Annotated in this window: 96 protein-coding genes (2 of these 96 only partly in view); 44 read left to right on the top strand and 52 right to left on the bottom strand. The window is 39.4% G+C overall.

The features are described from left to right. The 3 genes from JG479_RS07100 to JG479_RS07090 form a co-directional block, all read left to right on the top strand. Positions 1-164 carry the 3' end of a M13 family metallopeptidase gene (locus tag JG479_RS07100; protein ID WP_200220217.1) on the top strand. 1,915 nt of this gene lie to the left of the window's left edge, so the window shows 164 of its 2,079 coding nt (coding positions 1,916-2,079); the start codon falls outside the window, past its left edge; its stop codon occupies positions 162-164. Positions 165-422: 258 nt separating this feature from the next. Further along, a complete protein-coding gene (locus JG479_RS07095) occupies positions 423-1,136 on the top strand; it encodes a YebC/PmpR family DNA-binding transcriptional regulator (protein ID WP_002959761.1) in 714 nt (237 codons plus the stop codon). 41 nt (positions 1,137-1,177) lie between these two features. Then, entirely contained in the window at positions 1,178-2,500 is a 1,323-nt protein-coding gene (locus tag JG479_RS07090) for a leucine-rich repeat domain-containing protein (protein ID WP_234047890.1), read from the top strand. A gap of 79 nt (positions 2,501-2,579) precedes the next feature. Here JG479_RS07090 and JG479_RS07085 read toward each other — a convergent pair whose 3' ends face one another. The 6 genes from JG479_RS07085 to glk form a co-directional block, all read right to left on the bottom strand. Beyond that, complete coding sequence (locus JG479_RS07085; protein ID WP_200220215.1) at positions 2,580-3,704, bottom strand: sterol desaturase family protein; 1,125 nt, start codon at positions 3,702-3,704, stop codon at positions 2,580-2,582. 205 nt (positions 3,705-3,909) lie between these two features. After that, entirely contained in the window at positions 3,910-4,914 is a 1,005-nt protein-coding gene (gap, locus tag JG479_RS07080) for a type I glyceraldehyde-3-phosphate dehydrogenase (RefSeq protein ID WP_002959757.1), read from the bottom strand. Positions 4,915-4,923: 9 nt separating this feature from the next. After that, positions 4,924-5,544, bottom strand: a complete 621-nt coding sequence (eda, locus tag JG479_RS07075) for a bifunctional 4-hydroxy-2-oxoglutarate aldolase/2-dehydro-3-deoxy-phosphogluconate aldolase (RefSeq protein ID WP_200220214.1) — start codon at positions 5,542-5,544, stop codon at positions 4,924-4,926. A gap of 33 nt (positions 5,545-5,577) precedes the next feature. Next, on the bottom strand, positions 5,578-7,428 hold the full coding sequence (edd, locus tag JG479_RS07070) for a phosphogluconate dehydratase (protein ID WP_193226334.1): 1,851 nt from the start codon (positions 7,426-7,428) through the stop codon (positions 5,578-5,580). Positions 7,429-7,763: 335 nt separating this feature from the next. Continuing rightward, positions 7,764-8,777 carry a LacI family DNA-binding transcriptional regulator gene (locus JG479_RS07065; protein WP_002959752.1) on the bottom strand — a complete coding sequence of 338 codons (1,014 nt, stop codon included), beginning with the start codon at positions 8,775-8,777 and terminating at the stop codon, positions 7,764-7,766. Between the two features lie 38 nt (positions 8,778-8,815). Next, positions 8,816-9,808: a glucokinase gene (gene glk / locus JG479_RS07060; protein ID WP_002959751.1), complete on the bottom strand. Its 993-nt coding sequence runs from the start codon at positions 9,806-9,808 to the stop codon at positions 8,816-8,818. 290 nt (positions 9,809-10,098) lie between these two features. On the opposite strand from glk, the gene JG479_RS07055 reads away from it, so the two are divergent. Continuing rightward, positions 10,099-11,115 (top strand): LacI family DNA-binding transcriptional regulator, encoded by a 1,017-nt coding sequence (locus JG479_RS07055; protein WP_024596123.1) that lies wholly within the window; start codon positions 10,099-10,101, stop codon positions 11,113-11,115. Between the two features lie 205 nt (positions 11,116-11,320). On the opposite strand, the gene JG479_RS07050 is transcribed toward JG479_RS07055, so the two are convergent. The 7 genes from JG479_RS07050 to JG479_RS07020 form a co-directional block, all read right to left on the bottom strand. Continuing rightward, positions 11,321-14,248, bottom strand: coding sequence for a TonB-dependent receptor (locus JG479_RS07050; protein WP_200220213.1), 2,928 nt, complete (start codon positions 14,246-14,248; stop codon positions 11,321-11,323). Between the two features lie 497 nt (positions 14,249-14,745). Beyond that, positions 14,746-17,157 carry a glycoside hydrolase family 15 protein gene (locus tag JG479_RS07045; protein WP_200220212.1) on the bottom strand — a complete coding sequence of 804 codons (2,412 nt, stop codon included), beginning with the start codon at positions 17,155-17,157 and terminating at the stop codon, positions 14,746-14,748. Positions 17,158-17,166: 9 nt separating this feature from the next. Then, entirely contained in the window at positions 17,167-18,672 is a 1,506-nt protein-coding gene (locus JG479_RS07040; protein WP_200220211.1) for an MFS transporter, read from the bottom strand. Beyond that, complete coding sequence (locus tag JG479_RS07035; RefSeq protein WP_200220210.1) at positions 18,665-20,524, bottom strand: alpha-amylase family protein; 1,860 nt, start codon at positions 20,522-20,524, stop codon at positions 18,665-18,667. Before JG479_RS07035 ends, JG479_RS07040 begins: the two co-directional genes overlap by 8 nt. 89 nt (positions 20,525-20,613) lie before the next feature. Then, positions 20,614-22,470 carry a glycoside hydrolase family 13 protein gene (locus JG479_RS07030; RefSeq protein ID WP_200220209.1) on the bottom strand — a complete coding sequence of 619 codons (1,857 nt, stop codon included), beginning with the start codon at positions 22,468-22,470 and terminating at the stop codon, positions 20,614-20,616. Further along, positions 22,470-23,963 (bottom strand): tryptophan halogenase family protein, encoded by a 1,494-nt coding sequence (locus JG479_RS07025; RefSeq protein WP_200220208.1) that lies wholly within the window; start codon positions 23,961-23,963, stop codon positions 22,470-22,472. The genes JG479_RS07030 and JG479_RS07025 overlap by 1 nt, the downstream gene beginning before the upstream one ends. A 104-nt stretch (positions 23,964-24,067) precedes the next feature. Further along, on the bottom strand, positions 24,068-26,860 hold the full coding sequence (locus tag JG479_RS07020) for a TonB-dependent receptor (RefSeq protein WP_200220207.1): 2,793 nt from the start codon (positions 26,858-26,860) through the stop codon (positions 24,068-24,070). Between the two features lie 662 nt (positions 26,861-27,522). Here JG479_RS07020 and JG479_RS07015 point away from each other — a divergent pair. Together JG479_RS07015 and JG479_RS07010 are read left to right on the top strand one after the other, a co-directional pair. Then, the gene (locus tag JG479_RS07015) at positions 27,523-29,145 is read left to right on the top strand and encodes an alpha-glucosidase family protein (RefSeq protein WP_200220206.1); all 1,623 of its coding nucleotides are present in this window, start codon (positions 27,523-27,525) and stop codon (positions 29,143-29,145) included. 510 nt (positions 29,146-29,655) lie between these two features. Beyond that, entirely contained in the window at positions 29,656-29,898 is a 243-nt protein-coding gene (locus tag JG479_RS07010) for a hypothetical protein (protein ID WP_002959734.1), read from the top strand. 357 nt (positions 29,899-30,255) lie between these two features. Here the strand turns inward: JG479_RS07010 and topA are convergent, their stop codons facing one another. Next, positions 30,256-32,964 carry a type I DNA topoisomerase gene (gene topA, locus JG479_RS07005; protein ID WP_200220205.1) on the bottom strand — a complete coding sequence of 903 codons (2,709 nt, stop codon included), beginning with the start codon at positions 32,962-32,964 and terminating at the stop codon, positions 30,256-30,258. A gap of 253 nt (positions 32,965-33,217) precedes the next feature. After that, positions 33,218-38,188 (bottom strand): beta strand repeat-containing protein, encoded by a 4,971-nt coding sequence (locus tag JG479_RS20105; RefSeq protein WP_234047889.1) that lies wholly within the window; start codon positions 38,186-38,188, stop codon positions 33,218-33,220. Positions 38,189-38,381: 193 nt separating this feature from the next. Here JG479_RS20105 and JG479_RS06995 point away from each other — a divergent pair, with 193 nt between their 5' ends. Further along, complete coding sequence (locus JG479_RS06995; RefSeq protein WP_024606768.1) at positions 38,382-39,716, top strand: dicarboxylate/amino acid:cation symporter; 1,335 nt, start codon at positions 38,382-38,384, stop codon at positions 39,714-39,716. 97 nt (positions 39,717-39,813) lie between these two features. On the opposite strand, the gene sohB is transcribed toward JG479_RS06995, so the two are convergent. Next, positions 39,814-40,830 carry a protease SohB gene (gene sohB / locus JG479_RS06990; RefSeq protein ID WP_197121000.1) on the bottom strand — a complete coding sequence of 339 codons (1,017 nt, stop codon included), beginning with the start codon at positions 40,828-40,830 and terminating at the stop codon, positions 39,814-39,816. Between the two features lie 100 nt (positions 40,831-40,930). Further along, complete coding sequence (locus JG479_RS06985; RefSeq protein ID WP_200220204.1) at positions 40,931-43,360, bottom strand: VolA/Pla-1 family phospholipase; 2,430 nt, start codon at positions 43,358-43,360, stop codon at positions 40,931-40,933. Positions 43,361-43,566: 206 nt separating this feature from the next. On the opposite strand from JG479_RS06985, the gene JG479_RS06980 reads away from it, so the two are divergent. Beyond that, positions 43,567-44,313, top strand: a complete 747-nt coding sequence (locus JG479_RS06980) for a YciK family oxidoreductase (protein WP_002959717.1) — start codon at positions 43,567-43,569, stop codon at positions 44,311-44,313. Positions 44,314-44,394: 81 nt separating this feature from the next. On the opposite strand, the gene rluB is transcribed toward JG479_RS06980, so the two are convergent. The 4 genes from rluB to JG479_RS06960 form a co-directional block, all read right to left on the bottom strand. Beyond that, the gene (gene rluB / locus JG479_RS06975) at positions 44,395-45,264 is read right to left on the bottom strand and encodes a 23S rRNA pseudouridine(2605) synthase RluB (protein WP_138488964.1); all 870 of its coding nucleotides are present in this window, start codon (positions 45,262-45,264) and stop codon (positions 44,395-44,397) included. After that, positions 45,261-45,851 (bottom strand): SMC-Scp complex subunit ScpB, encoded by a 591-nt coding sequence (gene scpB / locus JG479_RS06970; protein WP_002959713.1) that lies wholly within the window; start codon positions 45,849-45,851, stop codon positions 45,261-45,263. Before scpB ends, rluB begins: the two co-directional genes overlap by 4 nt. Positions 45,852-46,002: 151 nt before the next feature. After that, the gene (locus tag JG479_RS06965) at positions 46,003-46,524 is read right to left on the bottom strand and encodes an EF-hand domain-containing protein (RefSeq protein ID WP_002959711.1); all 522 of its coding nucleotides are present in this window, start codon (positions 46,522-46,524) and stop codon (positions 46,003-46,005) included. Positions 46,525-46,751: 227 nt separating this feature from the next. Next, positions 46,752-47,183 carry an exonuclease III gene (locus JG479_RS06960; protein ID WP_138488962.1) on the bottom strand — a complete coding sequence of 144 codons (432 nt, stop codon included), beginning with the start codon at positions 47,181-47,183 and terminating at the stop codon, positions 46,752-46,754. 240 nt (positions 47,184-47,423) lie between these two features. On the opposite strand from JG479_RS06960, the gene xthA reads away from it, so the two are divergent. From xthA to JG479_RS06945, 3 genes are read left to right on the top strand one after another with little or no spacing between them, the layout of a single operon-like run. Further along, positions 47,424-48,230, top strand: coding sequence for an exodeoxyribonuclease III (gene xthA, locus JG479_RS06955; protein ID WP_024596546.1), 807 nt, complete (start codon positions 47,424-47,426; stop codon positions 48,228-48,230). Positions 48,231-48,235: 5 nt separating this feature from the next. After that, positions 48,236-48,883: an energy-coupling factor ABC transporter permease gene (locus JG479_RS06950; protein ID WP_182692884.1), complete on the top strand. Its 648-nt coding sequence runs from the start codon at positions 48,236-48,238 to the stop codon at positions 48,881-48,883. Next, complete coding sequence (locus JG479_RS06945; RefSeq protein ID WP_200220203.1) at positions 48,880-49,695, top strand: putative RNA methyltransferase; 816 nt, start codon at positions 48,880-48,882, stop codon at positions 49,693-49,695. The genes JG479_RS06950 and JG479_RS06945 overlap by 4 nt, the downstream gene beginning before the upstream one ends. Here JG479_RS06945 and yfbV read toward each other — a convergent pair. Next, positions 49,692-50,138, bottom strand: coding sequence for a terminus macrodomain insulation protein YfbV (yfbV, locus tag JG479_RS06940; RefSeq protein WP_024596543.1), 447 nt, complete (start codon positions 50,136-50,138; stop codon positions 49,692-49,694). The two genes, JG479_RS06945 and yfbV, sit on opposite strands and share 4 nt — an antisense overlap. Positions 50,139-50,421: 283 nt before the next feature. Between yfbV and JG479_RS06935 the strand changes: the two genes are divergently transcribed. The 7 genes from JG479_RS06935 (at position 50,422) to JG479_RS06905 (ending at position 57,089) form a co-directional block, all read left to right on the top strand. Continuing rightward, positions 50,422-51,636 (top strand): acetate kinase, encoded by a 1,215-nt coding sequence (locus JG479_RS06935; RefSeq protein ID WP_200220202.1) that lies wholly within the window; start codon positions 50,422-50,424, stop codon positions 51,634-51,636. Between the two features lies 1 nt (position 51,637). Beyond that, positions 51,638-53,797, top strand: a complete 2,160-nt coding sequence (gene pta, locus JG479_RS06930; protein WP_002959697.1) for a phosphate acetyltransferase — start codon at positions 51,638-51,640, stop codon at positions 53,795-53,797. Between the two features lie 227 nt (positions 53,798-54,024). Next, positions 54,025-54,411 carry an ACT domain-containing protein gene (locus JG479_RS06925; protein WP_182748991.1) on the top strand — a complete coding sequence of 129 codons (387 nt, stop codon included), beginning with the start codon at positions 54,025-54,027 and terminating at the stop codon, positions 54,409-54,411. Positions 54,412-54,414: 3 nt separating this feature from the next. Beyond that, a complete protein-coding gene (locus tag JG479_RS06920) occupies positions 54,415-54,912 on the top strand; it encodes a PTS glucose transporter subunit IIA (protein WP_002959694.1) in 498 nt (165 codons plus the stop codon). 4 nt (positions 54,913-54,916) lie between these two features. Further along, positions 54,917-55,264 carry an ArsC family reductase gene (locus tag JG479_RS06915; RefSeq protein ID WP_002959693.1) on the top strand — a complete coding sequence of 116 codons (348 nt, stop codon included), beginning with the start codon at positions 54,917-54,919 and terminating at the stop codon, positions 55,262-55,264. Beyond that, positions 55,261-56,391, top strand: coding sequence for a succinyl-diaminopimelate desuccinylase (gene dapE / locus JG479_RS06910; protein WP_154903259.1), 1,131 nt, complete (start codon positions 55,261-55,263; stop codon positions 56,389-56,391). The genes JG479_RS06915 and dapE overlap by 4 nt, the downstream gene beginning before the upstream one ends. Continuing rightward, positions 56,391-57,089, top strand: coding sequence for a M15 family metallopeptidase (locus tag JG479_RS06905; protein WP_200220201.1), 699 nt, complete (start codon positions 56,391-56,393; stop codon positions 57,087-57,089). Before dapE ends, JG479_RS06905 begins: the two co-directional genes overlap by 1 nt. A gap of 6 nt (positions 57,090-57,095) precedes the next feature. Here the strand turns inward: JG479_RS06905 and JG479_RS06900 are convergent, their stop codons facing one another. The 4 genes from JG479_RS06900 to bufA2 form a co-directional block, all read right to left on the bottom strand. Further along, on the bottom strand, positions 57,096-57,965 hold the full coding sequence (locus JG479_RS06900; RefSeq protein WP_182711338.1) for a DMT family transporter: 870 nt from the start codon (positions 57,963-57,965) through the stop codon (positions 57,096-57,098). A 41-nt stretch (positions 57,966-58,006) separates the two neighbouring features. Beyond that, positions 58,007-58,780 carry an HvfC/BufC family peptide modification chaperone gene (locus JG479_RS06895; RefSeq protein ID WP_002959685.1) on the bottom strand — a complete coding sequence of 258 codons (774 nt, stop codon included), beginning with the start codon at positions 58,778-58,780 and terminating at the stop codon, positions 58,007-58,009. After that, positions 58,777-59,607, bottom strand: a complete 831-nt coding sequence (gene bufB / locus JG479_RS06890; protein ID WP_002959683.1) for an MNIO family bufferin maturase — start codon at positions 59,605-59,607, stop codon at positions 58,777-58,779. Before bufB ends, JG479_RS06895 begins: the two co-directional genes overlap by 4 nt. 71 nt (positions 59,608-59,678) lie before the next feature. Beyond that, positions 59,679-60,137, bottom strand: a complete 459-nt coding sequence (gene bufA2 / locus JG479_RS06885) for a BufA2 family periplasmic bufferin-type metallophore (protein ID WP_200220200.1) — start codon at positions 60,135-60,137, stop codon at positions 59,679-59,681. Positions 60,138-60,362: 225 nt separating this feature from the next. Here bufA2 and JG479_RS06880 point away from each other — a divergent pair, with 225 nt between their 5' ends. Genes JG479_RS06880 through JG479_RS06865 form a run of 4 tightly spaced genes read left to right on the top strand, consistent with a single transcriptional unit; the run spans position 60,363 to position 63,316 of the window. Continuing rightward, complete coding sequence (locus JG479_RS06880) at positions 60,363-61,727, top strand: COG3014 family protein (protein ID WP_200220199.1); 1,365 nt, start codon at positions 60,363-60,365, stop codon at positions 61,725-61,727. An 8-nt stretch (positions 61,728-61,735) separates the two neighbouring features. After that, positions 61,736-62,161 carry a YcfL family protein gene (locus JG479_RS06875; RefSeq protein WP_002959678.1) on the top strand — a complete coding sequence of 142 codons (426 nt, stop codon included), beginning with the start codon at positions 61,736-61,738 and terminating at the stop codon, positions 62,159-62,161. An 11-nt stretch (positions 62,162-62,172) separates the two neighbouring features. Beyond that, complete coding sequence (lpoB, locus tag JG479_RS06870) at positions 62,173-62,793, top strand: penicillin-binding protein activator LpoB (RefSeq protein WP_002959677.1); 621 nt, start codon at positions 62,173-62,175, stop codon at positions 62,791-62,793. 55 nt (positions 62,794-62,848) lie between these two features. Continuing rightward, complete coding sequence (locus tag JG479_RS06865) at positions 62,849-63,316, top strand: glycine zipper 2TM domain-containing protein (RefSeq protein ID WP_002959676.1); 468 nt, start codon at positions 62,849-62,851, stop codon at positions 63,314-63,316. A 66-nt stretch (positions 63,317-63,382) separates the two neighbouring features. On the opposite strand, the gene JG479_RS06860 is transcribed toward JG479_RS06865, so the two are convergent. Further along, positions 63,383-64,600 carry a pyridoxal phosphate-dependent aminotransferase gene (locus JG479_RS06860; RefSeq protein WP_024597609.1) on the bottom strand — a complete coding sequence of 406 codons (1,218 nt, stop codon included), beginning with the start codon at positions 64,598-64,600 and terminating at the stop codon, positions 63,383-63,385. 367 nt (positions 64,601-64,967) lie between these two features. Beyond that, positions 64,968-65,312, bottom strand: coding sequence for an Hpt domain-containing protein (locus JG479_RS06855; protein ID WP_002959674.1), 345 nt, complete (start codon positions 65,310-65,312; stop codon positions 64,968-64,970). Between the two features lie 137 nt (positions 65,313-65,449). On the opposite strand from JG479_RS06855, the gene JG479_RS06850 reads away from it, so the two are divergent. Both JG479_RS06850 and JG479_RS06845 read left to right on the top strand, forming a co-directional pair. Further along, entirely contained in the window at positions 65,450-66,046 is a 597-nt protein-coding gene (locus tag JG479_RS06850; RefSeq protein WP_200220198.1) for a tRNA-uridine aminocarboxypropyltransferase, read from the top strand. Between the two features lie 24 nt (positions 66,047-66,070). Further along, positions 66,071-66,856 (top strand): CLCA_X family protein, encoded by a 786-nt coding sequence (locus JG479_RS06845; protein ID WP_200220322.1) that lies wholly within the window; start codon positions 66,071-66,073, stop codon positions 66,854-66,856. A gap of 16 nt (positions 66,857-66,872) precedes the next feature. Here the strand turns inward: JG479_RS06845 and dcd are convergent, their stop codons facing one another. Further along, positions 66,873-67,457, bottom strand: coding sequence for a dCTP deaminase (gene dcd, locus JG479_RS06840; RefSeq protein ID WP_002959670.1), 585 nt, complete (start codon positions 67,455-67,457; stop codon positions 66,873-66,875). Positions 67,458-67,463: 6 nt separating this feature from the next. Beyond that, on the bottom strand, positions 67,464-68,540 hold the full coding sequence (gene apbC / locus JG479_RS06835; RefSeq protein WP_200220197.1) for an iron-sulfur cluster carrier protein ApbC: 1,077 nt from the start codon (positions 68,538-68,540) through the stop codon (positions 67,464-67,466). Between the two features lie 187 nt (positions 68,541-68,727). Between apbC and metG the strand changes: the two genes are divergently transcribed. The 4 genes from metG (at position 68,728) to JG479_RS06815 (ending at position 74,991) form a co-directional block, all read left to right on the top strand. Continuing rightward, positions 68,728-70,749 carry a methionine--tRNA ligase gene (metG, locus tag JG479_RS06830; RefSeq protein WP_200220196.1) on the top strand — a complete coding sequence of 674 codons (2,022 nt, stop codon included), beginning with the start codon at positions 68,728-68,730 and terminating at the stop codon, positions 70,747-70,749. A gap of 170 nt (positions 70,750-70,919) precedes the next feature. Then, positions 70,920-73,304, top strand: coding sequence for a putative bifunctional diguanylate cyclase/phosphodiesterase (locus JG479_RS06825; protein ID WP_200220195.1), 2,385 nt, complete (start codon positions 70,920-70,922; stop codon positions 73,302-73,304). Next, positions 73,301-74,233 carry an alpha/beta fold hydrolase gene (locus tag JG479_RS06820; protein ID WP_052201229.1) on the top strand — a complete coding sequence of 311 codons (933 nt, stop codon included), beginning with the start codon at positions 73,301-73,303 and terminating at the stop codon, positions 74,231-74,233. The genes JG479_RS06825 and JG479_RS06820 overlap by 4 nt, the downstream gene beginning before the upstream one ends. A 110-nt stretch (positions 74,234-74,343) precedes the next feature. Further along, a complete protein-coding gene (locus JG479_RS06815) occupies positions 74,344-74,991 on the top strand; it encodes a bifunctional 4-hydroxy-2-oxoglutarate aldolase/2-dehydro-3-deoxy-phosphogluconate aldolase (RefSeq protein WP_149614790.1) in 648 nt (215 codons plus the stop codon). A gap of 36 nt (positions 74,992-75,027) precedes the next feature. Here JG479_RS06815 and lepB read toward each other — a convergent pair whose 3' ends face one another. The 4 genes from lepB to aceK form a co-directional block, all read right to left on the bottom strand. Then, a complete protein-coding gene (gene lepB, locus JG479_RS06810) occupies positions 75,028-75,678 on the bottom strand; it encodes a signal peptidase I (protein WP_200220194.1) in 651 nt (216 codons plus the stop codon). Positions 75,679-75,830: 152 nt separating this feature from the next. Further along, the gene (locus JG479_RS06805; protein ID WP_002963210.1) at positions 75,831-76,085 is read right to left on the bottom strand and encodes a DUF2999 family protein; all 255 of its coding nucleotides are present in this window, start codon (positions 76,083-76,085) and stop codon (positions 75,831-75,833) included. 62 nt (positions 76,086-76,147) lie between these two features. After that, positions 76,148-77,110, bottom strand: a complete 963-nt coding sequence (locus JG479_RS06800; protein ID WP_039489951.1) for a zinc-binding dehydrogenase — start codon at positions 77,108-77,110, stop codon at positions 76,148-76,150. 64 nt (positions 77,111-77,174) lie between these two features. Further along, the gene (gene aceK, locus JG479_RS06795) at positions 77,175-78,947 is read right to left on the bottom strand and encodes a bifunctional isocitrate dehydrogenase kinase/phosphatase (protein WP_200220193.1); all 1,773 of its coding nucleotides are present in this window, start codon (positions 78,945-78,947) and stop codon (positions 77,175-77,177) included. A 428-nt stretch (positions 78,948-79,375) separates the two neighbouring features. On the opposite strand from aceK, the gene JG479_RS06790 reads away from it, so the two are divergent. The 4 genes from JG479_RS06790 to JG479_RS06775 all read left to right on the top strand — a co-directional run bounded on the left by JG479_RS06790 (position 79,376) and on the right by JG479_RS06775 (position 81,947). After that, on the top strand, positions 79,376-80,323 hold the full coding sequence (locus JG479_RS06790) for a LysR family transcriptional regulator (RefSeq protein ID WP_024595339.1): 948 nt from the start codon (positions 79,376-79,378) through the stop codon (positions 80,321-80,323). An 81-nt stretch (positions 80,324-80,404) separates the two neighbouring features. After that, positions 80,405-80,854 carry a GNAT family N-acetyltransferase gene (locus JG479_RS06785; RefSeq protein ID WP_200220192.1) on the top strand — a complete coding sequence of 150 codons (450 nt, stop codon included), beginning with the start codon at positions 80,405-80,407 and terminating at the stop codon, positions 80,852-80,854. Positions 80,855-80,883: 29 nt separating this feature from the next. Next, positions 80,884-81,090, top strand: coding sequence for a hypothetical protein (locus JG479_RS06780; RefSeq protein ID WP_007375422.1), 207 nt, complete (start codon positions 80,884-80,886; stop codon positions 81,088-81,090). Between the two features lie 425 nt (positions 81,091-81,515). Beyond that, the gene (locus JG479_RS06775) at positions 81,516-81,947 is read left to right on the top strand and encodes a hypothetical protein (protein ID WP_200220191.1); all 432 of its coding nucleotides are present in this window, start codon (positions 81,516-81,518) and stop codon (positions 81,945-81,947) included. A gap of 12 nt (positions 81,948-81,959) precedes the next feature. On the opposite strand, the gene icd is transcribed toward JG479_RS06775, so the two are convergent. Next, positions 81,960-83,228 carry an NADP-dependent isocitrate dehydrogenase gene (icd, locus tag JG479_RS06770; RefSeq protein WP_138488944.1) on the bottom strand — a complete coding sequence of 423 codons (1,269 nt, stop codon included), beginning with the start codon at positions 83,226-83,228 and terminating at the stop codon, positions 81,960-81,962. Between the two features lie 188 nt (positions 83,229-83,416). Between icd and JG479_RS06765 the strand changes: the two genes are divergently transcribed. Beyond that, the gene (locus JG479_RS06765; protein ID WP_138488943.1) at positions 83,417-84,220 is read left to right on the top strand and encodes a M61 family metallopeptidase; all 804 of its coding nucleotides are present in this window, start codon (positions 83,417-83,419) and stop codon (positions 84,218-84,220) included. Here JG479_RS06765 and JG479_RS06760 read toward each other — a convergent pair. Further along, on the bottom strand, positions 84,217-84,768 hold the full coding sequence (locus tag JG479_RS06760) for a hypothetical protein (RefSeq protein WP_200220190.1): 552 nt from the start codon (positions 84,766-84,768) through the stop codon (positions 84,217-84,219). The genes JG479_RS06765 and JG479_RS06760 overlap by 4 nt on opposite strands. Before the next feature lie 371 nt (positions 84,769-85,139). Here JG479_RS06760 and JG479_RS06755 point away from each other — a divergent pair, with 371 nt between their 5' ends. Further along, entirely contained in the window at positions 85,140-85,307 is a 168-nt protein-coding gene (locus JG479_RS06755) for a hypothetical protein (RefSeq protein WP_002961566.1), read from the top strand. 139 nt (positions 85,308-85,446) lie between these two features. After that, a complete protein-coding gene (locus JG479_RS06750) occupies positions 85,447-86,289 on the top strand; it encodes a transporter substrate-binding domain-containing protein (protein ID WP_154903278.1) in 843 nt (280 codons plus the stop codon). 84 nt (positions 86,290-86,373) lie between these two features. Here JG479_RS06750 and JG479_RS06745 read toward each other — a convergent pair whose 3' ends face one another. The 5 genes from JG479_RS06745 to rnm all read right to left on the bottom strand — a co-directional run bounded on the left by JG479_RS06745 (position 86,374) and on the right by rnm (position 89,968). Beyond that, positions 86,374-86,955, bottom strand: coding sequence for a YceI family protein (locus JG479_RS06745; RefSeq protein ID WP_039489966.1), 582 nt, complete (start codon positions 86,953-86,955; stop codon positions 86,374-86,376). 1 nt (position 86,956) lies between these two features. Then, a complete protein-coding gene (locus tag JG479_RS06740) occupies positions 86,957-87,508 on the bottom strand; it encodes a cytochrome b (RefSeq protein ID WP_200220189.1) in 552 nt (183 codons plus the stop codon). 145 nt (positions 87,509-87,653) lie between these two features. Next, a complete protein-coding gene (locus JG479_RS06735; protein ID WP_200220188.1) occupies positions 87,654-88,490 on the bottom strand; it encodes a segregation and condensation protein A in 837 nt (278 codons plus the stop codon). 6 nt (positions 88,491-88,496) lie between these two features. After that, positions 88,497-89,117, bottom strand: coding sequence for an L-threonylcarbamoyladenylate synthase (locus tag JG479_RS06730; RefSeq protein WP_002961576.1), 621 nt, complete (start codon positions 89,115-89,117; stop codon positions 88,497-88,499). Next, a complete protein-coding gene (gene rnm, locus JG479_RS06725; RefSeq protein WP_002961577.1) occupies positions 89,114-89,968 on the bottom strand; it encodes an RNase RNM in 855 nt (284 codons plus the stop codon). Before rnm ends, JG479_RS06730 begins: the two co-directional genes overlap by 4 nt. A gap of 464 nt (positions 89,969-90,432) precedes the next feature. Between rnm and JG479_RS06720 the strand changes: the two genes are divergently transcribed. From JG479_RS06720 to trpA, 6 genes are read left to right on the top strand one after another with little or no spacing between them, the layout of a single operon-like run. After that, a complete protein-coding gene (locus JG479_RS06720) occupies positions 90,433-92,001 on the top strand; it encodes an anthranilate synthase component 1 (RefSeq protein ID WP_002961578.1) in 1,569 nt (522 codons plus the stop codon). Position 92,002: 1 nt separating this feature from the next. After that, a complete protein-coding gene (locus tag JG479_RS06715) occupies positions 92,003-92,605 on the top strand; it encodes an aminodeoxychorismate/anthranilate synthase component II (protein WP_200220187.1) in 603 nt (200 codons plus the stop codon). 11 nt (positions 92,606-92,616) lie between these two features. After that, positions 92,617-93,654 carry an anthranilate phosphoribosyltransferase gene (gene trpD, locus JG479_RS06710; protein WP_002961580.1) on the top strand — a complete coding sequence of 346 codons (1,038 nt, stop codon included), beginning with the start codon at positions 92,617-92,619 and terminating at the stop codon, positions 93,652-93,654. Beyond that, on the top strand, positions 93,647-95,011 hold the full coding sequence (trpCF, locus tag JG479_RS06705; RefSeq protein ID WP_200220186.1) for a bifunctional indole-3-glycerol-phosphate synthase TrpC/phosphoribosylanthranilate isomerase TrpF: 1,365 nt from the start codon (positions 93,647-93,649) through the stop codon (positions 95,009-95,011). The genes trpD and trpCF overlap by 8 nt, the downstream gene beginning before the upstream one ends. A gap of 7 nt (positions 95,012-95,018) precedes the next feature. After that, positions 95,019-96,203 (top strand): tryptophan synthase subunit beta, encoded by a 1,185-nt coding sequence (gene trpB, locus JG479_RS06700; RefSeq protein WP_002961582.1) that lies wholly within the window; start codon positions 95,019-95,021, stop codon positions 96,201-96,203. Then, positions 96,200-97,021: a tryptophan synthase subunit alpha gene (gene trpA / locus JG479_RS06695; protein ID WP_024595006.1), complete on the top strand. Its 822-nt coding sequence runs from the start codon at positions 96,200-96,202 to the stop codon at positions 97,019-97,021. Before trpB ends, trpA begins: the two co-directional genes overlap by 4 nt. Positions 97,022-97,085: 64 nt before the next feature. On the opposite strand, the gene JG479_RS06690 is transcribed toward trpA, so the two are convergent. After that, the gene (locus tag JG479_RS06690) at positions 97,086-97,664 is read right to left on the bottom strand and encodes a type 1 glutamine amidotransferase domain-containing protein (RefSeq protein WP_007582489.1); all 579 of its coding nucleotides are present in this window, start codon (positions 97,662-97,664) and stop codon (positions 97,086-97,088) included. Between the two features lie 381 nt (positions 97,665-98,045). After that, positions 98,046-98,315 (bottom strand): HU family DNA-binding protein, encoded by a 270-nt coding sequence (locus JG479_RS06685; protein ID WP_007375441.1) that lies wholly within the window; start codon positions 98,313-98,315, stop codon positions 98,046-98,048. 191 nt (positions 98,316-98,506) lie between these two features. Between JG479_RS06685 and JG479_RS06680 the strand changes: the two genes are divergently transcribed. Next, a complete protein-coding gene (locus JG479_RS06680; protein ID WP_033038311.1) occupies positions 98,507-99,082 on the top strand; it encodes an inner membrane-spanning protein YciB in 576 nt (191 codons plus the stop codon). Positions 99,083-99,148: 66 nt separating this feature from the next. Next, positions 99,149-99,790: a CPBP family intramembrane glutamic endopeptidase gene (locus tag JG479_RS06675; RefSeq protein WP_002961594.1), complete on the top strand. Its 642-nt coding sequence runs from the start codon at positions 99,149-99,151 to the stop codon at positions 99,788-99,790. A gap of 134 nt (positions 99,791-99,924) precedes the next feature. On the opposite strand, the gene JG479_RS06670 is transcribed toward JG479_RS06675, so the two are convergent. The 8 genes from JG479_RS06670 to JG479_RS06635 all read right to left on the bottom strand — a co-directional run bounded on the left by JG479_RS06670 (position 99,925) and on the right by JG479_RS06635 (position 113,419). Then, positions 99,925-101,805 carry a hypothetical protein gene (locus tag JG479_RS06670; RefSeq protein WP_200220185.1) on the bottom strand — a complete coding sequence of 627 codons (1,881 nt, stop codon included), beginning with the start codon at positions 101,803-101,805 and terminating at the stop codon, positions 99,925-99,927. Between the two features lie 9 nt (positions 101,806-101,814). Further along, positions 101,815-102,906: a hypothetical protein gene (locus tag JG479_RS06665; RefSeq protein ID WP_039489982.1), complete on the bottom strand. Its 1,092-nt coding sequence runs from the start codon at positions 102,904-102,906 to the stop codon at positions 101,815-101,817. A gap of 62 nt (positions 102,907-102,968) precedes the next feature. Then, the gene (locus JG479_RS06660) at positions 102,969-106,007 is read right to left on the bottom strand and encodes a hypothetical protein (protein WP_039489984.1); all 3,039 of its coding nucleotides are present in this window, start codon (positions 106,005-106,007) and stop codon (positions 102,969-102,971) included. A 503-nt stretch (positions 106,008-106,510) separates the two neighbouring features. After that, on the bottom strand, positions 106,511-107,677 hold the full coding sequence (gene prpF, locus JG479_RS06655; protein WP_039489986.1) for a 2-methylaconitate cis-trans isomerase PrpF: 1,167 nt from the start codon (positions 107,675-107,677) through the stop codon (positions 106,511-106,513). 11 nt (positions 107,678-107,688) lie between these two features. Continuing rightward, on the bottom strand, positions 107,689-110,298 hold the full coding sequence (gene acnD, locus JG479_RS06650) for a Fe/S-dependent 2-methylisocitrate dehydratase AcnD (RefSeq protein WP_200220184.1): 2,610 nt from the start codon (positions 110,296-110,298) through the stop codon (positions 107,689-107,691). 128 nt (positions 110,299-110,426) lie between these two features. Then, positions 110,427-111,551, bottom strand: a complete 1,125-nt coding sequence (gene prpC, locus JG479_RS06645; RefSeq protein WP_039489990.1) for a bifunctional 2-methylcitrate synthase/citrate synthase — start codon at positions 111,549-111,551, stop codon at positions 110,427-110,429. A gap of 35 nt (positions 111,552-111,586) precedes the next feature. Continuing rightward, positions 111,587-112,465 (bottom strand): methylisocitrate lyase, encoded by an 879-nt coding sequence (gene prpB / locus JG479_RS06640; protein WP_039489991.1) that lies wholly within the window; start codon positions 112,463-112,465, stop codon positions 111,587-111,589. A 267-nt stretch (positions 112,466-112,732) separates the two neighbouring features. Further along, positions 112,733-113,419 carry a GntR family transcriptional regulator gene (locus JG479_RS06635; protein WP_200220183.1) on the bottom strand — a complete coding sequence of 229 codons (687 nt, stop codon included), beginning with the start codon at positions 113,417-113,419 and terminating at the stop codon, positions 112,733-112,735. A 265-nt stretch (positions 113,420-113,684) separates the two neighbouring features. Here JG479_RS06635 and rsmF point away from each other — a divergent pair, with 265 nt between their 5' ends. After that, on the top strand, positions 113,685-115,136 hold the full coding sequence (rsmF, locus tag JG479_RS06630) for a 16S rRNA (cytosine(1407)-C(5))-methyltransferase RsmF (protein ID WP_200220182.1): 1,452 nt from the start codon (positions 113,685-113,687) through the stop codon (positions 115,134-115,136). Positions 115,137-115,299: 163 nt separating this feature from the next. Here rsmF and JG479_RS06625 read toward each other — a convergent pair whose 3' ends face one another. Continuing rightward, a protein-coding gene (locus tag JG479_RS06625; protein WP_200220181.1) for an acyltransferase family protein crosses the window boundary here: on the bottom strand, positions 115,300-115,343 show its end. 1,861 nt of this gene lie beyond the right edge of the window; 44 of the gene's 1,905 nt are visible here — the last part of the coding sequence; its start codon lies beyond the right edge, outside the window; it ends in the stop codon at positions 115,300-115,302.

Below are 115,343 nucleotides of genomic sequence, written 5' to 3'. Positions count from 1 at the left end.
GTACTGAGCAAAGCATGCTTAACCAACTTCGTGGTGGCACACATGCCCCAGGTCGCTTTAGAGCACAAGCGCCGCGTAACCACGATGCATGGTACAAAGCGTTTAATGTGAAACCAGGCGATGAGTTATACCTTCCTGAAGATGAGCGTGTACGTATTTGGTAAGTAACACTTACTTTTTATTACTTAGTAAGGCAACCTGTTATACAGGTTGCTTTTTTATTGAATTAAATTTACACATAATAGATATAATTCCAACGTCTAGAACCCTCGATGATCCCATTAATAAAATACAGTTTACATGGCTTTTAAACGTTACCGTTTTAATCTGTTTTAATACTTACTAGCCCTTGAATGCATTTACCTTTAGAATACGCATTATAATTTTATTCTATTATTTACATATATTAAGGCGAAACGCAGATGGGAAGAGCTTACCAAAACAAAAAAGATTCAATGGCTAAGACTGCGGGTGCTAAAACTAAAGTTTATTCTAAGTACGGCAAAGAAATTTATATTTGTGCAAAAAACGGCGGTGTAGATCCAGATGGTAACTTATCATTGCGTCGTTTAATTGAACGCGCTAAAAAAGACCAAGTACCAGCACACGTTATTGACCGCGCAATAGACAAAGCAAAAGGCGGCGGCGGTGAAGACTACGCAGCAACACGTTACGAAGGTTACGGCCCTGGTAACTGTATGATTATTGTTGACTGTTTAACAGACAACAACAAGCGTACCTTTGCTGATGTACGTGTTTGTTTTACCAAAGCAAATGCTAAAATTGGCGCTCAAAACTCTGTTTCACATTTATTTGATCACCTTGCTATTTTTGTATTTGACGGTGATGACGACGAAGCAGTACTTGAAGCTCTTATGATGGCTGATGTTGATGTAACTGACGTAGAAGTAGATGACGGTAAAGTTACTGTTTTTGCTCCTCACACAGAGTACAACAATACACGTACAGCGCTTGAAGAAATGGGCGTGACTGAATTTGACGAAGACCTAATTAGCTTTGTGCCACAAATTGAAACGCCGATTGAAGGCGAAGACGTTGAAGTTATGGAACGCTTTTTAGCAATGTTAGAAGATTGCGACGACGTGCAAAACGTTTACCATAACGCGCAATTCTAAAGAGCGATTTAGTAAGTTAGAACGACTTTAAGCCAACAACTATGTTGGCTTTTTCATTTTTAGAACATGGTATTAATATGAACTCCCTTAAAGAGCTTAAAAGTGGCAAACTTGTTGGTGCTACTCGCCTGCAATTGGTAGAAGAGCTAACGACATTTCCTGAAGAAATTTTTAGTTTAGCTGACACGCTTGAAGTTCTCGATTTATCAAATAATAACTTATCAACACTACCTGATGAATTTGCCTGTTTAACACACCTGAAGCGTGTATTTTTATCGTTTAATCAGTTTAAGCATATTCCTAAAGTGCTCGCTAAATGCCCTGCTTTAATTATGGTCGCGTTTAAAGGTAACCAAATTTCTGAATTTGCTTTAAACAGCCTGCCAAAAAATATTGAGTGGCTGATACTCACCGATAATACGTTAAGCGAATTGCCTGAAGATTTTGGTAATTATACCCAGCTTAAAAAGCTTGCGCTTGCAGGCAATCAACTTAAGCAACTGCCAATTAGCATGGCGCAGTGTAAAAACCTTGAGCTCGTTAGGCTCTCTGCTAATAACTTAACACACGTAGACGACTGGCTGTTTGAATTTCCTAAACTTGCTTGGCTTGCGTTTGCCGGTAACGATTTTAATAAAGCTCAGTGCCTTACAAAAAGCTGCTTAGAAAATAAGCCTCTTAACGATTACACACTTAGTCATGTTATTGGCCAAGGTGCATCGGGCGTTATTCATTTAGCGCAAGCTGTTGATAGAGCTGTAGCGATTAAATTATTTAAAGGCGCAATTACCAGCGACGGCTACCCGCTTGATGAAGTAAATTGCTGCTTACAAGCAGGCGATCACGCTAATTTAATTAAAGTACTTGCCTACATTGAGCAAAGTGATCAGCTAGGTTTAGTAATGGAGCTAATAGATAAAAGCTTTGCTAATTTAGGCCTGCCTCCAAGCCTTGAAACCTGTACGCGTGATACCTTTAATGATGATTGCCATTACTCAACTCACGCTATTTTAAAAATTGCACAGCAAATGGTAAGTACCTTACATCACTTGCATATTTGTAAAGTAAGCCATGGCGACGTGTATGCGCATAACACCATGATAAACAAAGATGCTGATGTATTATTTGGTGATTTTGGTGCAGCCACAAACTTAGCCATGTTAAGTGATTATCAACAAAAGCAAATCGAGTTAATTGAAGTACGTGCATTAGGGTGTTTAATTGAAGACTTATTAGGCACGGTAACTGGCGATGATAGACAAAGTGAGCTCTTTGTTAAAATGTCCGATATGGCAAAATGTGCCATGCAACCTACATTAAATCAAAGACCTACATTTACTGAGTTATTAGCAGAGCTAAAATAAATTTAATATTAATAATATAAGCGAGCAAAATGTAACACCTTGCTCGCTTTTATTTTATGTTTATTCGGATTTTCCGAACTTATTTAGTGCGCTTAAACGGGTAAACCTGTTGTTTAAGCATACCTACGGGCATGTAATCCCCGACTACGCCATACGCTTGTGGCCACTCTTTTTGGCCTTTAACAGCAGTACCAAACACATAATCTAAAAACGAAAAATGTGCAGCGTAATTTCGGTCAATCGCGGCTTTATCTGACGCATGGTGCCAATGGTGAAACTGCGGTGTAACCATAAAGTATTTTAGCCAACCAAATTTCACACGTACATTTGCATGGTTAAACACAGCCTGCAAACCCACAATTATTACGTACAAACTAATTATTTGCTGTGAAAAACCAAGCACAAATATAGGCGTGAGCACTAAGCTGCGCGTTACGAGTATTTCAAGAATATGCTGGCGAGAGCCCGCTAACCAATCCATTTCTTTAGCACTGTGATGTACGCCATGAAAGCGCCATAATAATGGGACTTCGTGATAAGCACGATGCACCCAATACTGCATTAAATCTGCCACAAGTATTATTAAAAACAACTGCACTATAAAGGGTGTTTGCTCTATATAACCTTGTACTGTAGATGATACAGCCCAGCCAAAGCCATAATGCACAAAGTGGTTAGTAACGAGTAATACAAAACCAATAATTAAATGATTTACAAAAAAGTGGTTTAAATCGCCTCGCCATTCGCTACGTAATATTTTTTGCTCTTTTCGATGAGGTAATAACTTTTCAATCACAATAAATATAAGTGTTGAGCCGAGTAAATCTAAAATAAACCAATCAAGCCCTATATAAGGTGTATCAGAAGCAAATTCGTTTACTTCAACGTTTGGTCCGCCAAACATAATTGCCAGAACAATAAAAAACCACGCTGTAGCCCCTAAACGCTTATTGGTATTACGTACAAAGTTAAGTAATCCTAGACTGCCCGAGACCAATAATGATGCAAACATAAGCTGACGTAAAAAGTCGACGCTGTAGCTTTTTCTCAGCTCTGGCGTGGTTAAGTATTCAGGAAAGTGAAACGCTAATACGCCTAAGCAGCTCAGTATTGCTAAAAAGCAGGCTATGTAGCCACTTATGTTGCCCTCACCTATCTGAAGATGATTTGTGCGAAATACTCTTCGCGATAAAGCTCTGATCATTTTTATTATTCCTTGCGTCGTTGAGTTGATTAAATACAACGAAATTCCATTAATTTACACACCCACATATTAACAAAATTTAGGGTATAAAAAATACAAATAGTTCCCTGCTAATTTTGAATTGCAAATATACAGATAAACCAAACGCAAAAAAGCCACGCAATGCGTGGCTTGGTTGGATAAAGCTAAACTTTTACAAGGTCAATTATAAGTACTGACCTAATGCTTTAACTTGGTCTAACATGCGGTTTGAGAAACCCCACTCGTTGTCGTACCAAGCCATTACTTTAACTAGTTTGCCATTGGCTTTAGTTTGCGTTGCATCAAAGATAGACGACGCTGGGTTATGGTTAAAGTCGATAGAAACAAGCGGAAGCTCGTTATATTCTAAAATACTCTTCATTGAACCCGTTGATGCTTCTTTCATGATTGCATTGATTTCTTCTGCAGTCGTATCACGCTTAGTGATAAACGTAAAATCAACTAAAGAAACATTGATTGTAGGTACACGTACCGACATACCATCTAATTTACCAGCAAGTTCTGGTAATACTAAACCAACAGCTGCCGCAGCACCTGTTTTAGTTGGGATCATAGATTGAGTTGCACTACGCGCACGGTATAAATCTGGGTGGTATACGTCAGATAAGTTTTGATCGTTGGTGTAAGCGTGAATAGTCGTCATGCTACCTTGCTCAATACCTACTGTGTCGTTAATTGCTTTTGCAATTGGCGCTAAACAGTTAGTAGTACAAGAAGCGTTAGAAATGATATTGCTATCAGCATTAATTACGTCGCTGTTTACACCATGCACTACTGTTGCATCTAAACCAGTACCTGGAGCAGATACGATTACTTTTTTAGCGCCTGCAGTAATGTGCTTAGCAGCGTCATCACGTTTAGTGAAAAAACCAGTACATTCTAAAACGATATCTACGTTTAGCTCTTTCCACGGTAAGTTTGCAGGGTCACGCTCTTGCGTTAACGTAATTACGTCATCCCCAATTAGCATAGTGTTGTTTTCAAGTGTTACTTTTTTAGAAAATTGACCATGAACTGAGTCATACTGCGTTAAATGTGCATTTACGTTAGCTGGTGCTAAATCGTTAATTGCTACAATTTTAATTTCGCTGTTTTGAGCTGACTCATAAAGTGCACGTAAAACATTTCTACCGATACGGCCGTAACCGTTAATTGCTACATTAATCATTTTAGACTCCTATTTAAGTTCACTTGCTTGGCGAGCAAGCGCTTCAATTGCTTGCCAGTCTTTATTTTCAATTAGTTGTTTATCTAGCATCCACGTACCACCAACACAAATAACGTTGTTAAGCGCTAAATAATTAGGAGCAGTTGCTAGGCTAATGCCGCCAGTTGGGCAAAAAGTAATATGTGGTAATGGGCCACCGATTGATTTAAGCATAGCTGTTCCGCCTGCAGCTTCTGCTGGAAAGAATTTTAAATACTTAAAACCATGCGACGCAAGTTGCATAACTTCACTTGCAGTTGCAGCGCCTGGTAAAAATGGTATATCTGATGTTTTAGCTAAAGCAATAAGCTCATCGCTCACACCTGGACTCACCATAAAATCTGCACCAGCAGCAACCGAAAGATCAAAACTTGCCTTATCTACTACCGTACCAGTACCTACATAGGCTTCAGGTACTTCTGCTTTCATTAGCTTTAAAGCTTCTGCAGCAATGGGTGTACGTAGTGTTATTTCTAAGGCTTTTAAGCCACCGTTGTATAAAGCTCTTGCAAGTGGTGCTGCATCTTCTAATTTTTCGATTACAACCACTGGCACTACGGGTGCCGATGCTAAGATTTTTTCAATACTCATTACTTGTTCCTCATTACCCAGTATGGCTAATATTTATTCAAGTCCAAAAGCACTCGCGCCTAAATCGGCACTGCTTACGATATTTCTAAATCCAGTAAATAATTCACGACCTGTACCAAATGTTGCACTTGGCAGGCTAAGTTCTGCTTCACGCTTAGCAAGTTCTTCGTCGCTAACGTGTACTTTTAATATTCCGTTTGGCGCATCAAGCGTCACTAAATCGCCTTCTCGGATTTTAGCAATAATGCCGCCTTCTACTGCCTCTGGCGCTAAGTGAATAGCAGCAGGTACTTTACCTGATGCACCCGACATACGACCGTCAGTAACAATGGCTACTTTAAAGCCTTCATCTTGAAGCGTTGCCATTACTGGCGTTAACTTGTGTAGCTCTGGCATACCTTTCGCTTTAGGGCCTTGCTCTTTTAGTACGGCAATAAAGTCTTGGTTTAATTCGCCACGAGTGTATGCATCTTGCAGAGCACTTTGTGAGCTAAATACTTTTGCAGGAGCAGTAACGGTTTGATGTTCTTCAGCAACAGCTGACACTTTGATAACTGCTTTACCTAAGTTGCCCGTTAGAAGTTGCAGACCACCTTGCTTACTAAATGGGTTACTCACTGGGCGAAGTACTTCTTCATCGTGCGAGTTTACTGGGCAATCTACCCATTTAACTTTAGTTGGGCCAGTTGAGTCGCTCATGATCAAGCTATCGTCTTTATCCAAACGAGGCTCTGTCATGTATGGTGCTAAACCATCGCCAAGCATTGTTTTCACGTCTGTATGTAAGTAACCAGCGCTTGCTAGTTCTCGCATTAAGAAACCCATACCGCCAGCTGCTTGAAAGTGGTTTACATCAGCTGAGCCGTTAGGGTAAATACGTGTAAGAAGTGGTACAACTTCTGATAAGTCAGACATATCTTTCCACGTAACCTGAATGCCGGCAGCTTTTGCTATCGCAACAATATGGATTGCATGGTTAGTAGAACCACCTGTAGAAAGCAGACCCACTAAACCATTTATAATCGTTTTTTCGCTGATCACATCGGCTAAACACGGGCTTTCTTTATCATCTGTAAGTTGCTTAAGCATTGTTTCTACAGCATTACCTGTAAGACCATCGCGAAGCTCAGTGTAAGGATTAATAAACGAGCTACCTGGAAGGTGTAAGCCCATTATTTCCATTAACATTTGGTTTGAATTGGCAGTACCGTAGAACGTACATGTACCAGCGCTGTGATAAGACGCACTTTCAGCTTCAAGTAAGTCTTCGCGGCTCACTAAACCTTGTGCAAACTTTTGGCGAATACGTGCTTTTTCTTTATTCGGAATACCTGATTGCATTGGACCTGCTGGTAAAAAGAACACAGGTAAATGACCAAACGACAATGCACCAATTAATAAACCCGGGACGATTTTGTCACAAACGCCTAAACAAAAAACGCCATCAAACACATCGTGCGAAAGAGAAATTGCCGTAGACATAGCAATTACATCGCGAGAAAAAAGTGAAAGTTCCATGCCGTCACGCCCTTGCGTAACGCCATCACACATTGCAGGCACGCCACCAGCAACTTGAGCTGTAGCATCGTATTTTGTTGCAATGTCTTTAATTAAATCTGGGTAGTCTTTGTATGGCACATGAGCCGATAACATATCGTTATATGAGTTGATAATAGCAAGATTTGGCTGCTCATCAGCCTTTAAGCGCGCTTTGTCATCACTGCTACATGCAGCCATAACATGGGCTATATTTCCGCAACCTAAACCGGCACGAACTCTTGTTTGTTTTTTTGCGTGCGAAATGCGATCTAAATAATCTTGACGGGTATTTTTACTGCGTTCGATAACGCGCTGGGTAACTTCTTGAATACGAGGATGTAACATAATTTAACTCATCTCTATTAGTTAGAGGATAAAGGCTCAGTAGCAACTACAGACTCCACGTAAATAACTGTACTGAGCATCTTTGATTTACCCGTTCAAAGGTACGCTACCAGGGAGCCTCTCACAACAACCCTGACACCGGTGTCACTGTATTAACGCATAGCAATGACACCGGTGTCAACCCCGAGTAACAAAAATAGTTTAATATTTTAACATGACCAAATAATGACCTAATTGATTTTTAGGCACAAACCATGTTTTAGCAAGTTCAGAGAAAAAAAAGCCCGAATAAGCGTCACTCATATTCGGGCTACTGTGAAAGTGTTTTAAACCCACTATTTTATTGCTGAGGTAGACTCACGTGTAATCAAGCGCGACTCAAGCGTTACCTGATACGGCTGTTCTTGTGGTTGAGCTATGTGTGAAATAAGTTGTGTTACGGCTTGTTTAGTCATTTCTTCAACAGGCTGTGCAATCGTTGTTAACCCAGGCCAAATATGACGTGCAATGGGTGCATTATCAAACCCAGCTATTGAAATGTCATCAGGCACTTTTAATTGGCGCTGAGTTGCTAATTTAAGTACGGCTGCCGCCATGTAATCGTTTGATGCAAATACAGCGGTTGGCCTAGGGGATAAATCTAAAATACTGCGTGCACTATCTACACCTGAGTGATAACTAAAGTTACCCTCCTCTACTAAGCGCTCATCAAATTCTATACCATGGCTTGCAAGTGAACGCCTGTAACCTTTAAAACGTTGTTGCGTGGCACTGTGATCTGGGTGCCCTTTAATAAAGGCTATAGATTTATGACCCAGGTTAATTAAATGCTCAGTAATCTCAAATGCGCCTTGCTCGTCATTACTACGCACTGAAATTGAATCATCTTGTAGTAAAGCTGAAGCAACCCTTGCATAAGGAATTTTTTTAGACTTTAAAAAAGAAGCAAGCTCAGCAAAGTCACCAAAAGGAGGTGTTAGCACAATGCCATCTAATCGAGAAGTTTGTAGTAATTGCTCAATATTATTTATTAGTGCTTCACCACGAAACTCACAAGGGTGTATCAATAAATTATAGTTATTTTCTTTACACGCTTCTAAGGCGCCCGTTTGCACTCGGGTAATATAACTTTTACTTGGGTTATCGTATAAACAGCCAATAATAAAGCTACGATTTTGAGCAAGACCTCGTGCAATTGGATTTGGGGTGTAATCAAGCTCTTTAAATACCGCAAGCACCTTTTCTCGGGTGGCGGCACTTACATTAGGCTCATTGTTTAACACGCGTGAGACGGTTTTTTTAGAAACCCCTGCATGGCTTGCTACACTATTTATGGTTACTTTTTTCATCTATCCATTATCCAAATACAACCTGTAAGACCAAAGCCCTATTTGCTATTGTGTAAACACGCAGCAGCGCCAATTAGCGGTATGTTGTCTTGTGTTACGAGTGTTACAGGGATTTGTCCTGCGTACTGCGACATAATACCCTTTTGCGAAAATCGTTCAACAAAACGACTCTCAAGAAGTCTCGCTTGCATACGAGGTAATATTCCACCGCCGATAAATAGTCCACCTAAGGCGCCATAAACAACCGCTAAATCACCGGCAACACTGCCAATCCAATCACAAAACTGGTTTAAGGTTGCATCACACACATCACATTCACCACTATTTGCAAGGCTGCTAATTTGTGCGGCATCTAAATTTTTAGCTGTTACCCCCTTAACCGCAGACATTGCTTTGTATAAATGCGTTATGCCAGGACCTGAGAAAACTGTTTCGATAGAAACATGGGGATGATCTTTTCTTAATTCATTCAATAATAAAGTATCGAGTTCATTAACAGGTGCAAGTGATATATGCCCCCCTTCTGAACTCAACACTGCGGTAGATTGGGACGTTCTAACTAAGCACGCAGCACCAAAACCAGTACCTGGACCTATAACACCAATGTTTGCGTTATCATCAGCTTGGCCTGATTTAACAATGACATTTTGTTTAGGATCTAAGTAAGGGGCAGCGTAAGCAAAGGCAGCAAAATCATTAATGACTTCAAGTTGTTGTAAATCAAAATGAGTTTTAAATTCACTGACGCTAAAATGCCAACCTAAATTGGTTAAATGCACTTGCCCGGCTTTTATTGGCCCTGCAACGGCTAAACATGCGCGTTTGGGTGCAATATGTGGGACTGTTTGTAAATATTGCTCGAGCGCACTTTCAAGAGAACCAAAATTGGCACTAGGAAAAATATTAATGTGCTCTATTATAAATTGGTTAGTCTGTTCATTAAAAGCAGTTATTAAAGCAAAGCGGGCATTAGTGCCGCCGACATCAGCAACTAAGATGGGATCAAATTGGGCAGAAGCGTTTGGGCTCATAGTATTATCTCTTTTGTTAAGCGACTCATGCTTATTATTTTACAATGGTGTACCATTGTTATTTATACTTTGAGCTATCACCTCAAAGTAGCTATCACAGTAAAAAATGCTGCCTATAAAGATATAGACAGCGAATACGTTTTGACAACAAAATGATAAAACACTGACATTATGACACCGGTGTCAGGAATTTATCAATAAAAATATACGTTAATTCACAAAAAGCTTGAAATTATTCATCAATAAACGAAAATGACACAATTATTTATCAATTTAATTAAGTTGTAACAATGAAAGGTAAAGCTACCTCATTTGATATTGCCCACTATGCAGGGGTATCTCAATCGACTGTATCTCGCGCTTTACGTAACAGCCACCTTGTTAATGAAGAAACACGCAAGCGTGTTTTCGATATAGCTAAAAAGCTTAATTATAAAGTTGATAAAAATGCGAGTAACCTTCGCACTCAACAAAGTAGTACGCTTGCATTATTGTTGTTTGAAGATCCCACTTCTGACGAGTCCCAAATAAATCCTTTCTTTTTAGCCATGCTTGGCAGTATTACCCGTGCTTGCGCTAAAGAAGGTTACGATTTATTAGTTTCATTTCAATCGGCCAGTGCTGATTGGCAAGCAGACTACGAAGACAGCCACAGAGCTGATGGCATTATTTTACTCGGGTATGGCGATTACATTGATTACCAACCAAAATTTAACACCTTACTTGAACAAAATACTAAGTTTGTTTGCTGGGGTGCAACTGTAGATAACCGTCCCGATTTAACTGTTTGTTGTGATAACTACGGTGGCGGTAAGCTCGCCGCTGAGCACTTTATTGCGCATAGCAGAACTGATTGCGCTTTTATTGGTGACGCCTCTGATCACAGCCCCGAATTTTTTAGTCGCTTTCAGGGTTTTAAAGATGAGCTATTGGCCAACAACGTTAAAATAAATGAGCGTAAAATGGCTAATGCTATATCTACTGAAGAATCTGGCTATCACGCCACACGCTCACTAATTGCTAATAATATTAAATTTAACGCCTTATTTGCTGCAAGTGACTTAATTGCTATTGGGGCTATACGCGCACTTAAAGAAGCAAATATTAACGTGCCGAAAGATGTTGCGGTAGTCGGCTTTGATAACATAGCCATTGCAAGTTATGTAAACCCCCCCCTAACTACAATAGAGCAAAACACCACTATTGCTGGGCAAATGTTAGTAGAGAACCTATTAAAACTGATACGTGGTGAAGAAGTTCAAAGCACCCTATTGCCTCCTATTCTTATTCCTAGAAAGTCAAGCTGAGCCTGCCTGATAAAATAAAGTAGAATTTATAAACGGTTTTAATTGGAAATTACAACGACACTAATTTATTCAGTATATTTTTATCTATTCATTTCACTTTTCTTTCTGAACTATTCATATCTCATAAAAATTCAAAATTTAGATATAAAAAAAGCCTCTAACGAGGCTTTTTATTAAACAACTTTTAACTCATACTAACAAGTTATTAGAAATCGTAAGACGCTGATAATTGAATTCTACGAGGAGACTGGTAAGACTGAGCTAAACCAAATGTAGCATTTCCATCGCCAGCAGCTATTTCTGCAGCTTCGTCGTAACGAGTTTCAGTAGAAGCATCAAATACGTTAAATACATCCATAGCTAAACGAACTTTCTGATCGTTAAAGCGAAGGTTATAAGTAAAGTTAAGATCTAAACGTGCTGTCCATGGTGTAGTACCCATGCTGCCACGAGGGAAACGTTTGTCACCTACATAGTAAGTATCACCGTATACGTATTGATCAGGATCTGGAGTATAACCTTGACCTAAAGCAGTCCAAGGACGTCCAGATGCGATATTAACATTAGCACCAATTAAGAAGTCTTCTGTAACAGCAAAAGCACCATAAATTTTAATGTTATGACGACGATCTGCAGGTAGATTACCATTAGCACCATCCATTAAATAAGGGTAATCCCAATCTTGCGTAAGACCTGCATCATCCTGACCATTATCAGATTTAACAAAACCTTCTGTATTACCATAGTTGTGAGACCATGTGTATAGCGCTTTTAAAGACCAAACCTGATCCCATGTTTTCTCTAATGTTAAATCAACTGATGCATATTTACGCTTAGCATCCGGGTAACCTAACTCTTCTGCACTAAAGCTATATTCTTCAGTGGTGCCGTCACCATCAAGATCGAAATTGAAAGTAGCGCCATTGCCAGGGTTAAACAAGAACCAGTTTTCACCTAAATATTCACCATTTTCATCATTAAAGATATAAGAACCATCATCAATTTGATTACCTAAAACACGGTAAGTTGCCTTGATACCCCATGACCAATCATCATTAATTGCTGCTTGATAACCAATCATATACTCATCGTTATACATTGGTTCAAGATCTTTATCAGATAAGGTATTTGATGGTTTTGCAGTACCGTCACCACCATTAGAAATAGCAGGATCACCTAGCTGAGTACTTAAACCAACAGGAGTACCGTCTGCGTTTAAGCCTTCATATGCATACCATGTTTGAATATAAGTCTCTGCACCAGCTAAACGGATATTAGTATTAGCTGCTACTGGTAGGTAATAACGACCAGCAGTGAAGAACAACTTACTATCGCCATCTCCGTTAATATCCCAAGAGCCACCTATACGAGGGGCAATTTGGTTATCAATAGAAACAAACTCTTCGCCATCTGCATTGTAGTTAGTAAAACTATCATTACGAAGGCCTAATGTTAATGTTAAATCTTCAGTAACTGACCATTGATCTTCAATATAAATAGCCCAGTTTTCTACTTCAAACGAACCGCCATTTTTATAATCGCGTACACGTGTTGTCTTCATTTCTTCAGGTAAGACATACCCATTAGCCAGTCTAGCACCTTCTTCATATGTACGATAATAGTAGTAAACGCCACCAGAGTTTTGTGTTGTTGAATCAGCTGTATTAGTTTCAGAATCATAGCCAAATCTTAACGTATGCTCATCGTTTAGGTAGTAATCAAAGTCAACTCGCAATTGCTCACGTTTATCTTCATTTTCACCAACGGTAAAGTTTACATAACATGTAGTATCCTCACCTAAATCGGCATCATAACCTGTAGGACAATCATCAAAGTCTGAGTAATCAGTTTCCGAAAACTTAACCTGACCAAACATTGCTGACATACTTAGATCATCTGTAAGGTTACCAGTATAGCGAACTGCAAAACTTTCTCCGCCTCGCTTATGATAAGCTGTACCACCATCTACAGTATAATTACCATTTCCTTCCGGATCTGAAATTGTTTTTTCTGAATAAGTGCGTTTGTCACTAAAGCCCCAAAGCATTAGCTGATGATCTTCGTTAATATTCCAATCAAAACGAGCTAGGTAATATGGGTCATCATCTTTTTCAACTGTTAAATCTGTTTGTGATGCATTACCGTATTCATAGTCATTATCTCTTGCAGTGTAAATACCATAGAAAAATAATGTATCTTCAACTATTGCACCTGAAGCATAAATACTTGTTTCAAATGAATTGTCATAGTCGTCTTGGTTATTAACATATAAATCACCAATACAATGCCCGTCTGCGTCTTCACAGCGATCATTTTGTTTATAAAGTGAATTAGGAGCTTGCTCACTTAATGAGTCAGACGAATAAATCGTTTCAACACCAAAGTGAAAATCATTAGAACCAGATTTAGTAACTGATGAGATTAATCCACCGGTAGTACGCCCAAACTCTGCAGAATAACCACCCGTCTTAACTTGGAAGCTATCGTACGCGGTGAAAGGGATTGTTGCGCCACCAAGACCATTTCGGAAATTAGTCATATTTAGACCATTCACGTAATAAGCATTTTCAGCTACAGAAGCACCACCAAATGAAGCTTGGTCGCCAAAACGACTATCCCCTTCAGTTGCGCCAGGCGCAAGCAATGCGACTGAAGTTACAGAGCGAGATATAGGTAAAAGTTCTAATTCTTCAGAGCTAATATTGAGTGATGATTCTGATGCAGAAACATCTATCGCACGAATAGAACCACCGACAACCGCAATTCTTTCGATATTACCTGTAGTTAGTGGAATTTCAATAAGAGCTGTTTTACCAACTCCTATTACTACATCTTTAACTTGAGCTTGGTCAAAACCAGCTTGTGAAACTACTATATTATACTTGCCTACCGGTACCTGTTTTAGATCGAACTCGCCGTTAGAATCTGCAATAAGCGTTTTTGAATAACCTTTAGTGTCATCTGTTATTGTTATTGTTGCACCCGCTAGCGAAACACCTGACTGAGCCGTTAAGCTACCTTTTATAGCGCCGTTAACGTTATCTGCCATTGCAGGCATTGCCGCACTCAACGTCATTGCAACTGCTGCAGCAGTAAATGAGCGTTTAAATGTCTTAGAAAAATTATGGTTCATCTTGATTTATCCCTAGATAATTAAATTATTATTTTTTATGTTTTACATTATTTAAATTCACATAAAAATTACTTATATAAATTAAATAACACCTCTTAACCCACAAGAGAAACAAATTAATAACACAATAAAAATAAACTTGCCAACAAAATGCGATAGCGGTTAACCATGGATTTATCAATAGAAACAATGAATTAACAAAAACAAATAGTGCAAACAGAAAATCGGGACAATAAACACAAAATTAACATCAATAACTATTCACGGAGACAATGAGCCAAACACAACAACAACCCTGTAATTTGTAAGTTTAGGGGGCTGAAACAGTAAAAAAAAGATAAAGCCTATACGTGATTCATAACTAATTATTATATAGGCTAAGCTGCATAAATATTCACACAGCACTTTTTTAATTAGGAACCATTGCATAAAACAAAACTAAATTAAGAGAAAAAAAGTTCCTAATTAGGAACTTTTTTTGTGTAATTTTAAGACAACTAATTAAATGACTCGCCAACCACTGGATAATAATCCCATACTTGTTTATCACTGAGTGAGCGTACAAGCTTAATGTATTCTGCATGAGTCCATGCCAGTGGTGTTGCTGAGTTTGTGCCCTCGCCTAGCTCATAACCAACTTTATTTACACCCACACCATCCCATACTTGCTCTGGTAGCATTAGCCCTTTATTGGCAAATTGCTCCAAACCTTTAACATAACTATTTTTAATTTGCGCTTGTTTAGCATCATCAAAGGTGTTGTTTGCGTTAGCTGCAGCTATTTCATAGTGACCACGTTCACCTGTAAAAAACGGCCATACACGACCACGTTGGCCTGGTGTATTACTGCCACCCTCTGCGTAATTAGTGCCTGTTACTTCATCTTCGCCGTAGCCATCATTACCATAGCGGCGGTAGCCTGCAAATGTGCCGCTGCCGTCGTCAAAGCTAAAGCTGTATTTAACCTGTAGGTTATCTTCAAGCGTTTCGTCATCGTACTCAGGCAGTGTTTTAACAATGCTTTCGTCATTTGCACCGCGTACGCCATAGCGTACTAGTTCTAAAAACCCGCCATCTAAAATTTGCTTTTTATTAAACCCTTCGCGGCCATTATTAGCGTTAATTTTAGTGTCTGAGTTTGCATCGGTATCTTGGCCTATACGGATAAAGTATTCACCATCACTATTTTCGCCTTTTAAGTTACCTTTAGTGGTAAACATTTGCGATTCAATATCGTTGTTATACTTTTTAGCCGTAGCTAGGTAGCGCTTTGCGTTTGTATCATCACCACTTAGTGTTGCAATATCACTGGCTGTAATAAGGCCAGCGACTATTGCCGCAGTAGTCGAAGGCGAATAACCGCTTTGCTCTTCCCAACGTTCTTGTTGGGTTGCCGGTGGTGTAATTTGCGTGTCGTTCCACAAAATCTTAGCAAGGCCGCCATCAACTAAAAAATCAGCAGCTGGTTTTAACATTTTGCCGTACCAGCTTTTTAGCTCTTTATCGCTAAGTACATTGGCTTTATGTAACTTCCAGGCAAGCATAATAGGCATAGCTGTTTGGTCAAGCTGTACGCCGACCCATTCAAGCTCACCATCTACGTGCGTTTTTTGCAAAAACCAGCCTGTATCGCCGTTATTTCCCGGTGTTTTGCTGTTTACTTGCACTTTTTCAAGGTATTCGAAAGCAGTTTTTGCTGTGGCAGTATCACCCAGTGCCATAAAGGCCATGGCTACTTGATAAAAGTCGCGCACCCATACTGCTTTATAACCCGTAGAGCCTTCTTTGGCTGAAACAGTTTCGCCCCATGGATTAGATAGAGAAGCAATTAATGCCCCTGCGTGTGTTTTATCTTCTTGTGCTTTTAATACCATGGCACTGGTGTATAAAAGCTTACCGTTATCGGCTGTTTGTTCAACCATGGTATTAAGCGGTTTTAGACTTTGTAAGTAATCTTCCCAGCCTAGCGCTTCACCTTTACCGTTATAGTGTTCAAGCACCGCTTGGTACCCTTTTGCTAAGCTTTTTTCGCCTTGCTTTATACTTTGCTGCTGCGTTTTGCCAAAGCTAAGGGCTAAATCAAAGGTAGTATTTGCACTTATCTCGCCAAGCTCTGCAAGCATGCTTACATTACCTGCTGTATCGCCGGTATTTGTGTATTGTGTATTTATAGATTGCGTAGTTTTAAGTGTGTTAATACCATCGCTTTCACCTGTAAACCCTACCGTTTTTGCTTTAAATGGTGATGAGGATTGAAGTGATAAATAGTTATCGTCTTCCCATGCGACAAGCCCTTGCTCTGTTGTTTTAGCAAAGTCACCTAGCCCGTTATTATTAATATACGGATTAACAGACACATATGCTTTTAGCCCTTCAAGCTCAGTGTTAAATACACTGCGTACAAATAATGTTTGCCCATCTGGGTCAGTAAAAATGTGTTTTTCTAGGCTAAAGCGCCCTTGTTTATCAGTGCTAATTACTTTATAAGCCAGAGAAAGTGGGCGACCTTGTGCATCTTTATGTAAGTAATCAATGGTGACATCTAAATCATCAGCTTCACTAACGGTAAAGTCTTTACCTGTTACTATAAATTGCATGTCTTTTATTTGAGCTTGGTGAATAAGCCCAAACATGGTTTCGGTGATCATACCTTTAGCAATTGAAAACCACACCTTAGATACATCGCCCGTTGCAGCTGAATCACTGTATTGGCCGTTTTGGTATTGCTCGTACGATGTACCAATACCGGTTTTACCCGCATAAGCCCAAAAAGGCTCTGCGCCTGGGGCGCCTGGTGCTGATGTAACCTGTGCTGTGGTACTTTCGTTAGTTGTGCTTGTGTTTTGAGCGCCGCAAGCCGTTAAACCTAACGTTAAAAGTGAGGCGGTTATAAGGTTATATTTTTTCATTGTGTGTCCTTAATGTGAATTTTTAACGCGCATTACCGCAACGGCAGCGACAACGAACGAGGCTGCACCAATTAACAATGCGTAAATAGGCTGATTAGAAAATACGTGGCGTAAAATGAGCCCTAAAATGCTGGCGGCAAGTAACTGAGGTATAACTATAAAAAAATTAAAAATACCCATGTAAACGCCCATTTTATTACTTGGCAGTGCGTTACTTAGCATGGCGTAAGGCAGCGATAAAATAGACGCCCACGCAAACCCCACCCCAATCATAGGTATAAGTAACATCTTAGGGTCTTGAATAAACATAAAGCTGCCAAGGCCTAATGCGCCCAGCAATAAATTAAAACAATGCGCGCCTTTTAAGCCCATTTTTTTAACTAAAAACGGAATACACATAGCGGCAATAGCTGCAAAGCCATTGTAGGCGGCAAATAAAATACCCACCCAGTCTGCACCATCGTTAAATGCTTTAGAGGTTGCATCGCTACTACCATAATGAAAGCTTGTTACTGCTGCGGTGGTATAAATCCACATGGCAAATAAAGTAAACCAGCTAAAAAACTGCACCCATGCAAGCTGCTTCATGGCTTCTGGCATTGTAAATACATCTTGTACTACTTGGTAAAAACCACCTTGAGTTTTGTTAGCACTTTTAAGCGCTGCTGCAATCCACTGCACAATACCAAACGCTAATAAACCACCAGCAAGTAGGTATAATTCTTTTTCAAGCGATAAGCCCATTACTAATGTAAGGGTTGCTAAACCCAGCACTACAAAAATAATGGCGCCTTTATTAAAGTTAATATCAACCAGTTTGCTTGTTGTAGGTTGAGCGCTTTGCTTTTCAAACTCAGCTAATTGCTCTGGGCTGTACTCTTTTGTACGTGCAACGGTCCAAAGCACTGCAACAAGTAGCACCACCCCACCCCAATAAAATGAGTATTTAACAGACTCTGGAATTTGCCCAGGCGCTGCAGTATTACTTACATCAAACCAGTTGGTCATCATCCATGGTAATGCTGAGGCTAGTACCGCACCAATACCAATAAAAAAGCTTTGTAACCCGTAACCTGTAGCGCGTTGTTTTTCTGGTAAATTATCACCTACAAGTGCTCTAAACGGCTCCATGGTTACGTTGATTGACGCATCCATAATCCATAACATACCGGCAGCAATCCAAAGCGTTGGCGAATGCGGCATAATAAATAGTGAAAGCGTTGTTAACACTGCGCCTATAAAAAAGAACGGACGGCGACGACCAAAGCGCCCCCACGTTTTATCGCTCCAGTAACCAATAATAGGCTGTACGATTAAGCCAGTAAGCGGTGCTGCAACCCATAGAATGGGAATATCATCAACTTGTGCGCCTAATGTTTGAAATATTCGGCTCACATTGCCGTTTTGTAGTGCAAAGCCAAATTGAATACCTAAAAAACCAAAGCACATATTCCATATTTGCCAAAAACTCAGGTTTGGTTTGTTGCTGTCATAATTATTATTTTGATTATTCATGATTAGCCTTATTAGTTAAAACTGCGCTGCTAAATGCATCAAGTGTGAGTGTGAAGCTTGCGCCTTGAGACCCTGATGTGATCTCGGTGCTGTGCTGCTCAAGTAAGTCATGCAATTGAGTGTGTTCGCTAAGTACCGCTAATTGCACTTTTGATAAATTAACCGTAACTGTTTGTGGCTGCTCGCTAAAGTTACTTAACACATACACACTTTGCTGGCCTAAAGAGCGGGTAAAACCAACAACACGTTCACTTCCTACAAGGTTAAGTGCCGACATTTCTCCGCCTACCACAGCAGGTAAACTATTTAGTGACATAATCGCTTTGTAGTAGTCACGAAGTGCTACTTGCTCTTGTGTTAAATTAGCACCGTCAAACTTGCCGTTATTCATCCACGCTTGATGCGCCGGTACACCAATGTAATCAAAAATACTGGTGCGTGTAGCTGTGCCAAATCCTGCGTTTTCTGAGCCATCTTCTCCCACATCTTGACCAAAATATAATAACGTGGGTGCGCGGCTCATTAAGTTAGAAACCACCATAGCCGGTTTACCCCACGCAGCGTTACCTGCAAAGTCGGGGCTTGCGATGCGTTGTTCGTCGTGGTTTTCTAAAAAGTGCAGCATGTGCGCTTCAATATCAGTAACTTGGCTTTGGGCAGCAAAAATAGCATTAGCAGCTTGCTTACCCTGCATAATGGCTTTTAGTGTGTCATAAAAGCCTACTTTGTCGTAAAGGTAGTCCATTTTACCTTGGTGGATATACGCACGGTACATTAGCGGGTTATACACTTCGGCTAACAAAAAGGCGTCGCTTTTTTGCATTTTTATCGACGAATTTAAAAAACTCCAAAACTCTACTGGCACCATTTCGGCCATGTCGTATCTAAAGCCATCAACGCCTTCATCGAGCCAAAAAAGTGCTATGTCTCTAAATTTGTACCAGCTGTTAGGGAGCTCTTTACCTTGCCAAAACTCGTAGTGAGCACGGTAATCCTTGTCTTTATAGTCGTTTGGCAGCTGAGCAAAATCGTAGCTACCATCTGGCTTTACGCCATAATTTACTTTTACTGTTTCGTACCAATCGTTTATGTCGGGTTTTGCTGCACGGGCACCATTACCTGTCCATTTAGCGGGTGTTTCATCAAAAAAGCCATCAGCTAGTGGGCTTTCATTACCCCCTAATGCTTTATACTCTGGCGATGTTGGCACCTGAAAAGACTGCCCTGGTACGTAGTAAAAGTTATTGTTTTTATCGTACGTTTTACTGGTGTCGTCTTGCGCGCCAAAATCTTCAACCCCTTTAGGCTTTCCTAATGATTGATAATTTCGCGCAACATGGTTAGGCACTATATCAATAATGACTTTCATGCCGTGGTTATGTGTACGTTCAATAAGCTGGCTAAACTCTCCCATGCGGTTCGTCACATTAACGGCTAAGTCGGGGTTAACATCGTAGTAATCCTTAATTGCGTACGGTGAACCTGCACGGCCCTTTACTACATCGGGGTCATCTTGCGAAATGCCGTAGTCGGTATAATCGCCTACTAACGCATGGTGTAACACACCGGTATACCAAACGTGCGTGATACCTAGCTCTTTAATGCCTTTTAGGGCTGCATCGTTAAAGTCGGCAAATTTACCTACACCATTTTGATCTTTAGTGCCCCATGGCACATTGGCAGTTTCGGTATTACCAAACAAACGGGTAAATACTTGATATACAACAGGCTTGGTAAGCTCATTTTGTGTGTGTGCGGGTGTTTGCTGTTGTTCAGGTTTGTTATTTTCTGAACCCCCTGTAGCAATAAGTGCACTACACAGTACTGCGGGTACATAAACTGATTTTTTCATTGTGTGTCTTTTTTGTCAGTATTGTTATTAACTTTATACTAAAGATTACTGCAGCAACCATACAGTTGCTGCATACGTATTCAGATAAACTATTGAGAGGTATTTATAATTAATACCGTTGCACTCATTGCCGGTAAAGCAACTGTATTACCCAACACCCGTGTTTTGTGGGTGAATAAGTTAAGTGCTTTGGTATTTTTTGGTATTACTTCCTGCATAAACTCAATATTCTTAGTTAGCTCTTTTGTGTTTTTATTCATAAATACCAACACCGTTTGCTCGTCGCTAATACGCGCGTAACTATACACGCCTTGTTGAGGCGTAAAATGTACAAGCTTTCCTTTATCAAGTGCTGGGCTGTTTTTTCTAAAATTAAGCAGCCTACTGATGGTGTTATGCATGTCTTTTTGCTGTTTTGTTAGCCCCTCGCCCGTAAAGGCGTTCCGAGTTTGGCCTTTAAATCCCCCCGGGAAGTCGATTCTAATATCGCCATGATCTTTACTTGGGGTGTTATCTAATAGTACTTCGGTGCCGTAATACATTTGCGCTATACCACGTGTGGTTAAAAGTAACGTCATCGCCATTTTTGTTTTAGCAACGTCTTGGCCAAGCTCGGTGTATACACGGCTCATATCGTGGTTATCAGCAAATACCATAATGTTATTGGTATCAGGGTATAAAAAGTCATTAGCTAACGATTCATATACTTTAACCCAGCCCGTGTTCCAGCTTTCTTCTTCATTTAGCGCTTGGATTACCGACTCTTGCAACGAAAAGTCCATCACGCTTGGTAAGCTTGATGTATAACCATCTTGGTTATGCTTGCCACGTTGCCAATAAGAGGCAATAGCAGGGTTTGACGTCCACTCTTCTCCAACAATATTAAAGTTTGGGTACTCCTGCATTATGGCTTTTGTCCAATCACTCAAAAATGCTTTATCTGAATATGAGTAGGTATCAACACGAATACCACTTAAATCGGCGTATTCTATCCACCAAATAGCATTTTGAATTAAGTATTCACTTAACAGTGGCTGGCGCTGATTTAAATCGGGCATGGTTTCTACAAACCAACCATCGTTAAACTGGCGCTTGTCGTATTCACTCGCGTGTGGGTCTTGTATAGTTTGGCGCGCATGGCTTGTGGCGTTTTTACCTTTTTTAAACTCGCCATTAAAGTTAATCCAATCTTTAGTTGGCTTATCGTTAACCCAAGTATGCTCAGAGCCAAAATGGTTAAGAACCATATCCATTACCAGCCCTATGCCCTGCTCTTTTGCTTTTACCGAGAGCGTTTTATATAACTGGTTTGAGCCCATACGTGGGTCAACTTTATAAAAGTCTGTAATTGCATAGCCATGGTAAGAATAATTAGGCATATTGTTTTCAAGCACTGGGGTAAGCCAAAGCTGTGTTACGCCTAAATTGTTTAAATATGGAAGTGCGTTTATAACACCTTGTATATCACCACCGTGGCGCCCACCCTTAGTACTAGGATCAGCGGCTTCTAACATGCTAGGAACGCTATCGTTTTGTTTATCACCATTAGCAAAGCGATCGGGGTTAATTAAATAAAGAGTATCGGATGATGTAAACCCTTGGCGCTTTGCGCTGTTTTTATCCCGTTCAAGTAATGAAAACTCAAAATTTTGACTCGCTTCGCTGCTGTTAAATTCAAGCGTTCCTGCTTTAGCGGCGTCGGTAATGGTAATATTTAAAAATACATAATTTGGGTTATCTGTACGGGTTACTTTATTTAACTTAACACCATTGTATTTAGCTAATTTAATTTGCTCGTTTGCAATATTTTGCTCATGCACCATGATGGTTATGGTGTTTTTGTTCATGCCAACCCACCAATTAGCAGGCTCAACGTTAAGTGCGTAGCTAATGGTTGGTAAAGTACAGGCACTTACAAGTAAAAGTGTGTTTAAAAATCGCATCATCAGGCCTTTTTAATTTTTGCTAAAAAATCTTTATGAGTGGGTAATTGATCTACTGTTGAGGTAATAAGCGTTTTTAATGTAGAAAATAAGTCGTTTAGTTGTTCACTGCTTAATGAGTCAACAATACTGTTGTAATCATCGGGGATGAGACCTTGGCCAATAAATACCTGTTGCCAAGCAACTTCGGCAAATAGTTCATCGTTTTCGCGCACTACTTTGCCAGTTTCCTTAAATAATTTGAGCTTGTGGGCCAATGAGTGAGGAATGTCCATTTGCTTGCATTGTCGCCAAAAAGCAGAATCTTCTCGCTCCGTCAGTTTGTAATGCAAAATAATAAAATCGCGTATGTGCTCTATTTCTATCACGCTTTGCTTATTAAATTCAGTAACTAAAGTTTCGCTTATGCCATGATGTGGAAACAGCTTTATTAAACGGGTTACTGCACTTTGTATTAAATGAATACTGGTTGACTCTAACGGCTCTAAAAAGCCACTAGCAAGACCAACCGACACCACATTTTTATGCCACTGCTTTAAGCGCCGTCCTGTTTTAAATTTTATAACACGTGGCGCCGTAATGGGCTCAGCGGGTAAATTTTTTAATAATAACTGCGTTGCTGCATCGTCAGATAAGTAACGGCTACAGTACACCAAGCCATTACCTATTCGGCTTTGCAGCGGTATTTGCCACTGCCAGCCTGCGCTGTGTGCAATTGAACGCGTATAAGGTTTTAGCTCGCTAGTACCTTGAGACTGCACCGCTACGGCGCTATCACATGGTAAGTAATGAGACCAATCTACAAAACCTGTGTTAAGGGTTTGCTCTATGAGTAAGGCGCGCTGGCCTGTAGCGTCAATAAAAAGGTCTGCATTTATCTGCTGTGTGTTATCAAGGGTTAATGATTTTATATTGCCTGATAGAGGGCATTGTTCAGCCTGCTCTATTTTGGCATCAATATGATCAACACCGCGTGACATTGCGAGCTTTTTTAAAAACTCGGCATATAAAGTTGCATCAAAATGGTACGCATAGCTTAAGCCAGGTAATTGCGTGTTAGGTATGGTATTTAATGGTGCAAACTTATGCTGTTTAGCTGCTTGGTAATTTAACGAAAAATCCCATAAGCGGTCTTCACAACCTGTAATTTTTCCTTTTACCCAAAAATTGTAAAAATCGCAAAAAGGGAAGTCTTTTCCAAATGAGCCAAAAGCATGCATGTAGCTATGAGAGGTGGTTTTCCAATTTTCGAACTCAATTCCTAGTTTTATAGATGCATTAGTTGCGTTTATAAACTCTTGCTCGTTTATACCCAGCGCGTTGTTAAGTTGAATAATAGGCGGAATTGTTGCTTCACCCACGCCTATAGTGCCAATAGTACTTGACTCAATAAGGGTTATTTTAATTACCTTACCTAACACTTTATTAAGCAAGGCGGCTGTTATCCACCCTGCCGTGCCCCCGCCTGCGATTACGACGTGTTTTATTGGTTTCATATTATTGTCCACGTTTACAGTTTAAAGCTTTGTTAAGTTTGATAAAGTAGCTATAAAAAAGCCCTTGTAAAACAAATTACAAGGGCTCCTACACACAACCTTTATTATAGCTGGTAGCTAAAGCCTAACAAGTAAGTGCGACCGTAATCTTGGTAGTCGCGAACTTGTAGCGCGTTATCGCCAGAAAGCGATGTGAACGGCTCTTCTGTTAAGTTTTGAACTTGGAACTGAATTGATAAACCTTCAAGGCTCTCAACCCCTGCTTCAGAGAAGTCATAACCTGCCTGAATATCCCAAATTGTTTCGCCGATAATATTCACTTGCTCTGTATTAAAGCCTAATCCGTAAACATCACCTTTGAAGTCACTACGCTTACGCATGCTGGTTCGTAATTGCATGCCATTCATCTCGTAGTAAACCGTTAAGCTTTGAATTTTATCTGATAGACCCGGTAGTTCGTACTCATTGCCATTTCCATCTTCAATATCAGATTCAATACCTGTATGACTAGCAATTAAGCCAAAGCCTTCAAGAGACGGGTGGAAAATTTTAAATGGTAACGCTAGAGATAGCTCGTAACCGTATAGGTCACCGCCGCCGCCATTTACTTTACCACTGCCAGTACCTTCTGACGTAGCTGGGACTTCACCTGTTGATGGGTCCGCAACGCCCGACATATCAATTTCGTATTTACCATCAAAAATCCACTGGGTTAAGTCTTTATAGAAAAATGCAGCAGAGAAGTAACCTTCATCACTAAAGTAGTTTTCATAAGATAAATCGTAGCCTGTTGCTTCTTTAGGTTCTAGGTTAGGGTTACCACCCGATACAGACCAAAAGTTACCGTTTTCATCCGGTGTATCATTATATGATGCATTAACAGAGGCGTTCATTTCATCTATACGCGCACGTGAGATTGTTTTAGCTGCGCCAAAACGTATTGTTTGCTGCTCATCAATCGCAAGTGATAAATTTAAGCTTGGTAAAACGTGAGAATAATCGTGACCAATATCTGTAGGTGAAGTTATGACTAGACCAGTATTCCCATCTACACCAAAAGCATTACCTTGAGAGGATTGATCTGTATGAACATAGCGCACCCCAACATTACCAGTTAATGGAAGACCACTTACTTCTGCATTAATATTAGCTTGTGCAAATGCTGAGGTGATTTCTTCTTTTACTGTCCACGACTTAGTTGCATGAGTTGAGCTAGTTAAACTTTCGTCAAGGGTTTCATAGTAACCATCATTAACTAAACCATTTACATCGTAGGCTATCATGTCGCCTAGCCCAATAAAGTCAAGGCCAACACTGCCTAAACGGTATTGCTCAGGTACACTAAGCATTCCTGGGTTTTCAAGAGAAAAATCAGTTAAAGTCAAGAAGTAACCTTGCGAAGATTTAGACTTCTCACGCTCTTTATAACTTAAGCCAAATTCAATTGAGCTAATGTATTCGTTTTCTAGTACTTTAGACGCTGCAAGTTTTAATGTAACTAATTCATCTTCAATAGTTGGAGCATTAATAAAACCGTCTTGAGCTTGGTTTTCATACTCTGTGCCCGTTAATCCATATGCATCATTTAGTGCAGAGCTTGCACCCCACGAAAGCGGCCCACCTAATTGAATTAGATCATAATCGCTGTAATCTAAGTCATGTGAAAAAGTAGCGCCAGTATTGCCACCATTAAAAGCATAACCTAAGTTATCTGCAACACCGCGAGAATCACCACGCCCTGTACCTGAGTAGCTTTCTATACTCCAAATTTTACGGTCAACTTGCGAGTAGCTTGCGTCAAATTCTACTGACCATGAATCATCAATATCGTATTTAGTGTTAAATCCAAATGCAGTTAGTTCAGCATCACGCTCTTGGTAATCGTTACGCACAACAACACGTTGGCCTTGTGTTACAGCACTTGTTATAAATCCACTTTCTGCATCTACTATAGCACTGCTTGCATCAATACTACCTTGACCCCAAGCAAAAGGAACTTCAATGCCGCGTAAAATTTGCTCATCTGTAAAGTCTACATACAACGCATCAAACGTCATATTTAGTTTATCTGTAGGCGCTGCCTCTAGAACAAGCATTGCTGAATCACGTTCAAGCGTTGATGAACGAACATATGGTTTAGCACCGCCTAAAATTGAATACGAGTTACCATCTTCAGCAGTGAATTCAGGGTAGCCCCATGAATTCCAACGTTTTTCTTGGTTTGGCGAGCTCATGGTGTTTAGTGCAAATGCAATACCAATGGTGTCATCAGCAAACTGGTCGATGTATGAGAAAGTGCCACGGTAACCGTCGTCGTTGCCGTCAGGGTTTAATTTATCAAAGCTGGTTTGCTCATACTGTCCATTAACTTGAACAACACGTTCACCTTTACTTAGTGGGCGAACTGTTTGCATGTTAATTATGCCCGCAATACCCTCTGCATCTAAATTTGCACTAGGTGTTTTATAAACAGTTACACCGCTCATAATTTCTGATGGGTAAAGGTCAAATTCTACGCCGCGGTTATCACTAATAGATACTTGCTCGCGGCCATTAAATGTAGTACCGCTTTCGTTTTCGCCAAAGCCACGAATAGATACTCTACTTGCACGACCATCTAGGCGTTGCGCCGTTAAACCTGGTAAGCGTGCAATAGACTCAGCAATAGATGAATCAGGTAGCTTACCTATATCTTCTGCTGAAATTGACTCAACGACTTGAGTAGAAAAACGCTTTGTGTTGATTGATTCTACAACACTGCCACGAAAGCCTTTTACTTCGATAACCTCAACGTCATCATTTTTGACTGTATCTTCTTGTGCTGCTACAGAGGCAAAGCTTGCTAATCCTGCAGTAGCCATTGCCAACGTTAATATACTTGGTTTGAACATAGACATGATGTTTTTCCCGTTACCCATATTGTGATACTCGCTTCTTTATTTGAGTGATAGTCAAACAGGCGAGCTAATTTTGTTGTCAGGATGGATATTAACGCCAGCTTTATTTTATTAACAACTTTATGCATACGTATTCAACAGTTATAGCACGACTTCACATTATTACAAACCTTGCCAAATAAACATTAAATAATTGATTTTATTGAAAATAAAACCATTGAAAATGACGCGGCTAACTTTACATGTAAAATCTACTGTATCAAAAACTAAAAGTTAACAGCACGCAATGTAAACAAAGTGAAACTAATTAGTATCGCTATTTAAAATAAGAAATATTAGACACAATTCAAATGTTTAATTGGTCAGACCATTAAATTCAAAACATAAAATATATTTTCTCTTGTATGACAAACCGTTATGTTTAATAAAAGTCAGAAAGTAAGTCAGTACCATAATTGGTAAACACCCAACACATAAATAAAACACCTTTAAGCTAGCTATAAGTACTTATTTTTAATAATTTAATTGCGTTAATTTTAGTGCATACGTATGCAGACTTTTTACAGTGTACAAGGCTTCACGTATGCTTTTGCAAATAACGTGATTAATCGTAATCACAAATAAAAATAGTCTAAATACTGTGTGGAATGACGGAGAAAAGCATGACCCAAAAGCAGTGGTATAAAGGTGCGGTTATTTATCAAGTTTATCCGCGTAGCTTTCAAGATAGCAACAACGATGGCATTGGTGATTTAAGAGGGATTATTAATCGTATTGATTACATTAAAAGCTTAGGCGTTGATGCTATTTGGATTTCACCTTTTTTCAAATCGCCAATGAAAGACTTTGGCTATGATATTAGCGACTATCGTGACATTGACCCGCTTTTTGGTGACCTAAATGATTTTGATGAGCTAATAAGCGAAGCCCACACTCGTAATATTAAAATAATTATTGATCAGGTGTTAAGCCATACATCAGATCAACACCAATGGTTTACTGATAGCCGTGAAAATCAAAATAACAGTAAAGCCGACTGGTATGTTTGGGCTGACGCAAAAGATGATGGGACAGCCCCAAACAACTGGCTATCTATTTTTGGTGGTGGTGCTTGGCAGTGGGAGCCTCGTCGCGGGCAATACTACCTACATAATTTTTTAACCGAACAACCAGATCTTAACTTTCATAACCCAGATGTTCGAAAAGCTGTGCTTGATAATGTTGAGTTTTGGCTCAAAAAAGGCGTTGATGGTTTTAGGCTTGATGCAATTAATTTTTGCTATCACGACGCGCAATTACGTGATAACCCGGCTAAACCAAAAGATAAGCGCCAGGGTCGTGGTTTTAGTGAAGATAATCCGTATGCATTTCAGTACCATTACTACAATAATACTCAGCCTGAAAATATTGAGTTTATGCAAGATATTCGCACATTACTTAATAAATACCCAGGTACTGTATCGCTTGGCGAAATCTCATCAGAAGATTCATTAGCTACAATGGCGCAGTACACCCAAGGTGGCGACAAACTGCACATGGGTTATAGCTTTGAGCTATTAACAAATGATTACTCAAGTGAATATATTAGAACTACGGTTCAAACTCTAGAACAACGTATGACTGAAGGCTGGCCATGCTGGGCATTTAGTAATCATGATGTAGAGCGCGTAGCGAGCCGCTGGAGCGAAAATGGCGAAGTAAACCCTCAACAATGTAAAATGCTAACCGCCCTATTAGCTTCTCTTCGTGGCAGCGTGTGTATGTACCAAGGTGAAGAGCTAGGTCTAGGTGAAGCAAGTGTGGCCTTTGAAGATTTACAAGACCCATACGGCATTACATTTTGGCCTAATTTTAAAGGGCGTGATGGCTGTAGAACACCAATGCCTTGGGATCTGGCTGATTCATCTCATGCAGGTTTTAGTGAAGTAAAACCTTGGCTACCCGTTGATAATGCACATAAGCAGCAATCAGTAGCTATACAAACAGATGATAACAACTCAATTTTAAATGCCTACCGTGAGTTTATGGCATGGCGAAAAGGCCAAACAGTTTTACTTGAAGGTGATATTGAATTTATAGAAACGCCAGAGCCTGTGCTTGCTTTTTATAGAACGCTTGCAAAGCAAAGGATGCTTTGTATGTTCAATCTCAGCGCTAAGCAAACAAGTATTGATATGCCAACATCAATCGTTAAAGAATACACCGAGCTTAGCCACCACAGCGCAAAGTTAGACCAAGGCACCACAACGCTTGAGCCTTACGCATGTTTTTACGCTCAGTGTTAATGACTTAAAAGTTGCGCTTAATGTTTACCTAAGTGCGTTAAATCCGAAAAAGCCCAAGCTATTCACTTGGGCTTTTTCGGATTTAACGCATTCTAGTGACTTTTAGTTTCACCATTTAGACATTCAGTTAAAGCAAATAATACGGCTGATATTACAAACTTAAAATATCCTCATAGCAGAAATATACAATGGCGCTTATCCATTTCATTTTTGAACCTAAAAAATCAATTTTCCTAAAACAATCTAAAGGTTATTAATATAAAGCGCAGAATCAAGTTTTCTTAGCTACTAAATATATTACTCCAGCTGATAATACTGTACTTACTAAAGTTAAAAAACTGACAAGTAAATTACTCATCCTCACGATAAAAAAATTTCGTTATCTTTTATTTCAATTTCGATTAAAAATCAGTATACCAACAGAGTTGTTCTGAATTGGGCACTACTGATTTATACCTAACTTTAAACTGGATAAATCAGTCATCACACCATTTTTTTAGGAATAAACGAATGAAAAAAGCATTGCTAGCATTAATCGTAGCACCACTATTTGCAGTATCTGCGACTTACGCGGTTGCAGACGATGCGCCAACAGCTTCAGCCGAAATGATAAAAGAATACACAGAAATGTGTGTTAACTGGGCTAAAGATGATGACGTAAGCAATGAAGAGCTAAATGCCTACGTATTAAAATGCGTAAATGATGAGCTTGAATCTGAAGGCTATAAAAAAGTATCTTCTGTTAAGATTTAATTATACCAATTACATTTAATTAGTGATCAATTATAGCGCTAAGAATATAGCTCAATAGCTAAGCGAAAAAGCATGACATATATTTGTTCTCGGCAGCTGCTCCCTGCAATGCCTACTATCTGCATCTACGCAGTCATATATGAATAGTGTTTAACGCAGTAACTGAGTTATTTAATACGCTAAAATGACCATGTTTTTAATCAAATTGGTAACACGCTTAGGTGAATGTACTGCTAATAAAGCCGTTGCGAAAGCATTCAACTAGGCACAAAAAAACCGGAATAGACACAAGCTGTGCATTCCGGTTTTTTTATGATTTTTTAAATCCACAAAAGCTATGAATAAGCAATAACGTGCTTATTCATCTTCTTTTTTAGCTTTCGCTTTAGGTTTAGCTTTAGCTGGTGCCTTTTTTGCAGCTGCTTTCTTTTTAGGCGCTGCTTTTTTCTTCGCTTCTTCTGTCCATTTACCTGCTTCATAATGAGCAGTCCAGCCGGTAGCTTTACCGTCAACTTCAGTCATAACATACTGAGATTTATTTTTACGGCTATAGCGTACAACAGCAAGATTACCATCAGGATCTTTAGCAGGTGCATCTGCTAAGTAATAAAACTTAGGCGAGATACGGTCTCTAAAGCGTTTTAACTCTTCTACCTTAGGTGCACGTGTCTCACGTGACTTAGGAAAAGTATTTGCGGCTAAAAATATACCCGCAGCGCCATCACGTAAAACAAAATACGCATCTGACTTCTCACACTCTAATTCAGTAATGTGAACAGGATCTTCTTTTGGTGGAGCAGCCTCGCCATTTTTAAGTAACTTACGTGTGTTCTTACACTCGTCGTTGTTACAGCCAAAGTACTTACCAAAGCGACCCGATTTAAGTTCCATGTCAGAGCCACATTTATCACATTCGATAATTGGTCCGTCGTAGCCTTTAATTTTAAAGGTACCTTCTTCAACTATATGCCCTTTACATGCTGGGTTATTACCACACACATGTAGTTTACGGGTTTCGTCAATTAGGTATGAGTCCATTGCAGTTTCACAAATAGGACAACGCTTCATCTGCATTAATTTTTCGGTTTCTACATCTTCGACATCAGCAGCAACCGCTTCATCGCCCGACACTAAGTTCATTGTAGTAGTACAACGCTCTTTTGGCGGAAGGCTGTAACCAGTACAGCCTAAGAAAACACCGGTTGAAGCCGTACGTATACCCATTTTGCGGCTACATGTAGGACATTCTATATCGGTTTCAACCATCTCATTAAGACGCATGCCGCCATTCTCTGGCTCGTCTTTAGCGACAGTTAGTTGCGTTGAAAAATCAGCATAAAACTTATCTAAAACTTGAGTCCATACACGCTCGCCTTCAGCAATGTCATCTAAACGACCTTCCATTTTAGCTGTAAAATCAAAGTTCATTAAATCAGTGAAGTTTTCAACTAAGCGGTCAGTAACAATTTCACCCATTTTTTCAGCAAAGAAACGGCGGTTTTCTACACGTACATAACCACGATCTTGAATTGTTGATATAATCGACGCATAAGTAGATGGACGACCAATACCACGCTTTTCAAGCTCTTTTACTAAACTAGCTTCACTAAAGCGAGCTGGCGGCTTAGTAAAATGCTGCTTAGGATCAAGTTCTACTAAAGTAAGTATTTCACCTTCTTTAACAGCTGGCAGTGATTGATCTTCTTCGTTCTTTTTACGCACCGCAGGTTGTACTTTTGTCCAACCATCAAAGCGAAGCACGCGGCCTTTTGCTTTGAGCTGGAAATCGTTAGCTGCAACAGTCAGTGTTGTAAGGTCGTATTCAGCAGGTACCATTTGACACGCTACAAACTGACGCCAAATTAACTCATACAGCTTTTTAGCATCGGCATCTACGCCTTCGATATGACCAGACAACACAGTAACGCTTGAAGGACGAATTGCCTCATGCGCTTCTTGTGCATTACCTTTAGAGCTATAGTTAATTGGATCTTTTGGTAAATATTTAGCACCAAACTCGTTCGTTACATACTCACGACACATTTCAACCGCATCTTTTGAAAGATTGGTTGAATCGGTACGCATATAAGTAATATAACCGCCTTCATACAAACGCTGAGCGAGCATCATAGTCTTCTTAACGCCATAACCTAGGCGTGTACTTGCCGCTTGTTGCATGGTTGAAGTAATTAATGGCGCACTTGGGCGACTTTTACTTGGTTTTTCTTCAACGCTAATTACTTTGTATTCTGCATTCTCAAGGCTTTTAACAGCTGCGCTAGCCTGAGCCTCATTTACAGGCTTAAATGCCTTTCCTGCTTGTTTGGTTACTTCTAAGCGTAACTCAGACTCAGTATTCTTAACATCAGCGTGAATATCCCAAAACTCTTCAGGGATAAATGCCTTAATTTCACGTTCACGCTCAACTAATAAGCGTACCGCAACAGACTGAACTCGTCCTGCAGATAGACCACGTGCAACTTTTGCCCACAACAAAGGAGAAACCATAAAGCCTACAACACGGTCTAAAAAGCGTCGTGTTTGCTGAGCGTAAACCATGTCTGTATTAAGCTCACCTGGCGTTTCGAAGGCTTGTTGTATTGCGTTTTTGGTAATCTCGTTAAAAACTACGCGCTTATACTTTTCAGGTTCACCGCCAATGATTTCTTGAAGGTGCCAAGCAATTGCTTCCCCTTCTCTATCCAAATCCGTTGCGAGGTATATTTGATCTGCATTTTCAGCCAGCTTTTGTAATTCTTGAACAACTTTCTCTTTACCTGGCAGGATTTCATAATGCGGCTCCCAACCTTGCTCAGGATCAATACCCATACGGGCGACCAGGTTAGTATAATCTCGTTGCTTTTTATACGCTGCTTTCTCTTCAGGTTCCATTTTGCGAACTTCTGCTGGCGTTTTAGTTGCCGGCACTTTAGCTTTGCTCGAACCTGAAGTAGGTAAATCACGTACATGCCCAATACTGGACTTTACGATGAAGTCATTACCTAAATATTTATTAATTGTTTTAGCCTTAGCAGGTGACTCTACAATTACTAGCGATTTGCCCATAGTTGCCTATTTCTAACCAAATATTAAAAATGTGTTTTGCCGACATAAGCGGCGCGAATATTTATAGGTATATCTACAAACACTAGTTGTTACAAGCTTTTAATACAAACTTTTCAGTATTTACTGAATAAACGAACAATTTTTGTCGTTAAATTAAACAAACAGGTGTTTTTAGATTAATTGATGTGGAATATATAGAACAGAAACAAAAATGCCAACCTAAAGGTTGGCATTTTTTTAAAACATCATAAAATTATAGCTTAGCGTCATCAGTAACTACAATTGAAGTTGACGTAATAAGACCCGATGTAGCTTCAACACTAATTGTTAAAAAACCATCAGTTATATCATTTCTTCCATCGGCTGGCTCTCTTGTTATACCAAACGAAATGCCTACAGGCACAAAACTTGTGGTATTAGGAAAGATATAACTGTTAGTGCCCGTTAGAATACCATTTTCAGAGGCAATAGTTACCTCACTCCCAACGGGTAAAGGGTTATTATAGACATCAGCTATGAATACTGTTAACCCCACACTATTAGTTCCTGTTGCTTCTGTTAAGTCTATTGAATTAACTCCACACATCCGTTGGCCTGTTGAACTAAGCACTAAAGGGCTTGTGGGGTCACTATTTACACGTACCTCAGTCGCTGTTACGCCTGTAATAGCAGAGCAATCATCAGCATAGGTTACTAACCTAAAGAAAGCCTCATCGCCAGACATTACAATCTCTTGGTTTTGAAATACATTAACCAATTGACGGCTACATAGTCCTGCGGTTTCGTCTTCTTCACGACATAGTAAGCCATTGTATAAACCGTTTTGGGTAGTCCAAGTGCCATTACCATCAAAATCTACGAACTCTTCAAACTCATCACCAGTTGAATTGTCACGAGAACATGGGTCTGTTCCATCACTGCAATCTTTACCGCCAAAAGTGCCATCTTCATTGTTATCAATAAAAGCTTCTGGGATATCAAATAAATCATCAAAGAAGTCTGTACTATCAAAGTAACCGTTCCCGTTAAGATCTGAGAATGTTTCTTCACCAATCGCGTAAGCTAGAACTGTTGCTCGACCACCTAATGGACGGTCAACAACTAAATTGTCCAGAGTATCCCCTTCAACAATACCTAATGGACAAGGTAATCCACCATCACATTTTTGAGCAATTGTATTTTCGTACATTGAATCAGTAAAAGGACGCGGGTTGCTACTTGTCCAAGTAACGCTACATGCTCCATTTGTTGTAGTACAACTTGGCTCAATAACTCCACCTTCTGTAATAAAAGTAACGGCCGTACCATCTGGAACAGGATTATTAAAGTGATCGGCTAAACGTGCGTTTACTGACACCTCGGTACCATCAAGATTCAAACCATGTGGGTTAAATTCAGAGCGCGATAAAGAGAAACTATTTTGATCAGCAATACCTGTACTAATAACCAAAATATCAGATGGTGCTGTTACAATAACAACTTCGCCATTTATCTCTTCTTGGCTTGATGCAATAACACGAACTGGCGTAGCAACAGCTCCCGACTGAACTGTTGTTTGTATTTCACCAGCACTATTAGTGATAGCTGAAGTTGGAGTAATAGTGATCCCACCAACTGAAGTTGATAACCCAAAGTTAACAGTTTTAGAGGCTAATGCATTTCCATTAGAATCAATAAGCTTAAACTTAACATTTGAAATTTCACTTCTATTTGCACCACCAGTACCTTTCAACGAAATCACTGGTTCTGTAACTTCAATAAATTGTATGAAGCCAATATCTGCTTCAGACACATTTATTGTTGTAGTACCTGATACAGTTTCACCTCCGGTAATAACCGTGGCAGTAATTATATCACCACCTTCACATGTTAAAGGGCGGTATGTTGAGCGCGCAAAACCGCCAATACTGGTGACTGACTCATCCATTACAGCTAAATCACTCGCTACACAACCTGAGGTAAATTCAACATTTAATGGGGTTGTATATAGTTGACCGTCTTTAGTAATTTCGATAGAGATTAATGCAGTAGCTCCAGCCGATAATAACTCATTCGCTGCTAATGAACTTGTAAGGGTAATATCAATGTCTACAGCCGCAATTTGGAATGCTTTTGTTAAATTACTGTCTAGCACTGATACTGTAACTTCACCTGCTCCTACATCACGTCCAGGTACTATATCTAATATCGCAATACCATTAGAATCTGTAATTGCAGTACCTGTAGTAGGTGAAATTGCACCAATAGTGGTAGTAGCGGTTACTAAAGTTTGAGTTAATGGTGTTGTTGAATTTTCATTAGTTACTTCAATAAATAAAATAGCTGAAGAATCACCTGAGATACTTGTTATCTCTTCACATAAACTTGCATCTCTAGTTGTTTTAAAATCAACCGGACAGTTTTGCAAAATTTTAAAATTGATATCCGCAGTGCTTTGATTAGGGTCGATAGCATCACCACGAGTATAAAACCCTACCGTTTCTGTAATAGCTTCGTACTGTGCTGTAACATTACCGGCTCCTTCAATTGTACCTGGTGCTAAATTTAGAGTAGCAATACCGTTAGTATTTGTTAGCGCAGTACCTGAGCTTGGTAAAAGGCTACCTAAAGTAGAGCTAAAAGAAACCACTTCTCCCACTACTGGGTCACCATTTGAATCTAGGACTAGAGCTTGCACTAGGCCATTATCGTTAGCACTAATTTCACTCGTTTGTATTAGTGTTGTTGACGATATTAGGCTCAAGTCAATTGTGAAATTATCTGCATCACCTTGAGCAGGAGAATCCCCGGCAGTTGTATATGTGAAAGCTTCAGCTGTGTAACTCGTGTTATCGCTATCAATATATTCGGCCGTTATTGAGCCTGCCCCTGCTTCTGTCCCTGCTAATAAATCAACCTTCGCAATCCCCTCCTCATTCGTCAGTGCAGTACCATTAGAAGGATTAATAGTCCCTAAGCCTGATAAATTAAATGCAACTAACTTAAAGGCACCTGGCTCACCGTTTAATAAGAGTTGCGCCTGGGCAACAGCAGGGTTTAAAAAATCTACATTACGAGTGGTCGAACCATTATTTGCTATTAAGCTAACCGTAATTTCAGCCTTTTCAACAATGATAGATTCAAAGTCAAAGGCTTCCGATGAGTACGTAACTCCATTATTTACGTAAGTTACAGATAATTCTGAAGCACCTTCAATATTTCCAGCTAAAAGCTCAATAGCAGCTATACCATTGCTATTGGTTAAAACACTTCCAGAACTAGGGTTTAGAACACCTATATTACTAGCTAACGAAAAGTTAACGCTTTGTGAGCTAACTGGAGTACCTTCATTAAGTAACGTTGCTCTTAATTCAAGTGGTGCTAATGAAGTAACTCTATTAGATTGAAGATCAGTTTCACTATCATAACCTTGTATAGTTAATGTATATTCTGGCTCGCTTCCTTCTTTACCGTCAGATTGGAATGTAAAGGTCTTTCTGTATGTAACGTCATCGAGTGTATAGCTAGCTGTAACTGCTCCAGCACCTTCAACTGTTCCAGATGTCAGTTGAACTTTAGCATTACCATTACCCTGCGTTAGCGCTGATGTAGACGTCAAAGAACCAACATTCCCAGAAAGTGAAAATGTTATAACTTCCCCACTAACTACAACACCTTCATGGGTTAAAGTTGCAATTATATCTAAAGGAATATCTCCTTCGACAGTCGATGAAACTATACCGTTATTGTAACCTTGAATCGCTATAGAATAAGCTGGTTGACTCCCTTCTTTGCCATCTGATTGAAACGACAATGTAGCACTATAAGTAATACTATTTTGAGTAAAACTTGCTGTAACTTGTCCAGCTCCTTCAATTGTTCCTGATGTTAATTCTACTTTCGCTTGTCCATTAGTTTGTGTAAGTGCCGAACTTGCATTTAAAGAACCTACATTACCCGATAGAGAAAATGTTATTACCTCACCAGATACTTGACTACCGTTATTAGTAAGAGTGGCGATTAAATCGATTGGAGTATCCCCTGAAACTGAATTGGTTTCAGATCCATCCTCTTGAGAAAAGCCTTGCAATTGGATCACGTATTCATTATTTGGATTTATACCTGCATCACCAGCTGAACTAAAGGAAAAACTTTCTGCATAAGTCTCACCACTGACAGTATAAGTGGCTGTAATTATACCAGCACCTTCTATAGTGCCAGCTGTTAATATGACTGATGCTTGACCCATTTCGTTTGTTAAATCTGATGTTTTATCTAAGACGCCAATATTATCTGAAAGTGCAAACGTGATACGCTCTGCTACAACAACTGAGCCTTCATCATCAAACAGTGTTGCTTGAATATTTAGAGGGTTAGCGGCCGTTACCGCTGTTGCTTCTGTACCATCAGATTGAGATAAACCTTTTAGCTCTATAGTGAAGTCGCTTTCAATATTTTGTTCTGAATCACCAGCAGAACTGAACGAAAAAGTACTCGAATAGGATTCTCCGTTTATAGAATAAGTAGCTATTACTTCACCTGCTCCTTCTGTAGTGCCTGCGGTTAACTCAATTGTAGCTAGACCATCAGCTTGAGTTAATGCCGAAGATTGAGCAAGAGAGCCAATATTGTCTGCTAGAGCGAATGTTATACGCCCTCCTGAAATAACATTTTCATCTGCATCAGAAAGCCTCGCTCGTATATTTAATGGGAAATCGGCTGAAACAGCATTTGACTCACTCCCATCGACTTGAGAATAGCCTTGCACACTAATTGTGTATGCGTTTTCAACATCACTTGCTGCATCACCAGACGAGCTAAACGAAAAACTATCTGTATAGGTCGTGCCATCAACTGTATATGTGGCAGTTACTTCTCCAGCACCTTCGACAGTACCAGCCATTAGTTCAACTTCGGCTTCCCCATCTGTATTTGTTAGTGCAGATGTCTGGCTTAAAGCCCCTACGGTATCGGTTAAAGTAAACGTAATTCGCTGACTATCAACAACATCGCCGTCGTTATCAGTGAGTATTGCTCTTAAGTTTAAGGGGGAATCTGCCGTAACAGCATTTGACTCTGTTTCGTCTGTTTGAGAGTATCCCTTTAATGAAACCGAATATGTAGCAGCCTCTGTAGTGGAATCACCATCACTAATAGAGCCGTCTTTTTCAAGTGACCCACCGCCACCACAGGCTGTGAGTAAAAAACTTAGCAATGAAATGCCGAGCAGTCGCATTAAAGGCATGAACCTCTCCCTAGCGTTGTTATTATAATCAAAATTAATTTTCACTTAATATTAACCTATAACTTAGTCTAAAATCTCAGTTTTTTATTACTTTTTTGCGCAAAATAATTTTAAATAAATACCAATTTTTTCTGTAGTAAATATTTCCTTGCTGGTAGTCTATGGCAAATTTATAAAATGTAGATCAGGGAATATGTCAAAAATCCGTTCAATGAGTTTAACCACTCGCATCATGATTGGTATGGCGCTTGGGGTTGCAGTAGGTTTTATATTTCAGGCTATATTAGCTGGTGAAGACGATTATCTAATACCACTTGGGTTATTCTCTTTGCCAATTAAAGCCTTTTTTGTTGATGGTATTTTCCATGTTGGTGGCCAAATATTTATTGCCAGCTTAAAAATGTTAGTTGTGCCTCTTGTTTTTGTATCGCTTGTTTGTGGTACCTGTAGCTTAAGTGACCCTAAAAAACTAGGCCGCCTAGGTGGTAAATCTATTGGTTTATATTTATTAACTACGGCTATTGCTATAACGGTAGCTATTACACTTGCCTTATTATTTAGCCCTGGTGAAGGTATAAGCTTGCCATCTAATGCAACTTATGATGCTAAAGAAGCGCCTACCCTTGCACGTGTAATTATAGATATGTTTCCTACTAACCCATTTGAAGCAATGGCCAAAGGTAATATGCTTCAAGTTATTGTGTTTGCACTATTATTTGGTGTAGCAATGGCATTAAGTGGTAAAACAGGCAAACGCGTAGCAAGTGTTTTTGAAGATTTAAACACAGTAATCTTAAAACTAGTTACGCTGTTAATGAACATTGCACCTTATGGCGTGTTCTTTTTAATGGCAAAACTATTTACAACAATTGAGCTTAACTTAATTGTTAGCCTAGCCAAATACTTTGGCGTTGTAGTGCTTGCACTGTTATTACATGCTTTCGTAAACTACACATTGCTTTTAAAAATATTAACGGGCTTAAACCCGCTTATTTTCTTAGCAAAAATGAAGCACACATGCTTATTTGCATTTAGTACCTCGAGCTCAAGCGCAACTATGCCTATTACACTTGAAACTGCTACTAAAAAACTAGGTGCTAATAACTCGGTTGCCTCATTTACTATCCCACTGGGTGCTACCATTAACATGGATGGCACTGCTATTATGCAAGGCGTGGCTACCGTATTCATTGCACAAGTGTTTAGTGTCGATTTAACAATTTCTGATTATCTAATGGTTATATTAACAGCAACACTTGCCTCTGTAGGTACAGCAGGCGTACCTGGTGTTGGTTTAATTATGCTGGCCATGGTACTTAACCAAGTTGGCTTACCTGTAGAAGGGATTGCAATTATTATCGGTGTAGACCGCTTGCTAGATATGACACGTACAGCAGTTAATGTAACCGGTGATTGTATGGTTACCTGTGTTGTGGCTAAATCTGAAGGGGAACTTGATGAGAGCATCTTTAACGACCCTAATGCAGCTAAAGACTTAGAAGATTATCATAAATCTATTGACTCTTAAGCTACATTTATACAGCTATAAAAAAACCTTGATGCAATACATCAAGGTTTTTTTTCGAGTAAAAATAATTAAACTGAATCGTAAGAAAGATTCTAATCTAAGGATTTAGGGATTTAAATTTAGAGAGTAAGTTTATTCCCACTTTATTTACACCACTACTCAGGCCAAGAGCTAGCTTATCGCTTAATCCCTTTTTAATTTTGTATTTAATCTTATAAATTTGGCGCTCATGTTGCTGCTCCAGCAATGCATCATCACTTGTCTTTATAACATCTACCAAACCTTTATCAATCGCTTGCGTTGCAAACCAATGCTCGCCTGTCGCAACTAAGTTTATATCTAAGCTTGGGCGCTGAGTGCTTACAAACGTTTTAAATAAATCATGTGTTTGTTCAATTTCTTCACGAAACTTTTCACGGGCCTTATCTGTGTTTTCACCAAATAAAGTAAGCGTACGCTTAAACTCACCTGCAGTTATTTGCTCAAATTCAACATCATTTTTCTTTAATATTTTATTAAAGTTTGGTATTTGAGCTATCACACCAATAGATCCAACTATGGCAAAAGGGGCTGCCAGTATCTCATCGGCTACACACGCCATCATGTAACCACCGCTCGCTGCTACTTTATCAATTGCAACACTCAAAGGAATACCGGCATTTTTAATACGCTGTAGCTGAGATGCAGCAAGTCCGTAGCCATGCACTACTCCGCCGCCACTTTCTAAACGAATAAGTACTTTGTCTTTACTTGGGTTAGCAATAGAGATAATGGCTGTTATTTCTTCTCGTAAGCTTTCTACTTCGTGAGCGTCCATACTACCTACAAAGTCAATTACATATAAACGAGGTTTAGGCTCATCTTTATCTGCTTTTTTACTTTGCGATTTAAGCTGTTTTTGGTGCGTTTTAAACTCTTTTTTACCCAGCGTATTTTGTAGAAAACTTTCTTTAAGATCGACTAATTGCTCTGATATGTCGTCAATTTGTATTTCACCTTTTTTGGCTTTAGGCTTAACTGCAGCGCCAACTATTAGCATTAGAATAACTGCTATAGCGATAACAAAAGTAATTGTTTTAGCAAAAAACAAACCGTATTCGTATAAAAATTCCAACTGGTTTCTCCATTTATAAATTTCAGCTAATTTAGCATGCTTTAAAGCAAAAAAAAGCCACTTTTCAGTGGCTTTCAAAGGTTAATTATTTTACTGGTTATTAATCAGTCACAACCTCAGGGTTGGAAACTAATAACATTCGACCGCGAGCAGCTAAGTAAGTAGCTACTTGCAACTGCATTTCTGTATTAGCGGCAGCACTGCCTTCAACAGTTGCAGCTTGTGCATCATCTTGAGCTGGCGTTAATATAGAACCATGATGCCCTTTAGTAAATTTAACTAAGTAGCTTGTTGGTGTTTCACTCAATGCTTGCGAAGTACTTACTGTTTCAAGACCCATCAAGTTAGCTAATGGAATTGTGCCTGAAATAGGATTATTTGCTGCCATTGGTGGTATCACTTGGTCAGGCTTATTATCAACACCATCGCCCACAACAACATTAGTATAAACAGGAGTGCCTAATGCTTTCACAGTGGCTGCGTAATTAGTTGGATCGCCACTATCAAGTGCTGTTTGCGCCGCAAATGCAAATTGAGTAAACACTCCTTGAATATTAGTAAGCTTACTTGTTTCACCAGCTGTAGTTAACGAAGCTACATACTCGTTATAACCACAGGTTAAATATGCTTCCATATCTGGCAATACTGCACCACAGTTAGACACTGCATCAACTTGTAAATACGCGTTAAACTCATCAGCTTCTGTTGTACCTGCTTGTGAAAGTACTGAACCTTGAATAAATGGACCAAATGCAGCTGATTCTAGTAAGAAGCTAGCTATACCGCCGCCGCCGCTTGCAAGTGCTACTGTGTTTACATTAAATAATGGGTCAACGGTTGGCGCTAATGGGTTATTAGCTTGTGCAATAAATGCAGGGGCTACAATAGAGCCTAATGAATGACCAATGTAAGTTACATCTTGCGCATTAATCGTTGCATCATTAATAAAGTTTAGACCTAAACGTAAACCTAATAAATCAGCCGCTGATTGACGTAAGCTATCACGCGCAACAAGTAATGAACTTAAATTCATGTAACTAAGCACAGAACCCGTTGTTGCATTAAAGTCGTCTGTTCCATCACCATCAACATCTATTCCACGCTCACCATGTCTTGGATGGTCAATAGCAACTGTTGCAAAGCCTTGAATAGAAAGCTGCGCCGTTAAAGCAAGCATACTTTCTTTTTGTGTTGTAATACCGTGTTGCATAATAACAACTGGCCATCCGCTATCAGGCATTGCGATAGGATCTAATTGTAACTGTGCACGTACACCATTAATTATTGGTAAAATAGGCTTAGTAACTTGCACTGATACATTTGCCATGCTTTGTACTTTTGGAATGGAGTTATATTTTGTTAAATGACGTGTGCTATCTAATCCTAAGTCACGTAATTGCCCGTCACTTAATGCAGAACATAAACCATCATTTTCACTAATAGGATCTGTCGGAAATGCATCACCAGCAACGGCCTTGTAACCGATTATTGCCACCGCGTTATCACACATACCTTGCCAATATGTATCACTTAAATCACTAATATCAGTACCCGTTGGTGTACCTAAATACATCGGTAGCATAATGCTACCTTTTTGATATTGCACACCAGAGAAAGCAGCAGACACTTCTACACCCTGAGAAGCAAATACCTGTTGTACATTTACCATCGGTTGTTCAGGAACTTGAAGCGCAGGCGTTGGCATCGCAGGCTGTTGCAAACTTGCAGCTAGCAATTTTTTAATTGTCCCAAGTACTGGCCCCGCAGACTGAATAGTCATTGCGCTAGAAAAAATAATATCTTCTTTTGTTATATTTCCTGAACTTACAACTACATTTTCGTAACTGTTAACAGCGCCCTGCAAACCAAGTTGGGCATCTGTAATTAATGGCGCTTCTTGCTTAACAAGACCATAAGTAGAAGAAGGCTCGATAGAACGCCCTAATGAATCTTTAAGACCAGTAGTTAGTACATTGATGTATGAGCTACCTGCCGTAAATGGTTTTAAAGGAATAATTGCAACGGCATCACCAGAAGCTTGAGTAACAAAATCAACACCAAAAGTAAGCTCACCGACCAATTTACAAGCTGTACCGGCAGCAACAACTGAACATTCTGCGTCAGTTAAACTTGCACCCATTACTACTTCAAAAATGCGAACTGTACCTGGTGTCCCAGCAGACGTTTCATCTAAGCTAACATTTGGCGGAAATGTTAAATCGATTTTATAAGGAACCTGCGAAGACCAACCATCAAGTGCACCTAATGCAAGCTGAGGGTCAGCATAAGCTGCTCGAGAAATAGACACATTGTCGTCATCTAATTCTCCAGGAATATTAAGTGTACCGTCTTGGGTTCCACTCATTAATAAATCATTAGGTACCGATAAGATACCTGCAGCAGGGTCAAATGTAACCGTTGCTGTTGGAATAACGGTTGCTGTGTCGTTCTTAACATCTTCTAACGTTTCTCCGCCGCCACAACCTGCCAAGGCAGCTGTAACAGAGAGTGAAAGTAGCATTTTTTTCATATTGTTGGCTCCGCACATATTTTATTTTTATAGTGTGTTTAATCAGTGTATTAAGTTAAAACAATGTAATCAGGTTATTAATGAGACATTAGACCAGTTAAACTTAACGTAAAGTTTCTATTTTCGCCACCTAATTTTACAATAAATTCGATTACTTCACGTTTCGCTATGTTAAAATCAAAAAAAATAGATGAATGGGTACTTTTATGCACACATATCAAGCGGCTGAAAACGCACTTAAAGATAAAATTATTTTAATAACAGGCGCCGGTGATGGTATTGGCCGAGTAGCAGCAATTACGTATGCAAAATACGGCGCTACAGTTATCTTATTAGGAAAAACAACTAATAAACTTGAATGTGTTTACGATGAAATTGTTAATGCAGGTTACCCTAAACCTGCAATTGTGCCCATGGACTTAAAAGGTGCAACTAAACAAAACTATCGTGACCTTGCTGCAACAATAGAATATCAATTTGGCCGCCTTGATGGCTTGCTCAATAATGCAGGTATTTTAGGGTCACTTGGTCCACTTGAACATTTTTGCTCATCTACGTTCGAAAACATAATGAAAGTAAACGTGACCGCGCAAGCGATGATCACTAAAGCGCTTTTTCCTGTTCTTCGTAAGTCTGATAATGCATCGATAGTATTTACGTCATCAGGTGTAGGCCGCAAAGGCCGTGAGTTTTGGGGGCCATACGCCATCTCAAAATTTGCAGTAGAAGGCATGATGCAAACATGGGCATGTGAAGTAGGCAAAACGAATATTCGTATAAACTGTATTAATCCAGGCGCTACTCGCACTTCTATGCGCGCTGCTGCATACCCAGGAGAAGATAGAGACGCGCTTGCTACACCAGAAGATTTAATGCCAACCTACTTATACTTGATGAGCGATGATTCTAGTAAAGTGAATGGCGAATCGTTAGATGCTCAAGTAAAAAAGTAATTTAGAGTTTAAAAAATTTAAACAACACATTAAAAAAGCCGCAATTAGCGGCTTTTTTGTGTTCAATAAATAACTAATTTATTATTTACGTTTAGTAGGCTTAACACGTTGATTGTGTTTTTTAACTGCTTTGCGGATCTGGTTGATTTTAGCGCGTTTATCTTTGCGTTTTTCAGGCATAACAGAAAGCTTAGTTTGTGTCTCGCGCCCTAATTTAACGGTTTTGCGTAAGTAGTTTACTGTTTCTAAATCATACTCCATCCAACCACCTTGTGGCACGCGCTTATCAAGCTCTAGTTTACCGTAACGAATACGAATAAGACGAGATACTTCCGCATCTTGAGACTGCCATAAACGACGTACTTCACGGTTACGTCCTTCATTTAACGTCACGTTAAACCAGCGGTTAACGCCTTCGCCACCCATAGGGGTTACAGTCGTGAATTTGGCTGGACCATCTTCAAGCTCAACACCACGTAGTAAGTTTTTAACCGTCTCGTTGGTTACTTCACCAAATACACGTGCAGAGTATTCACGCTCTACTTCATAGCTTGGGTGCATCAAGCGGTTAGCTAATTCACCATCATTAGTAAAAAGCATCAAACCCGAAGTATTAACGTCTAGTCGGCCAACCGCAATCCAACGCTCACCATCAATACGAGGAAGTCGGTCAAATACGGTACGACGCCCTTCAGGATCTTTACGTGTGCTTAACTCACCTTCTGGTTTGTTATACATAATTACACGACAGATTCTATCTGCTTTTTCTTCAATCTTTACAGTGTGTCCGTCTACACGAATTAAATCAGTTTCTTCAACACGGTCACCTAACTTTGCCACTTTACCGTTTACACTAACGCGGTTTGCATCAATGTATTTTTCCATTTCACGGCGTGAGCCTACGCCTGCACGGGCTAAGACTTTTTGTAACTTTTCACCTTGTATACTCATTCGGATGGTTCTCTCACAGAAGGATCGCTCAATAACTGGTTAATTTTACTTTGCTGCTCTGTTGGCAGCGCAGGTAAGTTTTCAAGTCCAGTTAACGAAAAATAATCTAAAAATTGTTTAGTAGTTGCATATAAAGCCGGCTTACCCGGAACCTCTTTATGCCCTACCACTTTAACCCACTCTCTTTCGAGTAGGGTTTTAATAATATTCGAACCCGTAGTAACACCCCTTACTTGCTCAATTTCACCGCGCGTAATGGGCTGCCTATATGCAATAAGTGATAATGTTTCCAGTAAAGCACGCGAGTATTTTGGTGCGCGTTCTTGCCATAAATTATTTAACCAAGGGCTTAAACTGCTACATGCCTGAAAACGATAACCGCTACCAACTTCGACTAAGCGAATACCACGAGTTTGAAAATGTTCTTGTATTGTATCTATTGCGTCGTTTATTCGCGCCATAGAAATAGCTAAATCTATTAATACAGTATCTTTAAGGTGGCGTTTACTCACTGGCTTATCTGCAACAAAAATAGCTGCTTCAATGATCTCAACTAGTTGTTCATCACTAATTCGCCGACCCGCCATACACACTCTTAACAAATAAAAATACACAGCCATCTATTATGACAGAACAACGCCAAACTAGGAAAATATATCTACTAAATAACTAGATTTTAAACACAAAAAAGCCAGTGATTATCACTGGCTTCTAATTTACTCTTTAAAACAACAAATATTAGCTGTGTTTAATGGCTTCTAATGCATCATCTTCAGCTACTGCGTTACCGTATTTTTTAATGTAACCCATAAACTCGCTTTTACTGATGCGCTTATCTTGGTTTTTATCCATGTAACCAAAGTGATTTGAAATATCATCATCGTTACCTTCAACTACCGAGATATAGCCATTACTGTCGTTATCTAAGCTCGAAAAGCTGCTTTCAATTTTATCGAATTTAGCGATTTCAGCTTTAAATGCCGACTCACTTACTTCAGAATCAGTGGCTACTTTACCATTGTTTAACTTCATGTAAGTGTTGAATTCTTTGCGGCTAATTTCGTTATCCATATTGGTATCAATATTTGAAAAATGGCCCCAAATGCTATCGTCATCAGCTTCAACTTTTGAGATGTAGCCATCGCTGTCATTATCTAAACTTGCAAAGTCACTGTCTATTCTTTCAAGACCTTGATTAGATGAACAAGCCGCTAGGCTTAATGATGCTAAAATAGTGGCTGCTAATGTTAACTTTTTCATAAGACGTATCCTTCGTAATTAATTAAATGTCACTTTAACTAATACAAATCCAATGCCAATAATAGTTAACTTATAAGAATCAACAACTTAATCTTAATTGGTGCATTTATTGAACAGTTTCAATAAGTTAAGCTTGCAAGCTTTGCAAACAACCTTGTAATTTTTGCAAAAAAATACCCGGTAAAAAACCAGGTATCTCAATTTTAGTTATATAGTTCAGCTAATAATTAGATTGCCGCGTTTTGGTAGCGTTTAACAAACTCAGTAACGTTTTGACCATTACATTTTAATGAGTTTAAGTTACCAATTTTTTGACGAACAGGTGCTAAACCTTGTTTTAAAGCCGTCATACATAATTGAGTTTCTTGTTGAGCGTCTTTTGCAAATACTTCTACTTTCTCAACTGATGCGTTGCTTAATGTCGTTTTTTTAGCAATATCGCGAATATCTTCACCATTACATAAAATGCTTTTAGAAAAACGAGATAAGTAAACACCGTGCTGAGCAGCTTCTTTACGAGCAACACTAAAGCCTTCGTTTGCGCTTAGTACACATAACTTAGACTCAATTTTATTATCTTGACTGAAGTAAGTATTGCTTTGTGCTGAAGCAGTTGCAGATGCGAATAAAGCAGTAGCTAAAAGTAGTTGTGTTTTCATGAGAGATCCTATTTGAACGAGCTAAACAAGTGAATTTCGCGCATTATATATTCAATAAAGTTAAGTTCAATTGAATTTTTTATTTATTTAAAAAATTAATACTGCATTTACAATGTTTAAACTTTACTCACCAATTGATCAACATTTGCGCAGCTATTTTCTCATTTCAGTCATGTTATGTACGCGTATTTACTGATACAATTTAATTCATTAAATAGATCCAATTTTAAGGTAAATTTTATGAAAGTGATTTCTTTCAATATCAATGGTCTGCGTGCTCGTCTTCACCAATTACAAGCAATTATCGACAAACATCAACCAGACGTTATTGGCTTGCAAGAGATTAAAGTTCATGACGAAGCATTCCCACTAGAAGATGTACAAAAAATGGGATATCACGTCTACTTTCATGGCCAAAAAGCCCATTATGGCGTAGCTATGTTATGCAAAAAAGAGCCTAAATCGGTCTTAAAAGGCTTTGCTACCGATACAGAGGAATCGCAAAAACGCATGATAAGCGTCACTGTTGAACAAGATAACGGTCGCGACCTTACAGTCATGAATGGCTACTTCCCACAAGGTGATAATATTAATCACGAAACTAAATTTCCTTATAAACGCCAATTTTATAAAGATTTAATGACACACCTTGAAACCAACCACACCCCCGATCAAGACGTCATTGTTATGGGCGATATCAACATATCACCCACCGATTTAGATATTGGTATTGGCGAAGTTAATGCAAAGCGTTGGTTAAAAACGGGTAAATGTTCTTTTCAACCGGTAGAGCGTGAATGGCTTGCAACATTACTTAATTGGGGCTTTAAAGACACCTTTAGAGAGCAAAACCCAGAAACAGACGATCAATATTCGTGGTTTGACTATCGCTCTAAAGGGTTTGTAGATAACCGAGGGCTTCGAATAGATGTAGTACTTGCAACTAATGAGCTTGCAGCACGCTGTATAGATACTGGCATTGATTACGAACTGCGCGGTATTGAAAAACCCTCAGATCATGCCCCTATATGGTCAACATTTAAGTAATTACTATGCTAAGCATAACAATACAAGGGCTACTTTGGGCCCTTGTAATTATTATTGCCCTACTAAGCTTTGATAAAAAAACATATAAAACATTGCTTAATACGCCAGCCCGTCAAACTGGAGTTCTTGCATGTGCGTTAGTGTTTGCAGTGCTTTGGCGAATAAAAGCAGGAATTTTAACTGGCCTTGATTTACACATATTAGGCGTTACGGCCGCGACATTAATTTTAGGCTGGCGATTGACTATTTTAAGTAGCCTACTTGCCACAGCGCTACTAACTGCATTTGGTCAAATTGAACTTGAACTGTTACCAGTACAACTGCTTATTGGTGCGTTTATTCCTATTTTACTAAGCTACCTTGGCTTTATAATTAGTTACCAGTATTTACCTCGTCATTTTTTTGTTTATATATTTGTTTGTGCGTTTATAACTGCAGGGTTTATAGCCTGTATAAAAATAAGCCTAGGTGCTTTATTTTACTTAGCTATAGGGCAATACAATTGGCAAGAACTTGCAGATAACTACGTTTATTTAAGTGCCATAATTTGGTTTCCTGAAGCAATGCTCAACGGCATGGCTATAACAATTATGATCACCTATCGCCCGCATTGGGTAAAAACTTTTTACGATAAGGACTACCTAGACTCATGAGTCTACAATATCAATGCCCGCTATGTAATCTCGCACTTTTGAAAGCTGATTCAACAATTCGTTGTGCTAATAACCACAGCTTTGATTTTGCCAAAGAAGGGTATGTTAATTTACTGCCTGTGCAACAAAAAAATTCAAAACAACCGGGCGACTCCCTTGAAATGGTACAAGCTAGACGCGCATTTTTAGAGCGTGGATACTACCGCTTTTTACAACAAAATCTTAGCGATTTAGTCGGTCGAATAAGTGCAAATACAGTTATTGATTTAGGATGCGGCGAAGGGTTTTATACCCAAGCAATAGCAAGTAAAACAGAAGCAGTTGTGTACGGCGTCGATATTTCAAAATCTGCCGTGAAATATGCAGCAAAGCGCTACCCTAATTGCCATTTTAGTGTTGCATCAATTAGCCAAGCGCCTTTTAAAAGTCAATTTGCTGATGTACTTATTAGCGTATTTGCACCTTTGTTTGAGGAAGAGATTGAACGTCTTGCTAATAAAAACGCAACATTAGTGGTAGCAAGCCCAGGCCCTTATCATTTAAAAGAGCTAAAATCGTATATATATTCAGAAGTAAACGAACATACTGAAATAGCCACGCCAAAAGGGTTTCAAAAAGCAGAACAGGCTCTTTTAACAGAGCATGTAGCGCTTAGCTTTACTGATATTAAAAACTTAATAATGATGACGCCATTTGCATGGAAATTTAGACCCGAGCACTGGACAGCACTCGAAGAAAAAGGTGAACACAATGTCACCTTATCATTTTATATTACTCAGTTTACCAAAATAGATAATGGTATAACCCGCTAAAACTGCTCTTTAGTAAATGCTCTATCCATTTTTTCAAACATATCTTTAAGTAAGTTAGCAAGCTCCATATAACGGGGCTTGTTTTCACTTAACTGCGTTTGATATCCATTAGCCGCCATTTTAGTGTACAGCTCGTTGTACCATTTTTGCATCGCAGGATCTAAAGGCGTTTGCGCTCGTTTGCCTAACCAAAATAAACCTTGTAAAGGTAACGATATAAAAAATAATGCACTCGCAATGGCTTGCGGTAAAAAATCAGATCCTAAGTAATTAAGCTGAAAAAACAACGTTAGCATAGCCAAGATTGGCATTACTGTAATGGCAAGCTCAGTCGCTCTAATCACTCTAAACTCTAAAAACAAAGGCGCAAGCTCTTTACGCATTGGCCATTTTTTACCATACAAACGGCCTGTTTGTAGTTGTGACATCACACTTTTTTGCATCATGACTCCTCACAGATACTGCTTTTAAATACAATAGAAAACGAGCTATACCCAAAGTGTAACACAAAATGAGGGAGTTACACTTTCTCAGTAAAAGAGCTTAAATTTACCCTTTAATGGCGAACAATCCTAACTTAAACATCATAAATAAGGTAAAATATTTAACATTGCGTTAACCACTTTGCAGTTGAACATTCAATTGTTTTAGCTTTATTTAATACAGTAAGTGTAACTATCACGTATTAACGTTCACTTACTAAATTTGTTTATGGAAATTGAATCTATGCCAACAACCTCCCCTGAATCCCAACATGTTTTAGTTTTAAACTGTGGTAGCTCTAGTTTAAAGTTTGCCATTATTGATGCAAACGACGGTCACGAAATTATATCAGGCCTTGCTGAACGCTTGGGCGCCAAAGCCCCCTCCATTAAATACAAATTTAATGGGTCTAAGACGGTTATCGACTTAGCGGCTAATCAAGCACATGCTGAGGCTATAAATACGCTTGTAAACTTAATAAAGGATCATAACCTTGATGAGCACCTTATTGCTGTTGGGCACCGTGTTGTTCATGGCGGAGAGCATTTCACAAAGTCAGTCTTAATTGATGAAGATGTAATTAACGGTATTACCAAAGCGTCTTCTTTAGCGCCGCTACATGGTCATGCGAACTTGTTAGGTATTTCATCTGCACAAGCTTCATTTATAGGTTTACCGCAAGTAGCAGTATTTGACACAGCATTTCATCAAACTATGGATGAAGTTGCCTACCTTTACGCCCTACCCTATAAGCTTTATACAGACTACGGTGTAAGACGCTATGGTATGCATGGCACAAGTCATTACTATGTAGCAGGACAAACTGCTAAATTATTAAATCAGCCTGTAGAAAAGAGTAATTTCATTAGTGCTCATTTAGGTAATGGCTGCTCTGTTACTGCAATAAAAAATGGTAAAAGTGTTGATACCAGTATGGGTTTAACGCCATTGGCAGGTATTGTTATGGGTACTCGCAGTGGAGATATTGACCCCGGTTTATTTAATTTTTTAACCACACAGCTTAGTTACAACGCTCAGCAAATAGATAATTTATTAAACCAAGAAAGCGGCCTACTAGGTATTAGCGAACTCTCTAACGATTGCCGAACGATTGAAGAAGCCGCTGTTGCCGGACATAAACAAGCACGTTTAGCACTGGATATTTTTTGCTACCGACTAGCCAAACAAATTGCAGCTTACATGGTACCATTACAACGTTTAGATGCACTTATATTCACTGGCGGCATTGGCGAAAACTCCGATATCATACGTGAAAATGTCATTAATCAATTAGCTTTTTTAGGGTTCAGTTGTGACCAGAAGAGCAATCTTGATGCACGTTTTGGTAATCAAGGTATTATTAGTTCAGCCAATACTTCACCCAAAGTGGTAGTAATGCCGACCAACGAAGAGTGGGTTATTGCACTTGATGCCGCTAACATCGTAAAGGAGCTTTAATATGGCACGTCGTATTATGTTAATTCCTGTATCTACCGGTGTGGGTTTAACGTCGGTATCAGTTGGTTTAGTCCGCGCTCTTGAGCAAAAAACAGTTAAAGTTAACTTTTTTAAACCCATCGCTCAGCCTCGTTCAGGCGAAACTGGTCCTGAAAAATCAACACAAATAGTCACTCAAGGCTCACCTATTAACCCACCCACCCCTTTTGCACTTGATTATGCTGAGCAAATGATTGGCGACGGTAAAGGTGATGATCTACTAGAGGAAATTGTTGAACGCTTTGAAAGTAAAATAAACGACGATGAAGTCGCTATTATTGAAGGTATGGTGCCTACTCGTCGCCAACCTTATGCTGGGCGTGTAAACCGCGAAATTGCGCAAACACTCGGCGCTGAAATTGTATTTGTACTTACCCCTGGTAATTACACCATTACTCAAATAGAAGACCGCCTAGAAATTGCAGCAGGTAATTACGGTGGAATCGATCATCCTCGTGTACTGGGCTGTATTTTTAATAAAGTAAATGCGCCACTTGATGAAGAGGGCCGTGCACGCGCCGATTTAGTCGACGCTTACAAACCCGAAGAGCTTGAAAACGAGTTAAATCGTTTAGCGTCTTTACCTATTTTTAAAAAGAATCCGTTTATGTTGCTTGGGGCAATCCCGTGGGATTTTGACTTAGTAGCGCCACGCGTAAAAGACTTAAGCGCGTATTTGAAAGCAACAATAATTAACGAAGGCGATATGCTTCATCGTCGCCTGCGTCGTATTACTTTTTGTGCTCGTACGGTTTCTAATATTTTAAATTATTTTACGCCAGGTGCTTTATTAGTAACACCAGGCGATCGCTCAGACATACTTGTTGCTGCGTGTTTATCTGCTATGAACGGCACTAAACTTGGCGCTATATTACTCACCGGTGGCTTTGAGCCAGAGCCACGCATTATGGCTTTGTGTGAACAAGCCATGCAAACCGGTTTACCAATACTCGCAACCGATGCCGACACATGGCGTACATCACTATTACTGCATAACTTTAATATGGAAGTACCAAATGATGATGACCAACGCATTGAAAAAGTAAAAGATCACAATGCAGAGCATATCAATTCAAGCTGGCTCGATACTCTAGCTCAAAGTGTAGGCAAAACGCGTAAGTTATCACCACCTGCATTTCGTTATTTATTAACCGATAAAGCACGTAAAGCAGATAAAACCGTAGTATTACCAGAAGGGAATGAACCTCGTACAATTAAAGCGGCTGCTATTTGTGGTCAACGTGGCATTGCTAAAACTATATTGCTTGGCGATCGCGAAGAAATAATGCGTATTGCACAGCAGCAAGGTATTGAGCTAAACGAACATGTAAGTATCATCGAGCCAAAAAGTATTATAAATGATTATATTGCGCCTATGGTCGAAATTCGTAAAAGCAAAGGCCTAACTGCGGTTGTAGCACAAGAGCAGCTACAAGATAACGTCGTACTTGGCACAATGATGCTTGAGCAAGGTAAAGTAGATGGTTTAGTATCGGGCGCGGTAAATACCACTGCCAATACAATTCGCCCGCCCCTGCAGTTAATTAAAACAGCGCCAGGATCATCACTAGTATCATCCGTATTTTTTATGCTGCTACCTGACCAAGTGTTAGTTTACGGTGACTGTGCGATTAACCCCGACCCTAATGCTGAACAACTTGCTGATATAGCGATTCAATCTGCCGACTCTGCAGCTGCATTTGGCATAGAGCCACGTGTAGCCATGATAAGCTATAGCACTGGCACTTCAGGTACGGGTGCCGATGTTGAAAAGGTACGTGAAGCCACAAAAATAGCAAAACAAAAACGTCCTGATTTAATTATCGACGGCCCACTACAATACGATGCCGCTATAATGGAAAATGTAGCACTTAAAAAAGCGCCTAACAGCCCTGTAGCCGGTAAAGCGACTGTATTTATATTCCCAGATTTAAATACGGGTAATACAACATATAAAGCAGTACAACGCAGTGCCGACTTAATAAGTATCGGCCCTATGCTTCAAGGTATGCGCAAACCCGTAAACGACTTGAGCCGTGGTGCATTGGTCGATGATATTGTGTATACAATCGCCTTAACTGCAATTCAGGCAGCCCAAGCAGAAGCGCTAATAGCACATTAAACACAACGTGTGCTTTTTATAGCCTAGCTATTATTTATTTAATAATTAAGTAGTTAGGCTATTTATACCCTGCAACCCCCATACTTATCCACAGAAATTGTGGGTAAGTTTTTAATCTCTATTAAAACCCACTTCCAAATGCTCATTTTAGTCACGCTTACACCTTTAACTTGAAGGCAATAATCTATACTATAAAGCTATCAATAATGCTGTATCGCAGGCGTTTAATGTCAAAACAAACATTACAATTACACAGCACGGTTTTATCTATTCACAGTTTAGATGTTGACGCCGATATACCTGCGGCGCTACTAAAGCTTCCTTTATTTTTTATATCTAAAACCCAGGATGAACTATCTATTGTTTGCCCTAGTAGCTTTGAAATAGAGAGTTTAGATACCGAATCTGATTGGCAAGCACTTGAGGTGGTTGGCCCACTTGGTTTTTCGCTGACCGGAATAATGGCTAATATATCGGGTGTATTAGCACACGCTAAAATTTCTATTTTTTCAATCTCAACCTACGATACCGATTATATTTTAGTAAAAAAGCAAACGGCCTCACTAGCACTTAACGCCTTAAAAAAAGATGGTTACAACGTGGTGGCCCAATAACATATGAAAGCACAAACAATTGAATATCTAGCACTCAATAAAACGCCCCGCAGTGCCATCCTTATTACAAGCCCATTTACAGGTAAAGTAATACCGCTTCAAGAACACCCCGAACCTATTTTTAGGTTTGGTATTCTCGGTCCTGGTATTACTGTAAAGCTCAGTAGCCACAAAATTTTAGCGCCGTTTGATGGCACGTTATTACAAGTAAAAAACGCAGGTACTGAGTTTATTTTACAGGCTAAAAATGGTTTAAAAGTTTTAATCAACTTAACTATTACCGGTTCGCAATCAATTACACATACCCATATTGCACAATTAAATGGTAGTGAAATAAGTAAAGGCCAGCGCCTCGCTTATTTTGATTTACGTGAACTAGAAACGCCTATGCTGGCCAGTTTAATCTTACTTAACGGCCATAATCTCGGCACATTTCATTACTCACATTCGCATGTAAATGCGGATGTAGATACCTTATTAACTATTATTAAGAAGAACTAAATTTATGATCACTCTATACGGTATTAGCAATTGCGACACGATAAAAAAAGCAAAAAAATACTTAGCCGACAACAACATCGAATTTACGTTTCATGATTACCGCAAAGATGGCGTAAATGAGCAAATGGTAAGTGATTTTGCAGATAAACTCGATTGGGAACAGCTTGTTAATAAACGTGGCACAACTTATCGCGCACTAACTGATGAGCAAAAACAGAGTTTGACTAAAGAAAGTGCTATCCCATTGTTAGTTGAACAACCTGCCATGATCAAACGTCCAGTACTTATTAACAATGGCAGTTACCACTTAGGTTTTAAAGCAGCCCAATACGATGAGATATTTAAATCATGAAAGATGATGTAATTGCACTCGCCCAAGCACTAATACAACGTGAGTCAGTAACGCCCGAAGATGCTGGCTGCCAACAGATGATGAACGACCGCCTTGCTGCGGTTGGTTTTAATATTGAGTCATTATTTTTTACCGACACATTAAATACATGGGCTCGAAAAGGCACACAATCACCGCACTTTTGTTTTGCAGGCCACACTGATGTTGTGCCAACAGGCCCTGAAAAAAATTGGCAACACCCGCCGTTTTCAGGATTAATAAAAGACGGTTTATTACATGGGCGCGGCGCTGCCGATATGAAAGGCTCGTTAGCTGCAATGCTTGTTGCAACCGAGCGGTTTGTTACTAAACATCCAGATCATAAAGGCTCAATTTCTTTTTTAATAACCTCTGACGAAGAAGGCCCGTTTATAAACGGGACTACCCGTGTAATTGATACGCTAGAGGCGCGCGGTGAAAAAATTGATATGTGCCTAGTAGGCGAGCCTTCATCACGAGATGTATTAGGTGATGTTGTTAAAAATGGCCGCAGAGGTTCACTTACCGCTTTTTTAACCGTTAAGGGTGTACAAGGGCATGTCGCCTATCCACATTTAGCACAAAACCCAATTCACCTAGCAACCCCTGCCCTTACTGAGCTTAGCCAAACGGTGTGGGATAACGGAAATGAATACTTCCCTGCTACCAGCTTTCAAATTTCAAATATTAATGGCGGCACAGGTGCAGGTAATGTGATCCCAGGTGAGCTAGAAGTACAGTTTAACTTTAGATTTAGCACGCAAGTAACACATGAGCAATTACAACAACGTGTAAATGACATACTGCAAAAGCATAACTTAAATTATGAATTAAGCTGGATAGTAAATGGCTTGCCTTTTATTACCGAGCACGGCCCACTTGTTGATGCCACAGTAAAAGCTATTAAATCGGTAACCGGTTTAACCACAAACCTAGAAACCACAGGTGGCACATCTGACGGGCGTTTTATTGCACAAACAGGTGCTAAAGTAATTGAACTTGGCCCACGTAACGAAACTATTCATAAAGTAGATGAATGCGTAAGTACCGATGATTTAATAGCCCTTACCGACATTTACGAGCAAATACTAGAGCAACTTTTAGCATAATGGATGTAACTAAACCAACATCGATAATGTGTATCACAGGGCAAAGTGATACACATTTAACTGACATACAAAATCATCGCTTGCACAGCGCTATTATTAGCGACTTTTTAGCGCTGCAAAGTGCAGCTCAAAAAGCAGGATTTGATCTTACTATTGCCTCAAGTTTTCGCGACTTTGAACGCCAGTCAATTATTTGGAATAATAAGTTTTTAGGTATTCGACCTGTTTATAATAAACAGCAAAAGGTTGTAGATTTAACTAAATTAAATGATGTAGATAAATGCATAGCAATAATGCTCTACTCTGCACTACCTGGCGCAAGCAGGCACCATTTAGGGACTGACTTAGATGTGTTTGATAAAGCTGCGGTGAGTGATGATTATAAGCTACAGCTAACACCTGATGAATACTTGCAAGGTGGGCCGTTTGCACCTTTAAGTAATTGGCTTGATACTAACTTAGTTAAATTTGGTTTTTATCGTCCTTACCAGCATGATTTAGGTGGCGTAGCACCTGAGCTTTGGCATATAAGCCATATTAAGCAATCACAATTATTAGTTAATAAACTTAGCGAGCAAGTACTTTTTGAATGCATAAAAAACAGTGAAATACAGGGTAAGCAGGCAATACTTGATAAGTTACCTGCTATTTATAAACGCTTTGTAACAAACGTGAGCCCACACCTAAAAGAAGGTTAGGTTATATTAAGCCTTCTTTTTATTTAAAATAAACACCAGCACAGCGCCTAATATTAACGAGCTTGCTACTATAAACTCCATTGTTACCTGCTCTGATAAAAACAAAACACCAGCAATGGCAGCAAGTACCGGCACACAAAGTTGCACAACCGCAGCTTGGGTACTTTTAAGTAGTGGCATTGCTACATACCAAACACTATAACCAACTCCAGACGCTATTGCCCCCGAGGCACACGCAAGTAACACCCCTTCAATACTCATATTTTTTAAATAACTCATACCTACAAGTAATAAAACCGGGATAGCAACTAAGCTTCTTATAAAGTTAAACCCAGTAGTACGCAGTGGCGATACGCACACTTTACCGCGAATACTGTAAATACCCCATGCCACACCACTGAGCGCCATAAGTGATGCACCTAATAATGAAGGCACCGCTGCAGATGGCAGCATTAAATATACAAAACCAGATAACGCCACTATAAATGCACACCACTGAAGTACGCTTAATTGCTCTTTTTGATAAATACCCCAGCCAATCATAGTAAGCTGCACAGCAGAAAATAAAATTAGTGCACCGGTACCGGTATCTAGCTCTACGTAGGCAATCGAAAAACAAAGCGCGTAAACAAGCAGGCTAATACTGCTTCGCCAGCTTCCTCTGTCACTTAAAATAGCGGGATTGAATGTGCCTTTACGTTTTAAATTATGGGTATAAATAGCCATTATAATGCCCAAACATGCAGCTCCGCTGAGTAAGCGAATAACAGTAAAGTTCCAAGCATCTATATAACCTTCTGCTAAGGCCATTCTGCAAAAAAGAGAATTTGCGGCAAACGCAATTAAAGCAATTAATGTGTATATGGTGGCTTTCAAAAAAATTCCTTCGCAACGAAAAATAACTATATTGTTTTAACTCACTCGCTAATTAACCAACCACGTTCAAGCCATTGATTAATTTTAGTAATTAAAAACCCAGCGATTTGCTCACCAGGGAGTTCATTTAAACAGGATTGACATAACTGTGCAAAGGGTGTGTTTTGTTTTAATAAACTCAGTAAGCGATATTCTTGTGCATTAACGCTTAAATACTGTGTACGTCTTTCAGTATCACGTGCTACAACCCAAAAGCGAGGTTCTGAGACTCTTGGCTCTGGCGGTGTTTGCTTTTGTTTTATTGCCTGCCAACTTTCAACCGCCAACGTATTAAACGCAACTAACTGTACACTTGGATGTAATTTTAATAGTAAATTTGGCCATTGTTGAGGTTCAATACTTTCAAGCTCTGATACATTAAGTAATGTTTTATCGCTTGCATCAAAAGTACTTAGTAATAGTCGTTCAAATTTGGCTATATCTGCAAGTATGGGGTAATCACTAAAAGGAGTATTAGCGGCTAAATAATCTGGTAGTTGCTCTGCAAAAATTCGTAGTGACGTATGAGTTGAAGGATATAAAGCTAAATAACCATCAACCATCATCTCAAATAAATCATCACCTAAGTAAATACCCAACTGTTCGTGATCTTGCTCAATCACGGCTCTTAAGCGAATTTTATAAGCGCTTTGATAAATAGAGAGTCGCTGTTGTGTATTTAACTGCCCTTGCTGCGCAATTTGCTCGCTAATATCCGAGCTTTCACCTTGCAGTAAATTCATAAACTGTTTTTGCAGCTTTGCTAAATCACTCATGATCTTATATCCCAAAACGGTTTCACTAGCGCTTTAGCATGCTCAAGCTCAGTAATTAAATCATCAAGGGAGCCAATATTATCATCGCGTTCAATCATGGTACTTACCGGATTTAATGTTTTTGCATACTGAGCATATAAGTCCCATACCGCATCGGGAACATCTTCATCGTGAGTATCTATAATATGCGTACCAAAGTCTTGATGTCCTGCTAAGTGAATTTGTGCAATAGCTGTACTCGGAATAGCTGATAAATAATCCATAGCATTAAAGTCGTGATTTCGTGCACTTACATAAACATTATTTACATCCATTAAAAACTTACAGCCTGTTTGCTTATGTAATTGCGCTAAGAATTCCCATTCACTCATTTGTGAATCGTTATAGGTTAAATAGCTCGATACATTTTCAAAAATCATTTCGCGCCCTAGGTAGTCCTGAACTTGCGAAATTTTATTTGCTAAATGATCAAGTGCCTCTGAGGTGTAAGGCATTGGTAGTAAATCGTGGCTATTAATACCGCCCACTTGGGTAAAACATAAATGATCAGACACCCACTGCGGCTCAACCCTCGCAATTGTGTTTTTTAACTGATTTAAGTAGTCCTTATTAATAGGGTCAATACTACCAATCGACATTGATACCCCATGCATAACAATCGGATAATCTGCTCTTATTTTATTTAAATAATGCCAAGGTTTTCCACCGGCTACAAAATAGTTTTCTGAGATAATTTCAAACCAATCTACAGCTGGTTTCTCTGAAATAATTTGCTCAAAATGCGGGGCTCTCAGTCCTAAACCAAAACCTAAAAAACGATTTTTCATAAACTTCCTTAATAAGCCTGAATAAAAAAACACATCGTTCAGGCTTATTTTATGCGTTCGATAAATTGGTATTAGCTACCTACAGAACCACCAATATCACCACATGCTTTTGCAGGCATTGATACAAAACCGGTGCCTTTACATGATGCATGTCCAGCACAAGCATTATTAGCAGTCTTACAATCGTTATGACCGCCACACACATTTACATCGTTACAATGTACTAAATCTGCTTTAGCTACACTGCCAACCCATTTATCTTTTACTGTACCGCCAACGTCAGCACATGCTTTTGCAGGCATTGCTACAAAACCAGTCCCTTTACATGACGCTTGACCTGCACATGCATTCTCAACTGTTTTACAATCGTTATGGCCACCACATACATTCGCATCATAACAATGAACTAAATCAGTTGTTGCGCCATTATTAGTAACTGCACTTGATGTTGCCGTTTCTGCCTCTGTTGCATTACAACCAACTAAACCTGCTACCATTACAGCCATTGCTGCACCTGTAAACTTTTTCATTTTTTAATTCCTCTGAGTGATATAACTCTTAGCAAGACCGCTAAAGCGAAAATACTATTTCAGTGTAGTTGATAATAAACCAAAAAAATTCACACTTTGTTCACCAATGTCATTTTATATTTCTTTATTAGCAGGCAGTTTTACTCTACGATTTTTTACAATATTTCACACATTTAGCTAAAAATAGTATGTTAATGTATACAGGTAAATTAAGAGGAGTGCTCAGTGCGCCGCAGTATAATTTTAAGCTTTTGTTTTATTTTAAGTGGGTGTAGCACAATGGGTTTTAATGACCTGTTTAATGACTATGCCACGCAAATGACACCAATAAGAAATGCGATCGAGAAAAATAACATCGAAGAAGCGCAATCCCTTATTGCTAATAATAGCACCTTGCACAGCAGCTACTTACTCAACCAACTTGAGCAAGCTCGTTTAAACGACTTAGCTAATACACCAGATGATGCACAAAGTAAATTTGAGAACGTGTATACGCAAATGCAAAAAAAACGTGAAGCCGCCAAAATACAAGTTAGTGCGGGCCTTGAACAAAGTAACGCTTTATTTACCAACGACTCAGCAATAACTTATGTGCCACCCGCTTACGAAATGAGCATGCTTCATAGTTATAAAGCACTTAACTACGTGTATAAAAATGATGTTGAAGGCGCATTGGTCGAAATTCGCCGAGCTAATAAAGTACAACTTGATGCGCTTAGCGAAAATGAAGCAGAAGTAGACTCAACCGTTAAAGAAGCTCAGCAACACTACCCAAGCATGAGCAATGTAACCAGAAACATAAAAAATGGCTTTCAAAATGCCTACACATTTTACTTATCTGCTTTGCTTTACCAAAGTGCTAAACAATACGACGACGCCTATATCGATTATAAAAAAGCATTGGCTATACAACCTAACAATATTTATTTACAGCAAGATGTAATGCGCCTTGCTAAAAAACAAGGGTTTGACCAAGATCTAAATGAATTTAAAAAACGCTTTGGCGATACGCCCACTATTTCTTCATCACAAGGCGAAGTAATTGTTTTATTTGAACAAGGATTAGTACCAAAACAAGATGAATTTAAACTGCGCTTGCCAATTTATTCATCACGTGGCGATGCACGCTTTTACAGCTTGGCGATGCCGGTATATAAAGATAATGCCTATGTGCGCCGCCTTAACAATATAAATATAGATGCACAAAGCTTAGAGCTGAGCCCATTAGTACACATTGAAGCACTTGCAGCAAAAACATTAGAAGATCAAATACCTGCAAAAGTCGCTCGCCAAGTACTCAGATTAGTAGCCAAAGAGAAAGTACGGGCAGAACTTGCTCGCAGTGCCGGTGATGTAGGTAACATACTTGCTAATATTTATAATTTGGCGTCTGAGCAAGCTGATACACGCAGCTGGCTTACACTTCCAAATCAAATAAGTGTCGCAAGGCAAAGCCTAAATACAGGTGAGCATTCTCTGCATATAGGCACACAAGCACCCATAAATTTTACCATTAGTAAGCAAGGGTTAACGTTAATTTACTTAACCTCTATTAATAACTACTTTAATTACCACGTAGTTCAACTTTAGGAGCCATCATGAAATACATAGCGCCATTATTAGCAGCCTTAATGCTCAGTGCATGTTCCAGCCAACCGGTTACATCGGGTATTTCTGTTGAACAAAATAAAAACCAGTTTAATGAGCAATTACGTGTAGATAACCCAGAGCTTGGTAAAAAGCTGGCCATTACTGATGTGAAAACACGTCAAACCAACCAGTTAACCGATGTAGTAGTGACACTTTCGAGCCAGTATAAAAAATCACAATATTTGCAGTATCAGTTTAATTGGTTTGATAAAGACGGCTTTGTAATTAAAGGCAACCATTCACCTTGGCAAGCACTCACCTTATTTGGTTTTGCAAAAACACAATTACCGGGCTTAGCACCGAGCTCTGATGCGGTTACCTTTTCTTTAGCAGTAAGAGAAGTGTCTACCGAATCACAAGAATTTAAAGATTAAAGGAAACAACCATGATCATCAGTAACAAATTTAAAACAGTATCAACTTACGCTTTAGTTGGCTTGAGCGCTTTAGTATTAAGTGGCTGTGCTAATAAAGCCGTAGTAAGTTATGGCGATGCACAAGCAGTAGAAACAACCGATATTAATTTTGGCTCTACCGACTTACAAAAAGTAGCGAGCCAAATGACCGATTCATTACTCAGCTCACCCGTTGTTGGCACAATGACCGCTAATAAACGCCCTGTAGTATTTGTTGAGCGTATTAAAAACAAAACTAGTGAGCACATTGATACTGAATCAATCACCGATTCAATCTCAACGCAAATGCTACGCAGTGGTAAGTTCCGTTTTGTAGATATGACGCGTGTTGAATCAGTACGTGAGCAATTAACGTTTCAAAACGAAGATGCCCTTGTTAACCCTGCAACAGCCGTTGCATTTGGTAAACAAATTGGCGCGCAATATATGTTATACGGAAATTTATCGAGCATAGTTAAATCAAATGCCGATAAATCAGACGTATACTATAAATTTACGATGCGTTTAATGGATATGGAAAGCGGCCTAGTTGAATGGGCAGACGAAACTGAAATTCGTAAAACTAAAGAAAAATCGACATTTGGTTGGTAGTTACTAAGCCTTTACGGGCTAATAAGCCCATAAAGGCTACCAATAGGAGATTATTATGAAAGCTATAATATTAATAATGTGTGCCCTACTTAGTGTGAGCGCGCCAACTTTTGCTCAATACGAGCGCAATAAAGCAGTCCCTGTGCAGCAAGTTTTATTTGGTGACGTAAAATCGGTACGCAATATTACCGAACAAGAAATCATTCAAGACAAAAACAACGGCTGGAAAACCTTCGGCGGTGCATTACTCGGTGGTGTTGTAGGCAACCAGTTTGGTGGCGGTAGCGGCCGCACAGTAGCAACAATATTAGGCTCGGTAATTGGCGGCAGTGTTGCACATAATAGGCAGCAGCAAAGTCATTATCAGCAAAATCATTTTGTAGAGTTATTAATACAAGTTGAAAACGGCGACCAGTTTATGGTTGTCCAAGATCAAGACCAATCAATGCGCTTTAGCAAAGGCGATAATGTAAGATTAGTGTACTTGAACGACAACACGGTGCGTGTAGATAAAGCGTATTAGCCAATATATTCATGACTAAAGTAAAAAACGAGCCAAATTTGGCTCGTTTTTTTATTTCTTAAATAACTATACTTGGCGATAGTCTTTAAAAAAACGCTTCATTTTTAACATCGCATCCGATAAATCATCTTTGCTTGGCAAAAATACCAATCTAAAATGATCCGGCTCGGGCCAATTAAACGCCCTGCCATGTACAAGTAATATTTTTTCGGCTTTTAGCAAATCGTACATCATCTTTTCATCATCTTTAACGTTAAAAAGTGCTGTATCTACTTTAGCAAACGCATAAAGCGCGCCTTTAGGTTTTTTACAACTAATGCCTTCAATAGCGTTTAACCCGCGCCATGCTATATCGCGCTGCTCGTATAAGCGCCCGCCTGGGTTAATTAAATTATCAATTGATTGCACGCCGCCCAACGCTTGTTGAATTGCATATTGCGCAGGTACATTGGCACACAAACGCATAGATGAAAGTATTTCAAGACCTTTGCGTAAATCATCCATTACCGAGGTACGACCGCTTAGAACCATCCACCCCATTCTTAGCCCCGCTGCACGGTAGGTTTTTGCTAAACCATTAAAAGTAATGATTGGTACATCATCACACAGTGAGCCGATTGAAGTATGCGTTATACCATCGTATAAAATCTTTTCGTAAATTTCATCGCTCAATAACAGTAGTTTATGTTCACGCGCTATATCAATTAATTGCATTAGCAAATCATCACTGTAAACCGCACCTGTCGGATTATTAGGATTGATTAATACCAGCGCTTTAGTTTTAGACGTTATTTTGCTTTTTATATCTGCAATATCCGGAAACCAATCTTGCTCTTCATCACATAAATAATGCACCGGATTACCACCCGATAATGTGACAGAAGCAGTCCAAAGTGGATAATCTGGAGCTGGAATAAGCACTTCATCGCCATTATTTAATAGCGCTTGGGTGATCATCTGAATAAGTTCGCTTACGCCATTACCAATATAGATACTATCTACATCTAAATTATGTAATCCACGTTGTTGGTAGTGCTGATAAATAGCCACGCGGGCTGAATAGAGGCCTTTAGAGTCACAGTAACCTTGGGCTGAATATAAGTTGCGGATAATATCGCGGTGCATATCTTCTGGCATATCAAAACCAAAAGCAGCCGGATTACCTATATTCAATTTTAATACTTTTTGACCTTCGTCTTCCATTTTTTTAGCTTGTGCTAAAACCGGCCCACGAATGTCATAACATACACCTTCTAATTTGTGACTCTTTTTAATATCAGACATTTTTACCTCTTTAGGGCGTATTGACTTTATGGATTAAATTTGTTCAACCTAGGGGCGATTTAATCGCGGCGCGAGATTTGTAACCTAGTGGGCTAAGTAAAAATTGAGTAACAAAGAGAAAATAGCCCCTAGGAAGAACCCTCTGGGCAATGCGTGTTTGGATTTTATGTGTTGTTATCGCCTATTTATGTGGAAAAACCACACTGCATAGGCTCTGCCTAACCTAAAAACCAGACACTCGTTGCAAATTCAATCTCGAAAGATCAACACGCCCTAGTGAGTCTTTAGACTAACCTAGTAAAGGCGTAAAATGCCAGTCAATTTAGGTGCTTAATACTGAAATAAATTCACGTTTCAGCTTCAATAATTAACGAGATGCTAACCATTCATTTAGCTTAGCTTGAGAGCCTGTTACTTGAGCCATCAAGCTATTAGATGCGTCGATAGCTTCAGCTAGGTTATCTAGGTTTAAATTTTGTTCAATAACACGCGATACTTCAGCAAGGCTTGAAGCACCAAACTGCGCCGCATTCGATTTTAAGCTATGGGAGTGGCGAATAGCTGCTTCTTTATCTTTACCAATGGTTGCTAACACTTCTGAGCCTAAACGTTCAAACTCTGAGCAGCAAAAATCAAGTGTATCAGCAAACTGCTCACCCAATAACGATTCCATACTCTCTAATGCTGATGTATCAATATTTATTTCTGTCATATTTTAAGCCCTTAAAACAATCCATGTAAGTTACAGTTTAATAGTACTACTTTATATTGATGCGTAAAAAAAACCAACTTAATTACCTTATAAATGTATAATTGCGAGGATCATACTGGCAACAAAAAGTTTATTAAATGGCACGCACACTTTGTAATCATTGTAACTTTTCACTAAACACCTGTATTTGCAACGCAATTACAAAAACAAGCAACAAAGTTACGGTTATTATTCTACAGCACCCGAGTGAAGAAAAAATAGCAAAAAATACCGCTAAACTACTCAATTTATGCCTAACTGATTGCCAAATAATCAAAGGCGAAAATAATGATGACTTTTCCATACTAAAAACACTGCCAGTAAGCTCAACTGTTTTACTCTACCCTAACAAACACGCTGTAAATTTAGACGATAACACTGAGCAGCCAAATGTAAAAAACATCACCCATTTAATCGTGGTTGATGGTACATGGAAAAAAGCCTACAAAATTTTGCAGCTCACCACATTACTAAATCAATTTAAAACGGTCAGTTTTAAACAGCTACCTAAAAATCGTTATGCTATTCGTAAAGCCCCTCGGGCCGACAGCCTATCCACACTTGAAGCTGTAGCGCATAGTTTGTTTTTAATAGAGCAGCTAAATCCCGCACCACTTTATAATACGCTTAATGAATTAATACAAAAACAAACCCAACACATGCCTGAGCACGTAAAAGCACGTTACTTAGATTAAATCCGTTACTATATGAAACTTGCAATGCGTAACTACCCTAACAGACTAAAACGTGGCTTTACTCGCCAAGGACCCGACTATCGCTTTGACGACCAAGTCGACTTTAGCGATATAAGAAATACCTTCGGCTTTAGGTCAATGGTCGTTGGTAAATGGGTAACTAAAGAAGAGCGCTACATTAGCGCCAATTTAATTTACGATGCACTGGCCGACCTTGCACAAATACTGCATTTACCACCTAGAGCAATTGGCCTGCGCGGGAAGCTTAACTTTGCATTTGGCCATGGTGGTCAAAAAGGCGTGCAAGCGCATTATAATGCAGCCTCTCAAACACTTGCTCTTGCAAAAAATGCAGGCGGTGGTGCACTTGCTCACGAATGGTTCCATGCGTTTGACCATCATATAAGCGAGCACTTATTTGCAGCAAAACCCCGCTTTGGTTTTGCCTCAAAATTGTGGCTTTCAAACACGCCTAATTTATCGCATCCACTTAATAATGCTTTGAACAGTTTTTATAAACATATATTTTTAGATGAAGATGGTATTGATGCAAATAACTTTGTACAAACATGCATAGAACACGATAAAGCACAAAACATGAATTACATGAGCATGCCAGAGGAACTTGCAGCACGTTGTTTTGAAGCATGTATTGAGCAGCATTCAAATATAAAAAATAGCTTTTTGGTGGGAGGCTTACAAAATAGTAATTTAATATACCCAAACGCTGAGCATATTAATAAAGCAAATGAAGCACTTAACCAGTATTTTGAACTACTGGGTTACGCGCTTCATAAAATGGACGGGTAATGCCTATATTTGGTGATTATTTATCGTCACTAATACGACTTGCTACTGCGCTGCTTTGATCTTTATATTTTGCATCTTTACGAATATTGTATGGGTTTTCACACGGGCCCGATAACATTTCAAAGCTCATAGCACCAATTTTCATCAGCGGGCGTAGTGCCAGTGGTAATTTACCTGAGTTGTAAAACTCTAAAACAATATTACCGCTCCAGCCTGGGTCTATTCGGTGCGCGGTTACATGCACCATTAACCCCAAACGCGCAAGCGATGAGCGTCCATCTAACCAACCTACTATATCTGCTGGCAAAGTGACTTTTTCATGGGTAATAGCTAGTGCAAGTTCACCTGGGTGTAAAAAGAATGCTTCACCTTCATCAAGCACTATTTCTTCACTCATGATTGATTCCATGGCCTTATTTAACTGATCTTTTGGACCACTTAAATCGACGTATGCGGCGTTATGCGCATTAAACGTTCTAAATTTATTTCCCAAGCGTAAATCGGCAGTCACGCCTGAAATCATCTCGCTCGTTGGTGCAGGCTCAATAACAATGCGGCCATCGCTTAAGTATTCTTTAATATGTGTGTCTGAAAGTCTCATTATTTATTAATCTTCCGTAATCACAATTTCAATTGCATTGTGATGCTGTTGATAATAAAGCGTGCTAGCTATTAGCCTTGCTGCTGCGCTGTATGTTTTGCTTATTGCTGCATCGTTATCGCTTGCAATAAGCTTACCTTGCTCAGAATACTCGCGTATATCTATTGCAAGTGGAATATGGCTAAGTACAGGCACGCCGTGCTTATACGCCAGTTTTTGTGCACCGTCTTTACCAAATACGTGGTTAGCTTCACCACAGTGAGTGCAAATGTAGTGGCTCATATTTTCTATTAAGCCAAGCACCGGTACGTTTACTTTATTAAACATAGCAATGCCTTTTTGCGCATCGGCTAGCGCTAAATCTTGCGGTGTAGTGACAATAACAGTGCCGTTAGCGGGTACTTTTTGGCTCATTGTAAGCTGAATATCACCGGTGCCCGGTGGCATATCAACAATTAAGTAGTCAAGCTCGCCCCAATCGGTTTCGTTAAGTAACTGGCTCAGCGCACCTGACGCCATTGGTCCACGCCATACCGTGGCATCATCGCTTGGAACTAAAAAGCCAATTGACTGCGCTTTAATGCCATTTGCATCAAAAGGCTGTAGCTGTTTGTTATCTTTAGTGACGGGCTCTGCGCCCACTAATCCTAAAAGCATTGGGATAGATGGGCCATAAATGTCAGCATCTAAAATACCCACCTTTGCGCCTTCATTTTTAAGCGCGCCTGCCAAGTTAACAGCAGTAGTCGACTTACCTACCCCACCTTTGCCTGAGGCAATAAGTACAATATGTTTAATCGCTTTAAACTTAGCCGCCTCTTTAATGATAACCTTGGCGCTAATTGTTACAGGCACATTTAAGCTTTCACTTACGTGTTGCTCAACTAAAGGCATTTCTGATTGCCCAGCAAATGGTAGGGTTAATTTAATGTGTAGTGATTTATCGTCATTTTGAGTAATAGTATTAATGAAGCTTTCGTCAATACCGACGGCAAAAGCCGCACTACGATATGCCGCTAAGGCAGTAATAATCGGTTGTTTTTGCACCGATTTAGAAGAGAATAGTTTCGACAGTCCAAACATAGCAATTAAATAGCGTTTCTTTGATGAAAAGTGCCACGGAATTATGTAACATTCAGGGCATTAACACCAGTCAATTAATAAAAATCCATAAGCTGTGCGCACTCTAAGCAGATAGCTTGTAGATAAATTAATGATAATTGCCGTTTGTATAATAAAAACGGCGTTTTATCCTCAATTCGGAATGATTATGACGCAGCGAAAGATCCTGATTACCAGCGCATTACCTTATGCAAATGGCCCTACTCACCTAGGTCATTTATTGGAATATATTCAAACTGATATTTGGTCACGTTTTCAAAAACTACAAGGCCACGAAGCTTATTATGTTTGCGCAGACGATGCCCACGGCACGCCAATTATGCTTAATGCGCAAAAGCAAGGGATCACGCCTGAAGAAATGGTAAAACAAGTGAGCATAGAGCGCCAACGCGACTTTGCTGACTTTAATATCAAATTTGATAACTACCACAGCACCCACAGCCAAGAAAACAAAGAATTAAGCGAACTTATTTATAACCGCCTAAACGATGCCGGTCATATTAAAAAGCACACTATTTCGCAATTATTTGATCCAGAAAAAGGTATTTTCTTACCAGACCGCTTTGTAACAGGTACTTGCCCGACGTGTAAGTCTGAAAACCAAAACGGCGATAGCTGTGATTCGTGTGGTGCTACATACAGCCCTACCGAACTTATTAACCCGCGTTCTGTAATGTCAGGTGCTGAGCCTGTACTTAAAGATTCTGAGCATTACTTTTTTGACCTGCCAGCATTTGAAGGCATGCTAAAAGAGTGGTTACACTCGGGAACTATTCAACAAGAAATGGCTAACAAGCTAGACGAATGGTTTACCGATGGCTTGCAACAGTGGGATATTAGCCGTGACGCACCTTATTTTGGTTTTGAAATCCCAAATGCACCAGGCAAATATTTTTACGTTTGGTTAGATGCACCTATTGGTTACATGGCGAGTTTTAAAAACCTATGTGACGAAAAAGGCCTCGACTTTGATGCGTTTTGGGCTGAAGGTTCAGACGCAGAGCTTTATCACTTTATTGGTAAAGACATTATCTACTTCCACAGCTTATTTTGGCCAGCAATGCTAGAAGGCGCTAATTTTAGAAAGCCAACTAACGTATTCGCTCATGGTTTTGTAACTGTGAATGGCGAAAAAATGTCTAAATCAAAGGGTACGTTTATTAAAGCGCGTACTTATTTAGATAACTTAAACCCAGAGTACTTACGTTACTACTACGCAGCAAAATTAAGTAGCGGTATTGTTGATTTGGATTTAAACCTAGAAGACTTTGCACAGCGCGTAAATTCAGACCTAGTAGGTAAAGTAGTCAACATAGCGAGCCGTTGTGCTGGCTTTATTACTAAAAAGTTTGATGGCAAGCTAAGCAACACTATTATGCAACCAGAGCTGTTAGCAGAGTTTCAAGCGGCTGCACCTAGCATTACAACACACTACGAGAACCGCGATTACAGCCGCGCAATTCGCGAAATAATGGCGCTTGCCGACAAAGCAAACCAATTTATTGATGGCGCAGCACCTTGGGTATTAATTAAAGACGAAACTAAGCAACAAGAAGCACACGAAGTGTGTTCTCTTGGTCTTAACTTGTTCCGCGTTTTAATTACTTACTTAAAACCCGTGCTACCAGGAATGGCAGGCAACGTACAAGCGTTTTTAAATGACGACCTTGCATGGGACGGCGTTCAAAATGCACTCGTAAGCCACCCTATCAATAAATTTAAACCGTTAATGCAACGTGTTGAAATGGATAAAGTAAACAAAATGGTTGAAGAATCTAAAGAAAGCTTAGCATCAAAAGTAACAATTGACCCTAACAGCCCACTTGCAAAAGAGCCAATTAGCGACGAGATTGAGTTCGATGATTTTGCAAAAGTAGACTTACGCGTAGCTAAGATTGCTAAAGCAGAGCACGTAGAAGGCGCAGATAAACTACTTAAGCTAACACTTGATTTAGGCGGCGAAACTCGCCAAGTGTTTGCGGGTATTAAATCAGCTTACGCACCTGAGGATATCGAAGGCAAGCTAACCGTTATGGTTGCTAACCTTAAGCCTCGTAAAATGCGCTTTGGTATGTCTGAAGGCATGGTATTAGCAGCAGGTCCTGGCGGAAAAGAAATTTATATTCTTAACCCAGATGACGGCTCAGAGCCTGGTATGCGCGTAATGTAATATTACTCATACTATAAAAACCGCTGATACATCAGCGGTTTTTATTACAATATGATTATCATAAAATGCATAAATAGTATTAAAAAAGGACTGTGCTAATATATAAGCCAATAATTTAGACCTTTTAAATTGTCAATTAATGCTATTTGGGAAAGGACCCCCTAAGATTCATGAATCGAGAACCGACCTCATCAAACCCTAGCTTTTTTAATTTGTTATATTCTGTTTATTTTTGGTTTATCAAAAATATCAAGTCTAGTATAAATACAAACTCCTCTAATAGAGACACGTACAAAGCGTTTAAATCACGCCAATACTACGCAATCTTACAGCAAATGCCCTTTAGTAGTACTGGCAACATGCTAACTTCTTTACTTCTTACATTATTTTTCTGGAACGATGTTAATCATTATGTATTAATATCATGGATAAGCGCTCTTTGGTGCATAGCTATTATTAACATTATTTTGTGGTATAAAAGTAAATCGATTGAAAAAAACACATTAATTAAGAAGCACGCAGCAGAATGGTTAACTGTAATTCTATCTTTAGCGGCTATTTTACATATCACGATGGCCAATTATTTATTTGGTTTATCTGATGAACAAGGCCGGCTATTAATTATTTGTATTATAATTTCGTTTGCCTCTGTTGGTGCTTGGATGTTTTCATTTCTTCCTATAGCGGGCTTAGCATGGGTTGGTATTTTTACTCTTGGATTACTTATTGGTATTCCATACCATTTTTGGGGGCATTATTGGTACTTTGCGTTAATAGTCACTTTTTTTGGCTTGATACTCGCCTCAACGGTAATTGTATTTTCTCGAATGTTTTTATCAAACTTAGAGGCAGAAACAAAAATAGAACATCAACGTCAAGTCGTTGGTATGTTACTCAATGACTTCGAAAAGAATGCAAGCGACTGGCTATGGGAAACTGATGAAAAAGGTAATTTGCAGCATACCTCCCTTCACCTTGCTAAAGCACTTAATGTAACCATACAGGAATTAGAAGGTAAAAACTTCTCATCAATTATATTTTCCTTGTGTAAAAGCGCCACAAGCAAAGAGCTGTTTCAAGACCTCAATACTAAATTATGTACCCCACTCCCATTTAAAAATATGCAAATACCTGTTGAAGTAGCAAAGTGCCACAAATGGTGGGCTATCACAGCAAAGCCATTAGTAAATTTTAACGGACTATTTTTAGGTTGGCGTGGTGTTATTTCTGACATAACAGAAATAAAATTAAGAGAACAAGAAATGGAGTTCTTAGCTAATGCAGATCCTTTAACTGGTTTAGCAAACAGGCATAAGTTCAATCAATTCATTAAACAAGTATTTGAAAAGAAAGCATCAGCAAACTGTACTCTTTTCTTGATGGATTTAGATAACTTTAAAATAATAAACGACTCACTAGGACATATAGTGGGCGATCAATTATTACAAGAAATGGCTAAACGACTTTCTGCTGCAATAAAGCCAAATGGGTTAGTTGCTCGTCTTGGCGGAGATGAATTTGCAATTGTTTATCAATATACATTAGATAAAACTTCAGCCCAAGAACATGCCGAGCAAATTTTAGATACTTTAAAAAAACCATGGTATGTTCACGAATATAAGATTGAAATGTATGCGAGCATAGGAATTGCTTCTACACCAAAAGATACTATGACTGCTCATGATTTATTTAAATTTGCTGATATGGCTCTATATTCAGCAAAAGAGACAGGAAAATCTAAATGCAGTTTCTTTGAACAATATATGGAAGAAAATGGAAAATCGAAGCTTGCCCTACTCTCTGATATAAAAAAAGGACTTAAAAATAACGAATTTACTATTTATTACCAACCACAAGTAAATCTTAAGTCGGGTAGCCTCAATGGTTTTGAAGCGTTAGTTCGCTGGAATCACCCTATAAAAGGAACTATTGCACCGGATACATTTATACCACTAGCTGAAGAAAGTGGCCTAATAAATAAACTTGGCCAATTTATTTTAAATCAAGCCTGCAAAGATGCTTCTTCATGGCCTAAACATCTTAAGGTTTCTGTTAATGTTTCGGCATTACAGTTTACTAAAAACACATTAGTTGAAGATATTTTTAATGCCCTAAAAAGCAGTAATTTGGCGTCCGAACAGTTAGAAATAGAACTTACAGAGTCTGTAATGATTAACAATTACGAATACGTTGTTAAGGTATTGAACAATTTAAGAGAGCGAGGTGTAAAGGTTGCTCTCGATGACTTTGGAACAGGCTACTCTTCACTTTCCTATCTCCAAGAAATTCCGTTGGATAAATTAAAGATTGACCGATCTTTCGTTGAGAAATTGAATGTAGTAGATAACACCCAAGCTACTGCCATCGTTAAATCTATTATATCTTTGGCACAAGCGCTTAACTTTGAAACAACAATCGAGGGTATCGAGTCAGCTAATCAAATAGCAATTTTTAAAGGCATGGGCAGTACTTATGGCCAAGGTTATTACTACAGTAAACCTATTGATTCAGCTTCTACAATATCGCTAATCAATAATTGGAATAATAAGCTTTGACATACCTTATAATTTTTCTCCTCCTGGGCTTTACAGTATTATTTTATTTAACGTACTCGCCAGATATTTCGGCTATCGTAATAAAAAAACGCTGGTCATACGATAACTCAAAGTTTGTAAATATCGACAAAATAAGCGTTCATTATATAGATGAAGGAAAAAAAGATGCGCCAGTACTCATTATGCTGCATGGACTATCAGCAAGTTTACATACGTGGCATGATGTTACTAAAACACTTACAAAAGATTTCAGGGTGATAAGTTTGGACTTACCCGGCTTTGGCATAACTGGGCCATGGGAAGAGAGCAAAAAATACGATAGTAAAAACTATTCAAAATTTGTTGAGAAATTTATTAATAAACTCGAAATATTCTCATATACGTTAGTTGGCAATTCTTTTGGTGGTGAAATTTCATGGCAACTAGCTAAAAATCATCGAAATAAAATAAATGCCCTTATTCTTATAAACGCAACTCCTCGTCTAGCCCCATTTAAGAATTGGCTAATAGGCTGGAAACTTGCTTATTTACCAATAACAAAGCAATTAAGCCTGTATTTTTTACCTTACTTTGTGACTAAAAACAGTCTCAGAAGAGTGTTTAAAAATAAAGATATACCGTTTAGTAAGTTTCAGCAGTACAGTGAACTAACTCTTAGAGTTGGTAACAGAGCAGCATTAATCTCCCTTTTAAAATCGTACTCGTTCGACCCTTTGTTATTTGCTGGCGATAAACTAAATATACCTACTTTAGTTGTTTGGGGAGAGGAGGACGAGGTAGTTCCATTTGACTACACAAAAGAATTTATACTCAACAGCACAAATACTCAGTTAGAAATAGTGAGTAATGCCGGTCACCTACCTCATGAAGAATTGCCGATTGAAACAAGTAAGTTAATCAAGATTTTTCTGAAGCCTTTAATTGATTAAGCCTGTGACCTTTATCAATTAATTTTTCAATTTAGAAAGGTACATACTCCCTGACTATACTATTTCCTATTAAATCGTCTACCCCGTTTGATATAAAGTGAATTGTAATTATGACCCAAATTTTAGATACCAACAGAACAAAAGTAAGTAGCCAAATAAAGCAACACAAATTAGTCGCCATACTGCGCTTAAAACAACAAACCGATGTAGCTCCATTAATTGATTGTTTAATAAATGCGGGCATACACTCATTAGAGATCACTTCAAACACACCTGGCTTTGAGCAAGAAATAGCAAGAGCTCGCGCAGCGCATAAAAACGCACTTATTGGTGCAGGCACAATAATTAACACCACCCTTGCCCAGCAAGCTATTGATGCAGGCGCGCAGTTTATCGTAACGCCAAATACCAACAAATCGGTTGTCGAACTTGCCCACCAGCACGGGTTACCCGTATTAATGGGCGCACTAACACCTACCGATGTAGCAAATGCAATTGAATATAACGCTGATATTATTAAGGTATTTCCTGCAGGCAGTATGGGCGTTGGTTACTTTAAAGCATTAACGGGTCCATTTTCAGAAGCACAATTAATGCCTGTTGGTGGTGTGAATTTAGATAATATATCTCAGTGGTTTGAAGCAGGTGCTTGTGGCGCTGCAGTTAGTGGCGATTTTTGTAAGGTATTAAATACCGAACAAGAGCGTAGTGTTCTTACCAAGCTTGTAAAAAAATATATAAGTAAACTGCCTAAATAGGCAGTTATATTTTAACTCTAAAATTAATTATCTTATTTAATTGAGCTTTTTCAATACGCGGTCTTTTCTTGGTAGGTAATAGTTATCGTAATCAAGAGACACTATAACGCGCTCTGCTTTTCCTAATAACTCATTACGCGGAATTAAACCTATTACACGCGAGTCAGCGCTATTGTCGCGGTTATCGCCCATTGCTAAATAATAATCATCAGGAATTGTAATTGCATCAAAGCCCGATAAACGTGAAGGAATATTTGCCACTCTTATCGAATGCGCTAATCCGTTTAAATCTTCGATTTTATCAAGCGAGTCTATGTTGCTTTTCTGATCTGCATAATTAAGTTTTTTACCATTAATAATAAGCTCATTATTTTCAAGCGCAACCGTATCCCCTGGCACACCAATTACACGTTTAATTAAACGGTTATCGGCAGCTTGTGAGTCAAAAACAATGATATCACCGGTTTGTGGGTCCGCTAGTTTAAGTAGTTTTATATGCGTAAATGGGACACGAATATCGTAGGCCATTTTATCGGTAAGTATTCTGTCACCTTCTTGAATTGTTGGTTTCATTGAGCCTGTTGGCACTTCGTACCAATCGGCTACAGCGCTTCTAAATACGCTCATTAGTGCAATAAATACGATAAGAGAGCGGTTATTTTTCCAAAACCTATAAAGCGGTTTCATATTATTTCCCTGCGTTAATTAAGTATTATTATGACTAATTAAATACTGAGCAGTTCAATGTAGAGTGTAACAAAAAGTGTGTGCTTTACGACGGGTATAGCAAGGTAGTTGCTTACCTTGCTATATGATCAATCTGAAAATTAGATTATCAATTACTGTTGATTTAGTTTTTCTTTCGCTTCTTTTACTTTTTCAAAATCTAAACCAAGTTCGTCAGTCGCTTCTTTAATAAGATGCGGTTGAGTCATCACAACTGCCATTAATTGTTGTAGCTTTTCTGGCGGAATACCAAGCTCTTGAACAAGCGCCATTGCCATCATTGGGTTTTGAGTAAACGCTTCAAACAATGCTTTTACTTTTTCGTCGCTTACATTGTGCTCTTTAAGTATTGCTAGTATTGGATTCATTATTAAACCTTAAGTATTTTTTATAGGGCTTAGTATATGGGCTAAACCCTAAAATTAAAGAGTTACTCTACAAGTAAAACCACTTTCCCTGCGTTTTCATTACGCTCTAAAATAGCATGGGCTTCGTTTGCGTCGCTCCAAGGCAATGTTTTATACAGGTTAAAGTCGTACTTTTTAGTGGCAATATCATTGTAAAAACGCGCTACAAAGTCGTCGCGCACCTGGCGTTTAAACTCAATACTACGATTTCTAAGCGTTGAGGCATGAAACGAAATACGCTTTTGTAAAAGCGCCGCAAAATCAACCTCTGCAAAACGTCCATCTAAAAATGCAAGCATTACAATTTGGCAATCCATGGCTGCAATAGCGGCATTTTTATTTAAGTAACTACCCGAAACAGGATCTACAATTGCATTTGCTGTTAACTCATTTGCTTTCATATATTCTACAAAGTCGGTGGTTTTGTAGTTAATTGTATGATCGGCACCGAGTTCTTTTGCGTGTTGGCATTTATCATCCGTACCAGCGGTAATAACCACGGTAGCCCCTGCGCTTTTAGCCATTTGAATTGCTGCACCGCCCACACCACTAGCACCTGCATGAATAAGCGCTGTTTGCCCTTTTTGTAATTTACCAAGCTCAAATAATGCGCCAAATGCCGTTAAATACACTTCGCTTATTGCAGCGCCCTCAGCCATTGTTACATCATCGGGTAATTCCATAAGCTGTTTTGCATCAACTGCTACATATTCGCTATAAGCACCACCAGAGCACAATGTAAAAATACGCTTGTTTAGCCAGCTTTTATCTACATCTTTTCCAAGCTCAGTAACTGTACCTGCACACTCTAAACCTAAAATAGGACTATCTCCCGCAGGAGCCGGGTATTTACCTTGGCGCTGCATACTGTCTGCACGGTTCACACCTATTGCTGCAACTTTAACAAGTACTTCATGGCTCTTTAAAACCGGTTTTTCGGTTTCACTAAATGCAAGATTGCCATCTTCATGAGAAATATATTTCATTGTTGCTCCAAGTTTAAAAACTGTAATAACATATAGATGGGGATGAACACAGATTCAAACAACCTCAAAAGCGCCAACTTTGTTTATAAGGATAAACATCGGGTAGATAACCATTATGTATTTGTTGCTGACAACTCTGCCAAAACGTCGCTAAAAACAAGTTACTGTGCTCATTATTAAAATAGTTAAACGCAATCTCGTTGGCACTAAAAAACACCTTAAATTGGCTCGGGAATATATCGTTTTCAGCTATATCAAAATACGAGTTACTACTTAGCTCTTCGAGTGCATTTTGGGTGTGTGGCACGTCTCTAAAGTTACAATCGGTAAGCGGGCAAATTTCGTCAAAGTCGTAAAATACCACTCGCCCCCATCGCGTTACGCCAAAGTTTTTCATTAGCATGTCGCCCGGAAATATATTAGCACCGGCTAATTCTTTAATTGCTTTACCGTAGTCATGCATAACTCTCTCTAAGGTTTTGTTATCGCATTGGGTAATATATAAATTAAGCGGGGTCATTTTACGCTCAACATAAACATGCTTTAAAATGAGTGCCTTGCCAGATATAACTATGCTGCTGCCAATTTGGCTTTTCATCTGCTCAAGAAGCTCATCACTAAAACGGCTTAAATCAAACGCTAAATATCTAAATTCGTGTGTGTCTACCAAACGACCAACCCTATCGGCTTGTTTTACAAAGTTATACTTTTCTTTGACTTGTGCTTTGGTGGCTGTTTTTGGCGCACTAAATTTGTCTTTAATTACTTTATAAACGTAATCTAGCCCTTCAATAGTAAATACCAGCATTACCATGCCCGGCGTCCCTGGCGCTTTAACATACTTGAAGTTGGCTGGGCTATTTTTAGTCGTATCAACCTTGTGCCGATAAAACTCAGTTTTGGCGTGCTTTATAAAGCCAATGGCGTTAAATAACTCAAAGCGTTGTTTGTGTGGCATTAACACACTTAAGTAATCTACATAGCGAGCGGGTTTATCGGTATCAACCATAAAATAGGTGCGTGCAAAACCAAATAATAAACTTAATTGATCGGCGCCCATCATTACAGCATCAAGCTTTAGTCCCTCATCGGTATTTAAAATAGCGATAGCAAAAGGCATATTGTCGCCATTTTTAGCAATGCAGCGCCCAATTAAATAACAGGCTTTGTTTCTAAAAAATAATGAGTTGGCGTATTCAATATAACCGTCGTTTAAATTTATAAGTTCGTACACCTGTTTGCATTGCTGCTTAGCGCCTTGCATTAACGTACTTTGTAATGTGGCTACATCGCGTTCTAAATGACTAAACGACACTCTAAATACTTGATTAGTGATAAGCGTTTTAACGGCGTTATTAAACCCATTATGTAGCGATACCCTGCTCACTAAGCTTTCATAAGAGCGTGGCTCACTACGATACTTTGCTTTTAATACAAACAAATGCACAGTACGAATTTTTTTATCGTCCCAAATTGCGCCAAACGTTGAGTTAAAAAAGGTATGCGCAATAGGTTTGTTTTCGTGATTTTCTACCATATCGCCGTAAATATTTTTAGCTAACTGCCACGTTTTCGGGCAAGTAAGTTCAGCATAAGCAATAATTCTCACGGCTTCACTCACGTTTTTAACTTCGCGCTCATACACCTGTAAACGTTCACGCATAGCACTTTGTACACTGTGATACTGTCGTTGTTCAAAACGGCTTTGTGCACCCAGTGTAATATTTAAAAATTGCGAAAACATCGCCTCAAATCCAGCAAAAACAGATCGTGCAAGCTTACTGGCTACAACGTGTTGTAGCGTATTATTAGATTGATTTGTTAGCTTATTTTGCATAAATACAGCACTTGTATTGATGCCAGTTATGGCGGTTATTTTTTATTAATGGTTTACACCTTAGCAAGCAGGCTTTAATTTAGATAATTAATAAAGCATATAAATAGAATTTATTGGGCGTATTGACCTTTCGAGGTTAATTTTGCAGCCGTGTATTTGGTTTTTAAGCAAGGCAAAGTACATGTAGTGTGGTGACTCCCCATAAATGTACTTTAACGCTGCATAAAGGCCAAATACACACTGCCCATAGGGTTCTTTCTAGGGACGATTAACTCTTTGTTGCCTACATGGATGTAGGTAAGGGGCGTGAGCAGGACGCGGAAGCTTTGCTCGATTTTTACTTAGCCCACTAGGTGGCAAACCTCGCGCCGCGATTAAATTGCCCCTAGATTGAACAAATTTCAACCCTGAAAGGCCAACACGCCCATATGAATATAAGAAATGTCGATCTTAACCTTCTCGTTTATTTAAATGTGTTAATAGATGAAAAAAGTGTGTCAAAAGCTGCAAATAAACTTGCTCTTACGCAACCTGCTATGAGTAACGCATTAAAACGTTTGCGCGATTTATTTGATGACCCGCTACTTGTTCGTGCTGCAGGCTCTATGACGCCAACGGCAAAGGCACTTGCGTTAAAGCCTGAAGTTGAGGCGCTCTTAAAAATGGCCGAAGCTATTACGCAGCCTAGTGAGCAATTTAACCCTACAACGGCTGAAGTTACGTTTAGAATAATGGCAAACGACTACATAGAGTCGACCTTAATAGCCCCTTTTATAACTGCGCAGCTTAGTAAAAATCCCGGTATTAATTTTGATGTATTAAGTCCAAGCGACGTAAACCTGCAAGACATGGAAAAAGGCACTATAGATTTAGCAATAAATCGCTTTAATGGTTTGCCACGCTCGTTTCATCAAGCCAGTGTATGGCGAGATAACTACTGTTGTTTAACGCATCCTAAAAATACATTTTTACAACAATCAGGGTTAGACGACTACTTAAAAAAAGAGCATATTTGGGTCAATCGTGCCGGCTGGGGGCCTGAAGCCGCTGTTACTAATAAATCAGGAAAGCAAAAATTAGGCTGGGTAGATGAAGCGCTTTGGCAACTAGAACAAACCCGTAAAATACGTGTTTTTACTCGCCACTATATGGTTGCAAGCCTGCTTTGCCAATCAGAGCAACTTATTGCCACCCTACCGCGCAGGCAAGCTAAGTTATTAACCTCTCATACTGATTTAGTAATCAGCCCTGTGCCATTCCAAATAGTGCCTATTGAGGTAAAAATGATATGGAGCCCACTGCTGCACCATGCACCGGCGCACCAATGGTTAAGGCGTGAGTTATTAGCGTTTGCTAAAACGATTGCAGATAGATAAATTATTATTTTCATCACATCAAACACTAGGTATTTTACTATCGCGCATACTTCCAAGCTTTACTTTCATTAGAAGAATATAATGATAAACAAACTTAATAATAAGAATAACGATACTGCAAATATAATTTTTGCTGTCTTTCAAAATTCCTATGCTATAGAGGCTAAACTGATCGGCGCGCATAACTTTCCTCCTTTAGCGCGTAATATTAAAGGTATAAAAAAATCAGAAACAACCTTTTATGGCTACAGCGAAAATGAATGCTTAGCAGCCGTTATAGAAGTAGATACAAACAACGAGTATTTAGATATTTGTAGTTTAACCGTTGATCCTAGTCATTTTAAAAAAGGTATCGCAAGTAAGCTAATAAGTTATGTTTTAGCGATGGATGATTTTTCTCATGCAATAGTGGAGACTGCGGTTGCTAATACTCCTGCAATAAATTTATATAAAAAGCATGGCTTCGTGGAATTTAAAAGATGGACTCCTTCACATGGTATTGAAAAGCTGGCTATGTCGGTCGTAATTTAAATCAGTATTTCAAAATAGGTAATTTACAAATGGATAGTGCATCAATAATTGCGTGGAGTGTTTTGTTTGGCGGCATTGGTATTGGCTACCTTACTTACGGGCGAAGAAAAAAAGCCGTAGTGCCACTTTGCATTGGTTTATCGCTATTGGTATTTCCGTATTTTATGAGCAGTGTGAGCATGCTGTTGATTGTAGGCGCTATTTTAGTGGCTATTCCCTACTTTATTAAAATTTAACATTACTATTGTTATTGCTACTGTAACGACTAAATAAAATAAATGCTCAAAATAAAAAAGCGCCGTGGTATTCAACTTTGGGAAAATACCATGGCGCTTTTGGAAATCGTCGATATAGGAGTCTACCTACAGTGTATGATTAGCAAGCTTAGTACCAACTTCATAAAACAATTAAAATTCAATAAAAACAATTAACTAAGCATCCACCTTAACTCATCAACTAATCTCCTTGTTCCAGTTTTGTGCACGTTTTTACCGCTCTGCACCAAATTAATTAGTATAATTTAGGTATGTTTTCTATTTTTTTATTTAGTTTTAAAACTTACTATTGATGAAATCAATGTCAGTTATTGAAAACAACAATTTTATTAATAATACACTTAGCGCTAGAGTGAAGTTAAGCCAACAAATTAAGAGTAATAATTATGACAACATCAAGCTTCACACAACAAGACGGGTTATTTATTGATGCTAATTTACATCAGTTTATTGAAGAGCAGTTATGCACAAAAGCTAACACCACTGAAACTTACCAAGCATTAGCTACTTTAGTTGATGAGTTTGGTTGTAAATGCCGTAAGACAAAGCACCAACCAAATGATGTATTAGAAGTGGATACATTGCTAAACGCATACCAACTTAAAAACCACCCACTTTGCCATGTTGATGCACAAACGACAGAAGCCGTTTTAGACGAATATTGCTGCCAAGTTCCTGCAATTATTGTTGTTGCGTTAATGGATACGCTTAGTGGTACGCAGTGCGATGAACCTCAAGCACATGAGATTTACCATCGTGCAGCGCAGTTAACCAACCGCCCTTGCATGCACAGAGTAAAAACTGCCTCAGCAGCTTAATAATGAATGTGTTTAAAAGTGCTCGATAACCTTCTTTGCAAAGCCAGTACAAGTTAAGGTTGTCGAGTTATGAATACTTGAGTTATCGCTCTGCTCTTGCGCTAAATCAAAGGTTACTTCACCGCTTTTAAATGTTTGCTCTAACGCATTTTCTATCAGTAATGCGGCCTCGTCCCATCCCATAAATTTAAGCATTAATACCGCACTTAAAATACTACTGCTGGGGTTTGCTTTATTTTGCCCTGCTATACGTTCAAACGTGCCGTGTGTAGGCTCAAAAAATGCGACATCGTTATTTAAATTTGCAGCAGGCATTATGCCAACACCGCCAACTTGTGCGCTCAACATATCCGCTAAAAAGTCACCATTTTGATTAGTCGTCACCACTACATCAAATTGCTCTGGGTGCATTAAACATTGCTGCAGCATGTTGTCTGCTATAACTTCTTTAATAATTAGAGGTGCTTGATTTACTCGCTCTATTTGTAGCCAACGCCCATTTTCATGTGCAGTGGCATTAAATTCGCTTTGTGCAAGTGCATACCCCCAACGCTTAAATGCCCCATCGGTAAATTTAAGTACATTGCCTTTATGCACTAGCGTTAATGATTCACTATCGTTTTTAAGTGCATAGTTAATGGCAAAGCGCATTAGTCGCTCAGAGCCTTCTTTAGATATATTTTTAATACCAATACCGCATTCTTGTGAAAACCTTAAGCGGGTTACGCCCATTTCTTCGCATAAAAAGTCGAGCATTTTTTCGCTTTCTACACTGCCTGCTTGCCACTCAATACCTGAGTACACGTCTTCGCTGCTATCACGAAGCACTGTTATGTTTGTTAAAAAAGGATTTTTTAAAGGAGAAGGAAGTGCGCTAAAGCCTTTTATAGTGCGCATATTTACAAACAAATCCATTTCTTGCCTGAGTGCAACATTAAGCGATCGAAAGCCACCACCCAGTGGTGTGGTTAACGGCCCTTTTATGGCAATTTTGCAGGCACGTACCGCGTTAATTGTTTCTTGCGGAAACCAATCACCGTCATACAGCTTTGCGGCCTGCTCGCCATTATAAACTTGCATCCAATGAATTTTCCGTGCACTTTTATAACAATGCTCAATTGCACTATCAACAACGTGGCGCATCACCGGCATAACATCCAGCCCCACGCCATCGCCATCAATAAAAGCAATAATAGGTTCTAACGGTATTTGCCAGTGTCCTTGTGCATCAATAGTGATATTTTGGCCGTGCTCAGGAACTTGAATATGCTGATACGTCATGGCTAAAACCTAACTTAAAATAACGATTAATTGATTAAACCATGCTTAGCTAGAAGTGTCTGTATTTGTACTTTTATAGTTACTATCATTTTAAAAAATAAAGAATTAGGCGTGATTATTTATCCATTTAGTTGGTCTTGTATGTTAACCCTAGCGTACCAGTTATTAAATTACAGTGGAGCATTTTAATGAAATACTTTTTTGTACTGCTACTATCAATCAGCTCTTTTAACGTATTAGCCGTTGAAGTAGTCATACATAACCTTAGCTCGCTCTCAAGTAATGCTCAAAACACAGTATCTACATGGGTTAACCAAAGTGTTGAAAAAACACAAAATACACTGGGGCCTTTAAAACAAACCACTTTGCCTATTTATTTAAAACCGCAATACTTTGCTTTTGAGCCTGTACCTTGGGCTACAGTTAAACGCAATAACCCCGATGGGCTTGAACTACATGTAGATCGCTACGCCAGTTTAAATGCATTCACTAAAGATTGGACGCTATACCATGAACTTTCGCATTTATATTTGCCGCTACTTCCCTACTCCGGTTTTTGGCTAAGCGAAGGTTTTGCCAGTTATATGCAAAACGTAATAATGCGTGACAGCGGTATAATCACCCAGCCGCAGTTTGTACAACGTTTAAATGCAGGATTTGATCGTGCCCGCCAGCAAACCAAAACTAAAACACAGCCACTCAATAAGCTCTCTGCCGATATGTGGAAACAACGCGCCCAGCAACGTGTTTATTGGACGGGTGCGGCTTTTTTTGCACAGGCCGACCTTAAGCTACAAAAACAAGGTTTATCTGTCGCGGGTATAATAAAACAGTATCAAACATGCTGTAGACCCGCTCGCTCTAGTGCTAAAACCTTTATAAAAGAGTTAGATAAACTATCCGGCAGCAGCATTTTTACAACGCTGTATGCAAAATATAATACCCGTACTGATTTTCCTGATATTAATAAAAAGCAGCTAAACACGCTTTAATAGCTGCTCTGTTTTATATAGTTACTATATTCAACCAGCCCTTGCGCATCAAAATTGGTTGAGTACTCGTTCATAAAACCATGCAAAAAATTGGTTTTATAGCACTTAACACCCGCTTTGGTGCTTAAAGCTTTAATAACTTCATCAACATTAAAGTGACTCTCACTTGCTGGGAATATGAATTCACAGGGTACATTTGCATCTAACGCTAAATAATTACGAATTTGCGACGGATAAAAGCCAATTAACTTTTTAAGGTGTGTATTGCCTGTTAATAACTGTGCCCGCCATGCTGCGCTTGCCCCTGCACTAAAAGCAATACACGTGGTAGGTACTTTTAAACTCTCAAAGCATTTTTTAAGTTTGTCGGTGTATTTATCATGGCCACACTGCTGTATAAAATTATTATAACTATCTTGTTCACTTTCAATAGCTTGAATCTTGTTATTGTAAGGGTCAACAATCACTAAATGTGAACTAATTGCCTGTGATAACTTACTTAAAGCAGGGGTTAAACCATAAATATCACTCACTATCAGGTAATTCATACTTATCCTTTGGTAACTAAAAATGGGCTTTGTAAGCAGTTGATAAGATTTATTATAAATATTTTTATAATAAATAGCTTGCACACAATTTATATATAAGTTACCTTCCTTCTCTGGTTTAAAGAAACCGCCGCGGTTAACCATTTACCCTGATCCAGTAAGCCCCGCAAAACGTATATTTGAAAGCTAAGTTATTGTACGGCGAGAACCCCTTGAATAATACCGAGATGATTTTTTACTATCATCGCAAAAGTGTCATAAAGATCGTCAACACTGTAATGAAGCTAAACACAACATCGTTAATTTATTGACTGCAATTTGCTATAAAAATATAGCGCAGAATAAATAACAAGAATAAAGTGAGTTTTATTATGTCTTATAAATATAATGGGTCTATGATCCAAATAGCACATCCAGTGCAATCAATTTCAGTAAACAAACATCGTGTAATCTTCAGTGATACACAAGGTTTAAAAAATGCATTATTTCAAAAAGCGAGTGATGCACGCCAGTTTGTTAAGTGGCTAAAAGCTAACTAAGCAACACATAACTTTAATTGCCATTCTATTATTGCAATTATTGATAAGATATTATGCCAGCCTTGTTGCTGGCATTTTACTTTTTAGCCCTTTATTGGTTACAATAGTTTTACAATAATAATTACTGGTAGCTGTTGTAATGCTCCGTATATTTTTAACTTTCTTACTTTTTTTCTGTCTGAGCTCAATAAGCAATGCTAGAACCATAAACTGGCTAGCGCACGATTTTGCACCCTATTATATTTTAAATGGTCAATATCAACACCAAGGCCGTGACGAAAGCATAATTTCTTTACTTGAAAAACAACTTCCTAATATTACCTTTAACCGCATGCTTATCCCCTCAGGTAAAGTAATTCAAGAGCTGTCTAATACTTCAAATAATGTTTGTGCGTTATCGCTTTATAAAAATGATTACAGAAAAGAGCATATTTATTTCACAGACGAAAGCTCAACAACGGGCCTCTCGCCTTCAATAGCAATGCACAAAAAGCTCGCCAAAGCGCTAAATATAGCGGAATCAAAAGAAGTATCACTACTCAATTTAATACAAGATAAAAAACTAACTCTTGGAGTTTCTATGAGCCGCTCTTACGGCCAAGAGATAGATACTTTAATAAACAGTACACCCAACATTGATTTAGTAATTAGACCCACACGCGATAGCCTAGCGAGCCTCACATATATGCTTAACCTAAAACGAATTGATATTTTGCTGGGTTACCCAAGCGAGCATTACTATTTAGCTAAATCAATGCACTTTGAAGAAAACTTAACGCAGCGTCCATTAACCGAATCTCCAGCGCTCAGTTATGGCTTTATTGGTTGTACTAAAAACGAGCAAGGCGCAAAAGACATCGCTATTCTTAATGAGCAGCTTAAAGTTATTAAAAAAACACAGGCTTATAACGATTTACTTATGCGCTGGTTGCCTGAGGATTTAAGGCCGCTATTAAAGTCACGTATTAATAGCACAAAATAAACAAATTCAAAGTCGCTTAATTTGAGTTTCTGTTAAGCAAAAAAAACGCCACAGTAAGTGGCGTTTTTATATTCAATATCTGTATTACTTACGAACGCCTTCTATTGATAAAATAATATCAACATGAGTAGATGCAGGCCCTAAGTTGTAATCAATACCGTAGTCGGTAAGTTTAAGGCTAGTTTCGCCCTCAAAACCTACGCGGTATCCACCCCACGGATCTTTACCTTCGCCCACTTTATCTATTTCAAAGGTAATAGTTTTAGTTACGCCATGCAGCGTAAATTCGCCGGTTACATCAGCCTCTTCACCATCTTCATCAAATTTAATGCTGGTGCTTTTAAATGTCGCTTTTGGGTATTTATCCACATTTAAAAAATCTTTACCGTGTAAGTGCTTATCGCGCTCTGCATGGTTAGAATCAAGGCTTGTGGTGTCAATATTTACCATAATTTTTGATGCATCAGGGTTTTTAGCATCATAACTAAATGTGCCGTCAAAAGTATTAAAACGACCATATAACCAGCTGTAACCTAAGTGTTTAATTTTAAAGTTAACAGATGCGTGCCCGCCTTTTGTATCAATTACATAATCAGCTGCATTAGCGGCTGTTGCCGATAACATCATTGCAGCCGAAACGGCTGTGCTTACTAATAATTTTTTCATTTTAATCATCCTTTAATGGTTTGATCATTCTGATTAAGGTTTTATCTTTATCGATAAAGTGATGTTTTAACGCCCCTAGTGCATGCAATACTGCAAACCCTATTAATGTGCACGCGCCGTAATAATGTACTTTTCCTGCAATATCGACTTGGTCATCAAAAGCAAAATCAAGCGCTGATACGTTAAATAAGGTAAACACTTCTATTGGACGTCCGTCTGCGGTTGATATTAAATACCCAGCAACAACAATAACGGCCAAAATAATATACATAACAATATGCGCGGTGTGTGCTAATTGGTTCATACCTTTACTTTCACCTAATGGTTTAGGTTGTGTAGATAAAGCACGCCATAAAATTCTAAATAAAAATACGGCCACAAGCGTAATACCAATGCTTTTATGTAAATCGAGCGAGCCTTTATACCAGCTATCGTAATAAGTAAGCTCAACCATATATAAACCTAAACCAAACAGGCCAAAAATAGTCAACGCCATGAGCCAATGTAAAATAATGGCGACAAGTCCGTAAGATGAAGGTGTATTTTTAAACATGTGTAACGTCCTATAATGCTATGACGTTACAATATAGTGCATAGCCGTAAATGAAAATAACATTTACAAACACTTTACGTGCGTATACGCACAGAACTTTGATAATTAAAGTCAGTTTTAGAAGTTGAGGATTAAACAGATAAGTTTATAGGGTGGATTGCTCGCTCAAGCTGACATAAATTAAGCTCTCTGGGCTTACTTGCAAACAAGTAACAAGTCCTTCTTTAATGAGCTCAAGCATGGCTATAAAACTAACCACCACACCACTACGCCCTTCATCAGGCGTAAAAAGCGCATTAAAAACCACTGCTGAATTTGCTTTCGATAGCTGTTGTAATATTTGGCTCATTCTCTCTCGGGTTGAGAGTACTTCGGCAGTAATTTGATGATGTTCAAACGTTTTTGCTCGCGCCATAACATCACTCAACGCCAGCATTAAGTCTTTAAGTTCAATATCAGGGAGGTTTTGACTTGTGTCTTCATTTATTGGCATAGCGGCATGCGCTATAAAAATATCACGCCCAACGCGGGGGATATCATCGAGGTTTTCGGCGGCTTTTTTAAATAACTCATATTCTTGCAGGCGTTTAATAAGCTCAGCGCGAGGGTCTTCTTCCTCTTCAAGCTCTTCGTGAACAGGGAGTAATAAGCGCGACTTAATTTGTGCAAGTAACGCAGCCATTACTAAATATTCGCCGGCAAGTTCGAGTTGAAACTCGGTCATCATTTCAACGTAACTTACATACTGCTCTGTAATACTAAAAATAGAAAGATCGAGCACATCAAGCTTATGCTTTTTAATTAAATAAAGCAGTAAATCGAGCGGGCCTTCAAAGGTTTCTAATATTATTTCGAGCGCATCGGGCGGAATATATAAGTCTTCTGGTTTATCTACAACCGCTTTACCATGCAAAAAAGCCAGTGGCAGCTTTTGCTGCACTGGCTTTTCACTACTTTTTGTATCAGCAGTACTTTCGCTCACTTGTTATTACTCAAACGGGCTTGTATCACCACAGCCAACACGCAATATTTTAACTTCATCTTCTGACAAGTCGATTACTGTGGTTGCTTGCTCGGCTAAATGGCCACCGTGAATAATTAAATCAACGTGTTTATCTAATCGCTCTAATATTTCATCCGGATCTGATTCAGTAAACTGCTGCCCGGGTAAAATTAAAGAACACGACATTAATGGCTCGCCAAGTTCCGCAAGTAACGCACAAGCAATTGGGTGTTCAATTACACGCATGCCAATGGTTTTTTTCTTGTCGTTTAATAGACGCTTAGGGACTTCTTTTGTGCCTTTAAAAATAAAGGTATAAGGCCCTGGCGTATTATTTTTAATTAATCTAAATAGCTGGTTATCTACACGTGCATAAGTAGATAGCTCCGATAAATCACGGCAAACTAGCGTAAAATTATCGTTTTTTTCAATACCACGAATACGCTCTATGCGCTCTTTGGCTTGCTTATTACCAATATTACAGCCAATGGCATAGCCCGAATCTGTTGGGTAAACAACAACACCACCTTGTTTAATAATATCAACGGCTTGACTAATCAATCTTGGTTGCGGGTTATCAGGATGAATATGGAATAATTGACTCATGTTAATGCCCCTTCTTGTCCTTCCCAAACTTGCCAAACACCTTGGCAGTCTTTCGGTAAGTATAAATTTTTGCCAAGCTCTAAATAGCTTGTCGGAAAATGAAAATCAGACCCTTGCGAGCAAAGTAGTTCGTACTCACGGCTGAGTTCACCTAAAAATTGACGTTCGCTTGGCGCCTGTTGAGGTTGTGCAACTTCCATTGCGTCTCCTCCTACACTTTTAAATTCTACTAATAATTTGCGTAGCCACTTGTTTGACATTTGATAGCTACTTGGGTGAGCAAGTACAGCAACACCACCAGCGGCATGTATTGCCTCCACAGCGGTTTGCATGGTGCACCAGCAACTAGGTACATAGCCTGTTTTGCCGCGCCCTAAGTACTTTTTAAAAACACCCGGGAAATTTTTAGCTACACCGCGCTCAATAAGGGCGCGTGCAAAATGTGCGCGCGTAATTTGCGCGTCTTTTGCCAGCTCTTTAGCTTGCTCGTAAATGCCATCAAAGCCATTTTTTGCAAGGCGTGCGCCAATTTCTAGTGCACGCTCTTCTCGCTTTTGCTGCTGAGCCGATAATAAAGAGGTAAGGTCAATATTATTAATATCAATATTTAAACCTACAATATGAATTTCGAAGCTTTCCCATTTAGTAGATACTTCGGTACCCGTTATTAATGAAAGCGGTAAGTTTTCTGCTTCAATAAATTGCTGAGCAGGCTTAATAGCCGCCACAGTGTCATGATCGGTAATAGCAAACACATCAATATTTTTATCAACAGCGCGATGCAATAATTCTTCAACCGTCAAACGCCCGTCTGAATGTGTAGTATGGCTATGTAAATCGTATTTTATCAAAAGAAAACTGCTTAAAATTAAGGGTTACTGGTGTTTATGTAAGTATAACAACTTTTTTGACTAAATTGTTTTAAATAAACACTTGACACAAAAGCATAAGATACGTTTTACTGTAGCCACTTTCAGACACATTAAGAATTAACAATAATGATCAATTCAAACTTAAACACTATTTGGTGGTGGCACTCGTAATTTTCGGGTGATGAATTGTCGTGTCTAGCAAAAATTCAAAACCCGCAACTATGCGGGTTTTTTTATAACTAAATTTTACGAAACATATACGTTAAAAATATTTAATAAATTTTGAGGCAGAAAAACATGAATAACGGTCTTACTCTTACACATCGTTGGTGGTGGCGCCTGATATAGCGGGACGGTAATGATCTGTTTGTAATTTAGATATCGTTATTCAAACCCCGCATTGCAAAAGCACTGCGGGGTTTAATTTTTTGAGGGAATGAGGTTTGATTTTTAGTCATATAACTACCACACCAGGCGAAGTAACAAGCATTACGCAAGTACGCGACTATATTAGTAGCCCTCTTGCATTATACGCGGCACTTGATAAGCCTAACTCACTACTGCTTGAATCGGCTGAGATTGATTCTAAAGACAGTGTAAAAAGTTTAATTTTAGTTGATAGCGCCCTGCGCATTGTATGTAAGGGTAAAACGGTAACTGTTAGCGCACAATCTAATAACGGCAAGCAATTATTAAGCTACTTACAAGCAAATGTTAAGAGCTGTGATTCACAATTAAACGACACAACGCTTACACTTAACTACCAAGACACCAGCAGCGATATAGACGAAGCAAGTAAGCTTGTTGCCGATAACGCCTTCAGCGCTCTTCGTACCTGTATTAACAGTATTCAAAGCACTACCGAAAATCCGTTTTCGGTATTTTTAGGCGGTGTGTTTGCCTACGACATGGTGGCAAACTTTGAGCAATTAAGTGATGTACCTGATGGCGAAAACACCTGCCCAGATTACGTATTTTATTTAGCCGAAACCTTAGTTGTTATTGATCATCAAAAGCAAACAACCGAACTCATTGGCAATGTATTTAATGGCCCAGACGTACACGCTAACTGCTTTGAAGTAGGTAAAGAGTTAGAACGATTAAATACACTTTGCGATAACGCAGCAGAATTTAGTGCGGATATGCAAAGTGGCGAATGTGAGGTAAGCGTTGATATAGACGATGACACTTACTGCGAGCAAGTTGTTAAGCTTAAAAAGAACATTGTAGATGGCGATATTTTTCAGGTAGTGCCGTCGCGTACATTTTCACTACCTTGCCCTGATTCTTTGCATGCGTATAGTCAGCTTAAAAAGCAAAACCCAAGCCCTTACATGTTTTATATGCGCGATGAAGACTTTGCATTATTTGGCGCGTCTCCTGAGTCGGCCCTTAAGTACGACGTAAGTAATCAGCAAGTAGAAGTTTACCCAATTGCTGGTACTCGAGCGCGCGGCAAATTTGCTAACGGGCAAATAAATCCAGACTTAGACAGCCGCATTGAGCTGGAACTAAGAAACGATCAAAAAGAGCGCGCCGAGCATTTAATGCTTGTTGATTTAGCGCGTAACGACGTAGCCCGCATTAGTGTTGCAGGTACTCGTTTTGCCAAAGAGTTATTAAAAGTAGACCGCTATTCACAGGTAATGCATTTAGTTTCACGCGTTGTTGGCACATTAAAACCAGAACTTGATGCACTGCACGCTTACCAAGCGTGTATGAATATGGGCACCCTTGTTGGTGCACCAAAAGTACGTGCTGCTGAGCTTGTTCGTCAAACTGAAGGGAAACGCCGTGGCAGTTATGGCGGCGCTGTAGGTTACTTAACCGGTGATGGCGCAATGGATAGCTGTATTGTTATTCGCTCTGCTTTTGTTAAAAATAACATAGCCTACGTGCAAGCAGGTGCAGGTGTGGTGTTTGACTCAGATCCTATTTCAGAAGCAAACGAAACTCGCGCTAAAGCACAAGCGGTTATCACCGCCATAAAATCTACGTATAAGGCGGTATAAAATGAGTAAAACGAATCCTATTAAAATCTATTTTTTAGATAACTTTGACTCATTTACATACAACCTTGTTGATGAGCTTACAATGCTTGGCTGCGAACTGGTTGTTTACAGAAACAACATTAGCGCTGAGGTTATTTTTAATAAAATGCGCCAAGAGCAAGAACAAGTACTCTTAGTACTTTCGCCAGGTCCTGGCACACCAAGCGATGCAGGCTGTTTAATGGAGCTTATTGAGCTCTCTAAAGGCCACTTCCCAATGTTAGGCATTTGTTTAGGCCAACAAGCGTTAACACAAAGCTATGGCGGAGTAATCGGTCACGCGGGTGAAACCGTACATGGTAAGTCTTCAATTATTAATTTAGGCGAACATCCTGTATTTGATGGTATGGGCAATACAATGCCTGTAGCACGTTACCATTCATTAATGGCAACAAAAGTGCCTGATAATATAAAGGTTATTGCCCAGTATGAAGATATCCCTATGGCTATTTATCATCATGATGACAATGCATTGGGTTATCAGTTTCATCCAGAATCAATACTGACGCCAAACGGCGCAATGCTACTTCAGCAAAGTGTCGCTTACTTAACACGCGCCAAATAAAAGAGGACATTATGAGTACACAACCAGAACAACCCATAAATGTTCAACACGCGATTGAACAACTAATTACAGGGCAATCATTAAGCTACGCAGACGCCAAAGCACTGTTTGATGAAATAATGCAAGGTAACATGAGCGAGATTGAGCTAACCGCCCTACTAATAAGCCTTAAAATTAAAGGCGAAGTAAGCGATGAAATAGCAGGTGCTGCAGCCTCAATGCGCGAAAACGCTGTTGCTTTTACTACCAGCAGTACACAACTTGCTGATAGCTGTGGCACTGGCGGCGATGGCTCAAACACAATTAATATAAGCACAACAGCAGCCATAGTTGCTGCTGCTGCTGGCATTAACATGGTAAAACATGGTAATCGCAGTGTATCGAGTAATTCAGGATCTGCCGACTTACTAAAAGCGCTGGGCATTAATATAGATATGAGCCCAGAGCAGGCAGCAAAATGCCTTGAGCAAACCAATTTTACCTTTTTGTTTGCACCGCACTATCACAGTGGCGTACGCCATGCGATGGGCGTGCGTACAGCGCTTAAAACACGCACTATTTTTAATATTTTAGGCCCGCTTGCTAACCCAGCAGCACCTGATGTGCAATTGTTAGGTGTGTACAACGAAGCGTTATGTATGCCAATGGCACAAACACTTAAAACCCTTGGCACAAAGCGCGCTATGATTGTTCACGGCTCGGGCACTGACGAAATAGCTCTACACGGTCCAACAACGGTAGTTGAGCTAAATAATGGCGAGCTTACACAGTACACGCTAAACCCAAGCGACTTTGACCTTGCAAACTATTCACTTGAACAACTCGCTGGTGAAGGCCCACAATACAACGCAAATGCTAGCCTTGCCATCTTACAAGGCAAAGGCACTGATGCACATAATGCTGCCATTGTGGTTAACGTAGCTGCCCTTTTATACCTAACAGGTAAAGCAGAAACGTTAAAAGAAGGGGCAAAGCAAGTACAAACATTATTAAGTTCAGGGCAAGCCATGAACACACTAAATGCAATTATTGAGGTAAGTAATGGCTAATGTATTAGACAAAATTGTTGCTGATAAAAAATTAGAACTAATTGAGCGTAAAGCCGCACGCCCGCTTGAAAGCTTTAAACACCTTGCTGTGCCTACAAGCCGTAGTTTTTACAAAGCATTAGCCGCCCCAGGTACACAGTTTATTTTAGAGTGTAAAAAAGCATCGCCTTCAAAAGGGTTAATTAGAGAGCCATTTGATTTAACCGAAATTACCTCAGTTTATAAAAAATACGCCACCTGCATGAGCGTGTTAACTGATGCTAAATATTTTCAAGGCAGTTTTGATTACCTCGAATTTGTGCGCAGCCAAGTAGAACAACCGCTTATCTGTAAAGACTTTTTTATAGATGAATACCAAGTGTATATGGCGCGTATTTATGGCGGTGACGCTATATTACTGATGCTTTCAGTACTCGATGACGAGAGCTATAAGGCACTGCATGCTGTTGCCAATTCACTTAATATGTCGGTATTAACCGAAGTAAGTAATGAAGAAGAAGTACACCGCGCACTTGCGCTTAATGCACAAATTATTGGTATTAATAACCGCGATTTACGCGATTTAAGCACCGATTTAGCCACTACTGAAAAACTACGAAAGCTTATTCCGGCAGATAAAGTGGTTATTTCGGAATCGGGTATTTACACCCATCAAGACGTAAAACGTTTAGCCCCATTATGCGATGGTTTTTTAATTGGCAGCTCACTTATGGGCGAGCGTGATTTAGAGCAAGCATGTCGCCGTGTTATTTTAGGTGACAATAAAGTATGTGGTTTAACACGTACCAAAGATGCACAAGCGGCATATCAAAACGGTGCTATTTACGGTGGTTTAATTTTTCATCCTAAATCGCCACGCTATGTTGATTTAGATTGCGCAAAAGAGCTTAGCCAAAGTGCCCCGCTTAATTTTGTGGGTGTGTTTGTAGATGCCCCAATTGATCAAGTTGCTCAATACGCAAGTGTGCTAAAATTGGCGGCAGTTCAATTACATGGTCAAGAAAGTGACGATTACATCGCTCAGTTGCGTACACAGTTACCTACCGGCTGCGAGATTTGGAAAGCCCAAGCAATAAAAGATGCATTGCCAACGCCTGTAAATGGCGTTGACCGACACCTTTACGATACACACAGCGATACACAAGCTGGCGGTACAGGTAAAGCATTTGATTGGTCGGTGCTTCATGATGCAACTACACCCTTTATGCTCGCTGGAGGCTTAAATCCAGAAAATATTAAAGATGCGCTTTTTAAAGGTGCCTTAGGCCTTGATTTAAACTCAGGCGTTGAAGAATCTGCGGGTAAAAAGTGCCCTAACAAATTACATAATGCTTTTACAAGCATCAGAAATTATTGAGGTTAAAATGCAAAATCCAGCTTATTTTGGCGAGTTTGGCGGTATGTTTGTACCGGAGTTACTTGTCCCTGCGCTTAAGCAGTTAGAAAACGAATTTAACAAAGCACAAAAAGATCCTGAGTTTCAGGCTGAGCTAAGTAAATTATTAAACGAGTATGCGGGTCGTCCTACCCCACTTACTTTAACGCGCAATTTAGTTAAAAACCCAAAAGTAAAACTGTATCTAAAGCGTGAAGACTTATTACACGGCGGCGCACATAAAACCAACCAAGTACTTGGCCAAGCGTTACTTACTAAGCGCATGGGTAAAAAACAAGTAATTGCTGAAACAGGCGCGGGCCAACACGGCGTTGCAACCGCGCTTGCATGTGCATTACTGGGTTTAAAATGTCGAATTTATATGGGCGCAAAAGACGTTGAACGTCAGCAACCAAACGTATTTAGAATGAAGTTAATGGGCGCAGAGGTTATTCCGGTAACAGCGGGTTCTGGCACATTAAAAGATGCAGTAAATGAAGCCCTGCGTGACTGGTCAGCTAATTATCAAGACGCGCATTACCTACTAGGAACAGCCGCTGGTCCTCACCCATTCCCAACAATTGTACGTGAGTATCAAAAAGTTATTGGTGAAGAAGCTAAACAACAAGTACTTAAAGCCGAAGGTCGTTTACCTGACGCTGTTATTGCCTGTGTTGGTGGTGGTTCAAACGCAATTGGTATGTTCACTGACTTTATTGACGAGCCAGGCGTTAAATTAATTGGTGTTGAGCCTGCTGGGAAAGGGCTTGATACAAATGAGCACGGTGCAACAATTTGTAAAGGCACTAAAGGTATATTACACGGTACTTACACGTACATTATGCAAAATGACGATGGCCAAATTGAAGAGTCTTACTCTGTATCAGCGGGTCTTGATTACCCTGCGGTTGGTCCTCAGCACGCATTTTTACACGAAACCGGTCGAGCGCAATACGTGGGTATCACCGATACAGAAGCGCTTGATGCGTTTCAATCACTTGCTAAAAACGAAGGGATCATTCCGGCGCTTGAATCAAGCCATGCGCTTGCTTATGCACTTAAGTATGCAGAAGAGCAAACCGAGGAAAGCGTTTTAGTTATTAATTTAAGTGGTCGTGGCGATAAAGATTTAGCACACGTTCACAATGTACTATCTGAAAGAGGTCAGCTATGAGCCAAGTAAAAACGGATCGTTACGGTAAAATGTTTGCAGCGCTTAACGAGAAAAAACAAGGTGCGTTTGTACCATTTGTAACAATTGGCGACCCAGGTAAAGAGCAAAGTGTTGCGATTATTAAAAGCTTAATTGACGGCGGCGCAGATGCACTTGAGCTTGGTATTCCGTTTTCTGACCCAATTGCGGATGGTCCTGTAATTCAAAAAGCTAATATTCGCGCACTTGATGTGCACATTAACACGCAAGATTGCTTTGATGTTATTAAAGAGATACGCGAGTATAACGCCGATATTCCAATTGGATTATTGCTTTACTCAAACCTTGTTTTTAAGCGCGGCATAGAAGCATTTTACAAAGATGCAAAAGCGGTAGGTGTAGACTCTATTTTAGTGGCTGACGTGCCTCTGCATGAATCTAAAATATTTAGAAAATCGGCGATGGATAACGGTGTAGACCCAATTTTTATAGCAACACCTAATGCAGATGATGACACACTTCGCCAATGCGCCTCTTACGGTCGTGGTTATACGTATTTACTATCGCGCGCAGGTGTTACCGGTACCGATACTAAAGCACAAATGCCAGCGGGTAATATTGTCACTAAATTAAAAGAATACCATGCAGCTCCTGCTCTTTTAGGGTTTGGTATTTCAACACCAGATGATGTAAAAGCGGCACTTAATGCAGGCGCAGCAGGTGCTATTTCAGGCTCTGCTGTAGTTAAAATTATTGAAGCTAACCTTAACGATTTAGACGCAATGACAACGCAGTTAAAAGCATTTGTTAGTGAAATGAAAGCGGCAACCGCATTATAAAAAGTGTAAATTTACACATTAAAAAAGGGCATTTAAATGCCCTTTTTTGTTTTTGAAAAGCCAATTAGTGAGCTTGGTGTTTACCCTCTAAAATCTCTTCAATAAATTTAGCATTAAATGCTTCTAAATCAGCTGGGCTTCGGCTTGTTACTAAACCTTTATCTACACATACTTCTTGGTCAACCCAATTAGCACCTGCATTAATTAAATCGCTTTTAATACTAGGAAAAGAAGTAATGGTACGGTCGCGCAATTTATTAATTTCAGCTAACAACCACGGCGCATGGCAAATAGCAGCAACGGGTTTGTTTTTTTCTGCGCCAAAAAAGCCATCAATAAATGCTTTAGCATCTTTATCTTGGCGTAAACTATCTGGATTAAATAAACCACCAGGAAGCATAAGCGCGTCGTAATCAGCAGGATCCGCGTTTGTAACTAGTTTATCTACTGTTACTTTATCGCCCCACTTGTCTTCATCCCAGCCAGTAATTTGACCTTCTTTAATTGATACTATTTCGATGTTCGCACCAGCATCAAGTAATGCGCTGCGTGGAGATAAAAGCTCACTTTGCTCAAATCCATCAGTGGCTAAAATTGCGATTTTTTTGCCTTGTAAACGTGTGCTTGTTTGTAATGTACTCATTGAGATCTCCTTATTTTCTTAAAAGGTATATTTAAAATACACAATCAAAAAAGCACGATGCGTGCCGATAACAAGCAATTGAAAATAAAGGATTTAATTTAAGTAGGATTTATAATCCATGTAAATTATTTAGAGATTATGAATAATGTACATAAGTGCGACTTTATTTTCAGCCCATGTAATTTAACACCACCAAAAGCGAGGTATAAAACCTCACCTACAGCATATTTCCCCATTGGTGCGTTTACTTCGCGCTCATGTAATTTAAAGCCATTAAACGCGACGTGTAATCCTGACCTACAGTATATACCCGTAGGTGCGAATTTACTTCGCGCTCATGTAGCTTATCTATCAATACGAGGTTTAAAACCTTAAATAAATTTAAAGCAGATCTTTTAACGCCTTAGCTGGTTTAAAAACCGCTTTATTTGCGCCTTCTATTTCAATTGCAGCCCCTGTTTGTGGGTTACGCCCAGTACGCGCTGGGTAATAACTTAGCGCAAAGGTACCAAAGCCATTAATTTGAACTTGATCGCCCTCAGAAAGCGATTTAGTAATGACTTTTTGCAAGCTTGAAAGTGCCGCTTGAGAATCTTTTTTTGTTAATTCACTTTTGTGTGCAATGGCAGCAACGAGTTCTGCTTTATTCATTTTAGGCTCCTAAATACACGCCAAATCAGTGTTGGTTAAGCGTGGGAATATGATGATATGAAAAATACCAAACCAAATTGGTAATAAAGCCACGCAGGCTAAGGGTTACAGGGCAACAAGTCAACCTTGTAGTTGCTAAGCTTTATGTGGTAAAAAGCCTTTGACTCTTTTTTGTATAATTTAGGTAGTATATGCACGCATTAATTGAATACATTCCACTCATACTGTTTTTTGCAGTGTTTAAACTCGTCGATATTTATTGGGCTACTGGTTTATTAATGGCCACTACGCTTATTCAAGTTGCTTATAGCTACTTTAAACATGGCAATGTGCCTACTCGTCATTGGATATTTTTTGGCATTGCTGCCGTGTTTGGTACGCTAACGCTGGTACTTCATGATGAGCAATACATAAAATGGAAAGCAACACTCATATATGCAGGTTTAAGTTTAACGTTACTTGTTAGCCGTTATGTACTTAATAAAAATCTCGTTAAAAAAGCGCTTAGCTCAATCCTCGAAAACGCTAATGATACAAAACAAGCCATCGTTGTCCCAGAACCATTATGGGATAAGCTTAACCTAATGTGGGTTGTTATAACTGCTGGTATAGCGGCACTAAACATTTATATTGCATACAATTTTTCGCTCGACTTTTGGGTTAACTTTAAAGTGTTTGGTTTAATGGGTATTACTTTTGTAAGCATTTTTGCCACCATTATTGCCTTGTACAAATACCTCCCTGATGAAGAAGAACCTGCAAAGTAAGCCCCCTCGTCATAAAAGTGTCGTCTTAGCTTGTTAGCTTATTAAAAAAAGCAAGTTGAGACGACCTTGAACGCTAATCAATACCGCTGGTTTGAATTTACCCTCATTTTTATATTGCTGCCCTTGTTGGGTTTTGGATTACGCGAGCATTTAGCTAATTGGCTTATCCCTGCGCTTATTATACTTATGAGTGTGTGTTGTATGTTGCTACTAGGCGATCCCCATTTTAAACGGTTTAGACTCACAAGCCTTGGGCAATTTTCTGCTGTTAAAAGGCGTGTGTTTAGCTTCTTTTTTTTAGGTGCGCTGTTCTCAGGCATGTTTTACGGGATTATTCATCAAGGCAACTGGTTTACCCTTCCCCGTAACTCATTTAATGATTGGCTTTTACTATTGGTGCTGTATCCAATACTGTCGGTTATTCCTCAAGAATTAATATTCAGAACGTATTTTTTTCATCGTTATAAACGCATCATGCCAAAAAAAGCAGTGCGAATTGTAGTCAGTGCGAGTGTATTTGCGCTGGCGCATATTGTGTATGCAAATTGGATTGCAGTAGCCTTAGCCTTTTTGGGCGGTTTACTGTTTGCGTATACCTACGCACAAAGCCGCTCAACGGTCGTGTGTGTTATTGAACACAGCTTATGGGGGCTATGGATGTTTACACTCGGGATTGGCAGCTACCTCGACTCAGGCGCATTTAACTAATATAACAAACATTAAAAAATCCGATACTAGAAAACTAATACCGGATTTCGAATAGTTATAAAAACACTTCACTCATCGCAAAAAGCGCTGAGCTGTAAGGCATATGCTGAGTTTTTAATTATTTAATCTAATGGTTAAAATAACGACTCAAACTCACCATTTGGAAATAAAACACCAGGAATACCACGTACCGCAGTAACATCAGCTAGTTTAGTATCACCAAAATATAAACCGCCACTGTAATTACGGCCCTTTTGCTTTACATCTAACCAACGTCCATTTTCGCCTTTCGCTATTAGATTAATGTTGCCACTAACATCACGAATACGTAAATCTAACGCGCGATTTTGTATGCTAACAAATATATCTGTAGAAGTAAGTTCTGATAAGTTTTCCACATCACCTACGTACGCAAATTTAAAATCGCTTGCACCACTCAATGGAAAATCTAATTCAAAAGTAAATGCTAAATCGTCATTATCTTCACCAACAAAAGGCGAAGCCTCTACTGCTGTGATATGAAATGCAGTGTTTTGAATGTCGCTTACGTAATCACCATTAAAATCAAAAGTAGATAACGTGGTTGACTCCTCACCTAGTGAATTAACAAAACGATTTAAGTTTACTGATAAATCACCTTCGAGTTTACCCGCTGCTTTATTGATAATTACGTTGGTCGTTACCTGTGTAATACCCGTATCGGCTTCTGGGTTTAATTCACTTTGAGCATCTATGCCATCAAACTCAATCAGCAACTCACTTACATCCACACTTAATACCGTAGCACCATTTGTGACCGTTGCGCTCATTACACCTTCGATTTTATTACCTAATACACCACTTACTCTGAAAGTTGGAATTGATAAATCAATAGTTATAGGTAACTCATCATATGTGCCAGTAATAGCCCAAGTATAAGGTGATTGGTTGTAATCAATATCTAAATCACGAAGCTTATATTGCCCTGATGGTGTAGAGCCATCAGCTAGTGGTGAATAATTTGTGATAACTTCGTTTAAAGCATTACTAAGTGCATCAAGGGTTCTTTGTGTATCTTCATCAAACGCACCTTCAAGCTCAGTAAATTTTGCGTCTAATTCATCTGAATAGCTTTTTTCTTGAAGTCTTGCAACACCAATTATATTTCGCGTATCAACAAGTAACTCTCTTGAATCTAAGCTTTGCACTTCTGCTGAGCGAGCCTGCCAATTTGTAAATGTAGTTACACTTGCAATCGTTTGCTTAACTTGACCAGCTACATTTTTCAGCAAAGCATTACCTTGGTCGCTAAATAAGTTATCTGTTACATACTGCGCTGCTAAATCGCTGTAATCTTGCCATGCTTGCTGGTCAGTCTCCAAGTTAGTAAATGCATTAAAAGCACTTTTAACACTAAACGAACTATCAGCAACACCAGCTAAAATTGCCGCGTAGGTGAAGGCATTTGTCACCATTTCTGCTTCAACACTTGCATTTAAATTACTGTGCGTTAAATGATAAAAAGGCGTGGCTGATAAACTCGCCTGTGTAGCACTAAAGCCTTCTTCTGTAATTGCTTTGCTCAATGGTGATAAATAAACCTTATTTACACCCGGTGCACTAAATGCATCCGCTTTGTAATTAAGGGTAACGGTTGTCAATTCTTGGTAATCGATTAACCGGTTTGCGTTTAAATCATTTACATCACCACGCACAGTTCTGCCACACCCTGTAAATCGCGGACAAGGTAGAGCTGTATCGCTAGGTATAAACTCAAAACTATTAAAAGTAAGTGGAGTTACACTTACACTCGCAGTATTGATGTTTTCGACTTCAATTGATTCTTGCACCACCCCATCGCTATCTAAAACATTAAGCGTGCCCTGTGGTGATTGCCAATTAGATATATAAAAACTGACAGAAGAAGATGTAGCAATTTCACTCACTGCAACAGATTCTGAACTGTCACTGTCTGATGAAGAACCACAACCTGCCAATGCAATAGCGACCCCTAAAGGTATAATTTGTTTTAACATCTTCATTCCTTAAAACTTAATGTTCACGTACCAATTCACATTCGCATAATAGGCTTTATCTAAATCTAGGCTATCAGTTTGTAAATTAAGACCAAAATATTCGTTTTCTATACCAACTAAAAATGCTTCGCTTTTTGTTTCGTAGCCTGCTTGTACTCGCCAATGATCCCAGAAGTGAATACGGCCTTTTAATTGGCTAAACGTGTCTTTATCGTAACGTTTTAAAGTTAACTGAGTCGAAAATCGGTCGTTTATTCTGTAATCGGCAAATGCTTGTAGTCGCATTTCCATTTCGAAATCATGAGATACCGTATTTCCAAATGCAGATGTTTTTAATGAAACTGTTGGCTGAGTAATAATATCGCCGTTGTCATCTTCGCTAAATGGAATTTCAGTAGTTTGACCTTTTACGGAGCCGCTGTCTTCGTACTGTGTTTTATAGAGCAAATCTTTTACGCTAAAACCAACTTTAAGTTCGTCATTTACTTGCCAATCGGCAAAAATATCTAGGCTATAGCCTAGCCCTTCAGGCTTTTGTGAAGGTGTAAATTCTTTAAATAAAATATCTTTTGAAAAGTTGTAATCGACAGTTACAGCACCTTCAACTTCATCACTAAAAATCTCACCATTTACAGTGGCATCTTGATAGTGTGAGCTGGCAAAAACAGAAAGCTTAGGTGTTATTGTTAATGCATTTTTATCTAAAAATTTAAAATCATAAGATACGAATACACCATTAGACGTTGCTTGTTTAGCATCGAGGTAATAAGTATAAAATCTATCTTCAAACTCTAAATCATTCTTTTCGGTATGAGTATATTTAGCTGTATCAGGATCAAAGTTAAGAACATAGTCATAACGACTTTGTAAACCCACTTTAAAATTACCGTAGCCAACACCCACTTCAAAAATATTATAGGTAAACGCACTGTCACCCGATTTTAATGGTGCATCAAAATCATCTACAAAGGCTTGTACTGGTTGTGCTTCAGTATAAATTTCTGCGTCAAAATGAGTAAATATTTGAAATTGGTTATCTGCGGAAGCAAGAGGAGAAATAAAAGCTGTTGAAAATCCTAACAAGAGAATTTTTTTTTTCATAATTTAATCGCTTTCTATAAAAAAAGGGAAAAGCGCTGCTTTCCCCTTTTATAGTTTAAATATTACTTAGATGAATCAATTAAATCAACATCAGTGTAAGGCACTACATCACCATCGATGTAAGTGATAGATACACCGTTAGTAACTTTAGAAGCAGTACCAAATGACATCATGTCGCCATTGTACATAGCTTTAACATCACCAGTGTAACCTGTAGATTCCATACCAGTTAGAGATAATGTGTAACCCATTGCTGCGTCACCTTTAACCATAACTTCTAATGTACTTTCATCTTCATCACCACTACTGTCAACCATACCCATTACTTTAAAGTCTAAGTCGCCAGACATACCTTCAAGTGTAACTGTACCCATGTCAGTAGCATCATCAGCAGTTAAATTTAACATACCTGTAAAACCAGAATCACCGTCCATAATTTCGATATGGTTCCAAGTTTCAGTATTAACGATTTCAGCGTCATCAACTGTGTTTTTATCAACCGCACTATCAAAAGTAAATATTAAACATGAATCGATTTGAGTAGGATCAATAATTGTACCGTCAGCAAACAGTTCACACTCTTCTAGAGCTGCAGTACGACTTTCACCCGTAACAAGTGAAACAGTTGCGTCATTTTCACCCATTAATGTAGCGCCCCAAGCAACTACTAATTGCTCGCCTTGGTAAGAAGCTGAAGCACTGATCATTTCACCGGTGGTTTCGTTCTCTAATTCTAAAACTAACGCATCTAAGTCATAGTTATATGACCAATCAGGTTGACGAGTAGAAGTACCTTCACCTGAGTTACCCATTTCAGCTAATTCATCAATTACGTCAGCAAGAACATCTGCTGCATCGATAACCGCTTGACCGCCAGTGTTAGTAAGGACAGTCATAGTCGATAATGACTCTGATGTAGCTTTAACAGAAGTTAGTACTTCAAGTTTAGCAACCGCCGATTCAGCCACAAGTTGTAGGTTATAAGCTGTTACAAATTGGTCGCTAGCTAGTTCACCTTGAGCTTCAGCAGCTGTTTGCATAGCTGTAAGCGCATCAATCATTGCTTGTGCGCCTTCGCCTTCAAGGTCTAGGTAAGCATTAGCAGCAACAAGTGCTTGCTCAATAGCAATTTCAAGTGCATCAACAGCAGCAGCAAAATCAGACGCAGCAGTAACAGCAGTCATTGCAAGCTCAAGAGCTTCAGTTGCGTTTGCGGCTGTATCTACCATTGCACCTTCTGCGTTAGCAAGTGCGCTTGTAGAAGCTGCTTCAGCTGTGTCTGCTGCTGATTTTTTCTCATCAGCAACGTCTGCAGTATCTTCAGCAACTAGTTTTGCTGCAGCAAGAGCAATATCAAACGTTTCAATCGCTGCTTCTGCTTCCGCTACTAGTGCAGCTAATGCAGCGTCGTATGCAGCGGTATCATTTACAGCATCAAATGCATCTGTTTGTAAAGACGTTGCAGAATCAAGAATCTGTTGGTAATCAGAGCTTTGAGTAACTAGCGCTTTTGCAGCAGTTACATAACCTTGTGATTTAACAAAAATAGAATCCGCTTTAACTGTTAAATCAGCTGTTGCAGCTTCATTTTTCAGTAATGTTACAGCACTTACAAATGCAGCTGCGTTATCAGCTGTAAGAGCATCGCCACCCATTGCTTGAACATCAGCAAGTGAACTTTGAGCTGTCTCAATATCCATTTCTAGTGCAGTAAGTGCAGTTTGTGAAGCTGTAACTTCTACCGTTAATGCAGCTGCTAGAGCTGTATAAAAATCATCTCCAACTGTACACTCTGCACCAGTACAACCAATTACTTCTAGTGCTTTTTTAACTTTTACTGCAGCGGCTGCAAGGCCAGCATCAGTTGCTGCACCATTTTTCACAGCTTTATCTTTAGCTGCTTTTGCTTTTTTAGCAACATCAGCTGAGTTAGCAGCAAACGCAACTATCTCACCAGCAGTAGGAGCTGGAATTTTTGCTGCAAAAGCTGCTTCCAATGCAGCTTTAATATCTTCTTCAGTGCCCGTTGCAATAGCAACAAAAACATTTGCAGTATTTGTAATAGCTGTTTGTAACATTGTCGCTATTGCTGCAATGCTAGCATCAGCATTACCTTTAAACTGGCCTGATTTAATACCAGCTTTAATGCTGCTCATTACATCACCAATTGAAGGTAAACCCTGAATTGAAGATGAAAACTGTGCAATTGCTAAAATACCATCAGTAAGCTCTTCTTCACCATCAACATCACTTAAATCTACAGCGCCGCCGTTAGATAAGTCGCCAATAATAGCAGAAAGTAAAAGTGCTGCGTCTTGACCCATTACTTGTACAACAGTGTTTAAGCTAGCTGTAGCTATAGCACCTTCATCTACACTCGAGCCTGAGTCAAGAAGAAGAGATGCAACTAATGATGTTAAAAAAGTAACATTTGCTTTATAAGAACCTGTAACATTAGTGTCGCCTGCAGAACCACTCGCTCCTGATGGATCAGCTTCAACAACTGGAATGAATTTAACAACTGAAAGCTCTAGGTCAGTTTTGTACCATTCACCAAACTCAATCGCAGTATCACCATCATTTTCGTCGTCAACTTCTGGCGCTACATCGTAATTACCACAACCTACGTAAGCATCACAACGTAAAAAGCTATCATCGCCTTCTTCAGACGTTTTAACAGTAATGTAAACAGGACCAGTAAAATCATCATCTAGGTAGATGCTGTAACGGCCGCTTTCATCAGTTAAGACTTCAGGGTTAGCGGCAATTTTACTTGCTTCTACCGCGGCATCTGCAGCATCTTGAGATAGTGCTTCTTCAGAAAAAGACTCTGGCTCTGCTGAGGCAGCTGAGCGAAATGCCACAGGAACGCTTTGACCAGATTCATCTAAAGTCATTACAGTTACTACAGCATTTTTCATTGAACCTTTAACTGCTTTACCTGTTACTTCAATGTTGAATTGTGCATCGCCCGTTGCAGTAAAAGATTCTACAGGTGTAACAGGAATATTTCTGTCGTTATCTGAACCACAAGCTGTTAAGCCTAATGTAAGTGCAACTGAAGCTGCAATAGGTGTAAATTTGATCGTACGCTTTACCATTTATTTCTCCTTGATAGCCTGGAATGAGTATCAGATATTAGTTTAGTTGATAGTGCCTTACATAAGCTTTTTATATTCTAAAAAGCCTTAAAAAAGTACACAATCATAACCTTTGTTACCAGAACTTTAAAAATACCATTAAGCTATATAGTTATGCTACATATTTATACGTTTTATAGAAGTATTTATCTTTATTCTATGAGCTACTTCTTTATCAGCATCTCTATTATTCAATAACCTATAGACACTCATAAAGAACCAGCACATATTGATACAATATATTCACTTTATTAAATGAATATTACATACAATTTAGTTTGTTAATTATATTCTTCAAGTAAATGCGGTGGATGAGAGCTAAAAAAGTCGATAATTCGAAAAATTAATGAAAAAGGATTATTTCTAACGAGTATGAGTAGGTTTTACTTTAGCTAAGCAAACGTTTATAAAATTTGTTTGCTTAACTAAAATAAATGTTTAGTTGTGCTTAACTTCCCCAGTGATTAGTAAGGGACTCTTACAACCCCTTCCATTAATACGCGTGCACTTCGGCTCATACTTGCTTTGGTAACTAGCCAGTTGCCAGCATTATTTTTAGCCTCAGCACCTACTTTTAGCGTGCCCGACGGATGACCAAAGTTAACTTCACTCAATGCGCCGCCACCAGCGGCTATATTTACGAGTGTGCCTTCGATTGCTGCGGCCGTGCCAATAGCAACAGCAGCTGTGCCCATCATGGCATGGTGCAGTTTACCCATCGACATAGCGCGTACTAACAAGTTGATATTTGCAGCTTCAATGAGCTTTCCGCTAGATGCTTTGTAATCTAAAGGTGATGCAACAAACGCAACCTTTGGCGTATGTTGACGAGCTTGCGCTTCACTAATGTTAGTAATTAAACCCATTTTAACAGCGCCATAAGCACGAATGGTTTCAAGCTTTTCAAGCGCTGCAACATCATTATTTATATCGTCTTGCAGCTCTGTGCCGGTATAACCAATATCAGTGGCGTTAATAAATATGGTAGGAATACCTGCATTTATCATTGTTGCTTTTAAAGTACCAACATCCGGTACTTCTAAATCATCAACTACATTACCAGTTGGAAATAACGCGCCATCGCCATCAGCGGGGTCAATAAATTCAAGTTTTACTTCAGCTGCTGCAAAAGTAACGCCATCGAGCTCAAAGTCGCCGGTTTCTTGTACTTCGCCATTGGTCATAGGGACATGCACTAATATGCTTTTTTTAATATTAGCCTGCCACACACGCACAATAGCAACACCGTTATTAGGTACTCTGCTTTTATCGACCAAACCATTACTAATAGCAAAAGCCCCCACTGCTGACGTTAAGTTACCGCAGTTACCGCTCCAATCCACAAAAGGTTTATCTATAGCCACTTGACCAAACAAGTAATCAACATCGTGCTCGGCTTGCTCACTTTTACTTAGGATTACGGTTTTACTGGTGCTTGATGTAGCGCCGCCCATTCCATCCGTTTGTTTGGCATACGGATCGGGGCTGCCAATAACACGCAGTAATAAATTATCGCGCGCCTCGCCTGCTACTTGAGCAGGCTTTGGCAAATCAGTTAAATTAAAAAACACACCTTTACTGGTGCCGCCACGCATATAGGTTGCAGGCACTTTAATTTGCGGTTTAAACATAGTGTTTGCCCTTATGCAGATTGCGTTGCTTCTAAAAAGTCTTGAGCAAAGCGTTGTAACACACCACCAGCCGCGTAAATAGAAAGCTCTTCTTGGGTATCGATACGGCACTTCATAGGCACAGTAAGCACTTCACCGTCTTTACGGGTAATGCTTAAATTAACTGTGGCGCCTGGTTTTAAATCACCCGTTACATCGTACGTTTCACTGCCATCCAGCTTTAGAGTTTTACGCGTTGTGCCTGCTTTAAACTCAAGCGGTAAAACCCCCATACCAATTAAGTTAGTACGGTGAATACGCTCAAAGCCCTCTGCTGCTATTACTTCAACGCCTGCAAGTCTTACGCCTTTTGCAGCCCAATCGCGCGACGAACCTTGCCCGTAATCTGCACCGGCTACAATAATAAGCGGTTGTTTACGCTCCATGTAAGCTTCGATTGCTTCCCACATACGGGTATTAGTACCTTGTGGCTCTAATCGTGCGTACGAACCTTGCTTAACTTCGCCGTTTTCGTCAAGTACCATTTCGTTTAGCAGCTTTGGATTGGCAAAGGTTGCACGCTGCGCTGTTAAATGATCGCCTCGATGCGTTGCGTACGAGTTATAGTCTTCCTCTGGGACGTTCATTTTGGTCAGGTATTCGCCAGCAGCACTACTTGCCATAATTGCGTTTGATGGCGATAAATGATCCGTTGTAATGTTATCGCCAAGTACTGCAAGCGCGCGCATACCGGTCATAGTGCGCTCACCCGCAAGTGCACCTTCCCAATAAGGAGGGCGACGTATGTAGGTGCTTTCTGGGCGCCAGTCGTAAAGTGGGTCGTTATCTTCACCGTAATCTACAGTTAAATTAAACATAGGCTCGTATACTTTTCTAAATTGCTCAGGCTTAACGCTTTGCTTAATTACTGCGTCAATCTCTTCGTCTGATGGCCATAAATCTTTAAGCGTAATATCGTTGCCTTGTTGATCTTGCCCAAGTATTCCTTTTTCAATATCAAAGCGAATAGTACCTGCAATGGCGTACGCAACAACCAAAGGAGGTGACGCTAAAAATGCTTGCTTAGCATAAGGATGAATACGCCCGTCAAAATTACGATTGCCCGAAAGCACCGCTGTAGTGTATAAATCGCGTTCGATGACTTCTTTTTGAATAACAGGGTCAAGCGCCCCGCTCATACCGTTACAGGTAGTACACGCAAAACCAACAATGCCGAAGCCAAGTTGCTCAAGCTCTGTAAGTAAGTTTGCATCTTCAAGGTATGATTGCACCGCTTTTGAACCTGGTGCTAATGAAGTTTTAACCCAAGGTTTGCGCATTAAACCCTTTACATTTGCGTTACGGGCAAGGAGTGCTGCGGCAATTACATTGCGTGGATTACTGGTATTGGTACAACTAGTAATAGCCGCAATAATACACGCGCCGTCTGGCATTAAGCCTTCTTCATTTTCCACAATGCCCGAAATACCTTCTTTAGCTAAATCGCTTGTCGATACACGGCGGTGCGGATTAGATGGACCTGCAATATTGCGCCCCACGCTTGATAAATCAAACTTAAGTACACGCTCATATTTTGCGGTTTTTAAGCTATCGCTCCAAAGGCCTGCTGTTTTTGCGTAGTTTTCTACAAGGGCAATTTGTTCTTCTTCACGCCCTGTTAAACGCAAATAATCTATTGTTTTATCATCGATATAAAACATGGCTGCAGTTGCGCCAAATTCAGGTGTCATGTTTGAAATGGTTGCTCTGTCGCCAAGTGTAAGCGCGTCTGCACCTTCACCGTAAAACTCTAAATAAGTAGATACAACACGTTGCTCACGTAAAAATTCAGTAATAGCCAACACAATATCGGTTGCGGTAATACCGGGTTGGCGCTTACCTGTTAGCTCCACGCCTACAATATCAGGTAGGCGAATATAAGAAGCACGACCAAGCATCACGCTTTCAGCTTCAAGCCCACCTACGCCCACAGCAATAACGCCCAGCGCATCAACATGTGGCGTGTGGCTGTCGGTACCAACTAGTGTATCTGGAAATGCAATGCCATCTCGGTTTTGAATAACCGGCGACATTTTTTCAAGATTAATTTGATGCATAATGCCGTTACCCGGTGGAATAACGTCAATATTTTTAAACGCAGTTTTAGTCCAGTTTATAAAGTGAAAACGGTCATCATTTCGTCTGTCTTCGATGGCGCGGTTTTTTTCAAATGCGTCAGGATCAAAACCGGCATGCTCTACCGCTAGTGAATGATCCACTATTAACTGCGTGGGTACTACCGGATTCACTTTAGCCGGATCGCCGCCTTTGGCTGCAATTGCATCACGCAAACCTGCTAAATCAACAAGCGCTGTTTGCCCTAAAATATCGTGGCACACTACCCGCGCCGGATACCACGGAAAATCTAAATCTTGCTTTCGCTCAATCAGCTGATTAAGTGCATCGGTTAACATGGCAGGGTCGCATCGGCGTACTAGGTTTTCGGCAAATACACGCGATGTATAAGGTAGTGTGGCGTATGCACCTGGCTTAATTGCATCTACGGCTTCTTGCGTATCGTAGTAGTCGACATTTGAGCCCGGTAAAGGTTTACGGTATTGGGTATTATTAATTATGGTCATGGTAAGGGTTCGCTAATTTGGTGACGGTGTTTGCTCACAGCTAGCGTGTTTAATAAAAAGTTTGAGAAAAACTACTCGCTAGTGGCTATGTGCAATAAAAAAGTGAGCACATGCGTGCTCACCCATTTTTAACGTGACTCTATTGGTGTGTAACTGCGTGCATCAGGCCCTGTGTAATCGGCACTTGGGCGAATAATACGGTTGTTAGCGCGCTGCTCTTTTACATGTGCTGTCCAGCCCGTAACACGGCTCATTACAAATATTGGCGTAAATAACTTAGTCGGAATATCCATAAAGTGATAAGCAGATGCATGGAAAAAATCGGCATTACAAAACAGCTTTTTCTCGCGCCACATAATTTCTTCACAACGAACAGACACAGGGTAAAGTACGGTATCGCCTACTTCATTGGCTAGTTTTTCAGACCACTTTTTAATAATTACATTACGCGGATCAGATTCGCGATAAATCGCATGACCAAAGCCCATTATTTTGTCTTTACGTTCAAGCATGCCCATAATTTCTTGCTCGGCATGTTCAGCGCTTGTAAAACCTTGAATCATATCCATTGCCGCTTCGTTAGCACCACCATGTAATGGACCACGTAGCGTACCAATCGCACCAGTTACGCAAGAATGAATATCAGAAAGCGTTGATGCACACACACGCCCTGTAAAGGTAGAGGCGTTAAACTCGTGCTCTGCGTACAAAATTAGTGATACATTCATCACTTGTGCAAACAATTCACTAGGTGCTTTGTCGTGTAATAAATTTAAAAAATGTGCGCCAACTGAGTCGTCATCAGTTTGTGTTTCAATGCGTACGCCATCGTGTGTAAAGCGGTACCAGTAACAAATAATACTTGGGAACACAGCAACCATACGGTCGATTGCATCATTAGCTTGGCTAAAATCAAGCTCCATTTCAAGGTTACCCAACATTGAGCAACCCGTGCGCATTACATCCATTGGGTGTGCGTCTTTAGGAATATTTTCAAGCACGGTTTTAAGCGCATCAGGTAAGCCGCGTAAACTTTTTAGTTTTGCTTTATATTCTGCCAATTCGCTTGTGGTTGGTAACTCACCACGTGAAAGTAAAAAAGACACTTCTTCAAACTGCGCTTTTTCGGCAAGTTCACTGATATCGTAACCACAATACGTTAAACCAGAACCACTTTGCCCAACAGTACACAATGCTGTTTGACCAGCCACTTGTCCGCGTAAACCCGCGCCGCCTAATGCTTTATCTACCATGATCTTCTCCTATCTTAAATTTGTGTGTGATTTTATTATTTGTCAGATTTTGATGAAAAAAGGGTGTCGAGTGTGTTCTCGTACGTGTGGTAATCTAAAAAGTCGTAAAGCTCAGAACGCGTTTGCATATTTTCAATTTGGCTTTGTTGTGAGCCTTCATTTAAAATTGCTGAATACACGTTTAGCGCTGCTTTGTTCATGGCTCTAAATGCACTGAGTGGGTAAAGCACCATTTCAACACCTACATTGCTTAACTGCTCTTTTGTGTAAATAGGTGTTTGGCCAAACTCAGTAATGTTTGCCAAAATTGGAACGTTAATCGCTTTTGCAAACGCTTGGTAATCAGCAAGGTCGTGTACGGCTTCTGCAAAAATAGCGTCAGCACCGGCTTCAACACAGGCAGCTGCACGGTCTATCGCGGCGTTTAAACCTTCTTTTTGAAATGCATCGGTACGCGCCATAATATAAAAATCGCTATCGGTTTTTGCATCAACAGCCGCTTTAATGCGGTCAACCATTTCACCTTGGCTTACAATTTCTTTATTAGGACGATGACCACAGCGCTTTTGCGCTACTTGGTCTTCTATATGAAAACCCGCCGCACCCGCTTTAGTCATTTCTTTTACTGTGCGTGCAATGTTAAACGCCCCACCCCAACCGGTATCGGCATCAACAAGTAGTGGTAAATCGCTCGCACCCGTAATACGACGAATATCTTCAAGCACGTTATCAAGGCTTGTCATACCTAAGTCAGGCATACCAAACGAAGCGTTTGCAACACCGGCACCTGAGAGGTAAATAGCTTGGTGACCCATTTTTTCAGCCATCATCGCTGTGTAGGCGTTAATAGTACCTACCACTTGTAAAGGGCGGTTATTGGCAATAGCGTGTTTAAATTTTAATCCTGCTGACATTACTTTCTCCTAACTTTGAACGGTTGCTACGTGGAGTAACTTATAGTTTTAATCTGTAATTGTGACTGTTTAACTGCTCTACTTAACTTTTAGCTTTTAGCAGCTTCTGTTTTTTGCGACTAATATCAATCTGTATGCGTATGAGGTCTATTTAACGATAAGAAAATCGTTCTGTAACTAGGCAATAATTTTTATGTTTAGTGGTTCTAAATAAAAAATTCTTAACGACGTTATAGAGCGATTTAATCCGTTAAATTGTTCGAATACTCATATTGATTGGTATACATCGAATTTGGTTTGAATATTTGCTTGCGATGCACTGATGTGGCGCTTCATAAGCATTTCGGCCAGCTCGCCATCGTGGTTTTCAATGGCGTTAATAATCGCTAAATGCTCATCAAACGCTTTTGATACACGCGGCCCCACCATGCCCATTTGTACACGGTACATGCGTATTAATTGATAGAGCTCATTACACAGTAAGTGAATTAAATGCGCGTTTTTACTGCCTTGAATAATACGGTAATGAAAATCTAAATCGCCGGCTTCTTGATAGTAAGATTCGCCCTCTTTAACACGCTGTGTTTGTAGGTGCTGATTAAGTAATTGCTTTAAGCCTTTTACTTCTTCGGGTTCCATATTGTCGGCAGCAAGCCTACATGCCAAACCTTCAAGTGAACTGCGAACTTGATAAACTTCAATCAAACGCTCAGCGGTAAGGGCAACTACGCGGCAACCTACGTTAGCTTTACGCTCAACAAGGTAGCAACTTTCTAGGCGATTTAACGCCTCTCTAAGCGTTGCTCGGCTTACACCATAACGTTTGGCAAGCTCAGGCTCTGATATTTTACTGCCTTGAACTATAATGCCTTCAACAATCTCACGGCGCATATCTACAAATACTTGATCTGATGCGGTAGTTATAGGCGCTTCGTTTAAAAATGTGTGTGTCATAAGTTATTTTTTGGATTGTCGACAATTAATGTAGTTACTATGGGCTTATTAAAAAATCATGTCAACCCTTAAACCTATCAAAATGGCTAAAAAACACGCTCATTGTCGACACCATTAACCTAAAGTCGTATAAAATCACTTTTAAGATGGATAGAAACAATAAAGTGTCGACACCACAGTCAAACTTACGTTACGTTTTTTAGCGCTGAAAATACCTAATATAAATGCTATTATCGCGCTTTATTTTTATAGTATGAGCTAACGCGTGAACGCCAACACTTTTATTCCTGAGCACTTTATTGATGACGTAAAAACCTATTTACCAGCGCATCTAAACTTAGATGACTTTTTAAATGCGTGTCGCAGGCCGCTCAGAAAATCTATCCGCGTTAATACATTAAAAATTAGCATTGAAGAATTTGTAAAACGTGCCACTGAAAAAAATTGGCTGCTAACCCCAATCCCATGGTGCAGTGAAGGCTTTTGGTTAGAACGCCCAAGCGATGAAGAGCAAAACCTAGCCCTAGGTAATACCGACTTACATCTAAGCGGTGCTATGTACGTACAAGAAGCAAGTTCAATGCTGCCCCCTATCGCATTAAAGCAAAGTATTGAACTCGCAGACTCTCAAAATAACACCATACTTGATATGGCATCAGCACCGGGCTCTAAAACCTCACAGCTTGCAGCACTTATGAATAACCAAGGCGTGCTTGTTGCAAATGAGCTTTCGTCATCTCGTTTAAAGGTACTTAGCGCAACACTCAAACGCATGGGGGTTGGCAACTGTGCGCTCTCGCACTTTGATGGCGTTATATTTGGCAACTACATGTTTGAATGCTTTGATAGCATATTGCTAGACGCGCCTTGCTCTGGCGAAGGCACAGTACGTAAAGATACCGACGCACTAAAAAATTGGTCAATAGAATCAAACATTCAAATAGCCCAAGTACAAAAAGACTTAATTAAAAGCGCTTTTTATGCATTAAAGCCAGGTGGCACCTTAGTATATTCGACCTGCACACTTACCCCACTCGAAAACCAGCAAGTGTGTGATTATTTACTCAGTGAATTTGGCGACTATATAGCGCCACAATCCCTAAGTGATTTATTTGAAGGTGCAAGTAAAGCCACTACCGCTGAAGGCTATTTACATGTATGGCCGCAAACATTCGATAGCGAAGGCTTTTTTATCGCTAAATTTAAAAAACACGCAAGTTGCGATAACCCAAATCAAACTGTTAAAAAAGGCGCGTTTCCGTTTAACGGGTTTGATAAAAAGCAAAGTGCCGCGTTTATGCAATCACTTAAAAAGCATTTTGGGTTAACTAACCTGCCTGGCAGCCTAATGCAGCGTGACAAAGAACTGTGGTTATTTCCTGAGGGGTTTGAAGCCGTGCAAAATAAAATTAAATATGCACGCTTAGGTATTCAAATTGGCATTATTCATAAAAACGGCGTAAGGCTAACCCATGAGTTTGCAACCGTATTTGGCAATGAGTGTAAAACTAACATATTTGCTTTAAATAACGAGCAAGCAAATGATTATTTTCAAGGTAAAGATATACGCTTAGCTGAAGCCACTCAGACAATAGGTGAGGTGGTATTAACGCTATGTGGTTGCCCTATTGGGCTCGGGAAATGGCAAAAAAATAAGATTAAAAATTCACTACCACGAGATCTAGTGCAGAATACGCAGTTAATAAGCTGGGTTTAAATTTATAATTTTAAGAAACTTAATGTCAGAATTGTTTCACCACATGCTAAAAAGTATCTTGTAATTCAAGAATGTAAATTACAAGATATACCCTAAAAGTAAGCTTAAATACCTAGATTGAAATTTATCATTACTATCCGTGCCTAAATTTTAAAGTTGATTTTTATTGATAAAAATCATTAGGAAAATAATTACTTTCCTTAATTT

Source organism: Pseudoalteromonas sp. LC2018020214, from assembly GCF_016598755.1.
GTDB lineage: Bacteria > Pseudomonadota > Gammaproteobacteria > Enterobacterales > Alteromonadaceae > Pseudoalteromonas > Pseudoalteromonas distincta.
This window is presented reverse-complemented; position numbering and strand designations above follow the sequence as displayed.

Coding starts and splice junctions, on each gene's coding strand:
- JG479_RS07095 (WP_002959761.1), top strand. CDS start 423: ATGGGAAGAGCTTACCAAAACAAAAAAGATTCAATGGCTAAGACTGCG.
- JG479_RS07090 (WP_234047890.1), top strand. CDS start 1,178: ATGTTGGCTTTTTCATTTTTAGAACATGGTATTAATATGAACTCCCTT.
- JG479_RS07085 (WP_200220215.1), bottom strand. CDS start 3,704: ATGATCAGAGCTTTATCGCGAAGAGTATTTCGCACAAATCATCTTCAG.
- gap (WP_002959757.1), bottom strand. CDS start 4,914: ATGATTAATGTAGCAATTAACGGTTACGGCCGTATCGGTAGAAATGTT.
- eda (WP_200220214.1), bottom strand. CDS start 5,544: ATGAGTATTGAAAAAATCTTAGCATCGGCACCCGTAGTGCCAGTGGTT.
- edd (WP_193226334.1), bottom strand. CDS start 7,428: ATGTTACATCCTCGTATTCAAGAAGTTACCCAGCGCGTTATCGAACGC.
- JG479_RS07065 (WP_002959752.1), bottom strand. CDS start 8,777: ATGAAAAAAGTAACCATAAATAGTGTAGCAAGCCATGCAGGGGTTTCT.
- glk (WP_002959751.1), bottom strand. CDS start 9,808: ATGAGCCCAAACGCTTCTGCCCAATTTGATCCCATCTTAGTTGCTGAT.
- JG479_RS07055 (WP_024596123.1), top strand. CDS start 10,099: ATGAAAGGTAAAGCTACCTCATTTGATATTGCCCACTATGCAGGGGTA.
- JG479_RS07050 (WP_200220213.1), bottom strand. CDS start 14,248: ATGAACCATAATTTTTCTAAGACATTTAAACGCTCATTTACTGCTGCA.
- JG479_RS07045 (WP_200220212.1), bottom strand. CDS start 17,157: ATGAAAAAATATAACCTTATAACCGCCTCACTTTTAACGTTAGGTTTA.
- JG479_RS07040 (WP_200220211.1), bottom strand. CDS start 18,672: ATGAATAATCAAAATAATAATTATGACAGCAACAAACCAAACCTGAGT.
- JG479_RS07035 (WP_200220210.1), bottom strand. CDS start 20,524: ATGAAAAAATCAGTTTATGTACCCGCAGTACTGTGTAGTGCACTTATT.
- JG479_RS07030 (WP_200220209.1), bottom strand. CDS start 22,470: ATGATGCGATTTTTAAACACACTTTTACTTGTAAGTGCCTGTACTTTA.
- JG479_RS07025 (WP_200220208.1), bottom strand. CDS start 23,963: ATGAAACCAATAAAACACGTCGTAATCGCAGGCGGGGGCACGGCAGGG.
- JG479_RS07020 (WP_200220207.1), bottom strand. CDS start 26,860: ATGTCTATGTTCAAACCAAGTATATTAACGTTGGCAATGGCTACTGCA.
- JG479_RS07015 (WP_200220206.1), top strand. CDS start 27,523: ATGACCCAAAAGCAGTGGTATAAAGGTGCGGTTATTTATCAAGTTTAT.
- JG479_RS07010 (WP_002959734.1), top strand. CDS start 29,656: ATGAAAAAAGCATTGCTAGCATTAATCGTAGCACCACTATTTGCAGTA.
- topA (WP_200220205.1), bottom strand. CDS start 32,964: ATGGGCAAATCGCTAGTAATTGTAGAGTCACCTGCTAAGGCTAAAACA.
- JG479_RS20105 (WP_234047889.1), bottom strand. CDS start 38,188: ATGCCTTTAATGCGACTGCTCGGCATTTCATTGCTAAGTTTTTTACTC.
- JG479_RS06995 (WP_024606768.1), top strand. CDS start 38,382: ATGTCAAAAATCCGTTCAATGAGTTTAACCACTCGCATCATGATTGGT.
- JG479_RS06985 (WP_200220204.1), bottom strand. CDS start 43,360: ATGAAAAAAATGCTACTTTCACTCTCTGTTACAGCTGCCTTGGCAGGT.
- JG479_RS06980 (WP_002959717.1), top strand. CDS start 43,567: ATGCACACATATCAAGCGGCTGAAAACGCACTTAAAGATAAAATTATT.
- rluB (WP_138488964.1), bottom strand. CDS start 45,264: ATGAGTATACAAGGTGAAAAGTTACAAAAAGTCTTAGCCCGTGCAGGC.
- scpB (WP_002959713.1), bottom strand. CDS start 45,851: ATGGCGGGTCGGCGAATTAGTGATGAACAACTAGTTGAGATCATTGAA.
- JG479_RS06965 (WP_002959711.1), bottom strand. CDS start 46,524: ATGAAAAAGTTAACATTAGCAGCCACTATTTTAGCATCATTAAGCCTA.
- JG479_RS06960 (WP_138488962.1), bottom strand. CDS start 47,183: ATGAAAACACAACTACTTTTAGCTACTGCTTTATTCGCATCTGCAACT.
- xthA (WP_024596546.1), top strand. CDS start 47,424: ATGAAAGTGATTTCTTTCAATATCAATGGTCTGCGTGCTCGTCTTCAC.
- JG479_RS06950 (WP_182692884.1), top strand. CDS start 48,236: ATGCTAAGCATAACAATACAAGGGCTACTTTGGGCCCTTGTAATTATT.
- JG479_RS06945 (WP_200220203.1), top strand. CDS start 48,880: ATGAGTCTACAATATCAATGCCCGCTATGTAATCTCGCACTTTTGAAA.
- yfbV (WP_024596543.1), bottom strand. CDS start 50,138: ATGCAAAAAAGTGTGATGTCACAACTACAAACAGGCCGTTTGTATGGT.
- JG479_RS06935 (WP_200220202.1), top strand. CDS start 50,422: ATGCCAACAACCTCCCCTGAATCCCAACATGTTTTAGTTTTAAACTGT.
- pta (WP_002959697.1), top strand. CDS start 51,638: ATGGCACGTCGTATTATGTTAATTCCTGTATCTACCGGTGTGGGTTTA.
- JG479_RS06925 (WP_182748991.1), top strand. CDS start 54,025: ATGTCAAAACAAACATTACAATTACACAGCACGGTTTTATCTATTCAC.
- JG479_RS06920 (WP_002959694.1), top strand. CDS start 54,415: ATGAAAGCACAAACAATTGAATATCTAGCACTCAATAAAACGCCCCGC.
- JG479_RS06915 (WP_002959693.1), top strand. CDS start 54,917: ATGATCACTCTATACGGTATTAGCAATTGCGACACGATAAAAAAAGCA.
- dapE (WP_154903259.1), top strand. CDS start 55,261: ATGAAAGATGATGTAATTGCACTCGCCCAAGCACTAATACAACGTGAG.
- JG479_RS06905 (WP_200220201.1), top strand. CDS start 56,391: ATGGATGTAACTAAACCAACATCGATAATGTGTATCACAGGGCAAAGT.
- JG479_RS06895 (WP_002959685.1), bottom strand. CDS start 58,780: ATGAGTGATTTAGCAAAGCTGCAAAAACAGTTTATGAATTTACTGCAA.
- bufB (WP_002959683.1), bottom strand. CDS start 59,607: ATGAAAAATCGTTTTTTAGGTTTTGGTTTAGGACTGAGAGCCCCGCAT.
- bufA2 (WP_200220200.1), bottom strand. CDS start 60,137: ATGAAAAAGTTTACAGGTGCAGCAATGGCTGTAATGGTAGCAGGTTTA.
- JG479_RS06875 (WP_002959678.1), top strand. CDS start 61,736: ATGAAATACATAGCGCCATTATTAGCAGCCTTAATGCTCAGTGCATGT.
- lpoB (WP_002959677.1), top strand. CDS start 62,173: ATGATCATCAGTAACAAATTTAAAACAGTATCAACTTACGCTTTAGTT.
- JG479_RS06865 (WP_002959676.1), top strand. CDS start 62,849: ATGAAAGCTATAATATTAATAATGTGTGCCCTACTTAGTGTGAGCGCG.
- JG479_RS06860 (WP_024597609.1), bottom strand. CDS start 64,600: ATGTCTGATATTAAAAAGAGTCACAAATTAGAAGGTGTATGTTATGAC.
- JG479_RS06855 (WP_002959674.1), bottom strand. CDS start 65,312: ATGACAGAAATAAATATTGATACATCAGCATTAGAGAGTATGGAATCG.
- JG479_RS06850 (WP_200220198.1), top strand. CDS start 65,450: ATGGCACGCACACTTTGTAATCATTGTAACTTTTCACTAAACACCTGT.
- JG479_RS06845 (WP_200220322.1), top strand. CDS start 66,071: ATGCGTAACTACCCTAACAGACTAAAACGTGGCTTTACTCGCCAAGGA.
- dcd (WP_002959670.1), bottom strand. CDS start 67,457: ATGAGACTTTCAGACACACATATTAAAGAATACTTAAGCGATGGCCGC.
- apbC (WP_200220197.1), bottom strand. CDS start 68,540: ATGTTTGGACTGTCGAAACTATTCTCTTCTAAATCGGTGCAAAAACAA.
- metG (WP_200220196.1), top strand. CDS start 68,728: ATGACGCAGCGAAAGATCCTGATTACCAGCGCATTACCTTATGCAAAT.
- JG479_RS06825 (WP_200220195.1), top strand. CDS start 70,920: ATGAATCGAGAACCGACCTCATCAAACCCTAGCTTTTTTAATTTGTTA.
- JG479_RS06815 (WP_149614790.1), top strand. CDS start 74,344: ATGACCCAAATTTTAGATACCAACAGAACAAAAGTAAGTAGCCAAATA.
- lepB (WP_200220194.1), bottom strand. CDS start 75,678: ATGAAACCGCTTTATAGGTTTTGGAAAAATAACCGCTCTCTTATCGTA.
- JG479_RS06805 (WP_002963210.1), bottom strand. CDS start 76,085: ATGAATCCAATACTAGCAATACTTAAAGAGCACAATGTAAGCGACGAA.
- JG479_RS06800 (WP_039489951.1), bottom strand. CDS start 77,110: ATGAAATATATTTCTCATGAAGATGGCAATCTTGCATTTAGTGAAACC.
- aceK (WP_200220193.1), bottom strand. CDS start 78,947: ATGCAAAATAAGCTAACAAATCAATCTAATAATACGCTACAACACGTT.
- JG479_RS06790 (WP_024595339.1), top strand. CDS start 79,376: ATGAATATAAGAAATGTCGATCTTAACCTTCTCGTTTATTTAAATGTG.
- JG479_RS06785 (WP_200220192.1), top strand. CDS start 80,405: ATGATAAACAAACTTAATAATAAGAATAACGATACTGCAAATATAATT.
- JG479_RS06780 (WP_007375422.1), top strand. CDS start 80,884: ATGGATAGTGCATCAATAATTGCGTGGAGTGTTTTGTTTGGCGGCATT.
- JG479_RS06775 (WP_200220191.1), top strand. CDS start 81,516: ATGACAACATCAAGCTTCACACAACAAGACGGGTTATTTATTGATGCT.
- icd (WP_138488944.1), bottom strand. CDS start 83,228: ATGACGTATCAGCATATTCAAGTTCCTGAGCACGGCCAAAATATCACT.
- JG479_RS06765 (WP_138488943.1), top strand. CDS start 83,417: ATGAAATACTTTTTTGTACTGCTACTATCAATCAGCTCTTTTAACGTA.
- JG479_RS06760 (WP_200220190.1), bottom strand. CDS start 84,768: ATGAATTACCTGATAGTGAGTGATATTTATGGTTTAACCCCTGCTTTA.
- JG479_RS06755 (WP_002961566.1), top strand. CDS start 85,140: ATGTCTTATAAATATAATGGGTCTATGATCCAAATAGCACATCCAGTG.
- JG479_RS06750 (WP_154903278.1), top strand. CDS start 85,447: ATGCTCCGTATATTTTTAACTTTCTTACTTTTTTTCTGTCTGAGCTCA.
- JG479_RS06745 (WP_039489966.1), bottom strand. CDS start 86,955: ATGAAAAAATTATTAGTAAGCACAGCCGTTTCGGCTGCAATGATGTTA.
- JG479_RS06740 (WP_200220189.1), bottom strand. CDS start 87,508: ATGTTTAAAAATACACCTTCATCTTACGGACTTGTCGCCATTATTTTA.
- JG479_RS06730 (WP_002961576.1), bottom strand. CDS start 89,117: ATGAGTCAATTATTCCATATTCATCCTGATAACCCGCAACCAAGATTG.
- JG479_RS06715 (WP_200220187.1), top strand. CDS start 92,003: ATGAGTAAAACGAATCCTATTAAAATCTATTTTTTAGATAACTTTGAC.
- trpD (WP_002961580.1), top strand. CDS start 92,617: ATGAGTACACAACCAGAACAACCCATAAATGTTCAACACGCGATTGAA.
- trpCF (WP_200220186.1), top strand. CDS start 93,647: ATGGCTAATGTATTAGACAAAATTGTTGCTGATAAAAAATTAGAACTA.
- trpB (WP_002961582.1), top strand. CDS start 95,019: ATGCAAAATCCAGCTTATTTTGGCGAGTTTGGCGGTATGTTTGTACCG.
- trpA (WP_024595006.1), top strand. CDS start 96,200: ATGAGCCAAGTAAAAACGGATCGTTACGGTAAAATGTTTGCAGCGCTT.
- JG479_RS06690 (WP_007582489.1), bottom strand. CDS start 97,664: ATGAGTACATTACAAACAAGCACACGTTTACAAGGCAAAAAAATCGCA.
- JG479_RS06685 (WP_007375441.1), bottom strand. CDS start 98,315: ATGAATAAAGCAGAACTCGTTGCTGCCATTGCACACAAAAGTGAATTA.
- JG479_RS06680 (WP_033038311.1), top strand. CDS start 98,507: ATGCACGCATTAATTGAATACATTCCACTCATACTGTTTTTTGCAGTG.
- JG479_RS06670 (WP_200220185.1), bottom strand. CDS start 101,805: ATGTTAAAACAAATTATACCTTTAGGGGTCGCTATTGCATTGGCAGGT.
- JG479_RS06665 (WP_039489982.1), bottom strand. CDS start 102,906: ATGAAAAAAAAAATTCTCTTGTTAGGATTTTCAACAGCTTTTATTTCT.
- JG479_RS06660 (WP_039489984.1), bottom strand. CDS start 106,007: ATGGTAAAGCGTACGATCAAATTTACACCTATTGCAGCTTCAGTTGCA.
- prpF (WP_039489986.1), bottom strand. CDS start 107,677: ATGTTTAAACCGCAAATTAAAGTGCCTGCAACCTATATGCGTGGCGGC.
- acnD (WP_200220184.1), bottom strand. CDS start 110,298: ATGACCATAATTAATAATACCCAATACCGTAAACCTTTACCGGGCTCA.
- prpC (WP_039489990.1), bottom strand. CDS start 111,551: ATGGTAGATAAAGCATTAGGCGGCGCGGGTTTACGCGGACAAGTGGCT.
- prpB (WP_039489991.1), bottom strand. CDS start 112,465: ATGTCAGCAGGATTAAAATTTAAACACGCTATTGCCAATAACCGCCCT.
- JG479_RS06635 (WP_200220183.1), bottom strand. CDS start 113,419: ATGACACACACATTTTTAAACGAAGCGCCTATAACTACCGCATCAGAT.